Raw genomic sequence first — 115343 nt, 5'->3', positions numbered from 1 at the left:
TGCTTCCCAACCCGTGCCTGCAGTTAGCCACGTGTGCTCATCTTTCTCTAGGTTCTCAGCTAGCACGCTCGGCGGAACGACTTGCTCTTGATCCACATCCTGCCAATCACCAGACTCAAGACGCTCAAAGCGTCCCCAATACACCTCGTTCATGCGAGCATCAATCGCACTTGCGACTGTTGTTGCGCCGCCAACACGATAAGCGCCTTGCGCCATCGCTTTTAGCGTCGAAATGCCAATCATTGGCAAATCAGCACCAAAGCCTAAACCTTGCGCGATGCCAATACAGATACGCACACCAGTGAAACTACCTGGGCCGCGAGCAAAGGCCAACGCATCCAGTTCAGCCAGTGTCAGACCGGCTTCTTTCAACAGCTCATCCACCATTGGCAGTACTTTTTTAGTGTGGTCACGTGGAGCAAGTTCACTGCGTGCGTAAGTGGTGTCACCCACAAGTAAAGCCACTGAGCAATTTTCGGTTGCGGTATCGATCGCGAGTATTTTGTAAGTCATTTATTTCTCAATTTGTTCTTCTGTCGCTTCAGGCGCCATATCCTGAGCTAAAAACTGTTTTATTACACCAAGATCACGAGTGCGTGGGATCGGCGGCAAACTGGATAAAAAGGTCGCACCATACTCGCGCGTCACCAATCGGTTATCGCAGATAATGAGTGCCCCTCGGTCTTTCTGGTCGCGAATCAAGCGCCCCACGCCCTGTTTCAGGGTAATCACCGCATCGGGTATTTGTACCTGCTGGAACGGGTCGCCACCTTGCAGTTTACAATCTTCGATCCGAGCTTTAAGCAAGGGATCATCGGGTGCGGTAAACGGTAATTTGTCGATGATAACACAGCTCAAGGTGTCACCTCTAACATCTATTCCTTCCCAAAAAGCCCCTGTCGCTACCAGCAGTGCGTTACCAAGCTCCATAAACTCTGCCAGCGTTTTTTGCTTGCTGGTTTCACCCTGAAGCAAGACAGGCAGTGACAAGGTTTCACGAAACTTCTCCCCCAGCTCACGCATCATGCTGTGTGAGGTACACAAAAAGAAGCATCGTCCTTGGTTTTGCTCAATCACGGGCGCCAACATACTCACCAACTTATTAGCGAGTCCCGGACTGTTTGGCTCCGGTAAATAACGCGGCACACAAAGCCTTGCTTGCTCTGGATAATCAAACGGACTCGGCAGAGAAAACTGCTGCTTAGGTACTAAGCCGAGACGCGACGTGAAATGCCCAAAATCATCAGAAACTGCGAGGGTTGCCGAGGTGAATATCCACGCGCCACCTTTCATTTCAACCTGCTCATGGAACTTATCCGCGACGGTCAGCGGCGTGATATGTAGGCTGAAATGTCGCGGAGAGGTGTCATACCAATAGGAATAACCGGTAATCGTCACATCACAAACACGCTCTAAGCGCCCTTTGATTAAGTTGGCACGTTCGAACGCGGTATCCAGGAGCTGACTGCGGCCTAAGGCCAGCTTTAGCACCTCAATGACAAATTCCAGTGCGTCCATCAAGCGTTCCATTTCTCGCTTGATGTTCGGCGATGCAATGGCGTCACGCCAGTTGCCTCGAAATCCAGTGTCACCTAGGATGATTCGCATCTCCATCGCCGCTTGCGATAAGCGTTCTCCCGCTTTTTGTAGCTGACGCATGTCACGCGCTTCGGTGCGATAACCTATCTCGATGTCTTTGCACAAATCCTGAATTTGGCGACTCGATATGGACTGACCGAAATATTGGCTGGCGATGTCTGGGATCTGATGTGCTTCGTCAAAGATAAATACGTCGGCTTCAGGGATAAGCTCGCCAAATCCGGTCTCTTTGATGGCTAAATCTGCCATAAAAAGATGGTGGTTCACCACCACAACATCAGAATCAAGCGCGCGCCGCCTTGCTTTGAGCACAAAGCAATCTTCATAGCTTGGACACTCTTTACCTAGGCAATTGTCATTGGTTGATGTGATCGTTGGAATAATCGGGCTGTCTTCAGCAATGGCGTCGCACTCGCCCAGGTCTCCAGACTTGGTTTCCGATGACCACGAACGCACTTTCACCAGTTGTGATAGCAAATCGGTCTGAGTTTCAGTGGTATGACTCTCCACCATTTGGCGGCTCAGTCTATCAAGGCACAAATAGTTAGAGCGACCTTTCAGCAGTGATACTTGTCCATGAAAACCCAGCGCTTCAACCATCAAGGGTAAATCACGGTGAAACAACTGCTCTTGAAGGTTCTTCGAGCCAGTACTAATGATGGTTTTCTTGCCACTGAGCAGCGCCGGAACCAGATAGGCAAATGTCTTCCCCGTCCCCGTTCCTGCTTCAACCACCAACTGGGTTTGATGTTCAATCGCCTGTTCGACGGCGTTCGCCATATCGAGCTGAGGTTGACGAGGCTGAAAACCCGGAATAACCGAGCCAAGCGCGCCATCGGAGGCGAAAGCTTTGTTGATTGTACGTGAACCCATTTGGCACCGCTGATTGCAAACAATTGGCCTAGTATACCCAAACCCTCTGCAGTTCAAAAACTGAAATCAGCCCGCTCAAAACGGGTTTTGAAAAGCAAAATGCCTTCTTGCACCCAATAACAATCCTGTTTAGGTCACTTCTTTTGTTGAAACCTTACTCAGAATAGATTAATAATGTCGGTTAGATTGCGTACAACCTTCATAGATCGCACCCAAATTAAATCCTTATATGAGCCCTACACAACTCAATGTTTGTGTCCGCAACAAGCGTTTGAATCGCTAATGAGTCGCTCGTATCGAGGTAACAACAATATTTTCACGGAAGCAGTAAATCATGGAAAAGAAAACCCTTCTCACGCATTGCAGCGATGCACCTGGCCTGATCTCAAAGATCACCAACATCTGTTACAAGCACCAGCTCAATATTATTCACAACAATGAGTTTGTGGATAATACCAGTGGCCATTTCTTTATGCGCACTGAGCTTGAGGGCTACTTCAACGATGAGACCTTCCTTGCCGATCTAGACCAAGCGCTTCCAGAAGGCACCAAGCGCAAACTTGTTGACTCATCTCGTAAACGCGTTGTGATTCTGGTTACCAAAGAAGCGCATTGTCTTGGTGATATCTTAATGAAGAACTTTGATGGCAGCTTAGATGTCGACATTGCCGCTGTCATTGGTAACTATGACATTCTTCAAGGCTTAACAGAGAAGTTTGATATCCCATACCACTGCGTCTCTCACGAAGGGCTTAGCCGCGAAGAGCATGAAGCGAAAATGCTCGAAGCCATCGACCAATACGATGCTGACTATCTAGTGCTTGCCAAATACATGCGTGTACTTACTCCGACCTTTGTTGAAAAGTATCACCATAAGATCATCAATATTCACCACAGTTTCTTGCCAGCCTTTATCGGCGCGAAACCTTATCAGCAAGCCTATGACCGCGGCGTTAAAATCATTGGTGCAACGGCGCACTTTGTGACAAACGATCTAGACGAAGGACCAATCATCAAGCAGGACGTGATTCCAGTAGATCACAACTTTAGTGCAGCCGATATGGCGCAAGCAGGTCGTGACGTTGAGAAAAACGTATTGTCGAAAGCGCTCAACAAAGTGATTAACGATCACGTGTTCGTCTACGGCAACAAGACGGTTATCTTATAACGAGTTACCTTGTCATTGATTCAAAAAAGCTGCCCTCAATATAGTGAGAGCGGCTTTATTTTTTTCACTGCTAGTAAGAGTCGCCTTTGGAATAGTCCACCTGATAGCCTAAGTCGTCCAGCATCCCCAAAGTCACAGGCCCAATTAGGGTGCCGTTGGCCATGAGTTCTTGACTCATGTTCGGCACAGGCTGCCCATTCTTATCGTAACGTTTTTCGTCCCCACTGCCTTTAGAATCATAGAGATGTCCTCCATCATCGCTGATAGGAAGTTCACGGAAACTGGCTTTATACTGCTCATTGAAACGTTTGACGGCTTGACTATCACGCACCATAAACAGGTTTCCAAGCTGACTGTCGCGGCGCGTGTAATCCATTGAGTATGCGCCAACCCCAAACACATGCCCCATTTCATGCAAAATATTGGCATTAAACTCTACAGGATCAAACCCTGGCTGGTAGGTGTGACTACCGATAAACACCGAACCTTCGGTCGGAATTAAGCGCCAATTAACGTCGATTTCCGCCTCTGGGCCTGCCATCCCATTGGCGTTATTCATTGGTACCACATGAAAGTTAATGTCTAGGGTGTGCTGCTCGATATCATCCACAGCAACGATCACCTCTAGCCAGCGATTCGCTGCAGATAGATAAGGGGCAATGCGTTCATCCGTCCACTTACTCTTTTTGCCATTATGGCGTATTAGCTGATTACAGAAATTAAGATTGAGTTCTAGATGATCATTAGAAACCGTTCGAGCGGCGCTGCGCTCACAGGGGGCATTATCAAAATCAAACGCCTCAGCATGGCTATTGCTAGTTAAGCTAAGTAGCAATAGGGCTGAACCGAATGAAAATGAACGAATAAGTTTCCTTTGCAGCACGCGTCGCTTCCTTCACCACTGAATACTCTATTCAGTGTAGCTTGCTAACGCGTGCTCATCGGTATCAGGCCGTCACAGATGTGTTTAAATCTCAACCAATCATGTCATGATTTATCAGCGTAGTGTAAGGCTCAGAAAAGTCATTACTCTTGCTCAGAAGCCACGATGTTTTTCAAGCTGTGTGGATGTAGCTTGATACATATACCATTGAATTTAAGTGCAACTGTTGGGTTAGCCAATCGCTCCCCTTCGCCTTTCGGGCTCGATAATTTCACTTTCACACCTTGCGCTTTTGCCTTCTCTAGCTGGCTTCCAAATTCAGGAAACTTCGCATACAAGTCTTGCAAAAATGCGTCTGCTGTCTGCGCCTCAGATGGCACCACAAACTCAACATGCTCCCAATCTTCAACTGGATGTGTTTTGCCAATGGCAGGGTACGGCAACTCCAAACACTCGATCGACCAGCCATGACTTGCAATAGGGTTGTCGAATTCCAATACAATAATCGGGCGGCCATTAATTTGCGCCTCAGAGATCACTTTGCCGTAGTCGAGCCATGCGTGATGCGCAGCTTTTGCCAACTCACCATCGTTGATACGTAGCGCAATGTGATCGGCTTGATAAGCAGATAAATCGATAGCTAATAGGCTGCATAAAGCCTGAATATTATCTAGAAAATCATCGATTTTATTCAACATCACAGAAGGCACTAGACCTTTTTCTATCAGGGTTTGTTGCATTTTTTTGTGCTCACTTTGGTCATCAAACGCTAAATAGTAGCAGGATTGAGCTAGAATCAGAAAAAATACAAACTTTCCCCCTAGGTGAGCGGCGCTAAAGTTGCTATTATGTGCGCCAATTTACTAGATTAAATCCAATTCCAAGAATTGAAGCCAAGTTTTGAAGGAAATGCGTGTGAATATCCAAGCACTGATCAACGACAAAGTATCTCAGGCTCTCGAAGCCGCTGGCGCACCTGCAGGCAGTCCTGCGGCTGTTCGCCAATCTGCAAAACCACAGTTTGGTGACTACCAAGCAAACGGTGTAATGGGCGTTGCTAAGAAGTTGGGCACTAATCCACGAGAATTCGCGCAAAAAGTTCTGGACGTTTTGGACCTAGATGGAATTGCTAGCAAAACTGAAATTGCAGGTCCTGGTTTTATCAACATCTTTCTAAGCGAAGAGTTTCTAGCTAAGCAAGCTGACGAAGCGCTTGCAGATGCTCGCCTAGGTGTTGCAACACAAGAGCAACAAACTATCGTTGCTGACTACTCGGCTCCAAACGTTGCTAAAGAAATGCACGTTGGTCACCTTCGTTCAACCATCATCGGTGATGCAGTTGTTCGCACTCTAGAGTTCCTTGGCCACAAGGTTGTTCGTGCTAACCACATCGGTGACTGGGGTACTCAGTTCGGTATGCTTATCGCAAACCTAGAGCGCGTTCAAAAAGAGTCTGGTGAAGTTTCAATGGAGCTTTCTGACCTAGAAGCCTTCTACCGTGAATCGAAAAAGCTTTACGATGAAGACGAAGAATTCGCAGTACGCGCTCGTAACTACGTAGTTAAGCTGCAAAGCGGTGATGAGTTCTGCGCAGAGATGTGGAAGAAACTGGTTGATATCACTATGATTCAAAACCAGCGCAACTACGACCGTCTAAACGTTTCTCTGACTCGCGAAGACGTTATGGGCGAGAGTATGTACAACGACATGCTTCCAGCTATCGTAAAAGATCTTCAAGAAAAAGGCCTAGCGGTTGAAGATGACGGCGCACAAGTAGTATTCCTTGATGAATACAAAAACAAAGATGGTGAGCCAATGGGCGTTATCATCCAAAAACGCGATGGCGGCTTCCTATACACCACTACTGATATCGCATGTGCTAAGTACCGTTACGAGCAACTAGGCGCGGATCGCGTACTTTACTTCATCGATTCACGTCAGCACCAGCACTTACAGCAAGCGTGGACTATCGTTCGCAAAGCAGGCTATGTGCCAGAATCAACGACACTTGAGCACCATGCATTTGGCATGATGCTGGGTAAAGATGGTCGTCCATTCAAGACACGTGCTGGCGGCACCGTTCGTCTTGCGGATCTTCTAGATGAAGCTATCGAGCGTGCAAACGCGCTTATCGAATCGAAGAACCCTGAACTTGCTAGCGAAGAGAAAGCAAACATTGCGAACACGGTTGCAATGGCAGCGGTTAAATACGCAGACCTTTCTAAGCACCGTACCACAGACTACGTGTTCGACTGGGACAACATGCTTGCGTTCGAAGGTAACACTGCACCATACATGCAGTACGCTTACACGCGTGTTGCGTCTGTATTTGCTAAAGCTGGTGTCTCTATGGATGCGCTTACTGGCGACATCAAGATCACTGACGAAAAAGAGAAAGCACTGGTAGCTAAGCTTCTACAATTTGAAGAAGCGGTTGAGTCAGTGGCTCGTGAAGGTCAGCCTCACATCATGTGTAGCTACCTGTTCGAACTAGCAGGTCAATTCTCTAGCTTCTACGAAGCGTGCCCAATCCTAGTTGCAGAAGACGAAGCTGTGAAGCAAAGCCGTCTACGTCTTGCTGCACTGACAGCTAAGACTATCAAACAAGGTCTTGATCTACTGGGTATCGAGACACTAGAAAGAATGTAATTTGTTGAATTACAGTTCATAATAGAAGGCGAGATGCGTAAGCAACTCGCCTTTTTTGTATCCCTTTTGATGTGAGCAACCGCAATGAGCTTTGAACTGCACCCACAACTAAAAAAAGACACTACCCTACTTGGTGAGTTTCCATTGAGTTTGGCACTACTGCACCGCGACGACTCCGTGCCTTGGGTTATCCTTGTCCCGAAAAAAGCCGATCTAACCGAACTGCACCACCTACCAATGCAAGAGCAGCAACAATTCTTAATTGAGTCGGAAGTGGTTAACCTAGCATTGGAGACACTGTTTACTCCAGACAAGCTCAATTTCGGCGCACTGGGAAATATGGTGCCGCAACTGCATGTTCACCATATTGTAAGGTACAAAAATGACTTGGCGTGGCCAGGGCCGCTTTGGGGGAATGCAAAAGGTGAGTATCGCAGCGATGACGAACAGCTAAGTTTGGCTGAACGCATCCAAGCACAACTTTTGAATAGTGAACTATTCGCAAAAGCATAACGGTTCAGGTGTACGTAAGTCTCGCCCAATAAAAAGCTCCGACAGTGTCGGAGCTTTTTGCTATTACATTGTTTTTGAGACTACATGGTTACGCTCAAAGAGAGGCCATCTGCCTGATTCACATGATACCTCACACGAACCACCTGTCCTTTCTTATCACAGTCTTCCGTCCTTGAAAGCTTTCCTTTTCGAATCCAGACCGCAAGCATCGCATCCACACCATCCTCACTAAGAGCAAACTGCTTTGCTAAATCCTGACGACTTACGCCTGGGTCTTCTTCAATGTGTGCCTTCAGCTGGGACAGAATCATACCACTTGGATCTCCAGCTCGGTCTGCTTCTTGCCTTGGCTTTTAAGCAGCTTCCAGACGATGGCACAAATGGCCAAGATAGCGACAATCCACGCTGCGCTGGTCATTGGGTGCAGAGCAAAGTGAGTCACTTGGTAGTATAGCGTAGCACCACCGTAGGCGAGACCCATTGTCCATACCGCAATAAAGCGTGCGTACTTTTGACCAAACTCTTTAACGTAGGCACCCATCGCTGCCACACATGGCGTGTACAGCAAGATGAAGATGAGGTAAGCAAACGCGGCATTGCTAGTGATAAAGTAGCCTTTTAAGTTACCAAAGATAGAGCTATCAACTTCTTGGTCTTCTGCCACTGCAGATGAATCCGACAGGTCACCGACATCGACACCTAGCGGATCTGAGTAGCTAAGGTCTGCCAAGTTTGCTGGAATAGACTCGACGGCTTCCTGCAAGCTAGCAAATAGATCGTACTCACCCTCTTCACCTTCGCTTGAGGTGTAAAGACTATTTAGCGTACCAACCACTGCTTCTTTCGCAAAAATACCGGTAATAATACCAACAGTTGCAGGCCAGTTATCTTGCTGCACACCCATAGGGGCAAACACTGGTGTCACCACTTGAGCCGCTTTCGATAGAACGGAGTTTTCGCTGTCTTCGTTACCAAATGAGCCATCAGTACCTACTGAGTTTAGGAAACTTAGGATTGTCACTACCAAAACAATGGTTTTACCCGCGCCCAATACAAAGCGCTTTAGCTTTTGCCATGTTTTGATCATCACGTTTTGGAATGTCGGCAGCTCATAGTCAGGCATCTCCATTACTAGACTATCACTCGAGCCTGGGTAGATGGTGTGCTTAAGCACTAAACCTGTGAAAACAGCCGCAACAATACCAAGTAGGTAAAGTGCAAATACCACATTCTGGCCACTGTCTGGGAAAAACGCTGCAGCAAACAGCGCGTAAACCGGAAGTCTAGCGCCACATGACATAAATGGCGCCATAGATGCGGCGAGTTTACGCTCACGCTCTTGGTCTAGCGTACGTGTCGCCATGATAGAAGGCACGTTACAACCGAAGCCAAGTACAAGCGGTACAAACGCTTTACCCGGAAGGCCGATTTTTTGCATCACTTTATCAAGCACAAACGCAGCGCGTGACATGTAGCCAGAACTCTCTAGTACCGCTAGGAATAAATACAGTGCAGCGATCACAGGAATGAAAGTCGCTACCGTTTGGATACCGCCGCCAACACCATCAGCAATAAGCGTCACTAACCAAACCGGTAAATGGTCATCAAGAAGGTAGTGTCCACCATCAACCAGCAGGGCACCGACACCGATATCAAAGAAATCGATGAAAGCACTACCTATGTTGATAGAGAACATGAACATGAGATACATGACCACGAAGAAAAAAGGAACGCCAACATACTTATTAAGAATAAAGCCATCGACTTTTTCCGTGAAGCTACGGCTCAGCTTACCTTCACTGCGACGCAGTTTCTTACACTGCTCATGTAGATAGGTATATTTGGTGTCAGCAACTTGCAGGTCAATATCCACACCAGTTTGATTGCCCGCTAGCGCGATTTCATCTCTTTGCTCTGACGATAGTGCATTGAGCACCATTACGTCATTTTCTAGGCCGCGAATAGCCAGCGCACGTGGGCTTACTGATTCTGAAGCAAAAATAGGTTCTACTTGAGCAATCGCCTGCTCCATCTCCGCGCCATAATTGATGCTCAGTGCGTCGAGGGTCAGCCCTTGAACGACAGTTTTATGCAAACGCTCTTTTAGCGCACGAACCTGATCTTTGTCAGTGGCTGATAGTGTCATCACAGGACAGCCAAGCGCTTTCTCAAGCCCTGCAATGTCTAGCTTAATACGCTCTCTTTTTAGCGCATCCATCTTGTTGAGCACAACTACCATAGGACGGCCAAGCTCGCGAAGCTGAAGGGTCATATAAAGGCTGCGCTCTAGACTCGTTGCATCGACCACATTGATAATCAGATCTGCTGGGTGAGTAAGAACGGCTCGCGATGCTATGGATTCATCGATACTGTTGCCATCGTTACCGCTATCAAGCGCGTAAATTCCTGGCAAGTCAGTCAACTCGAAATGATCACCAGCATGACTGTATTGACCCGTTTTCTTTTCAACGGTCACACCCGCCCAGTTACCCACTTGCTGTTTGGCACCGGTTAACCCATTGAACAAGGTTGTTTTACCGCTGTTGGGATTACCTACAGTAAGAATGGTGTAGTTCATTATGCAGGCTCCACTTCGATTGATTGTGCAATAGCTTGGCGAACAGCCAGCGAAACACCACGCACTTCAATTTGCAATGGATCGCCCATTGGGGCACGTCGAATCACTGTTACTTCTGTATTCGGCAATAACCCCATTACCATCAATTTTTTACGGACATCATTCGATAGTCCTGTCAACGCAGTGATCTTTCCACTGCTTCCGATGTTTAAATCAGCAAGCTTCATCTTATTCACCCAAACTATGATTGGTAATGAGAAATATTAACATTAACAGTAATTCTAAAGGCGTAACCTTATTTTCCGCATTGCGCTATGTCAATTTAAACCGGATTGCAAACGTATTATTTGTCAAAATATGTCCGTCAATTACGTCAAAATGTCGATCAAAACGCTATCTTGGTGACAAAACAATGACATAGATGGGATCTGAATAAATATAAAAACATTAAAATACAACAACTTATTACACTATCTATAAAATGGCGCGATCTTCATGGTAAGTTGCCGTTATTTTTATAAGGAAATTAAGTCGAATTACTTATAGTTAATCCCAACAGAGCAACCTGCTCCTGTTAATCGAAATTCCAGAGGTGATGTGGGCGACCATATCACTCCGGCAGCAAGCGAAGGTGTCATTGACACCCGCGGTATGGTCCCCCGGCTATGCCGCGATTTTTTTTGCCTACGACAAACTGCCCAGCATATTTTCTGCTTATTATTTCCCTGCTCTAATCACTCTTTCCATAAATTTTTTACTGACAACTTTTCGGCTCACAAATCCTCTTTTCACAAATTGTAAATCGCTCCCCCTAACGACATAATTTATTCTTAGGTAACCGGCTGGTGCTGTTCAATACAGAAAAGGAAGTGGTTTTATGTTGACGTTAAATGGGGATGTTGGAGAAAGTTTTGGCCATTGGAACATGGGCAGTGATGCAACGCTCATCCCACTGCTGGATATGGCAAATATCGCTTGTGGCTTCCACGCGTCAGATCCTGAACACATGTCCAAAACCGTCGCATTGTGTCTGAAACACAAGGTCACCATTGGCGCACATCCAGGCTATCCCGACTTACAAGGATTTGGCCGTCGTTCTATGGCAATGGAGAGCAACACTGTTACCCAATTAGTCCTTTATCAGGTAGGGGCGCTTAAAGCGATAACCGAGCATCAAGGAGGGAAAGTAACTTACATTAAACCTCATGGCGCGCTCTATAACGATATGATGTCCTCGCCTGAGATTTTTAATGCCCTATTGTCTGCAGCACAATCGCTCAGTTTACCTCTAATGGTCTTGGCAACCAGAGAGCATCAACATTATCAAGCGCTAGCGGCAGACAAGGGGGTTTCAGTCATCTTTGAAGGTTTTGCTGACCGCAGTTACCTAAACTCAGGCCTGCTGGCACCGAGAAGCATGGACAACGCTGTCCTGCATCAGCAGGATCAGATTTTAACTCAAGCCGATGCGTTTATTGCCCGTGCGCCAATTAAAACCCTCGATGGAAAATCGGTAACTCTTACCATTGACACCCTATGCGTTCACGGTGACAACCAAGCGTCAATTGATGTGGCAAAGGCGCTGCGTATCCGAATCGATAGCGCCATAGTAGTAGGTGGAGGTAAACAGTGAACAAGCCTCTAATATCCCCTGTGGGTGAATCGGCCATCCTGCTTGAGTTTGGTCACAAGATAGACCTTGATTTACCTTTTATCATTGGGCAGTACACAGCCATGATAAAACAAGCCTTTGCCGGAACACTGGTCAACTGCACCCCCTCTTACACGAGCCTCTTAATTGAGTTTCACCCTATATATTGTTCAGCAGAGGCACTTACCCACTATATTCAAAACCTTAATCTTGCTGACAAGCCGCCGCCAAGCAGTGTGGATATTAAAACCCTTCCGACTTATTACGCTCCCAAGGTAGCACCAGATTTGGAGTCACTTGCTCGGCATTGCTCTCTTAGCGTCGACGAGGTCATAACACTGCATAGCAGCTCAACCTATACCGTTTGTGCGATTGGTTTTACCCCTGGTTTTGCCTTTCTTGCAGAGCTGCCTAAAGCACTGCACATGCCAAGGCATCAAACGCCACGAACTCGAGTACGCAAAGGCAGTGTCGGTATTGCCAACAACCAAACGGCTGTTTACCCCAGTGATACCCCTGGAGGCTGGCAAATCATAGGTAACTGCCCGCTAACTTTATTTGACAAGATCTCGCCAGAACAATCGTTACTAAACATTGGTGACAAAGTGCGGTTCGAGCCGATTGACCACCGCACATTCTTAAGCTTAGGAGGGGAGCAATGAGCGCACTTGTCGTGATCAACGCCGGACACCACGTCACTACGCAAGATTTGGGTCGTCCTAATGCCTCTCATTATGGACTAACAAAAGGCGGCGCCGCCGATTGGCATGCGCACTGTTGGGGACAAAAGTTACTGGGTAATCCAATGACGGCGACCAGTCTAGAGATCGTTCTAGGCCGGATTAAGTTTCGTGCCAACCAAGACTTAACCTTGGTACTCACTGGCGCAGATTGTCTAGCGGAAGTCCATTCGCCACAACGCATTGTCGCCAAGCACGTTCAAAGTTGGCGCCCTTTTAGCTTAAAAAAGGGACAAGAGCTGCATCTGAAAGTGCCTCGCAGCGGCTGTCGAAGCTACCTATCCGTATCAGGCGGCTTTGCGATAGAGCCTTTCCTAGGCAGTAATTCGACAGTGGAGCGCGACGGCGTAGGAGGTTTAAACTCTGGACAACCTCTCGCTTGCGGCGACAGCTTAGCCGTCAACTCTAACTTGCCTGGTCACCTAAACGATCTTCAGCACAAAAATCCGCAACCTATCCCCAGAAGTGCGATCCCAAGCTATGGCGGAGTAAGAACCTTGCACTTACTCCCTTGTTTTCAGTTCCAGCACTTTGATAAAGCACTTAGAGAATTGCTACTAAGCCAAATCTATACCGTGTCTGCGCAGAGCAACCGAATGGGGATAAGGCTAAAATCCAGCGACAGTGAAACCGCTCGACTCACTCAAACTCTACCTTCATTAATCTCTGAGGGGATCCTATCCGGCTCGGTGCAAATACCGCCAGATGGTAACCCCATTATTATGCTTAGCGATCACCAAACCCTAGGTGGCTATCAGAAACTAGGCGTGATTGCCTTTCGTGATTTAGCTAAAGCAGCGCAGCTAAGACCAGGAGAGAAGCTTCGCTTTAAACTCAGCACCTTGCCTCTCGAACGTTTGAAGCAACAGGCATTCTATCGATACTTTGATCTTTAGAATTGGCGACTAGTCGCCTTCGGTCATGTCCATCATGGCAAACTTAGATGGTGGGACACCAAAATAGACTTTGAAACGTTGAGAGAAATAGGACGGATCGTTGAAACCGCAAGCAAAAGCCACTTCAGAGACTTTTTCGCCTTGCAGAAGCATCTCGCAAGCTTTCTCCATACGGACATCGGTCAGATAGTCTGTAAAGGTTCGCTCAAATTGAGATTTGAAGCGCCTTTGGAAGCTTCTCTCGGAGATGAACAACGCTTTAGCTGCTGAGGCGGTGCTAAACTCAGCATCATGATACTGCTCTGCCACCAGCTGAGTAACTTGCCGTTTCCATTGTTCATGCTTATCCGGCTTAACTTCATGCATCTCTTTTTCAGTCACTAGGCTCATCAATGGTCTTTCTGTTTCCATAGACGACTTAGTTGAATGTGAAGGCAAGTTAGCGGGCAACTGCTGAATCGATAGCATCCAACGCAGGGTTAGGCGGTTTGTGTTTCCACGCTCAACCGGCTGAAGCTCACCACCAGAGCGATGAATATGGGATGGCAGGCTCGAAGGGCTAAAATCGAGCTGACTTTCTTTCACATCGAATGCCCCAGTAGCGCTTTGCGAGTTAAAGTTCGGCAACGGCAATCCATTGTCCTCAAACGTCACATTCAACTTACTACCATCATCATCCACGGTAATGTTGATCACTTGTCCACGCACCATTCTACGCAGTGCATTGGCAACAATTGAGTTGAAGATGATGTCTAGATTGCAGGTATCCAACACCACGTTATCACTGCTTGCCAGCATCTTTAATTCTACTTTGATCCCGTAACTATCGAGCTCTTTTCGCCACGCATCGACGGTAAAATTGAGCACACTCGATACTGAACATACCAACGGATAGGAGCTTTGCTCATCAAAGATGGCTTTGACATTATCTAAACCATCAAAATTACTAGCAGACGTTGAATCTAAGCTAGATAAGGATTCAAGTTTAAAGTTGGCACTGTGCTGTGCTGCTTGTTCTACCAGCTCTTGAATCAGTTGCTGACGAATTTTAAACGCTTTACGCAACTGCTGGTTATTACCGACTAACACACGACTTTGATGTTGTAACTGCTCAGTCTTTAATGCGACCTGTGTTTTAAGGGCGCGGTTCATAAAGCGAATGCGTCGAGAACGCCAATAAATCACCGCCCCGACTAAGACTAGGCTGCTCAGCGCCATTAACAGGTAAAACATCCCCGTCATAAACCATGGGGTGCTGACCTGGTAACTAAACTGAATACTCGACTCAGAACTCGTATTCCCTTTCACAGCCACTTCTATGCTGTGTAGCCCCGGCGATGGTTTATCAATATTAAGTTGAAAACCCTGCATATCTTGCCAGTCACCATCACCGGTTCGATAAACAAGACTGTGTCCTTGCGCTGATGGCCATAAGCTGAATTGAATCGCCACCGAATCCCCATATCCAACATTAGGAATGGCGTCTTGAACGTCCCCAAGGTGGCGAGCAGTGTTACTCACCGACACTTGAGATATTAATACACTAGGTGTCGGTACTGGGTTATCAAGAATGCGTTTCGGATCGAACTCTACAATGCCGTAACGCGAGCCAATCACAATGGAACCACTCTGCTCACTATAAGCACAGCTACCATTGATGAACTCATTGCTAATCACTCCATATGGAGCACCCAAGTGCCTGACGATCTCTCCTGTTCCTGTATAAGCAGTAAGACCGGCAGAGCTGACCAACCAGAAAATCCCATCGCTTTGAGTCACACACACAGGGCGGGTGCTATCTTGGAACAGTTCTAGTCTTGTAAAGGTTTGTTTCTGATCTTCGTACAAAAAAGCGCCATAACTGCTGGCGGCCCAAATTCGGTGTTCATCCGCTACTAACTCTGTGACGCTACCAAATGGTGCGCTAGCGCCGATATAACGACTAAGCCCCTCATCTATGATGTACAGGCCGTGGTCAGTTCCAACGAGCGCCTTACTGTCGCTCAATGCATAAATTTCAGTAACCTTCGCAGGTAAGTGTTCACTTACTATCCAGTCATCACCATAATCATTGACTCGCTCGGTTTCAACATTAAAGCTGAGTAACCGTAGGCCATCATTGAGCCAAAGCGTATCGCCGCTGCCAAGCGAAATATGCTCCACTTGTGCGGGCATATTATCTATCTTTTGTCTCAAAGCTGTAATTTGATAAGCATCGAGATCAAGGTGCATTAACCCCCTCTCCGTCGCTATCCACAGATGCTGTTCCCGCTGCGCCAACGATGAGACCTTACCCCAGTAAATCATCGCGGACTCACCCTCTTCATCGACGACATAGAGTGCGCTACTGGTGATAACCCAGTACCCTCCAAGTGGGTTTTCCATGACTTCGAGTTTAGGTTCAAGGCGATTGAGGTTTTCGTCAATTGACACCGAGATGCGCTCAAACAACTTGCCGTATTCTGAGAAGTAGCGAACACCATTGTTGGTGGCAATCCACATTCCTAAAGTGCCATCAGCAACTAAGGCATAGATCTTGTCGCCGGCTAGACCAAACTCGTCGTGAGGGTTGAACTCAACCTGCTCAAGATCAAGGGTATCTCGCTCAAGCCAGTATAAGCCTTGCTCTGTACCAACCCAAAAATGGCTGGCTGTGCTTTCCAATGATAGGACGTGTTGACCAAGCGGGAAGAAAGTACGCTGTATTGGTTCATCGAGAGGGAAAACCTCGACGCCAGTATGATACCCAATCACCAAGCGATTCGATTCTGGTTCAAGCAACAATGTAGAGACGGCTCCCCGATGGACGTTCCCGACATAGTCTAACTCACCATATTGCCATCGATATAAGCCAACATTGGTACCGATGTACCACGCGCCGCGAGTTTCTATCGCAGCCGTAATGTTTACCCCAACTCCACCGTAGAAACGCTCAAACTCATCCATTGAGATAATTTCAAACCTAGATGGATGTTCATTGCCAAGGTAAACCTGATTATCGGTTGAGAACCAGACATATTCCCCACCATGACCCAGTGATTGAATATGCTCAGTTAATTTAGTGGTAAAGACTTGATTGACCTGACCAAGTGGCTGCCGAGAAAACAGTTTATTTGCTTTGGCATACCAAAACTGTCCTCGAAAAAAAGTCACGTCGTTATTGTCAAACGCCAAGTTATCGAGCTCAATAAATCGGGTACCGTCATAAAATCGGACACGATTGTGTACATCGATAGACCAGAGTCCACCTTCCACACCAGGAAACAATTGCTTCGCCGCTAGAAACTGACCATTGGCTTGCAGTGACAGCGGATAGAATACTGGAGGCAGTGGTTTACTAACGCTCATTTGCGGAGCGAGCAGCAGCGATAACGCGAATAATAACGGGACACGACTCAGGATCTTACGCACGCGTGAGCACATGCTGGTCACTTTATGGCCAACAGCGAAAACTAAACAGCGTGATAAGGAAGCAGAGAGTATCAAAAGGAGCCCAGTTAATTTGCATCGATAAATATCGTAAATTTACTGGATTTGTGTAGGTTATGAAAGAAAAAAGGTAACAAGAACTATCTAAATGGCTCATCGATCACAGGCAAAACTCAGTTGAACACATATAAAACCTTGTTGTTCAGACCGAGTTTTGCTTGGCTGATACCTACTGTCCTAGACAACTACTAAAGCTATTTGCCATCGACTTTAGGAATACAAAGTAGCTACCATCTTCAACCGAAATATCACTACCTAGTGGATCAAGTTGTCCAACTTTTGTGCCAGTACCTCGGGTCACCGAGTTCACTACGGCTGGTGTGAATTGTGGTTCGGCAAAAACACATTTTACTTGTTGTTCACGTAATGTGGTTTTAATGGAAATTAACGTTTTCGCACCTGGTTTACGTTCTGGGCTGACAGTAAAGTGGCCAAGGTTATTCATCTTAAAGAATTCTTCATAGTAGCCATAAGCGTCATGGAACACGTAATAGCCTTGGTCTTGTATTGGCTCAAGCTTAACGTGGATCTCTTCAATGGTTCTATCTAAGGTGCGCTCGAAAGCGGCCAGCTTGTCTTGGTACGCAGCTTGATTGTCTGGATCAATCGCTTGAAGCTTGGCTGAAATAGCACGCGCAACTTGACGACTTTGCTCTGGACCAAGCCAAACATGAGGGTCAAAACTACCGTGGTCATGACCTTCGTGACCATGATCATCCCCATCCTCACCAAACTCCCTCAATGACACTCCATCCAAATCTTGTATTTCGAGTGAGTTCGGATTGCCTTCCACGGACTTGGCTAAAAAACTTTCTAGATCGTGTCCAAACCACACCACGATGTCGCTACTGCGAATTTTCTTTACGTCCGAGGGCTTAAGTGCGTAGTCGTGAGGTGATGCGTTCGCGTTGAGAATCGACGAGGTAGACTGCCCTTCGATGATCAACTCATGGGAGATCATCTCAAAAGGCTTTATACTATTTAGCACTTGCAGTGCTTGCGCTTGAAACGAAAGCAGTGAAGTAAGTGCTACAACTGGAATGTAACGATACATAGGGCTTAAAATCCTTCTGGCTTGCAATAGCTCAGAATGTTACATTATAACAAGACGTAATTGCAAATGAGTTCTATTCATGTCCGAACTGATTACACTCGACCAAGTCTCTGTCGAGTTCAGTAAACGAAAGGTTCTAGATAACATTAGCTTAACCATTAGCCGAGGGGAGATTTTAACCCTCATCGGTCCTAATGGTGCTGGTAAATCGACCTTAGTCAAAGTCATTCTTGGGTTACAGAAGCGTTTTAAAGGCACGATTCGCCGCGCTAGCAAGCTCAAAATTGGCTATGTACCGCAAAAACTTAAACTTAACGATTCCTTGCCCCTAAACGTTGAGCGCTTTCTTGCACTTGCAGGAAAATACAGTGTTCAAGAGCGATTAGACGCGCTGAAGCTTGTCGGTGCTGAGCATCTAATCTCGAGTAACATGCATCAATTATCCGGCGGGGAAACCCAACGAGTACTCCTAGCACGCGCTCTACTACATCGCCCTGATATTCTGGTACTCGACGAGCCAGCACAAGGGGTGGATGTTCAAGGCCAAATCGATCTGTATGAACTAATCGATACACTTAGACATCGATTCAACTGTGCGGTATTTATGGTATCCCACGACTTGCATCTCGTCATGGCCAAATCAGACAATGTGATTTGTCTTCACCATCATATTTGCTGTCAAGGTACGCCACAAACGGTAAGCCGTCATCCATCTTATGTAGCGCTGTTTGGCAGTGCGACTCAAGAAACACTGGCTTTCTATCAACATCAGCACGTGCATCACCATCATGATTTAGCAGGCGACCCTGTAGAAGGCAGTGCTTCACAATGTTCACACCATAAACATGGGCACTCGCATCATGATTGAGTTTTTGCTTCCATCCATTATCGCTGGCATCGGTATCGCTCTGATTGCGGGTCCATTGGGCTCTTTCGTCGTTTGGCGCAGAATGGCCTACTTTGGTGACACACTCGCCCATGCTTCTCTAATGGGGCTTGCGCTCGGCTTTTTGTTTGATATCAACCTATACCTGGCACTCGTTATCTGTTGTATGGCATTGGCTGTCATTCTGGTCACGCTACAAAAGCAGCAGCTCGTGGCCACAGACACACTGCTCGGCATCCTGGCGCATAGTGCACTGTCATTAGGTTTGGTTGCCGTCAGTTTCCTCGATAACGTCCGCGTTGACTTAATGAGCTATTTGTTTGGTGATTTGCTCGCAGTCTCTCCAACCGATCTGATTTACATCTATGCTGGTGTGACTCTGATCGGCGCTTTGCTGTTCGTGTTTTGGCGACCACTACTCTCAACGACGGTAAATGAAGACCTAGCGGCTGTAGAAGGCGTGAATGTCGACCTTATGCGTTTGGTCATCATGCTGATGGTCGGTCTGGTCATCGCCATCGGCATGAAGTTTGTCGGCGCGCTGATTATGACGTCATTACTTATCATTCCGGCGGCCACGGCTCGTAAGTTCACGGCTACTCCAGAGCAAATGGCCTTCACAGCCTCAGCGATTGGTATCGTGTCAGTATTCTGCGGACTCAGCCTCTCTTGGTTTTATGACACTCCAGCGGGACCATCGGTGGTCATTAGCGCTGCTGGCTTTTTCTTACTGGCTCAGCTTGTTCCCTCAAGAGACTAAGCCTAAAAACTTCATAAGCACAAAAAAAGCTCCGATCGTAAGACCGGAGCTTTTTTAATTTTGTTTTTAACTCTATTTAAAACCTAGAGCTAATGTGAGTCATTACCAACCGGTAATTTCTCTTAGACCTTTACCGATATCAGCAAGGCTCTTAACCGTCTTAACACCCGCAGCTTCAAGCGCAGCGAACTTGTCTTCCGCTGTACCTTTACCGCCAGAGATAATCGCACCAGCGTGACCCATACGCTTACCTGGAGGCGCTGTAACACCTGCAATGTAAGAGACAACTGGCTTAGTGACGTTTTCTTTGATAAACGCCGCCGCTTCTTCTTCCGCTGTACCGCCGATCTCACCGATCATAACGATAGCTTCCGTCTCTGGATCTTGCTCGAACAGCTTCAGGATATCGATGAAGTTTGAACCTGGGATTGGGTCACCACCAATACCGACACACGTCGACTGACCAAAACCTTCGTCTGTTGTCTGCTTAACCGCTTCATACGTAAGCGTACCAGAGCGAGATACGATACCCACTTTACCTTTCTTGTGGATATGACCTGGCATGATACCAATCTTACACTCATCAGGAGTGATAACGCCTGGACAGTTTGGACCAATCATCACAACACCCGCTTCGTCTAGACGCACTTTCACGTCTAGAAGATCAAGCGTTGGAATGCCTTCTGTGATAGTCACAATAAGTTTGATACCCGCATCAATCGCTTCCAAGATTGCATCTTTACAGAAAGGCGCTGGTACATAGATAACTGACGCTGTTGCACCCGTCACTTCAACTGCTTCGCGTACAGTGTTGAATACCGGTAAACCTAGGTGCGTTTGACCACCTTTACCAGGAGAAACACCACCGACCATTTGTGTGCCGTAAGCGATCGCTTGCTCTGAGTGGAACGTACCTTGACCACCAGTGAAGCCTTGGCAGATAACTTTTGTATCTTTATTAATTAGTACAGACATTATTTGCCCTCCGCTGCAGCAACTACTTTTTCCGCTGCTTCTGTTAGCGAGCTTGCAGCAATGATATTTAGACCACTTTCCGCGAGTTTTTGTGAGCCTAGAGGTGCATTGTTACCTTCTAGACGAACCACTACTGGAACTTCAACACCCACTTCTTCAACTGCACCAATGATGCCGTCTGCGATTAGGTCACAACGTACGATTCCGCCGAAGATGTTAACCAGAACCGCTTTCACGTTGCTGTCAGATAGGATGATCTTAAACGCTTCTGTCACACGCTCTTTGGTCGCGCCGCCACCTACATCTAGGAAGTTAGCAGGTTGACCGCCGTGTAGGTTTACGATGTCCATGGTACCCATTGCAAGGCCTGCACCGTTGACCATACAGCCGATGCTACCATCAAGTGCTACATAGTTAAGCTCCCACTGAGCCGCGTGCGCTTCACGCTCATCTTCTTGCGAAGGATCGTGCATTTCACGAAGTTTAGGCTGACGGTAAAGTGCATTTGAATCGATGTTGATCTTGCCATCAAGACATAGAAGGTTGCCTTCGCCTGTGATAACCAATGGGTTAATCTCTAGCAGTGCAAGGTCGTACTGAGCAAACATATTGCCTAGACCCATAAAGATTTTTACAAACTGCTTGATTTGGTCGCCTTCAAGACCAAGTTTGAACGCAAGCTCACGGCCTTGGTAAGCCTGTGGGCCAACGAGCGGATCGATCGCCGCTTTATGAATCAGTTCCGGTGTCTCTTCCGCAACTTTTTCAATTTCAACACCGCCTTCTGTTGATGCCATAAACACGATACGACGTGTTGCGCGGTCAACCACTGCACCAAGGTACAGCTCATTAGCGATGTTAGATGCTTCCTCAACTAGGATTTTAGTCACTGGTTGACCATTCGCATCTGTTTGGTAAGTCACTAGATTTTTACCTAGCCACTTCTGAGCAAATTCTTTAACACCGTCTTTGGTGTCGTGAAGTTCCACGCCGCCCGCTTTACCGCGGCCACCAGCGTGAACCTGACATTTAACTACTTTCTTTTCAGTACTGATACGACCAGCAGCTTCGAACGCTTCCTGTGGGGTGTCACATGCGTAGCCTTCTGGTACAGGCAATCCGAATTCTGCAAACAGCTGTTTGGCTTGATATTCATGCAAATTCATTGTGCGATTCCATTTGTTATATCCCTGAGGGATTTTTTATTTCCATATACCGAATGTCGGTACGTCTGTAGGAGTACTCGTTAGAGTCGCCTCTTGTGGGCTTACTAAGGAGCTAGACGTTGAGCTAGTCTAGCTCCATTTATTTTGGACGTCTATACATCCAAAACAAAAAACAACGCTTGGTTACACATCAAGTAGCAAGCGTGCTGGATCTTCCAGTAGTTCCTTGATAGTTACCAAGAAACCTACTGACTCACGACCATCGATCAAACGGTGGTCATAAGACAGCGCTAGGTACATCATAGGTAGGATTTCTACTTTGCCATCAACCGCCATTGGACGCTCTTGGATTTTATGCATACCCAAAATAGCCGCTTGTGGTGGGTTAATGATTGGCGTAGACATCAATGAACCAAACACACCGCCATTAGTGATGGTGAAGTTACCACCTGTCAGCTCTTCAACGGTTAGCTTGCCGTCACGACCTTTAATCGCCAGCTCTTTAATGCCTTTCTCGACGTCAGCAAAACCTAGAGAGTCACAGTCTTTTAGTACTGGTGTCACAAGGCCACGCGGCGTAGATACCGCCATGCTGATATCAAAGTAGTTGTGATAAACGATTTCATCGCCATCGATAGACGCGTTCACTTCTGGGTAGCGTTTTAGCGCTTCGGTTACTGCTTTCACATAGAAAGACATGAAACCAAGGCGAATACCATGACGCTCTTCGAACTGGTCTTTGTATTGCTTACGAAGATCCATGATTGGTTTCATGTTCACTTCGTTAAACGTCGTTAGCATCGCTGTGCTGTTCTTCGCTTCAAGTAGACGCTCAGCAACACGCTTACGTAGACGAGTCATTGGCACACGTTTCTGGCTGCGAGCCGATACTGGAGCAACAGGCGCCTGTGCTTCTACTTGTGGTGCTGCTTTCGCTGCTGCTAGGTGCGCTTCGATGTCTTCACGAGTGATTCGACCGCCAACGCCAGTGCCTTTCACGTCTGATGCCTGAAGATCGTTCTCAGCCAGCAAACGGCGAACCGCTGGGCTAAGAGCGTCGTTCGACTCTTCCGTTAGCGCAGCTTTGTGGCGCTTGTCTGGTGATGCTTCTGTAGATTCCGTGGTATCCGTAGTCGGTTCACCAGCAACAGCTCCTGGCTTAATCTTAGCAATCAACTGCTTAGACAGTACTGTCGCACCTTCTTCTTCGACAATCTCTTCAAGAACGCCGGCCTCTGGCGCCGGGACTTCAAGAACAACTTTATCGGTTTCGATATCAACGATAACTTCATCACGCGCTACCGCTTCGCCTGGTTTCTTGTGCCACGTTGCGACGGTCGCGTCTGCAACTGATTCAGGTAAGTCTGGAACCAGAATTTCAATAGTCATATCTGTTTCTTCCTTTTTTCTTCTAGTTCTTAATCTAGGGTCAACGCGTCAGAAATTAACGCTTTCTGTTGTTTCAAGTGTACCGACATATAACCAACGGCCGGAGATGCAGATGCTGGTCGCCCCGCATATTTCAAGTCAGCACCCGCAGGGATAGCTGCGCGGAAATTATGTTGACTTGAATACCAAGCGCCTTGGTTTTGCGGCTCTTCCTGACACCAAACGAAATCTTGAGCATTGGTGTAGGCGGCAATCTTGGCTTTTACATCATCCAGTGGGAATGGGTACAACTGTTCAATACGCACAATAGCTACGTCATCTTGCTCGTTGTTGCGACGCTGTTCGAGCAGGTCGAAATAAACCTTACCTGAACAGAACACAACACGTTTGACGTTTTCTGGCTTGATATCATCAATCTCACCAATCGCCGGCTCAAATGTGCCTTCTGCCAAGTCTTCAATGCTAGACACACACAGTGGATGTCTTAACAGTGATTTAGGTGACATCACAATCAATGGACGACGCATTGGGCGAACTACCTGACGACGAATCATGTGATAAACCTGAGCAGGCGTCGATGGAATCACCACTTGCATATTTTGTTCAGCACAAAGCTGCAGGTAACGCTCTAAGCGCGCTGAAGAGTGCTCTGGGCCTTGACCTTCATAGCCATGTGGCAACAGCATTGTTAGACCACATAGACGGCCCCATTTTTGCTCACCAGAAGAGATGAATTGGTCGATAACAACTTGAGCACCGTTAGCAAAGTCACCGAACTGCGCTTCCCACAAAGTCAAACCACTAGGCTCTGCAGTCGCATAGCCATATTCAAATGCCAGTACCGCTTCTTCTGACAACACCGAATCAAAGACCTGGAATGGACCTTGTTTGTCGTGAAGGTTACAAAGCGGAATATAGGTACTCGCATCTTCTTGGTTGTGCAGTACTGAGTGACGGTGGAAGAAAGTACCACGGCCGGAGTCCTGTCCCGAGATACGGATACGCTTACCGTCATCAAGAAGGGTTGCGTAAGCCAGCGTTTCTGCCATGCCCCAATCGATCATTTTCTCGCCGGTCATCATCGAAGCACGATCGTTGTACAGCTTGTTTACACGACTTTGAAGTTTATGACTGTCTGGGTACTGTCCAAGTTTGTTACCGAGGCCTACAAGACGCTCTGTACCAACCTGGCCACCCCACTCTTCATCCCAATCGCGACCGAGGTATGGAGACCAGTCTACTGAGTGCAATGCCATTGGGCGCCACTCTTTACACACCACTTCACCGCGGTCTAACGCGTCACGATACTCATTGATCATCTGCGTAGCGGTTTCAATATCGCTTTCGTCACGCTCAATCAAGACATCCGCGTACAGTTTGCGAGGCGTTGGGTGTTTTTTGATTTTCTGGTACATCAACGGCTGAGTCGCATTGGGCTCATCCGCTTCGTTGTGACCATGACGGCGATAACAGACCAGATCAATCACCACATCTTTACCAAACTCATTACGGAAATCGAGCGCAATTTGCGTAACAAGCGCGACCGCTTCTGGGTCATCAGCATTCACGTGGAAAATAGGAGCCTGTACCATCTTAGCGATGTCAGTACAGTACATGGTTGAACGGGTATCGCGTGGGTTAGAGGTAGTAAAACCAACTTGGTTGTTGACCACGATTCGAATCGTACCACCCACTTTAAAGCCGCGCGCCTGAGACATGTTGAAAGTCTCTTGCACAACACCTTGACCCGCAATCGCTGAGTCACCGTGAATGGTAATTGGCAGTACCATGCTACCGTCTTTGTCGCCTAAGCGATCTTGACGAGCACGAACCGAGCCGATAACTACTGGATTTACAATCTCAAGGTGAGATGGGTTAAATGCTAAGGCTAAATGCACATCACCACCCGGCGTTGCAAAGTCAGCAGAGAAACCTTGGTGGTACTTCACATCACCTGTACCCCATGTTTCATCATGCTTACCCGCAAACTCATCGAACAAGTCTTGAGGTTTTTTACCCAAGACGTTGACCAGCATGTTCAAGCGACCACGGTGCGCCATACCAATCACGACTTCTCGCATGCCTTGACTACCAGCATGGCGAATCAGTTCTTTGGTCATTGGAATCAGAGCATCACCACCTTCTAGCGAGAAACGTTTCGCACCTGGGAATTTTGCGCCAAGATAACGCTCAAGACCTTCAGCTGCAGTTAGCTCTTCTAGGAAAGTGTGTTTGTGTTCGGAATCGAAAGAGGGTTGGCCAACCACTGACTCTAAACGCTGTTGGATCCAACGTTTTTGAGCGGTGTTTGTCATGTGCATGTATTCTGCACCGATTGAGCCGCAGTAGGTTTTTTGAAGTGCTTTGTGAAGATCGCGAAGCGTCATGCTTTCTTGGCCAATAGCAAAAGAGCCAACATTGAACGTTTCGTCTAAATCATCTTCCGTCAACGAGTGGAACGCAGGTTCCAATTCATCAACCGTTGGGCGTTTCCATAAACCTAGAGGGTCTAGATTTGCAGCTTGATGTCCGCGAAAGCGGTACGCATTGATAAGCTGTAGAACTTTTACTTGTTTAGCATCGACCTCGGGGTCACTTACTTGAGCACTTGAATGCTTTGTTTCTTGAGCGAGTCGTCGGAAGTAATCACGGACACGTGAATGCGGCTGTTCAACCACATCAGGCTGCACAGGCAACCCATCAAATACACGTCTCCACTCCTCACTTACCTGTTCGGGATCACTTAGATACAGTTCGTAGAGATCTTCTACGTACGTTGCATTGGCGCCTGCCAAGTGTGAAGACTCGAGCCATGCCTTCATCACACCATTGTGCATATTTTCCCTTAACCAGTAGTTTTCACGTATGCTTCGGTCTACGCCGAGCTATAAGAAGCCGACTCTCCGGGACGTCGAGTCGGCAATTTTTATTTGTTGTTACACCGAACGATTCACAAGCATTGATTTGATGTGACCAATGGCTTTCGTTGGGTTAAGTCCCTTAGGACATACACTGACACAGTTCATGATGCCGTGACAACGGAAAACACTAAACGCATCATCAAGATTTGATAAGCGTTCATCCGTTGCAGTATCTCGACTGTCAATCAGCCAGCGGTACGCAGCGAGAAGACCTGCAGGTCCAATAAACTTGTCTGGATTCCACCAGAAAGATGGACAAGACGTCGTACAACACGCACACATGATGCACTCATACAGTCCATCAAGGTGAGCACGTTCTTCTGGCATTTGCAGATTTTCACGCGACGGCGGCACATTTCCTTCAGAAATAAGAAATGGCTTAACTTTCGCGTAGTTATCATAAAACTGAGTCATGTCGACAATCAAGTCTCGAACCACCGGAAGTCCCGGTAATGGTCGAATGACAATCTTGCCACCCTCAAGCGCAGATAGCGGTGTGATACAAGCAAGGCCATTTTTGCCGTTCATGTTCAAGCCATCGGAGCCACATACCCCTTCACGGCAAGAGCGACGGAACGCAATCGTTGGGTCTTGCTCTTTCAATAGTATCAGAGCATCAAGCACCATCATGTCCGACCCTTCGTCCACCTCTAAGGTGTAGTCTTTCATGTATGGTTTGTTATCTGCATCCGGATTGTAACGGTAAAGAGAGAAATTAAGGTTCATAGTAGTGTCCTCCCTTTAGTACGTACGTGCTTTCGGTGGGAAAGCTTCACGGTGAACAGGCATCATGTTGACATCACGCTTCGACATCTGCTCAGTTTCAGGGTTGTAGATTGAGTGGCATAGCCAATTCTCGTCATCACGCTCTGGGTAATCAAAGCGAGCATGAGCGCCGCGACTCTCGGTACGGTAGTTTGCAGCGACTGCAGTCGAGAATGCGGTCTCCATCAAGTTATCAAGCTCTAGACACTCCACACGCTGGGTGTTGAACTCTTTCGACTTGTCTGCAAGATGCGCTTCTTTCAAGCGGTCACGAATCACTTTAAGCTCTTCTAGACCGGTTGCCATCGCATCACCCTCTCGGAATACCGAGAAGCTGTTTTGCATACAAGTTTGCAGATCTTTACGGATTTGAGCTGGGTCTTCACCCGATGCACTGTTCTCCCAGCGCATCGTGCGAGCCAGTGATGCTTCAATGTCTGACTCCGTCGCTGGGCGAGCTTCAGTTTGCGCAGCCAGCGTCTCACCAAGGTGAAGACCAGTTGCACGACCAAACACCACTAGGTCAAGCAGCGAGTTACCACCAAGACGGTTCGCGCCGTGTACAGATACAGAAGCGATTTCACCACAAGCGAATAGACCTTGAACTTCATGATCGTTACCAGACGCGTCTTGTTTAATCGCTTGACCAGACACCTGAGTCGGTACACCACCCATCATGTAGTGACAAGTTGGAATAACTGGGATTGGCTCTTTCACTGGATCAACGTGTGCAAACGTACGAGACAGCTCACAGATACCTGGTAGACGAGACTCAAGGACGTCTTTACCCAGGTGATCCATTTTAAGCTTAATGTGTGGTCCCCAAGGGCCGTCACAGCCACGACCTTCACGAATTTCGATCATCATCGAACGTGCAACCACGTCGCGACCAGCAAGGTCTTTTGCGTTTGGAGCGTAACGCTCCATAAATCGCTCGCCATCTTTATTGAGAAGGTAACCACCTTCACCACGACAACCTTCGGTAACGAGTACACCTGCGCCAGCAATACCCGTTGGGTGGAACTGCCACATTTCCATATCTTGCATCGGTACGCCAGCACGCAGCGCCATACCAACACCATCACCCGTGTTGATATGAGCGTTGGTGGTTGAAGCGTAGATACGACCCGCACCACCAGTAGCTAAGATGGTTGCTTTTGATTTGAAGTAGCAAATCTCGCCCGTTTCCATGCAAAGCGCAGTACAACCCATAACCGCGCCATCTTGGTTCTTAACCATATCGAGCGCATACCACTCCGAGAATATGGTTGTTTTGTGCTTAATGTTTTGCTGATAAAGAGTATGCAGCAGTGCGTGGCCTGTACGGTCTGCAGCCGCCGCAGTACGTGCAGCCTGCTCCCCACCAAACTCTTTAGACTGTCCACCAAATGGACGCTGGTAGATAGAACCGTTTTCAAAACGAGAGAAAGGTAGACCCATTTTCTCTAATTCAATGACCGACTTAGGACCATTCTTACACATGTACTCGATAGCGTCTTGGTCACCGATGTAGTCAGAGCCCTTGACCGTGTCATACATGTGCCACTGCCAATCATCTTTATGAGAGTTACCCAACGCAACCGTAATACCACCCTGGGCAGATACGGTGTGGGAACGAGTAGGAAATACTTTTGATAGCAACGCACAAGATAGGCCTTGCTCTGAAATTTGTAGTGCAGCGCGCATGCCTGCACCACCAGCGCCGATTACTACGGCATCAAACTCACGAACTGGAATAGACACTTACGCACCCCACAGAATAAAGAAACCAGAGAAGAAATAACCAAGCAGCACTGCAATAACCGTCAGTTGCAGCGCACCACGTAACATGGTCGGCTTGATATAGTCTGTAAGAACTTGCCATAGACCAATCCAGGCATGGATAAGCAGAGATGCCAATGCCAGCATAGTAAACACCTTAGTGAAGGTGCCACCGAAGAAGTTGGTCCACGATACGTAGGAAATGTCTCCTGCAAACGCGCAGAAGCTCACAAGATAGATAGTGTACAAGGTCATAATAATGGCGCTCGCACGAATCAGAAGATAATCGTGGACACCGTTACGACCGAATGATGAAACGTTGTTTACCATACCAAAACTCCCGCCAATAGCGACAGAACGCCTGTCACGATAAAGGATACCTTGGCACTTTTCGCGCCCGATTCGAGCTCTTCAAAGTAACCTAGATCCATGATTAGATGACGAATACCACCAACAATGTGGTACGCAAGAGCAGTCAAAATGCCCCAAAGAATAAGCTTGACGAAGAAACCGTCGACGATATCGACTGCCTCGGCAAACCCCATCGGGGACGAGAGTGACTTGGCTAGTAACCAAAGGAGAATACCGATCGACACAAACGTGATCACACCTGACACTCGGTGCAAGATGGATGCGATTGCAGTGATCGGAAAGCGAATTGTCTGTAAATCAAGATTAACAGGTCTGGACTTTCTTTCTTTCACGGGCTTGCTCACTCAGCTCCATTGAGCATTTATTGTTATGAATAAATTTTGGTCTGTAAGCCTCAAAAGTTAACATAAACTTAACAAAAATCTCGTGTTACAAGGGAGATAATTGTTGCAACAATGTTAACAAATGAGAATCCAAAACCACCTCACTTCGGTTTGTATACTCGATTTTTAAAGGCTAGGACCAACAATTTCACCGCAACTATACGGTTGGCAACATTCTAATACAATTGATGTAACAAAATATGCTACACAGAACAGATTTTTAACCATTTTTCTATAAAAAATCATAACAAGTGCACACATCATCGTATAAAAATTGACTTTGCTTCCGAACCAAAGTAAAAAATTGGCACACAAACATCCTGGACGGATTAAATAATAAACAAAGGAGATTGTTATGGCAGATAAGAAAGCGACCCTTCATATTGAAGGTCAAGCGCCAATCGAGCTGCCGATTATGGAAGGTTCTATCGGACCAGAAGTAGTCGATGTTCGTAAGCTTGGAGCGAATGGTTACTTTACATTTGACCCAGGTTTTCTTGCCACTGCATCCTGTGAATCTCAAATCACTTATATCGACGGCGGCAAAGGTGTTTTACTGCACCGTGGCTTCCCTATCGATCAGTTAGCTAACAATGCAGACTACCTAGAAGTATGCTACATCCTTCTTGTTGGCGAAGCCCCATCACGTGAAGAATATGAAGAGTTCAAGCAAATTGTTACTCGTCATACTATGGTTCACGAGCAAATCGCGAGTTTCTTTCACGGTTTCCGTCGCGACGCTCACCCAATGGCCGTTATGTGTGGTGTAGTTGGTGCACTTGCAGCCTTCTATCACGACTCCCTCGATATCAACAATGACTCACACCGTGAAATTGCGGCTTACCGCCTAATTTCTAAGATGCCAACCCTTGCAGCTATGTGCTACAAGTATTCTATCGGTCAACCATTCATCTACCCACGCAACGACCTAACGTATGCGGAGAACTTCCTACACATGATGTTCGCAAACCCTTGCGAAGAGTACGAAGTAAACCCTATCGTTGCGCGTGCAATGGACAAGATCTTTACACTACACGCAGACCACGAGCAAAATGCGTCAACGTCAACGGTACGTCTAGCAGGTTCATCTGGCGCTAACCCATTTGCATGTATTGCAGCGGGTATCGCGTCTCTATGGGGGCCTGCACACGGCGGTGCTAACGAAGCGTGTTTGCGTATGCTTGAAGAGATTGGCTCTGTAGACAAGATCCCTGAGTTCATCGAACGAGCGAAGGACAAAGATGATCCATTCCGCCTAATGGGCTTTGGCCACCGTGTTTACAAGAACTACGATCCACGCGCAACAGTTATGCGTGAAGCATGTCACGATGTACTGAAAGAGCTTAACATTCAAGATCCACTACTGGATGTTGCGATGGAGCTTGAGCGCATTGCGCTATCAGACGAGTATTTCGTTGAGAAGAAACTGTATCCAAACGTAGACTTCTACTCAGGTATCATCCTTAAAGCGATTGGTATCCCAGTGTCTATGTTCACCGTTATCTTTGCTATGTCTCGCACTGTTGGTTGGATTGCTCACTGGAACGAAATGCACAGCGATCCAGACAACCGCATCGGTCGCCCACGTCAGCTTTACACTGGTGAATCAATGCGTGACTTCAAACCGCTTCACGAGCGCGAATAACGATAAACACAACATCACAACTCAAAAGAGCAGCCTAGGCTGCTCTTTTTATTTCATTGGTGGTTTTATACCGGATTGTCGATATCTTTAAACTCAACGTCCAAACCATGTTCGCTTGCCAGCCACTCACCCAGCGCTTTGATGCCGTAGCGCTCAGTCGCATGATGACCGGCCGCAAAGTAGTGGATACCCATTTCACGTGCAGTGTACGTCGTACGCTCAGAAATCTCCCCTGAAATGAAGGCATCTAACCCCTTTGACGCTGCTAGTTCAATGTAATCCTGTCCACCACCGGTACACCAACCTACCGTTTCAATCGGCTTGTCAGCCAACTCTGGTGCGATGTGCAGAGGTTCACGATTTAGGGCTTTTGCAATCTTAGTCGCAAACTCAGCACCAGAGATAGGTTTTGCCAGTTTACCAAACATAGCAACAGACTGTGGGTGACCTTCTAGGCCATCGATGACCTCAATATCAAGCAACTGTGCTAATTTAGCGTTGTTACCTAGCTCAGGGTGGATATCAAGCGGCAGGTGATAACCAAACAAGTTCACGTCGTTTTTAATGAGAGTGCGAATACGCTTGCCCTTCATACCACGAATTGGCTCTGGCTCTCCTTTCCAGAAATAGCCATGGTGAACTAATATGGCATCCGCTCCGACACTTACTGCGTAATCAATAAGCGCTTGTGATGCCGTGACTCCGGTAATCACTTTTTTGATATCAGTCGCACCTTCAACTTGAAGCCCATTTGGGCTGTAATCTTTAATCAGTTGCGGTGAGAGTTTTTCATTGAGGATAGCTTCAAGCTTTAGGTTATTCATGGCACTTCCTGAGCAAATTCTTGATTTCCGTGGTTATAGCAATTTACTCTAGCAATGTCGAAAGGAAAACGTAAAGAATACGCTATGCAAACCATCAGGGACTTTATTACCTGGATAAACGAAAGCCAGAGCCTCGTCACGGGACATTCGAGCGTGGCTGGGGGTTTCCCTAAGGTATCCCCTCAATCAAGCTCTCAGGACGATTCTGAGTACCAAGGCAACCCTAGGCTTGGGTTTCTTTATCAGGAGCTGTGCCGACGTTTATTTGAGCAAAGTAACAGCCACAGCGTCTTTGCTGAAGAAATACAACTGCAGCAAGATGGTCGTACCTTGGGTGCTATCGACTTTCTTATTGAAAAACCAGACCAGCAACAACTCGAGCACTGGGAGGTAGCGATTAAGTTCTATTTGCTAAAAGATGGGCTTTGGTATGGACCGAATGCAAAGGATAGACTAGACAAAAAATTGAGCCGCATGCTCGAGCATCAACTAAAGATGTCTGATACCCCTGCGTTCAAAGCTCAGTTCCCTAATATTGCCAGCCCTTCTCAACACCTATTGATGCAAGGGCGGTTGTATATCAACCCGTTTGACCCAGAAAAGACGCCAACTCGCTGCTTAGAACTTGATATCAATCCACAGCGCGTTACTGGCCATTGGTGCTACCAATCTCAATTTCATCTTATCGATGAACCGATATACCGATTAGAAAAACCGCTTTGGGCAACAGGAAATCCGCGACGCGCAGAGTACGATTCAGTGTCGGCGCTACCCAAGCACTTTATCCATTGCCAAGCCAAAAGCGGCCAATTCTGGTTTGTCGTCCCTGATGACTGGCCGCAAAGCAGTATGTAACCGAACGCTGGCGGTTACTGAGCCAAAACGAACTCCGCCAGCATTGGATTATGATCTGATGCATCACTCTCTGGCGTGCTCATCGTCTCCAACGTCATGCCTCGATAAAATATATGGTCGAGAGGGAGTCCGGTGACAAAACGTTTTCGATGATCCGGAGTAAATTTGACCTCTTGGATCTGATAGTCTTTGAGTGCTTGTTTAAGTACTGCCATTCGCGACTCGCTCCAGCTGTTAAAGTCGCCAGCAATGAGCAGTGGCCCTGAGTGAGACTCAAGTACTTGCTTAAATGACTCGAGCTGCTGCTTGTACTCTTGTGTGCCAATGGTAAAGTTCACTGAATGAAGGTTCAGCGCAATCAGGGTCTGCCCATTAGAGAGCGCATATTCCGCGTAGAGACCCGATTTAGGCAGTTGTAACCATGGCTCAACCTGAAGGTTTGCACACGCGACCTTTGGCATGGTTCGACTCAAATTCAGAACACCACTTGAAACATCAAAAGCTTTGAAGGCGCTGACTTGGTTACTGCCCCAATCAGAGCGCTGAAGCCAATCGAGGAACTGATCATCCAGGCTTGCCTCTTGAAGTAGTACCAACTGCCTGTCTTGAGAGCGCTCTGTTAGCTCGGAGAGAAGGTTCTCCCTGTTTTGTTTGTAAACATTCCAAACCAATACATTGAGTCGTCCCTCATCATCGAGCGCCTGAGGCGTTGGATTGTGATAACACTTTAATTCAGTATCAACCTGATTGCCGCGAACAGTTGTGATCTCGGGAGTGTCAGACACAGTAAACACGACCTGAAAGCCGCCTACCGCCATAAAAACTGCGGCTAATACGCCAACTAAAATCCACTTCAACTTCATCGCTCACCCCAAAAGTAAAAAAGGAGTAGTTGCCTACTCCTTTTAATGTTAGTGCTACTCGCGGTTTAGATCGCGTCTTCGTCTTCTTCGCCGGTACGAATACGAACAACACGCTCGATGTCAGTGATAAAAATCTTGCCATCACCAATTTTACCCGTTTGTGCCGTTTCAATAATGGTTTCTACGCATTGATCCGCAACATCGCTAGCCACCACGATTTCTAGCTTCACTTTTGGCAAGAAATCAACCATGTATTCTGCACCGCGATACAACTCAGTGTGGCCTTTTTGACGACCAAAACCTTTCACTTCAGAAACCGTCATCCCTGTGATGCCAACTTCTGCCAATGCTTCACGCACATCATCAAGCTTGAATGGTTTGATAATCGCTTCAATCTTTTTCATGTTCTTCCCTTACATCACTTTTGTTAACGACATTATCTGGTAGGTCGCGATAACAATCAACGAAAACAAAAAGCTCGAAGGCCAGCTTCGAGCTTTTTATCAAAGTTATTTGCAACACGTTGTTTTGTTACGCTTACATCATGCTAGAACCATCTAGGTGTCATTCAGAACACTCTATTTAAGGCTTGCGTAGTATGCCGCTAGGTTAGCAACGTCTTCGTCGCTAAGCATTGATGCCTGTGCTTGCATTACTGCCGCTAGGCCACCGTTACGCTGCTTGCTTTTGTATGCATTAATAGAGGTAACCAAATACTGCTCGTTTTGACCTTTAAGGTTTGGATACCCTGGGATCACTGCGATGCCATCTGCGCCATGACACGCGGCACACACTGCTGCTTTTGCTTTACCCGCTGCAACATCGCCTGCGACTGCTGCACCGCTCATCAAACCCGCTGCTACCAATGCGCTAATCATCAACTTTTTCATTGCTTTTCCTTGTGATACGTCCATATTTGCTCGGAACCAGCCCACATTACTCTGGTTTGTACCGCTTCCTAGCGTTTATTATAGTTACGATTGTGACATGAAAAAGGGTCACTTGTCCCATACGAGTTCACAATCTGAGCCGTAAAAGTCCTTGTCTACAAATAAGTTAGCCACGGCAACCACTTTGTCACCCATCATCAGAATAGGTGTTCGGCGGCGTTGCCAACTTGGGATTTGATACTCTTGAAATAGCTTCTTGAGCTTACGTGACCCCGCTCTGCCATGAGGATGCGCAGACAAACCTTCTGGTTCAAACATGACCACCAGCGGCTCTGTCAGAGCTGCGCGGTTCAGCGTCATCAAGCTGTTTTTTTCACTACTGTTACCTAACGTTAGCTCGCCTAACCTATCGGGCAATAGCACGGGAGTTTCAATCGTTAGTGACTTGCTCCACTGAGTGACATCTTCCTGTGGTGCTACCCAGTAAAGGTGGGATTTGAATCGGCGAATGCTACCTGAGGCCAGAACCAAATTTGGATTTGCATCGGGTTTAGCCAAGGCGACATCATTCCAAAGCTGCTGCAATTGAATCTCGCTTGGCAGCACTGACGTTTGCGCTTCAAGCCACATGCGCAGTAGTTGATCTCGTTTCAGTGGAGAGCTGCGACTCAAGGTATCTATCTCAACCCCTTGAAACGAATTTAAACAAGCCTCTAGCTCGGGCTTAAGTAACTCCGCCAAAAGCTGCTCTTGCTTCGCACACAATCGAGCACTGCGACGAACCGCTTTGTTAAAGCTAGGCCAGCGCTTATTAATGACAGGCACCACTTTGTGGCGCAAGAAATTGCGGTCAAAGCGGGTATCTTGGTTACTGTCATCTTCAAGCCAGGTTAACTGCTGAGTATGTGCAAAATGCTCGATGTCGCTTCGGGACACATCAAGAAGTGGCCTCAAAAGCTTCCCTGACGCAAAAGGGGCTGACAGAGCCATTGAGGATAGTCCCTTGGGTCCGCTACCTCGCTTAAGAGCCAGAAGAAAAGTTTCAGTTTGATCGTCAAGGTGCTGGCCGGTCAGTAAAACATCGTCCGTATTAACGTGGGATGCTAGGACTTGGTAACGAGCATCACGTGCCAATTGCTCAATGCTGTCGCCGCTCTCTAGGTCAAGAGATACATACTCTGCGACGAAGGGGATTTGCTCTGCTTTAGCCCATAATTCACACTGTTCTAGCCATTGATCCGCGTACTGGCTCAAACCATGATGAACATGCACAGCAAGCAACTCTAGATCAGGATGCTGAGCGCGATAAAGCGCCGCTAGATGCAGCAAAACGCGGGAATCCACCCCGCCACTGAATCCGATAACAACACGACCGCCATCGGGCAGGTGGCACCGCAGGGTATCAATAAAGTGCTGCGCTAATGACATAGACAATTTCCCAAAAGACAAAAAATAAGGCGAGCATCATGCTCGCCTTATTATATAAACCAAATCGGCTTAGCAGTAGCCGTAACTCATCAAACGTTGATAACGACGCTCTAGTAAGTTGTCTTCTTCAAGCTGCTCTAGCTCTTCTAGCTGACGAAGTAGCGTTGCCTTCATGTTCGCTGCCATTTGAATCGTATCACGATGCGCGCCGCCAAGTGGCTCTTCAATGATTTCATCGATAAGCTCTAGCTCTTTAAGACGCGGAGCAATCAAGCCCATCGCTTCTGCAGCTTGTGGGGCTTTGTCTGAATCGCGCCATAGAATAGAGGCACAGCCTTCAGGTGAAATTACTGAGTAGGTAGAATATTGAAGCATGTTCACGTAATCACCCACACCAATAGCCAATGCGCCACCAGAGCCGCCTTCACCAACAACGTTACAAATAACCGGCACTTTCAGGCCTGCCATCACTTTCAGGTTCATCGCAATCGCTTCAGATTGACCGCGCTCTTCTGCGCCAACACCTGGGTAAGCACCCGCAGTGTCGATAAAGGTGATAATTGGCATGTTAAAACGCTCAGCCATACGCATCAAACGCAGTGCTTTACGGTAGCCTTCTGGTTTAGGCATACCGAAGTTACGCTTAACTTTCTCTTTAGTCTCACGGCCTTTTTGATGACCAATGATCATCACAGGACGGCCTTCAAGACGAGCCATACCGCCAACAATCGCTTTGTCGTCAGCAAATGCACGGTCACCCGCCAGCTCATCAAACTCAGTAAATACGTGCTCTACATAGTCCAACGTATATGGGCGTTGTGGGTGGCGAGCAAGCTGCGCAACCTGCCATGCACCAAGGTCACTAAAGATTTTCTTTTTAAGCTCTAAGCTTTTCTTCTCTAGTTGTTCAATTTCTTTATCTAAGTCAATTGCACTATCACCACCATGACGAGACACGTCACGCAGGGCTTCAATTTTTGCTTCTAGTTCGGCAATTGGCTTTTCAAATTCAAGAAAGTTCAAGCTCATCTATGAATCCTTTTCGATTCCGCTCAGGCACCGATGTGTGCCCAAGCTCAATTAGTTAAATTCGAGTTCTACCTGGTCTTTACCAAGTAACTGCTGTAATTCTTCCAGTAACGCATCGTTGGGCGTTACTCGCCACTGTGTTCCTAACGTGAGCTTCGCTCTTGCATCTGCACGTTGGTAGTAAATATTAACAGGTACTGTGCCATCTTTGTGAGGCGTTAATATTTCTGTGAAGCGTTGGTAAAAACGCTCATCGATCTGTTGCTCTAGCAACGAAATGGACAACCCTCGAGTAAATTTCTCTCGAGCGCTACCAAGATCTAAAACTTCGCGGGCGGACATTTTAAGCCCACCATTGAAGTCATCAAAGCTGACCTGTCCAGAAACGACCACTATTTTATCTTTTTCTAACAATTCAGCATATTTATCTAGTGCATCTGAGAACAACATCACTTCCATACGACCACTGCGATCATCGAGTGTCATGATACCGATACGCGTACCGCGCTTTGTGGTCATGACACGAGCGGCAATGACAAGGCCAGCCACGGTCAATGACTGATCACGACGTGTCGGAGTGGCATCCTTTAATCGACAACTGGTGTATTTAGTAAGTTCCTTCAGATAGGCGTTTATTGGGTGCCCGGTCAAATAAAGCCCCAAGGTTTCGCGTTCACCTTCAAGCCATACCTTCTCTGGCCACGCAGGTACTTGGGTGTACTTGTGTTCCACTTCCTCTGGCGCATCCGTCAATACGCCGAACATATCACCTTGTCCAAACGCTTCAGCTTGGTGATGTTGACTCGCCGCCTTCACTGCGTCATTAAGCGACGCCATTAACGCCGCTCGATGAGGTCCGAGCTTATCTAGTGCACCAGCCATGATCAACTTCTCAATGACGCGCTTATTGACCTTTTTCAGGTCGATTCGGGCACAGAAATCGAACAGGTCGCGGAAGTAACCATCTTTGTTTCTTGCTTCAATGATGGCATCAATTGGACCTTCACCCACCCCTTTGATTGCGCCGATACCATAAACAATGGCACCTTCATCGTTAACATTAAATCGGAATAAACCGGCGTTAATATCTGGAGGTAACACCTTAAGTTTCATGCGGAAACATTCATCGACAAGGCCGACGACTTTCTCGGTGTTATCCATATCTGCGGTCATAACCGCCGCCATAAACTCTGCTGGGTAGTGTTTCTTTAGCCACAGTGTTTGGTACGACACCAAAGCATAAGCGGCTGAGTGCGATTTGTTAAAGCCATAACCTGCGAACTTTTCTACCAAGTCGAAGATCTTCATCGCCAATTCGCCATCGACGCCATTGTTAATGGCACCTTCTTCGAATACAGCACGCTGCTTGGCCATCTCTTCTGGCTTTTTCTTACCCATCGCACGACGCAGCATGTCTGCACCACCTAGCGTATAACCCGCTAGAATCTGGGCGATTTGCATGACCTGCTCTTGGTAAAGAATGATGCCATAAGTTGGCTCTAGCGTTTCTTTCAGTGTTTCGTGTTGCCACGTCTCATCTGGATAGGAAACCGCTTCTCGCCCGTGCTTACGGTCGATAAAGTTATCTACCATGCCGGATTGCAATGGTCCAGGACGGAACAGTGCTACCAATGCGATGATATCTTCAAAACAGTCTGGCTGAAGACGTTTGATAAGCTCTTTCATACCACGTGATTCCAACTGGAATACCGCCGTGGTCTCTGAATTTTGCAGTAGCTGGAATGACGGCTGGTCATCAAGAGGAATCGATTCGATACGAACCGGCTCTTTGCCCTCTTTTTCCAGACGTGGGTTAATCAGCCCTAACGCCCAGTCGATAATGGTTAGGGTTCTTAGACCTAAGAAGTCGAATTTAACTAGGCCGGCCGTTTCTACGTCGTTTTTATCAAACTGCGTGACAGGGAAATGACCTTCCGAGTCCGCATAGATCGGCGCAAAATCGGTGATAGTAGTTGGCGATATAACAACACCACCAGCGTGTTTACCGGCGTTACGAGTACAACCTTCAAGGATGCGACACATGTCGATGAGGTCGCGAACCTCTTCATCAGCGTCATACAATTGAGGCAGCGCAGGCTCAACGTCAAACGCTTTTTGCAGCGTCATGCCAGGGTCAGCAGGGATCAGTTTGGAAATACGATCCACAAAGCCAAATGGGTGCCCAAGTACACGACCTACGTCTCGAATTACTGCTTTCGCCGCCATGGTACCAAAGGTAATGATCTGCGATACCGCGTCTCGGCCATACATTTCTGCCACGTGATCAATCACTTGGTCACGTTTATCCATACAGAAGTCAACATCGAAGTCGGGCATGGAGACACGTTCAGGGTTCAGAAAGCGCTCGAAAAGCAAGTCGTATTCAAGAGGATCAAGGTCAGTGATTTTAAGCGCGTACGCCACCAGCGAGCCCGCACCCGAACCACGCCCTGGACCTACAGGTATTTCATTATCTTTTGACCACTGGATGAACTCCATTACGATCAAGAAGTAGCCTGGGAAGCCCATCTGGTTGATAACATCGAGTTCAATCTGTAATCGCTCGTCGTACTCAGGTCTGCGCTCAAGTCGTACTTGCTCATCAGGGAATAGGAACTCCAAACGCTCTTCTAGGCCTTCTCTCGACTTCATCACCAGGAAGTCGGTCTCTTTCATACCTTCTGTTGGGAAAGCAGGTAGGAAGTACTCACCTAGTCTGACAGTCACGTTACAGCGCTTAGCGATTTCCACTGAGTTTTGCAACGCTTCTGGAATGTCGGCAAATAGCTGGCACATTTCCTCTTCACTGCGCAGGTATTGCTGTTCACTGTAACGCTTAGGACGTCTAGGGTCATCGAGCGTATAACCATCATGAATGGCCACGCGGATCTCATGGGCATCGAACAGCTCTTTATCAACGAACACCACTTCGTTGGTCGCTACAACTGGAAGTTCTAACTCTTCCGCCAAGTCGACGGCAAAATGCAGATAGCTCTCTTCGTCGGCACGTCCGGTGCGAATGAGCTCAAGGTAAAAGCGGTCAGGAAAATGCGTTTGATAAAAAGCCGCACACTGTTTGGCTAAGCTTTGATTACCTTTGAGTAATGCTTTGCCCACCTCACCGTCTTTTGCGCCTGAAAGGATGATCAGGCCTTCCGACAGCTCAGCTAGCCAAGCCTTATCAATAACAGGTTGATGTTGAACATGACCCCTAAGATATGCCTTGGAGATCAGTAACGTTAGGTTGTTGTAACCTGTGTTGTCAGAAGCAAGCACTGTGAGGCGAGTTAGCTCTTCGCCAAACTCATCCGATTGCACCGAAAAGTCAGCCCCAATCAGCGGCTTAATGCCTGCTGAATGAGCATTGCCATAGAACTTTACTAGGCCACATAGGTTGGTGAAATCGGTCAATGCCATCGCTGGCATGCCCAACTCAGCCACCTTCTTCACAAGTGGTGGTACCTTAGACAGGCCGTCCACCATTGAGAAGTCACTGTGAACACGTAAGTGTATAAACTTGGGGTCTGACATAATGAATCCTAAATCGTCATGACATCCTAACGGCTACACAGAGCCATTAGTGCTTAATTTGTTTTACTCTTAAATACCTAGTCTTCAATACCTAGGGCGCGCTTTACTGGTTTGAAGCTTTTTCGATGCTGGGCAATGACGCCGTGCTGCTCAATGGCCTCAAAATGCGCTTTAGTCGGATAGCCTTTGTGCTTAGCGAACCCAAACTCAGGGTGCTGAGCATCAAGTTCTTCCATTTCTTGATCGCGAACCACTTTAGCAATAATGGAAGCGGCACTAATCTCAGCAACACGAAGGTCACCTTTGACCACGGCTTGTGCATCCATTGGAAGCTCTGGCGTTCGGTTACCGTCAATCAACACCATATCAGGTTGAACCTTAAGCCCTGCAACCGCGCGCTGCATCGCCACCATGGTCGCTTGTAGGATATTGAGCTCATCAATTTCTTCAGGAGAACAACGCCCTACCGCCCAAGCCAGCGCCTTTTCTTTAATTTCAGGATACAGCGCGAGGCGTTTTTTCTCAGACAGTTTTTTCGAGTCGTTAAGGCCTTCAATCGGATTATTCGGATCTAGGATAACCGCTGCTGTGACGACGTCTCCAACCAATGGTCCGCGACCCACTTCATCCACACCTGCAATAGCGGTATAGCCTTGCGGGTATTCAAAAGGAGGCAGTTCTATAGGCGTTTTTTTCTTGGTCATAATCTATCTATCAATTTTAGTACGGCGTCTGCGGCCTGTTTATCGGCACCCTTACGGATCCAATGATGCATTTCGGTGAACTTTTCAATCATATCGTGATTGTCACCATTGAGCAGGCGCGTCAGCTCGGCATGTAAGTTTTCTGGGGTACACGCATCTAAGAGGAACTCTTTGACTATCTCATCATCGGCCAAAATATTTGGCAACGAAACGTATTTCGTCTTCACCAAACGCTTTGCCAAAAATGCCGTGATAGCATTCATCTTGTACCCGACAACCATAGGCCTTTTAAGTAGCATACATTCTAACGCGACAGTGCCTGAGGCCAAAAGCACGGCATCGGATGCTGTGATCACGTTGCGTGCTGTATCTTGCACAATATGAAAGTCTAGCTCTGGCGCATAATGCTGCCAGGCTTCGATAAACTGCTGCTTGCGCTTATCATTCACAGCTGCGACCACAAACCCTAAACTCGGGTCGTCGTTATTGAGCTTCTTACAGGTTTCAATAAATGGCTGAGAGAGCATCTTCAGCTCGTTACCACGACTACCTGGCAGTACCGCAAGCCATTTCTTGTCTTGATCTAGCCCTAACAACTGCTGCGCAGCGGCTTTGTCTGACTCCAAGGGGATCGCATCAGCGAGCGTATGTCCTACAAACTCACACGGCACATTGAATTTGTCGTAGAAGGCTTTTTCGAATGGTAGAAACGCCAGTACCAAATTGGTCGCTTCACCGATGCCATGAATACGTTTTTGACGCCAAGCCCACACGGAAGGGCTCACGTAATGGACGGTTTTGGTGCCCGCTTTTTTTAGGTCTAGCTCAAGCCTTAAGTTGAAATCCGGCGCATCAATGCCGACAAACACATCCACAGGATTTTCGGTAAAGTATTTCACCAACTCAGCTTTGACGTGCAGCAAGCGCCTCAGTCGCCCCAATACTTCAACCAGCCCCATAACGGCGAGCTCTTCCATATCGAACAGAGACTGACAACCCTCGGCAATCATCTTTGGACCACCAATGCCAACAAACTCAGCATCAGGGTAGCGCACTTTGAGCGCCTTGATGAAACCCTCACCAAGCGTATCCCCCGAGAGTTCGCCAGCGACAATGCCGATGCGTAATGGTCGTTCCATTGGTGTTCCCTACTTGCTTAAATTTATGGTTTTCTTAAAACAGAAAAAGACCGCCAGTCAGACTGGCGATCTTTTCAGCTTAGTCGTGCGCAGGTCTAGCGAATAATGCCACGCTCAGAGGCTTCCAAGATCTCAACAAAGCGACCCACAGAGCTCCATTCTTGCGCCATTTCTTCAAGTACTGGCTTCACTTCTGCAAGTGTCTTTCCTGAACGATAGATCTCTTTGTACGCTTTTTGTAGCGCACGCAGCTCTGGCTTCTCAAAACCGTTACGCTTAAGGCCTACTAGGTTAAGACCAAATGGCGTGGCGTGGTTACCCTGAGCCAGTACGTAAGGAGGTACGTCTTGAACAACCGCAGAGCAGCCGCCCACATAAGCGTAAGCGCCAACCGTACAGAACGGGTGAATCGCAGACAAGGCCATGACTCCAGCGTAATCACCCACAGTCACGTGGCCGCCAAGGATGGCGTTGTTACCAATGTGAGTGTGATTACCAACAATCACATCATGGGCAATGTGCGCGTTAACACACAACAGGTTGTCATTACCAACCACGGTCTGGGTTTTGTCTTGAGTGGTTCCGCGATGGATTTGTACACTCTCACGAATGACGTTGCGATCACCGACGATAACTCGCGTATCTTCACCGCCATACTTTTTATCTTGGTTCTCTTCGCCAATAATCGCTTGAGGGAATACACGGTTATCATTACCAATCGTTGTGTGACCTTTGATCACAACATGCGACATGATTTCGTTGTTTTCACCAATGGTGACGTCACCCGAAATGTAGGTAAATGGCCCTACAGTGGTATTAGCACCGATAGTGACGTTACCTTCAATAACGGCACTAGGGTGAATAGTGGCAGACTCATGAATCATATTAAAACTCTCTACGAGCACATTTCAGTTCAGCTGAACAAACGATTTCACCGTCAACTTTTGCTACACCGTTGAAGGCAGCAATACCGCGACGCTCTTTTACAAATTCAACTTCAATAACAAGCTGATCACCTGGTACAACAGGCTTACGGAATTTCGCCTTATCAACACTTGCGAAGTAGTACAGTTCATTATCCTTCGGTGCACCAAACGATTTAAATGCCAATAGGCCTGTCGCTTGTGCCATTGCTTCTAGGATCAATACGCCTGGGAATACTGGCAACTGTGGGAAATGACCCGTAAATTGCGGCTCATTCACAGAAACGTTCTTGATAGCGGTCAGATACTTTTCTTCTTGATAATCGGTCACACGGTCGATAAGCAGAAACGGGTAACGATGTGGCAGTAGTTCCTGGATCTCAGTGATGTTCATAGTTTTAGTATCGGTGCTCAAAGTAAAAATCCTATATCAATTCTTTGCTAATCTAGAGGCATTATATACCCAAATGCCTCGCAGTGTCAGTCAGGGAGCAAAGCTCAACCTGAACTAAGTTCACGCACATAAAAAGACTCGCCTTAAGCGAGCCTTTTTCATTGAGCTGAGTAAGAGAATTAATCCTCTTGCTGCTCGAGCAGTTTTTCCACCGCTTTTAGGCGCTTGTTCATCTCATCGATGCGATGAACGCGAGTCGCAGTCTTACGCCACTCTTTGTTAGTCTGAAGAGGAATACCGGACGAATAGATGCCCTTTTCTGGCAAGCTGCGCATAACCATGCCCATACCCGTGACGATAACACCATCGGCGATCTCAATGTGACCATTAACCACACTTGCTCCGCCGATTTGGCAATATTTGCCAATCTTAGTACTACCAGCAACAATAGTACCACCCGCCATCGCTGTGCCATATCCGATGTGCACATTATGGGCAATCTGTATCTGGTTATCGATGATCACGTTATCTTCGATAATAGTGTCATCCAGAGCGCCGCGGTCAATCGTAGTACAAGCACCGATTTCAACGCGATTACCGATTCTCACCGTGCCAAGCTGAGGGATCTTAATCCACTCACCTTTTTCATTGGCATAGCCAAAACCATCAGAGCCAATAACGGTACTTGATTGCACTAGGCAATCCGAACCCATCACGACATCATGATAGATGGCAACGTTAGCCCAAAGCTTGGTATTGGCACCAAGTTTTGCACCTTTACCAATGAAACAACCTGCACCGATAACCACATTGTCACCAAGCTCTGCACCCGCTTCTACAACAGCATTCGCGCCAATAGCAACGTTATTACCCAAGACGGCGTCTGGGGACACTACAGCGCTAGCTGCAATGCCTTCAGAGGCTGGGCTTGGCGTACTATCAAGCGCTTGAGCGACTTTTGCGTAAGCAACATACGGGTCTGCAACAACAAGAGCATTGGTTTTGCAATGTTCTAGTTCTGAAGCTTTTACCATAATCGCCGATGCGCGGCATTCACCAAGATGCTTTGCGTACTTAACGTTGGTTAAAAACGTAATTTCGCCTTCGCTGGCTCGATCCATAGGGGCAACGGTGTGGATCTGAACATCCCCTTCACCATGTAATTCACCACCTGTGATTTCAGCAAGCTGTGCTAACGTCAATGCTGTCATGTTATTCCTACTAGCTAACTAATTACTTAAGAGAGTCGATAACTTTGCTTGAGATATTAAACTCTTCTTTCGCGTAGCCTACCGCTTGAATGTCGATGATCATGTCGTAGCCTTCTTTCTCTGCGACTTTTTCAACAGCTTCTTGGATAGTTTTGAATAGCTTTTGCTTTTCTTCAGCTTCGCGACGTTGGCTGTCTTTCTCTAGAGCTTGGCCTTTGATCTTGTACTTGCTATCAAGCTGACCAATTTCGATACGCAGTTTTTCTACTTCTTCAGAACCTAGAAGCTCACCATCACGCTGTAGCTTTTCCATTTTCTTGGTAGCTTCCGCTTGGATTGCTTGTAGCTCAGCCGCTTTGTCTTTGAACTCGTTTTGTAGCTTTTGAAGCGTTGCTTCACGTTGTGGAAGCGCTTGGAAAACTTGTAGCGTGTTCACGTAGCCAATTTTCTGAGCCGCTTCTGCTGCTGTAGCAAACATTGAAGAGGTAAGGATAACTAGGCCAAGACCAGCCGCTTTCATAATATTTTTCAAGGTCGATTCCTCTGTTTAAAAAACTTGTAGTTGCTTACGCTGTGGGAGTGAATGCCACAGAATTAGAATGTGTTACCAATCGTGAAGGTGAACGCTTCTGTTTTGTCACCTTCAAACTTCTTAACTGGTGTCGCTAGTGAGAACACCAGAGGTCCCATCGGAGACATCCACTGAACTGCCACACCAACCGATGCACGATAGTTCGATGGATCGGAGTAATCATAATAGTATTGCTTGCCTGGCATATTTGGATCCGGTGCTAGGTAGCTAAACTCAGTATCCCAAAGACTTGCTGCATCAAAAAACAGACTCGTACGGATCTGGTTACGGAATTCATCCGACGCAAACGGTGTTGGTACAATCAACTCTAGACTGGCCAATGCAACGGCGTTACCACCCACTGACTGCTCGGTTGCAGAGTAACATGGGTTGTTACCGCCAACGTTACCACAACCACCGCCATTTGGATCGTTATAGACCGCTTTAGGGCCTACCGAGTTCTGACGGAAACCACGTAGAGTAGAGAAACCACCCACATAGAAGTTTTCGTAGAACGGTAGCAAGTTGTCATTGCCGTTCGTTTGACCATAGCCATTGCCGTAGCCTAGACGACCTTTCAACAATAACGTAAAGCTGTGGCTTTGGGTAATCGGAAAATACTGTCTGACGTCATATTGTGCCTTGAAGTATTGAACATCCGAACCAGGTACGGTCACTTTTCCGTAAAGTTTTTGATGGTTGCCCGCTGTAGGGAAACGACCACGGTTTAGATTGTTACGTGTCCAAGCTGCTGTCAGGTGGAAATCGTCGGTAATCAAGTTACCTTCAGCGTCGCGGTTCTTCTCTTGTGCTTGTAGGAATTTCTCAATCTGCACGTACTCTTTAATATTACCAAGACGGCTATGAGTGTAACCACCACCAAACTCTAAGTAGTTAAGTTCATCAACCGGGAAACCCCAGGTCAACGTACCGCCGTAGCTTTGGTCGGTATAGTCAATAATACCTGCTTTCGATGCTTCAAATTCGTTGTAGAAGATCTGACCACCCAAACTTACTCCATCGAGGTTCCAGTATGGGTCGCGGTAATCAAGAGTAATGTTCTTCTGGTATTTGTTGGTCATCGCACTGATACCAACTCGATCACCGGTACCAGCAAAGTTATCCTGCTGTAAACCAACCTGGAAGCTGATACCCGATTCTGTACCATAGCCAACACCAAAGTTCACGCTGCCTGAGTTTGCTTCTTTGACATCGTAAACCAAATCAACTTGGTCTTCAGAACCTGGGACTCGTACCGTTTGGACGTCAACGGTTTCAAAGAAACCTAATCGGTTAAGGCGGTTTTTACCCGTTTCAATCGATTTCGAGTTCAACCAGCTAGACTCCATCTGACGCATTTCACGGCGCAATACTTCATCTTTAGTTGAGTTATTACCTGTGAATCGGATATCTCGTACGTAGATTCGGTTGCCCGCTTCAACGTTGATCACCAAGGATACTTCATTGGTCTCATCATTGAACTCTGGAATGGTTCTTACTTGTGGATACGCATAACCAGACTCACCAAGCACACGCTTAATGTTCTCTTCCAGTGCCGTCACGCTTGAGCCGTTGTAAGTGTCACCGTCAGCAAACGGTACCATACCCTCAAACTCGGCTTGCTTACCGATCAACTGGCCACGGAAGTTCACATCTTTAATTCGATACGCTTCGCCTTCATCGATACCCAGCGTGATGTATACGCCTTTTTTATCTGGTGAAATAGATACTTGTGTTGTATCGACTTTGAATTTCAGATAACCGCGATCAAGATAGTAAGACTTGAGCGCTTCGATATCGCCGGCCAGTACCTGTTTCTGATACTTATCGTCAGACAAGAAGTTCCACCAAGCCACATCCACATTCAAGTTGAATCGAGACAATAGCTCTTCGTCTGGGAATACCGTGTTACCAATGAAGTTGATCTGTTTGATCTTAGCAGAGACACCTTCAGTAAACACAAACTTCAAGTCCGCACGGTTACGTGGCAGAGGTGTCACGACCGCTTGAACTTTTGCGTTGTATTTACCCACACTGTAGTAAAAGTCTTCTAGACCTTTCTCTATGTTGCTCAGGGTCGTACGATCCAAAGCCTCACCGACAACCACACCCGATGCATCCAAGTTTTGTTGCAACTGTTCTTCTTTGATGGCTTTGTTGCCAGAGAACGAGATGCTAGCTACCGTCGGTCGCTCTTTAACGCGAACGACCAGCGCGTCATTGTCGCGCAATACTTTAATGTCTTCAAAGTTACCGGACTGGTAGAGAGCATTGATGATTTCTGAAATGTCTTTGCCATCGATAGAATCACCAATACGCACAGGCATTTTTAGTAGCGCCGCACCCAGTGCAACCCTCTGTAAACCCTCAATACGAATGTCCTGTACAACAAAATCCTCAGCCCCATTCGCCGACACGCTCGTCGCCAGTAGAGATGCGAATAGAATATGCTTAATCGCCATACCTGCTCTAATTATTCCTTGCTAATACTGCTGCCCGAATTCTGATATCAAAGGCGTGTAAAATCGTTAAAAATCGCGATGAGCATCAATGAGAAGATAATCGCGCCTCCCACTCGATACCCTATTTCTTGTACTTTTTCTGGTACTGGTCGTCTAATCACTGCCTCAATGGCAAAAAACATCAAATGCCCACCATCTAACATTGGTAGCGGCACTAAATTGATGATCCCTAGGTTGACACTAATTAGCGCCAAAAAACCTAAGAAATAAACCAGTCCATAATCTGCTGTGGTACCTGCGCCTTTGGCAATTGAGATAGGTCCACTCAGATTGTTTAGCCCCACATCACCGACAATAAGCTTCTTCAGCATAGTGATGGTGAGCTCTATAATTTGTCCGGTCTTAACGACGGCTTTACCCACCGCTTCAATAGGACCGTATTGGAGGTCAAAGCGATAGCTTTCCGGCCACTCCCCTACATCTGGAGCGATGCCTGCAAAACCAATCTGTGAACCGTCTGCCAGCTCTCTTGAACCTGGCACCAAGGTCAAATCAATGGCTTCGCCTTGTCTTTCAACCGTCAAAGGCAATGGCGTGTTTGCGCTTCCCTGGATTGCCACGACCACCTGCTGCCATTCGCTTACCTGTGCACCATCAACCGCCGTAATGGTATCTCCTGCTTGCAAGCCTGCAGTCGCGCCAGCGCCATCCGCACTCACATTGACAAGGGTCATCTTGATCTCAGGGGTGAACGGCGTAAAACCAAGCGTCCCCATAGCAGACTCTGTTTCTGGGTTAAAGTTCCACGATTGCAGATCAAGTGTTAACTTTTTGTCCATTCCTATTTGGTTGTCTGATGACACTGTGATCGTCATCTGGTTATCACCAATATGTGACACCAAGCCGAGATTGACCGATTCCCAATCGAGAGTCTGCTTACCATCTACCGATAATATTTGCATGCCAGACTCAATGCCAGCTTGCGCAGCAATCGAGCTTGGCGTGACTTGACCAACGACTGGCTTCACCGCTGGCACACCAATAAGGAACACTAACCAATAAGCGAAAACCGCAAAAAAGAAGTTAAATGCTGGCCCCGCCCCTACAATAGCGGTTCTTTTCCATAGAGGCTTTTTATCAAAAGCATACTTGTGATCTACTTCAGAGACTTCATCCACGCGGCTGTCGAGCATCTTGACATAACCACCGAGAGGAATAAGAGAAATGCTGTATTCCGTGCCATCTTTGCCCACTCTAGACCAGATTGACTTACCGAAACCAATCGAGAACTTCTCGACATACACACCACAGCGGCGCGCCACCCAGAAGTGCCCATATTCGTGCACGGCAACTAAAATGCCAAGTGCGACGATAAAGGACGCCAGATTCCACAAAAGTTCAGTCATAACAGGGTCTCTTACTAAAACCGGTCTTTAAATTATACCGTTCTAGGTTAAACAGGTTTCAATTAAAACGAGCGCGCTATCTCACGTGCATAACTGCGAGCCATTCTATCTAGCTCAAGAATAGTTTCCAAGTTATCCAATTGTTTAAATTCATTTGATGCGCAGACTTTCGACATAACACGTTCATTTACTGAGCTTATATCGGTAAATCGAATGCTTCCTGCTAAGAATGCTTCCACCGCAACTTCATTGGCGGCGTTAATAGCCGTTGTCGCATGCTGACCTTCAAAACAAGCCTCCATCGCCAACGCCAAGCATGGATAACGAGAATAGTCTGGCTCAAGGAATGTCAGCTCACCGACCTTAGTGAAGTCTAGCGGCTTAACGCCGGCTGAAATACGATCTGGATATGACATAGAGTAAGCAATTGGTGTGGCCATATCAGGCTCCCCCATCTGCGCTAATACCGAACCATCACTGTATTGCACCATAGAGTGAATAACAGACTGCGGGTGGATTATCACTTTCAGTTGATCTTTGGACGTGTTGAACAGCCAACGTGCTTCAATAAACTCAAGACCCTTGTTCATCATCGTCGCTGAGTCGACGGAAATTTTAGGCCCCATAGACCAGTTGGGGTGCGCAATGGCTTCAGCTGGGGTTTTATTTGGCAACTCGGCCACATCAGTGTAGCGGAAAGGACCACCCGAACCAGTAAGAAGGATATGATTGACCCCTGCGTCACTGAGCTGACAATGGCCAAGATTAGTTTGAATATGGGCTGGCAAACATTGGAAGATTGCATTGTGTTCACTGTCAACAGGCAGTAATGACGCTCCATGCTCTCGCACAGCATCGATAAACAATTGCCCTGACATCACCAACGCTTCTTTGTTGGCGAGCAGCACACGCTTACCTGCTTTAACCGCAGCAAGTGTTGGCATCAGACCCGCAGCACCAACAATCGCAGCCATCACCATATCCACTTCACTCGCGCTGGAAACATCACACATGGCTTGCTCGCCAAAAAGCACTTGTGTGCGTGCACCAGGTACAAGCAGTGATTTGAGCTGCTTAGCATCCGCTTCTTCGCTCAACACCGCATACTCAGGCTGCCATGCAGCACAAAGCTCTGCCATTTTGGTGACATTTCTGCCGCCAACGAGCGCGTAGATATTGAAAGCTGATGGGTTTTCCGAGACAACTTTTAAAGTGCTAGCGCCAATAGAGCCAGTAGCACCTAAAATGGTGAGATTTTGCATGCGAATTACAACCACTGTTAAACCAAAGAGAGAGTGACGAATTCACTCTCTCTTTAGAACATTAAAACACGAGATATAGGAGGGCAAAGACTGGGAAAGCTGCTGTCAGACTATCAACGCGATCAAGCACCCCTCCATGGCCAGGTATGATGTTACTGCTGTCTTTAATTTTCGAAACACGCTTAAACATACTTTCTACCAAATCACCTAATACGGAAATCACTACTGTCGCTAAAGTAATGATAGCCATGCTGGTGAAGCTGGCAAATTGGATATCAAAGATCGTTGAGCTACCCCAAGCCACAATAAGCGCCGCCGCAATGCCTCCCAATAAACCTTCAATGGTTTTGTTAGGACTAACATTTGGCGCCATTTTGCGCTTACCCATGCTTTTACCAGCAAAGTAAGCACCACTGTCGGCTGCCCAAACAATCAGGCACACAAAGAGCACTAGCTTAGAGCCATAGTAAGGATCAAGGTTATAGTGCTGACCGCGAAGAATAACGATACTCCACAAGAATGGAACGAGCGTCAAAATGCCAAACAGATGCCGAAGAAAGTTAGAACGCTCCCAAAGTACCGAAGACCTAGGGTATGTCATCGCCAGTCCACTCGCGAGCAACCACCAACCAAACCCGACACCGAGAATCGCGATGTGCGCAGGAGCAACACCATTGAGAGACACTACATCAAACGGAACCAAAGCCAATGAGGCAATCAATGCACCTGCTGTCGGCAACATCGCAAGTAAGCGAGACGGAGTTTTAGTAAACTGTGCCCATTCCCAAACGCCAATCATAGTAATTGCGGAAACAAGGCCTAAAAACCACAAAAGTGGCAAAGAAAAGATCCCCCAGACCACCAGCGGCGCTAGGATCAGGGCGGTAATAATTCGTTGTTTCAAATCAAATCGTCCTTAATTGGCTTCCATTAACGCTTTGACTTGTTCTCCGGTACACCCGAAGCGTCGCTCGCGGTTAATAAACCAGGTAATCGCTTTAACGAGAGTATCTTCGTTAAACTCTGGCCAGTACTCATCCATAAAGTACATTTCAGCATAGGCCATCTGCCAAAGCATGAAGTTGCTGATGCGACACTCACCACTGGTGCGGATAAGTAGGTCAACGTCTGGCAAGTCTGACATGGTGACATTTTGGCTGATCATGTCTTCGGTAATATCCGATGCATTCAACTCGCCTTTCTCGACCATCGCGGCCAAGGTTTTTGTCGCCTGCAAGATATCCCACTTGCCGCCATAGTTTGCTGCAACATTGACCACCGTACCGGTGTTGTTTTCGGTCAGCGCTTCCGCTTCCGCTATTTTGCGTTGCAGTCTGTCGTTAAAGCGCGACTTATCGCCGATAATGCGCAGCCTTAGATTGTTCTTATGGAGTTTTTTAATTTCACTTGATAGAACGGTGATAAAGAGTTCCATCAATAAGCCAACTTCGTCCTCAGGACGACGCCAATTCTCGCTGCTAAACGCAAACAAGGTCACGGCTTGAATATTTAGCTTAGCCGCCGCTGAAATCGTTTTACGAACCGCGGAAACGCCTTTTTTGTGCCCGAATACGCGAGGCTTGCCTTTGGACTTTGCCCAACGGCCGTTGCCATCCATGATAATCGCGATATGTTTAGGAAGGGCTTCGTTGAAGGTGTCTGAGTTCTGCATAAAAGAGTGTAGTTATAATTGGGACGAACAGAGTAGCATAAAAAAACGCTGTGCTGTCAGCACAGCGTCTTCACAAGAGTCAATCGATGAAAAATTAGACTTCCATCAACTCTTTTTCTTTCGCTGCTAGCAACTCGTCAACGTTCTTAACGGCTGCGTCAGTGATCTTCTGGATTTCGTCCTGCGCTTTACGATCTTCGTCTTCAGAGATCTCTTTGTCTTTAAGTAGCGCTTTTAGTTCGCCGTTAGCATCACGACGGATGTTACGGATAGCAACGCGGCCACCTTCTGCTTCGCCACGAACAATCTTAACGAGGTCTTTACGACGCTCTTCTGTAAGTGGTGGAAGTGGAACACGGATAACCGTACCCGCTGACATTGGGTTTAGACCTAGGTCAGACATCATGATCGCTTTTTCAACTTTAGGCGCTAGCTCTTTGTCGAATACCGTGATTGCTAGAGTACGTGCATCTTCAGCAATAACGTTAGCAACTTGGTTCAGAGGCGTTGGCGCACCGTAGTACTCAACAGATAGACCTTGAAGAAGGCTTGGGTGTGCACGACCTGTACGGATTTTAGTTAGGTTGTTTTTTAGTGCTTCTACACTTTTTGCCATGCGCTCTTGAGCGTCTTGTTGGATTTCGTTAATCACAATATCACCTTAAATAATAGTAACCTGAAAGCCACTGTGCTTTCAGGCTATGTCCTTCGATAATTCTGGTTAAGAGTGTACTCTTATTCTGCGTCGCTGATAAGCGTGCCTTCTGCTTCACCCATCACAACTCGGCGAAGTGCACCTGGCTTGTTCATGTTGAATACACGAATTGGCATCTTGTGATCACGTGCCAATGTGAATGCAGCCAAGTCCATTACTTTCAGTTCTTTGTCTAAAACTGAGTTGTAAGAAAGCTTATCACATAATACTGCATCTGGGTTAGCCACTGGATCGGCAGTAAATACACCATCTACTTTGGTTGCTTTAAGAACAACGTCAGCTTCGATTTCGATGCCACGTAGACACGCAGCAGAGTCAGTTGTGAAGAATGGGTTACCTGTACCTGCTGAGAAGATAACAACGCGACCTTGACGAAGTTCGCGAATCGCATCTGCCCAGTTGTAATCGTCACATACACCTTTAAGTGGGATAGCAGACATTACGCGTGCATTTACGTAAGCACGGTGTAGAGCATCACGCATTGCTAGACCATTCATCACAGTCGCTAGCATACCCATGTGATCACCAACAACACGGTTCATACCTGCTTCCGCAAGACCTGCACCACGGAATAGGTTACCACCACCAATTACGACACCAACTTGAACACCCAGTTCTACTAGCTCTTTTACTTCCTGAGCCATACGGTCTAGGACTTTAGGATCAATACCAAAGCCTTCTTCGCCTTGTAGAGCCTCGCCACTAAGTTTTAACAGAATACGTTGATAAGCAGGTTTTGGGTTCGTTGTCATGGAGTATACCTTCCAAAGAGTTATCGATTAACGGTCATGGGTAGAGACTCGGATTAAATCCCAACTCATGACGGCTAAAAAATAACGACTAGCCTAGTCGTAAAAAGACCGCAGCCTTGGCTACGGTCTTGAATTCAGCAAAACATGAAAGGATTAACCTTTCTGTACCGCCGCAACTTCTTCAGCAAAGCTCATTTCAGCTGCTTTCTCGATACCTTCACCAACTTCTAGACGAACGAAGTTAGATACTGTAGCGCCTTTCTCTTTCAAGATTTCGCCAACAGTTTTCTTAGGTTCCATGATGAAAGCTTGACCTGTTAGAGAGATTTCGCCCGTGAATTTCTTCATACGGCCAACAACCATTTTCTCTGCGATTTCAGCAGGTTTGCCTTCGTTCATAGCGATTTCAACTTGAACTGCTTTTTCTTTCTCTACTACGTCAGCTGGTACGTCTTCTGGGTTAACGAACTCAGGCTTAGAAGCAGCAACGTGCATAGCAACGTGCTTGATCGTTTCTTCGTCTGCTTCACCAGCAACAACAACACCGATGCGGTCGCCGTGACGGTAAGAACCAACTTTAGCGCCTTCGATGAACTCAACACGACGGATGCTGATGTTCTCACCGATTTTAGCAACTAGAGCGATACGCGCTTCTTCAAACTTAGCTTGAAGCTCAGCAACGTTAAGCTTCTCAGCTAGTGCAGCATCAGCAACTTCGTTAGCAAATGCTAGGAAGCTCGAATCTTTAGCAACGAAGTCTGTTTGGCAGTTAACTTCAAGAAGAGCAGCAACGCCAGCGTCTTCTTTAATGATAATAGTACCTTCAGCAGCAACGTTACCTGCTTTTTTAGCAGCCTTAGCAGCACCGCTTTTACGCATGTTTTCAATTGCTAGTTCGATATCAGCATTTGCTTCAACAAGTGCTTTTTTACATTCCATCATGCCAGCGCCAGTGCGCTCGCGAAGTTCTTTTACAAGAGCAGCAGTTACAGTTGCCATTCTTAAATCCTCAGTTGATTCCAATTAAGGTAAAAATCAGGGGCACACATTCGGCCCCTGATGCTAACTATAACTCAGTCTATATGACGACAGTCATGTCGACAAAACTAAGTTAGGCTTGAGCCGCTATTATTCAGCTTCTTCTACGAAACCGTCTTTATCAGCTACAGCAGCAACGTCTTGGTTGCGACCTTCTTTAACCGCGTCTGCAGCAGCGTTTAGGTAAAGCTGTACTGCACGGATAGCATCGTCGTTACCTGGGATAACGAAATCAACGCCGTCTGGGTTAGAGTTAGTATCAACAACAGCGTAAACTGGGATACCTAGGTTGTTTGCTTCTTTAACAGCGATGTGCTCGTGATCAGCGTCGATTACGAATAGAGCGTCTGGTAGGCCGCCCATGTTCTTGATACCACCAAGAGACTTCTCTAGCTTCTCCATTTCGCGAGTGCGCATTAGAGCTTCTTTCTTAGTTAGTTTCTCGAAAGTACCGTCTTGAGCTTGTGCTTCGAAATCTTTTAGACGCTTGATAGACTGACGAACAGTTTTGTAGTTCGTTAGCATACCGCCCAACCAACGGTTGTTCACGTAGAACTGGTCAGCGTTGATAGCAGCTTCTTTAACAGCTTCAGATGCAGCGCGCTTAGTACCAACGAAAAGAACTTTACCTTTCTTCTCACCGATTTTAGCTAGCTCAGCTAGTGCATCGTTGAACATTGGTACAGTTTTTTCTAGGTTGATGATGTGTACGCGGTTACGAGCACCAAAGATGAATGGCTTCATTTTTGGGTTCCAGTAACGAGTCTGGTGACCGAAGTGAACACCAGCTTTTAGCATATCGCGCATTGATACAGTTGCCATTTTAAATTCCTCTATGGGGTTAGGCCTCCACATTTCCCATGGTTCCGACTTGGTATGAATGATTACTCAAGCACCCCGGAACATGTGACGAAATGTGTGTGGATTTAAATTAAAGTATGTTGATGCACAACCCAACTCGCCACTATCCTGCAGAAAGTGAAGAGACTAAGTCCTGTCATCGGCGCGCTTTATACCATATTTAAGGGGTCTATTTCCAGAAAAATCGCAATAAATGTACAAAGTGACAGCGATTCAATAGATGAACTCTTAGCAAACCCAAACTACACTGAGTTACGTATCAACAGGGAAGTGAGAGTTATTCTTGTTGCGCTTAATCTCGCCACTGATAGAATAACGCGTCAATTTAAAACACAGAGAACACAGATGTCTATCAAAATCAAAACTGAAGCTGAAATCGAAAGAATGCGAATCGCAGGTAAGCTTGCAGCAGAGCTTTTAGAAATGATCGAACCTCATGTAAAAGAGGGAGTCACGACTGAGGAGCTAGATAGAATTTGTGCTGAATATACTCGTGAAAAAGGGGCGTATTCTGCGCCACTCGATTACCACGGTTATCCAAAATCGATCTGTACATCTATCAACCACATCGTTTGTCACGGCATCCCAGCACAACAAGACGAGATGGGCACGACAGGTAAACTCAAGCCAGCCGTTCTTAAAAACGGCGACATTGTAAACGTCGACGTGACGGTGATTATCCCTAACGATGAAAACGCATCGCTGGATACTCGCCCTGAAGGCTACCACGGTGACACATCTAAAATGTTCCTAGTGGGTGACGTGTCTCCTGCAGACAAGCGTCTAGCTATGGTTGCACAAGAAGCGCTATACCTTGGCATGAAAACCGTTAAACCGGGCTCAACAGTTGGCGATATCGGTACTGAAATTGAGAAGTTTATTAAAGCGAACAACAAAAAGAACCCGCGTAACAAGTTCTCTATTGTTAAAGATTTCTGTGGCCACGGTATCGGCTCTGAGTTCCATGAAGAGCCACAAGTGGTTCACTACAAGAACAACGACCGCCGCGTTCTAAAAGAAGGCATGGTGTTCACTATCGAGCCAATGATCAATGCTGGTAAGTTTGGTTGTAGCATTGACGCAGAAGACGACTGGACGGTGTACACAGGCGATGGCAAAAACTCCGCACAGTGGGAGCACACTATTGTCGTAACTAAGACAGGTTGTGAAGTACTCACGCTGCGTAGCGATGAAAGCATTCCTCGCCACATGAACAACCTATAAGCTTCGCTTATCACGATTATAAAAATATCCCCATTCGCTGGGGATATTTTTTTATCCGGCCTATTTTGGTATAACCCTTGTTAGTGACATTTTTTTGCTTGCACGGATTGCACATATGACTTTTCAAAGCCCAACATCGCTCAGTGATGAGCAACTCAATATTCAAGAGCTCAAAGCTCAACTCGAAACCTTTGCCGAACATCAAAAACAAGAGTTCCTCAATCACCACCCAATAACCGACCTGGTGCTCGGCCGTTCGGACTACATCGACCAGCTATTACGTCGCCTTTGGTCAGCCTCTGAACTGTCTAACCAAACCTATCTGTCACTAGTGGCGGTCGGGGGTTATGGTCGTGGTGAGCTTCACCCGCTTTCTGATATCGATATTTTACTGGTATCACGTAAAAAGATACCCACCTCTTTAGAAAGTACTATCAGCGAGTTCATCACCTTACTCTGGGATCTCAAACTAGAAGTCGGTCATGCAGTGCGCACCGTCGATGAATGCATTGAAATCGGTCAATCCGATTTAACCGTTGCCACCAACTTACAAGAAGCCAGACTTCTGTGCGGCAGCGAAGACACCTTTTCTCAATTAAAAGCACAAATAGATTCCGACAACTTTTGGCCTTCAGAAACGTTCTATAACGCTAAAATCGAAGAGCAGCGCGCACGTCACGCTAAATATCACGACACAACGTACAACCTTGAGCCCGACATTAAGTCCACTCCCGGCGGCCTACGAGACATCCACACACTAAGCTGGGTGGCACGCAGCCACTTTGGTGCTACGTCGCTCTATGAGATGAGCCGCTTCGGTTTTCTCACTGATGCTGAGTACCGCGAGCTAGTCGAGTGTCAGAACTTCCTATGGCGAGTGCGTTTTGCTCTGCATATTGAGCTTAGACGTTACGACAACCGTCTGATGTTCGCCCACCAAGCACAAGTGGCAGAAAACTTAGGGTTTGTCGGTGAAGGCAACGTCGCTGTAGAGACCATGATGAAAGAGTTCTACCGCACGTTAAGACGGGTTGCTGAGCTCAACAAGATGCTCCTCAAACTGTTCGATCAAGCCATCGTAAACAAAGGTCAGATCCAGCAAGCCGAGATCCTCGATGACGACTTTCAACGTCGAGGCAAGCTGATTGAGGCCAGAAAGCCCGCGCTATTTCAAGCACGCCCAGAGACCATACTCGATATGTTTATACATATCGCCAACGACTCCAGTATTGAAGGTGTCAGCCCCGCAACGCTAAGACAGCTGCGCACCGCAAGACGCAGATTGAATAAGTTCTTACACACTATCCCTGAAGCAAGGGAAAAGTTTATGGACTTGGTTCGCCATCCGAACGCCCTTCACCGCGCATTTCGATTGATGCACAAGCTTGGCGTGCTGGCGGCTTACCTTCCACAGTGGAGCCAAATCGTTGGCCAGATGCAATTTGACCTGTTCCACGTTTACACCGTCGATGAGCACAGTGTACGTCTTCTCAATCATATCCATACCTATAGCCTTGAAGAGAGCTATAGCAAACATCCTATCTGCTGTGAAATCTACCCAAGGATGCACAAGAAAGAGCTGCTGATATTAGCGGCGATTTTCCATGATATCGGCAAAGGACGCGGTGGTGACCACTCTGAGATTGGCGCAGTAGAAGCGTATGACTTCTGCATGCAGCACGGCTTATCAAAACCAGAAGCAAAGCTCGTTTCTTGGTTGGTACAAAATCACTTGCTGATGTCAGTGACCGCTCAGCGCCGCGACATTTACGATCCCGATGTCATCATAGAGTTCGCTAAAAAAGTCCGCGATGAAGAATACCTCGAGTATTTACTTTGCTTAACTGTCGCTGATATCAGCGCTACCAACCCTGAACTTTGGAACAGTTGGAAGCGCACCTTATTGGCGGAGCTTTTCTACTCTACTCAACGCGTGTTGCGCCGAGGGTTGGAAAACCCTGTCGATGTGCGGGATCGTATTCGTCACAATCAGCAGTTGGCTTCCGCCCTACTTCGCAAACAGAATTTTGTTGCCCGTGAAATAGAAGTTCTATGGCAGCGCTTTAAGGCGGATTACTTCCTGCGTCATACGCATAAGCAGATCGCATGGCACAGCGAACATATCCTCAAGCTTGAAGATCCATCCAAACCGTTAGTTTTGATGAGTAAAAACGCCACTCGAGGTGGTACAGAAGTCTTTGTCTACAGCAAAGACCAACCAGCTCTGTTTGCGACCGTAGTCGCAGAGCTCGATAGACGTAACTTTAACGTCCATGACGCACAAATCATGACCAGTAAAGATGGTTTTGTGCTTGATACTTTTATGGTGCTTGATCAGCATGGTGATGCCATTGAATGCAGCCGTCATTCGGCGGTCATCAAACATCTCATCCATGTGCTAGAGGATGGTAGACCAACCAAGATCAAAACGCGCCGCGCACCAAGAAACCTCAAACACTTTAACGTAAAAACCAAAGTCGACTTTTTACCAACTAAAGGTAAGAAGCGTACCTTAATGGAGCTTGTGGCGCTCGATGCTCCGGGCTTGCTGGCTAAAGTCGGTGCGACCTTTGCCCAGTTAAATCTGAGCCTTCATGGGGCAAAAATCACCACCATCGGTGAGCGAGCAGAAGATTTATTTATCTTAACCGGCGAGAATGGCTCACGTCTTACTGATGAAGAGCAAGCGATTTTGAAGCAAAAGCTCCAAGAGAACATTTCAGAGCAAATCACTAGTTAAGGCAATGTAGCCAGCCCATAAAACTGGTTAAAGTTCACTCACCAGTAACTTCACACAAAGGAGATCGCCATTTAGGCGATCTCCTCCACATTTCTCTGTAAACCGCACTTTAATCAACTATCTACCCTAATCATTGCCTGCTACAGTTGTAGAAGAAACACACAACCTAAGAGGTCATCTATGTATCCAAACCTCATTGGTTTAGGCATTCAAGATCCTAAACAAATAGAGCGTTACTCCCTACGCCAAGAAGCGCATAAAGATGTGTTAAAAATCTATTTTCGTAAGCAGAAGGGCGAGCTTTTTGCGAAAAGTGTTAAGTTCAAATATCCAAGGCAAGTCAAAAACGTCCGTACTGACAGTAGTAGTCAAAACTACAAGCAAGTCACTGAAATCAATCGCAACCTAACACTGGTTATTGATGAACTGAATCGTCTTACCAAGCCAATTGAAGTTACAGAAGTCGATGTTAAACAGAAGATCCTTTCCGACCTTCGCCACCTAGAAAAAGTCGTATCAAGCAAGATTGCCGAAATAGAGGCTGATTTAGAAAAACTGAAGTAACTCCCCATTTAACCAGTCAAAAAAAATGCTCCCTATTGGGAGCATTTTTCATATCGATAATTGAGCTTTCGCTTAAGGCGTGTAGTACGTTGCCGCACCAGGACCTACTGGTAGACCTAGTAGGAATACCCATACGTAGAACAAGATACTCCAGCCTACGATAAAGCAGATTGAGTAAGGCAGCATGGTCGCGATCAGCGTACCAATGCCTAGGTTCTTCATATAGCGAGTCGCTACCGCTAGGATAAGACCAAAGTAGCTCATCATTGGCGTAATGATATTAGTCGTCGAGTCACCGATACGGTAAGCCGCCTGAATGGTCTCAGGAGCGTAACCGACTAACATTAGCATAGGCACGAAGATAGGAGCCGTTACTGCCCACTGCGCCGATGCCGAGCCAATCATCAGGTTGATGAAGCCACACATTAGGATAAATGCGAAGAACAGTGCAGGACCCGTTAGACCAATAGTCTGTAGGAAGTCTGCGCCCGCTACTGCGAATACTTGACCAAAGTTCGTCCACTTAAAGAAGGCAACAAATTGCGCAGCGAAGAACACCAACACAATGTACATGCCCATCGAAGACATAGACTTAGACATAGCATCAATGACATCACGGTCATTCTTCATAGAGCCCGTTACTTTACCGTAAACAAAGCCAGGGATTGCGAAGAATACAAAGATGAAGGCTACGATACTCTTAAGGAATGGAGAGCCTGCAACTTGACCGTCAGCCGTACGAAGTACGCCGTTTTCTGGAACAACTGTCGATGCGATAATTGCGCTCACTACTAGAACCGCAATACCCGCCATTTTTAGGCCTTTCTTCTCAACCGCAGTCAAAGAGCCCATGCTGTCGTTAGACAAATCTTCTGAGGCTTCTTCATCGTTGTATTTACCAAGTTTTGGCTCAACGATTTTCTCGGTAACGAATGCACCTGTAATCGCAATGAAGAACGTAGAGATGAACATGAAGTACCAGTTCGACTCTGGGCCAACTGTGTAGGTTGGATCGATCATTTGCGCGGCTGTTTCAGTGATACCTGAAAGCAGTGGGTCTACTGTACCGATAAGTAGGTTCGCAGAATAACCACCCGATACACCAGCAAACGCAGCAGCAAGACCGGCGAGAGGGTGACGTCCTAAAGAGTGGAACAGCATCGCTGCCAACGGAATAAGTACGACGTAACCAAGCTCTGAAGCTGTGTTAGAAATGATACCAGCAAATACGACTGTCACCGTTACCATGCGCTTAGATGCACCCATAACTAGACCACGCATTGCAGCTGAAAGCATGCCTGAGTGCTCAGCGATCGCGACACCAAGCATCGCAACGAGTACGGTACCAAGTGGTGCGAAGCCTGTGAAGTTTTTCACTAGGTTAGTCACAATTAACTGTAGGCCTTCAGCATTAACAAGGCTCACAACCTCAATCATACCGTTAGCAGCACGACCAGCAGCGCCTTCAGGGCGAGGATCAGCAACGGCAACATCGAAGTAGCCAGCGATGCCAGACATGACAAGAATAGCTAGACAGAAAATTGCAAATAGTGTGATTGGGTGGGGCAATAGGTTCCCCAAGTACTCAACGCCGTCTAGAAAACGGGTAAATAGAGGCTTTTTTGGCTTGTTGTGTTTCATTGTGGCAGATGAACTCATCTGTCCCCTCCTTTTTTATATTGTCCTAGCTGTTAACAAAGTTCTTTAGTTCAGATGACACTCATCGGTCTTATTTCTGACAACTTTGTAAAAAGCAGGCGCAGGGTACGTGAGCGAGCTCAATAATAAAAGCTTAAAATGTTGCCAATTGTAAATTCAGTGCGATTTTTAACCATTATGTTAGCAACTATACAATGACTTATATTGATCTAAATATAAAATAAACTATAACATTCTTGTGACATATTCATCTTTTCACCCTTATGACAGGGAATTAGCTCTAAAAAAACCTCAACATATCGAGATTGAAAAAAAACCGTGCGTCTGAAATGATGGATATTGAATTATGTGAACCAGGACTCAGTCGATGAGCTACTCTCTGCACCCTATTGGTACCATTCATTCCCCCTATAAAGAGAAGTTTGCCGTCCCTAGGCAACCCAGATTAGTGCCAAGTGCCACGGCCTCAATTGCCTTACAGGGAGACATTAATTGTCTAGAAGCCGTTCGCGGTCTCGATCAATTCTCACATCTATGGCTGTTATTTCTGTTTGACCAAAACCTAGAAGCGGGCTGGAAACCAACGGTAAGACCTCCGCGCTTAGGTGGCAATGAACGCATTGGCGTGCTTGCTAGCCGCGCCACATTTAGACCAAATGGTATTGGGATGTCTGCGGTTGAATTTCGAGGGGTAAGGCAGAAAGGTCAACAAGTGTTTATCGATGTCGGTAGCGTCGATTTGGTCGATGGTACCCCTATTATTGATATCAAACCCTATATCCCCTACTCCGATTCCATCACTGATGCTAAAGGGGGGTACGCAGAATCCGAGCCGGAAGCAACCGAGGTGACATTCTCACCCTCTGCAGTTGAGGTTTTATCGAAGGCACCAGAGGGCCAGCATAAGCAACAAATCATCCGCGAAGTATTGGCGCAAGACCCAAGGCCTGCCTATAAAAAAGGTAAGATCGATGACAAAGAATATGGCGTGAGACTGTTCGATTGGAACGTAAAGTTTAAAGCCAATAGCGATCACATTGTCGTCACCACCATTGAGACTCTCTAAACGCCTGATTCTAGGTGTTTATTGATGAGACCTTTTTGCTAGCAAAGTCATTTGGTAGAAAGGCATTTGGCTGATATCATAGACGGCTTAACTCAATTTGGGCACCTCTGCCCAGATTTACTATCAACATGATGAACGGATACCCATAAATGCGTACCAGTAACTATCTTCTTTCTACTCTGAAGGAGACACCAAACGACGCAGAAGTTGTAAGTCACCAGCTAATGCTGCGTGCAGGTATGATTCGTAAACTAGCTTCAGGTTTATACACTTGGCTACCAACGGGTCTACGTGTTCTGCGTAAAGTCGAAAACATCGTTCGCCAAGAGATCGATAATGCAGGTGCAGTTGAGACTTTGATGCCCGTAGTGCAGCCGTTTGAACTATGGGAAGAGACAGGCCGATCTGAAAAGATGGGTGATGAACTACTTCGCTTCACTGACCGTCATGAGCGTCCGTTTGTACTTAGCCCAACAGCAGAAGAAGTGATCACTAGCCTTGTGCGTAACGAAGTCAACTCGTACAAGCAGCTACCACTGAACCTGTACCAAATCCAAACTAAATTCCGAGATGAGCGCCGCCCACGTTTTGGCGTGATGCGCGCACGTGAATTCTCTATGATGGATGCGTACAGCTTCGACATCGACAAAGAAGGCTTAGAGAAGTCTTACGAAGCGATGCACGACGCCTACTGCAAAGCGTTTGACCGCATGGGTCTAAATTACCGTCCAGTGCTCGCTGATACCGGTGCTATCGGTGGTAACGGCTCACACGAATTCCACGTACTGGCTGAAAGTGGTGAAGACCTTATCGCCTTCTCTTCTGAGTCTGACTACGCGGCAAATATCGAAAAAGCAGAAGCATTAGCACCTGCAGAAGAGCTAGCCGCTCCAACTATCGATATGACAATGGTAGATACGCCGAATGCGAAAACCATTGCTGAGCTTGTAGAGCAGTTCGACCTGCCAATCGAGAAAACAGTGAAAACGCTGTTTGTTAAAGCCTCTGATGAAATCGAAGCGCCGCTTATCGGCCTTATCATCCGTGGTGACCACGAGCTTAACGAAATCAAAGCTGAGAAAATTGCGGAAGTTGCCTCTCCTCTAGAAATGGCAACAGAAGAAGAAATTCGCGCAGCAATTGGCGCAGGCCCTGGCTCACTAGGCCCAGTTGGTCTTGAACTGCCATTCATCGTAGACCGTTCTGTCGCGGTAATGAGCGATTTCGGCGCTGGCGCTAACATTGATGACAAGCACTACTTTGGCATCAACTGGGGTCGTGACGTTGAGCTTGGTAAAGTAGAAGATCTGCGTAACGTCGTAGAAGGCGATCCAAGCCCATGTGGTCAAGGCACTATCCTGCTTAAGCGTGGTATCGAAGTCGGCCATATCTTCCAGCTTGGTAAAAACTACTCTGAGAAGATGAACTGTGGCGTGCTTGGTCCTGACGGTAAGAACGTTATCCTAGAGATGGGTTGTTACGGTATCGGTGTTTCTCGTGTGGTAGCTGCTGCTATCGAACAGAACAATGATAAGTACGGCATCATCTGGCCTGACGCTATCGCCCCATTCCAGGTAGCGATCGTACCGATGAACATGCATAAGTCTGAGCGCGTTAAAGAAGCAGCAGAGAAGCTATACGCAGAACTGACTGCAGCTGGTATCGAAGTGCTATTTGACGATCGTAAAGAGCGCCCAGGTGTCATGTTCTCTGACATGGAGCTTGTTGGTGTTCCTCATACTGTGGTTATTGGTGACCGCAGCATGGACGAAGGTAACTTCGAATACAAGAACCGCCGCACTGGTGACAAAACGCCAATTGCTATCGACGATATCGTGGCTCACGTGAAAGCTCAGCTAGCTTAATCGTTACCCAGATTATCCTAAAGGCCGCTATGCGGCCTTTTTTATTGCCTTCATACTCTGTTCATGTTCGCTTTCTTATGATGGTGGAATGCCACCTGACTAGGAGTAATAGATGAACCTAAAATCACTGCTTAACCAAGCCCTTAATTCAGATATCGTCAATCAAACCACCCAGAAAGCGAGCCAGTCCTCGTCAAGCATCGGCCAAGCTCTCGGTGATAAGAAAACCCTTGGCGCTCTTGGTGCTGGAGCGGTAGGCGGAGGTTTACTCGGTATGCTTATGGGCTCTAAGAAAACCAAAAAAATGGGCAAAACCGCACTAGGTGTTGGTGGCGCTGCAGCATTAGGTGCACTCGCTTACAAGCTATACAACGACTACAACAAAGGGGAGTCCAACCCTTCTAGTTCACCGCAAACTCCAGCTAACTTTACCCAAACCTCGCAACACGATGAATCGGTGCTCAAAGCGATGATCGCAGCGGCCAAGGCAGATGGACATATTGACGAGCAAGAGATGGCTAAGATCGAACAAGCACTCACCCAAATCGATGCTGACGCATCAGTGCAACAGTTGATTCAAGCGGAGATAGCGAAACCTCTCGATCCTTCAGAAATCGCGCGATTGGCCGTATCACCAGAACACGCAACCGAAATATACCTAGCCAGCCTATTAGTAGCCGATGAGCAAAACTTTATGGAAAAGGCCTATTTGAAAGAGTTGGCAACCCAGCTTGGGTTAGAGGGTGGTTTGGTTGAGCAACTGAACGCTCAGGTAAGTCAGTAGATTGAATTGAGAATGACAATGCGTTCCTAGGGGCATCCCTAGGAACCACCATCAGAGCAAAAAGGATTACTCTTCGCTATCTGCTGCAGCTTCGGCTTTCGCAGCTGCTTCTGCTTTCGCTGCGCGAGTTTCTGCTTTACGCTCATTGCGCTTTGCTTGGTTTTCAATAAAACCAGCGAGCTCTTTATCCGCCCACGCTTGAGCCAATTCTTGGCTCTCAAAGCCCATCTCGCGCTTAGACACAACCGTGCGACGAGAAGTTACTTGACGCATGATCTCTGCAGACCAGCCGTTACGCTTTTCCGTTAGACGGATAGTAAATTTTTTATTTTCAGACATTTATGTATTTCCTAAAGACTTTGTTAAGGGATATTCCAGCAATGTAATACTGACCATCCCTAAGCCAGCGCGGTATTAGAACACAAATCCAGCGCTGACGCTCAGAGTTTTTATAGAAAAAGTCCCCAGTGTTTCCACTGAGGACTTCATTAACTATTTGGCTGTAACGTTTGAGGCAATCACCTCAGATCGATTACTTACCTACGTTCACGCGAGCGTTGCGGAACATACGCATCCAAGCACTATCTTCACCCCAAGATTCAGGAGCCCAAGAGTTCGCAACCGTACGGAATACACGCTCTGGGTGTGGCATCATGATAGTCACACGACCGTCACGAGTCGTTAGACCTGTGATTGCGTTTGGTGAGCCGTTCGGGTTGTTTGGATACTGCTGCGTTGGGTTACCGTTGTTATCAATGTAACGTACCGCTACTGTACCTGATGCTTCAATCGCATTTAGGTGGTCAGTATCACGAACCTCTACGCGGCCTTCGCCGTGAGAAACTGCGATTGGCATGCGTGAACCTTCCATACCATCGAAGAAGATAGAGTCAGACTTCTGAACTTCTACTAGGCTAAAGCGAGCTTCAAAGCGCTCAGATTCGTTACGAACGAAGCGTGGCCATAGGTCTGCACCTGGGATCAGCTCTTTTAGGTTCGATAGCATCTGACAGCCGTTACATACACCTAGTGAGAAGGTATCTTCGCGGTGGAAGAAGCTTTGGAACTGGTCACGCGCTTGGTCGTTGAACAAAATAGACTTAGCCCAACCTTCACCCGCACCTAGAACGTCACCGTAAGAGAAGCCACCACAAGCCACAAGACCTTGGTATTCTTCAAGTACTGCTTGTCCTGTCAGGATGTCGCTCATGTGAATGTCCGTCGCTTCAAAGCCAGCACGGTCAAACGCTGCGGCCATCTCAACGTGAGAGTTAACACCTTGCTCACGAAGAATAGCCATCTTAGGTTTAGCGCCCGTCGCAATGTATGGTGCTGCAACGTCTTCTTTAACATCGAAGCTGAGTTTAACGTTTAGGCCTGGGTCAGAGTTGTCTTTCTTCGCTTCGTGCTCTTGGTCTGCACACGCTGAGTTGTCACGCAGTGACTGCATCTTATGCGTGGTTTCAGCCCAGATAGTACGTAGCTCAATACGAGAACGCTCGATAACAACAGCGTCACCAGAGGTGATAACGAAGTCGTCAGACGCTTCTACGCTGCCGATTACGTGAGAACACGCTTCTAGGCCGTTAGCCGCTAGAACCGCTTTCACTGCTTCTAGGTCATCATTCTTAACCTGAACAACCGCACCTAGCTCTTCGTTAAATAGTGCTGCTAGTACGTCCTCACCTAGGTCCGCGATATCCGCTTTCACGCCACAGTGACCAGCAAATGCCATCTCAGCAAGGGTTACGAATAGACCGCCATCGCCTTTATCGTGGTAAGCCACTAGCTTGTCATCACGAACAAGCGTTTGCATCGCATCGAAGAAGCCTTTTAGCTGCTCTGCGTTGTCTACGTCTGCTGGCTTATCACCAAGCTGCTTGTAAACCTGTGCCAATGCCGTTGCGCCTAGACGGTTTTTACCGTTACCAAGATCAACAAGAACAAGTGATGAGTCACCTTTGTCAGTGCGAAGCTGCGGCGTTACCGTCTTACGAACATCGTTCACACGACCAAATGCAGTGATAACCAGTGAAAGTGGAGACGTCACTTCTTTGTCTTCACCGTTCTCGTTCCACTTGGTCTTCATCGACATTGAGTCTTTACCTACTGGAATCGTTAGACCCAGTGCAGGACATAGCTCTTCACCTACCGCTTTCACCGCTTCGTAAAGACCTGCGTCTTCACCAGGGTGGCCTGCTGGAGACATCCAGTTGGCTGATAGCTTGATACGCTTAATATCGCCGATGTCTGTCGCTGCGATGTTAGTCAGGGACTCACCTACCGCTAGACGAGCAGAAGCGCCGAAGTCTAGTAGAGCGACTGGTGTGCGCTCACCCATAGACATGGCTTCACCGTGGTAAGTATCGTAACTCGCTGCGGTTACTGCGCAGTTTGCAACCGGTACCTGCCAAGGACCAACCATCTGGTCACGAGCAACCAGACCCGTTACCGTGCGATCACCAATGGTGATAAGGAATGTTTTTTCTGCAACTGTTGGTAGACGAAGAACGCGGTCAACCGCATCGTTCATTTCAATGCCTTCGCGAGAGATCGCAGGGCTGTCTACTTTCAGTGTTTTCGCATCACGATGCATCTTCGGCGTTTTGCCTAGAAGGATGTCCATCGGCATGTCGATTGGCGTGTTGTCGAAGTGTGAATCTTCAAGCTTAAGTTCACGCTCTTCTGTTGCCACACCCACTACAGCGTAGGGTGCGCGCTCACGCTTACAGATAGCATCAAATGCTGCCATGTTCTCTGGCGCTACTGCCATGACATAACGTTCTTGAGATTCGTTACACCAAATCTCAAGTGGGCTCATGCCAGGCTCATCATTTGGTACGTCACGCAGTTGGAAGATACCGCCGCGCTCACCATCATCAACAAGCTCAGGAAGTGCGTTTGAGATACCGCCCGCGCCCACATCGTGAATAAATGCGATTGGGTTATCTTCACCTAGCTGCCAGCAGCGGTCGATCACTTCTTGACAGCGACGTTCCATCTCTGGGTTTTCACGCTGTACTGAGGCAAAGTCTAGGTCTTCAGCAGACTGACCAGACGCCATAGAAGAGGCTGCACCGCCGCCAAGACCGATGTTCATCGCAGGACCGCCAAGTACGATTAGGCTTGCACCTACTGGGATCTCTTTCTTCTGAACGTGCTCGTCACGGATGTTACCCATACCACCAGCAATCATGATTGGCTTGTGGTAACCACGTACTTCTTCACCTGCGTGAGACGTTACCTTCTCTTCATAGGTACGGAAGTAACCAAGTAGGTTTGGACGACCAAATTCGTTGTTAAACGCCGCGCCACCTAGTGGACCTTCTAGCATGATATCCAGTGCGTTAACAATACGACCTGGCTTACCAAAGTCAGTTTCCCAAGGCTGCTCGAAGCCAGGAATACGAAGGTTAGAAGTCGTAAAGCCTACAAGACCTGCTTTTGGCTTACCGCCAATACCTGTTGCGCCTTCGTCACGGATTTCACCACCGCTACCTGTCGATGCACCTGGCCATGGAGAAATCGCTGTTGGGTGGTTGTGTGTTTCCACCTTCATTAGGATGTGCGCTTTCTCGTGGTTGTAGCCGTATTGACGAGTCTTTGGATCTGGGAAGAAACGACCCACTTCAGAGCCTTCCATAACCGCTGCATTATCTTTGTATGCAGACAGAACGTGCTCTGGTGTCGTTTCGAATGTGTTTTTGATCATCTTGAACAGCGACTTGTCTTGCTTCACGCCGTCGATAGTCCAATCTGCGTTGAAGATCTTGTGACGACAGTGCTCAGAGTTCGCCTGTGCAAACATCATCAATTCGATGTCTGTTGGGTTGCGCTCTAGCTTAGTAACAAAGCTTTCAAGTAGGTAATCAATTTCATCTTCTGCAAGTGCAAGACCTAGCGTCACGTTCGCGTCTTCTAGTGCTTTGCGACCACCTGTTAGTAGATCAACATCTGCAACTAGTGCTGGCTCTGCTACTTGAAACAGCGCTGCTGCTGATTCGAAATCAGAGAAAACCACTTCCATCATACGGTCGTGGATAACCGCTTTAAGCTCAACAAGTTGAAGCTCAGTCAGTTCGCTTGATGTCTCTACATAGTATGCCGTACCACGTTCTAGACGAGTCACTTTGTCTAGACCACAGTTATTCGCGATATCCGTAGATTTAGAAGACCATGGCGAGATAGTACCAGGGCGAGGTGTCACTAGTAGCAGTGTGCCAGTTGGCTCGTGCTCTTCGATAGTTGGACCATAAGTCAGCAACTTCTCTAATTTTTCAACTTCAGACGCATCCAGGTCTGCCGTTAGGTCGGCAAAGTGGGCAAACTCAGCGTAAATACCTGTTACTGGTAGGTTTAGTTCACGACAAAGCTCTAGTAGCTTGTTAACACGAAACTCAGAAAGAGCTGGGGAACCACGCAAAATTCTCATGTGCTTAGGTCTCTTATGCAGTTGATTTAGGTGAAATTCTTATAAATTCAATCAGTTAATAGTAAAAACTGAACTTATAACGATTTCTCCTACCTTGATGCGGCGGTATTATAGAGGATTTTTTTTTGTGACGTAAGCGTTGGCGCAAACGTTTTCGTCATTTTTTTTGCTTTTGCCGAAATACCATAGAGATTGATGATAAAGTGACCACTCTCGGGTGTTTCTGCTATCTCGCTTTGCCAACACGCACAGCTTTGGTATAAAGGCAGCACTAACGTTGTGAGATCTATGAATTAATGCAAAGTCCATCTGTTGTTCGTTGGCCTAACCGCCGCTGGTTAAAATTGCTGTCTGCCTGTCTGCTCACTATTGGCTTGGCCGGCTGTCAAATCGATTCTGATCCAAAGAGTGAATTAGAAAACATCAAAGAGCGCGGTGTACTTCGTGTCGGTACTCTCAATAACCAGCTCTCCTACTACATCGGCCCCGACGGTCCAACCGGACTGGATTACGAGCTTGCAAGACAATTTGCCGATGCGTTGGGCGTGAAGCTAGAAATGAAACCCGCATTTCGCCAAGCGAGCCTATTTCCTGCTTTGCAAAAGGGCGAGATTGATATCATCGCTGCCGGCCTAAGTCAGTCGCCAGAGCGTATTGAGAGTTTTCGAGCAGGCCCTGCTTACTACTATGTCAGCCAACAAGTGGTGTATAAAAAAGGTCAGTGGCGCCCGCGCAACCTAAAGCAGTTACTGAATACTCAACAAGAGCTGATTGATAAAGCCGATGGCGAAGAGGTGTTTGCCATTGTCAAAGACTCACATTTCGAAAAAACCTTAGCCACGGTAGCCAGCCAGCATCCAGATATTCGCTACTACGTCGATGCCAATGCAGACGTCAATGATCTGCTTAAGCAAGTGTCAGAAGGTAAACTGCGCTTTACTATGGCGGATTCGGTTGAGCTATCGCTATCACAACGTATCTATCCTGATTTGGCGCTCGCTTTCGAGATGACCGAAGACCAACCGATTTCTTGGTATATGCGTCAGTCAGAAGATGAGAGCTTATATGCCCTGCTCATTGAGTTCTTCGGCCAGCTTAAACAAACTGGCGAGCTGGCTAATTTAGAAGAGAAGTATATCGGTCACATTGGCGTATTCGATTACGTCGATACGCGCGCATTCATTCGAGCTCTCGATAACAAACTACCTAAATGGTCACCGCTGTTTAAGAAGTACTCTAAAGAGTTCGACTGGCGTTTGATTGCGGCATTGGCCTACCAAGAGTCGCACTGGAATCCAATTGCCAAGTCGCCTACTGGAGTACGCGGTATGATGATGCTGACGCTGCCAACCGCAAAAAGCGTCAATGTCACCAATCGTCTGGATCCAGAGCAGTCTGTCCGTGGCGGTGTTGAGTACTTAAGACGTATCGTTGACCGCGTGCCAGACTCCATCACTGAACATGAAAAGATCTGGTTTGCACTGGCGTCTTACAATGTTGGCTTTGGTCATATGATGGATGCAAGACGCCTGACCAAACGTCAAGGTGGCGACCCAGATGCTTGGGCGGATGTGAAAGATCGCCTGCCACTGCTGCGTCAGAAGAAATTCTACAGTCAAACACGCTATGGCTATGCGCGTGGCGATGAAGCGCGTAACTACGTTGAAAACATCCGTCGCTACTATCAAAGTATCATTGGCCATGTAGACAAGCAGCTTGCCGAACAAGCAGAGCAAGAATTGACGACCGACGGACTGATTGTGATACCGCCACTGCCTCCTGTATCAGGTGCAGTCTCTGCTTCGGACTCCACGTTAAGTGGTGCCGAGACCTTAGTAAAACCCAATGTAGGTGGTAATACGGGTCGCTAACTATTGAGAGTTTCTATACCCGTGTCAATGTGTGCGAAACAAACTGCTTTCGCACACTTGAAATCCGACCAGCAAGGCCGTACATTACTGTTTGAGAGCAGCGAGAACATCGTACTGATACCTCGTTTTAATCCATTGTTCTGATGCATTATTCGCTCTCACCTGGCAGGTACATCCGTACCAACCAACACTTGCATACGCTTTGACTACTTATCCTATTGAGTGGTAATCGTGTGTTTGGGACTCCGACAACGCTCCACAAATAAGGACATCGAATACGCCCAGTGCGTAGGGATTTAGATCGGAGAGGTTTACCCGTAGTAAAAGGAGGTTGTTTTATGCTGGCGAAGAAACGAAACCAGGCTAAACACCTTAATAAGACGGTGGCCGCAAACCGCCGCAGACGTATGATGGCAAACAATAAGAAGAAAGTTATTTGGCGTCATCGTTCGTTTATGCAGCTACTGTCTTCGTAGAAGAGACGCTGCAAAGCAAAGACAGCAAGCATCTGCCACGCAGATGTTTGCTAGATATCCCCTCACTGCCCTTTCAGTTATTAATCAGTTTTCTTCCCTATCTGCTCCTGCTGTCGTTTCTCTTGCTTAGCCGTTTTGATCTCTTTTCGGCGTCGTTTAAAAAAGGCTTGCAGCTGATGACGACACTCTTGCTCAAGTAACCCAGATTCAACATCTGCATAGTGATAGGACGCTTGGCTTTCAAACAAGTTTAATACTGTGCCTGCAGCGCCCGCTTTCAAATCGGGAGCACCGAACACCACTCGTTTTACGCGACTATGTAAAAGCGCGCCAGCACACATTGGGCAGGGCTCTAGGGTGACATACAGCGTAGTATCAAGCAGTCGATAGTTTTCCAACACCTTACCTGCTTTACGTATTACCTGCATTTCTGCGTGAGCACTGGCATCGTGCGCACCTATCGACTGGTTCCAACCTTCCGCTACCACCTCGCCGTCTTTAACCAGTAATGCGCCAACCGGGACTTCTCCCTCAGTTTCCGCTTGAGAGGCCAACTCCATCGCACGGCGCATAAAGGCATGGTCTTGTTCACTAAACTCGGTAGATGTCGAAATCGCGGGCGGTGTTGGCTTGTCAGTCATGAGGCTCTCAGTTTAATGCTTCAGATAAATAGTCAATCAGGGTTCTTATTTTAGAGGTTAGCATCCGATTTTGCGGATAGAGCGCCCAGATGCCCTCTTGGTCACCTCTATATGGGGTCAACACTTCCACCAGCTCACCCGTTTCTAAATAAGGTTGCACATAATAGTCGGGAAGCTGGACAATTCCCAACCCTTTTAACGCGGCATCGACGAGCGCATAGCCACTATTGCATTGCACTCTGCCATCAACATGGATCAGTCGTTCTGTGCCTTTATCTTCAAAGCGCCAGTATTTGGTTGAACCGCGAAGACACTGGTGTCGTTTAAGCTCAGACAAAGTATGCGGCTCACCATGTTTCGCTAAGTAACTTGGACTTACGCAAACAAACATGTGCCGGTCGAGCAGCTTACGAGCCATCATGCTCGAATCATCAAGCTTACCCAAACGCACCGCGAGATCGTAACCCTCTTGGACCAGATCCATCTTTTGATTCGACAGCACCAAATCCAGCTCGATTTGCGGATATTGCAGTAAAAACTGATGCATCAGCGGAGCAAGCACCTGCTCACCAAAGGTCACAGGCGCAGTCATCTTAATTCTTCCAGTGGGGCTTGCTTGCAGTTGCGTAATGGCTAGCTCAGCCAACATCAAGCCCTCAACTAAGGGTTTACAGTGCTGATAGTACGTCGCCCCAACTTCTGTGACCGAGACTTTTCTGGTGGTGCGCACAAATAGCTTTACTGCGAGTTTATCTTCTAATGCATTAACTCTTCGGCTGATGTTTGCGACCGAGGTCGATAGCCGCTCCGCTGCGGCAGTAAAGCTCTGCGTCTCCACAACCGCAACAAACTCGTTGATGCCTTCCCAGTTTGCCATGAACAAATCCAACTATTACAAAATAGTAATAGTGTATTTCAAAATTACGTAATTATCATTTTTTAAGAAATAAATATACTGCTTGTCATCCGATGCAAACGGGGTGAAGTGAACTAACCTTAGTAGGTTAGCCGTTTGTGTTCTTACATATAGATTCGTGATCTTGAAACCATGACCTTAAAAGAAAAAGGAAAAACCATGACTGAACAATTTATTAAATCACGTGCAGCTGTCGCTTGGGGTCCAAACCAACCACTAAAAATGGAAGAAGTCGATGTCATGCTGCCAAAAGCTGGCGAAGTACTCGTGAAGATCGTTGCAACTGGCGTGTGCCATACTGATGCATTCACTCTATCTGGCGACGATCCAGAGGGCATCTTCCCAAGCATTCTTGGTCACGAAGGTGGCGGTATCGTTGAAATGGTTGGTGAAGGCGTCACAAGCGTTGAGGTCGGCGACCACGTTATCCCGCTATACACAGCTGAATGTGGCGAATGTAAATTCTGTAAGTCGGGTAAAACTAACCTGTGCCAAGCGGTTCGTGAAACCCAAGGTAAAGGTTTGATGCCAGATGGTACGACCCGCTTCTATAAAGACGGTCAACCTATCTACCACTACATGGGCTGCTCTACGTTCTCTGAGTACACAGTACTGCCTGAGATTTCATTGGCTAAAGTGAACAAAGAAGCCCCACTTGAAGAAGTATGTCTACTTGGCTGTGGCGTAACCACCGGTATGGGTGCAGTACTAAACACAGCGAAAGTTGAGAAAGGCGATACCGTCGCTATCTTCGGTCTTGGTGGCATCGGCTTGTCTGCAATTATCGGTGCTCGCATGGCTGGCGCAAGCAAAATCATTGGTGTAGACATCAACGAAAGCAAATTCGAGCTTGCTCAGCAACTTGGCGCAACGGACGTGATTAACCCACAGAAGTTTGATAAGCCAATTCAAGAAGTTATCATCGAGATGACTGACGGTGGTGTTGATTACTCTTTCGAGTGTATTGGTAACGTCAACGTGATGCGTCAAGCACTTGAGTGCTGCCATAAAGGTTGGGGTGAGTCTGTCATCATTGGTGTTGCAGGTGCAGGTCAAGAGATCTCCACTCGTCCATTCCAACTTGTAACGGGTCGCGTATGGCGTGGTAGTGCATTTGGTGGCGTTAAAGGCCGCAGTGAACTTCCAGAGATCGTAAATCGCTACATGGCGGGCGAGTTTGGGCTACAAGAGTTCATCACTCACACTATGCCTCTGGAGAACATCAACGAAGCCTTCGACCTTATGCATAAAGGCGAGAGCATTCGTACCGTAATCCACTACTAAACTCTGACTTAGGGCTCTGGCATACAGAGCCCTATTTTCATTTAGGTTAATAGAATGACAATAGAAAACCTTAGCCAAGCAAAAGTGTTTGGTGGTTGGCACAAGCAATACCAACACCGTTCTAATGTACTCAATTGCTCAATGCGCTTTGCTATTTACTTGCCACCAGAGGCAAGTGCCGACAATCCAGTTCCAGTCCTTTATTGGCTATCTGGTTTAACCTGCACCGATGAGAACTTCATGCAGAAAGCGGGCGCGTTTCGCGCAGCCGCCAAACTTGGTATTGCTATCGTCGCACCGGATACCAGCCCTCGTGGAGAAGGTGTACCTGACGATCCAGAAGGTGCTTACGATTTTGGACTTGGTGCTGGCTTCTATGTTAATGCCACTCAAGCGCCTTGGAATCAGCATTATCAGATGTACAGCTACATCGTCGATGAACTGCCAATGCTGATCGAAGAGCATTTTCCGGTCACCAGCGTTCGCTCTATCTCTGGACATAGCATGGGTGGGCACGGTGCACTGACCATTGGTTTGAAGAACAGTGAACGCTACCGCTCTATCTCTGCGTTTAGCCCAATTAGCAATCCGATGAACTGCCCTTGGGGACAAAAAGCGCTTAGCCATTATCTAGGTAACAACACCGAGGACTGGAAACAATACGACAGTGTTGAGCTACTGCAAGCGGCACAAGCCACACTGCCTATCCTGGTCGATCAAGGTGAAGATGACGGCTTCTTGCAAGAGCAGCTCAAACCAGAGTTATTGCTTGCCGCAGCCGAGAGCTCAGGCAGTGATGTGAAACTTCGTATGCAGCCTGGTTACGATCATAGTTACTTCTTTATCCAAAGCTTTATCGATGACCATTTGCGCTTTCACGCTGGATTCTTAAAAAGCTAGCGAGTAAAAACAGCGAAAATCTAACTCAGAACCTGAAAACAAAAAGCCCGCCTAGGCTATCTGCCTGGCGGGCTTTTTTAATCTCTTACTTCAACTTACATAGTGTAAGTGTAAGGTGCTTGGATACCTAGTGGAATACCTAGAGCCCAGTAAGCTAGCAAGAAGATAGTCCAACCAATCAGCATTGCGATTGAGAATGGCATCATTAGAGAAGCGAGTGTACCGATACCCGTAGACTTCACGTAGCGTTGGCAGTAAACAACAACCAGTGGGAAGAATACCATTAGAGGTGAGATGATGTTCGATACAGAGTCACCAACACGGTAAGCCGCTTGAGATAGCTCAGGAGAGATACCAACCGCCATTAGCATTGGAACTAGGATTGGACCAATCAGTGCCCACTTCGCTGATGCAGAGCCAACCAGTAGGTTAACAAATGCAGTCAGTAGAATCATACCAACGATCGTCGCCTGACCTGGCAGGTTCATCGCTTTCAGGCCTTCAGCACCGTAGAGCGCTAGCATAGTACCGATGTTTGATTGACCAAATGCAGATAGGAACTGTGCACAGAAGAATGACATTACGATGTACGCGCCCATGGTAGACATTGTCGTACCCATCGCTTTAATCACATCGTCGCTGCTCTTGAACGTGCCAGATACACGGCCGTATACGTAGCCTGGGATGATAAACAGGATGAAGATCAGTGGAACGATCGATTGCATGATTGGTGCAGAGAACGCAGTGATCTCACCTTCTGGAGAACGCAGTGCTGATGTTTCTGGAATAAGAGCAGCAACAAGCAGTGCGATACCCGCCATCATTGACCAACCTGCCGCGCGGAACGCTTTAGATTCTGTCTCTGTGAACGTACCTAGATCCGGTGCTTCTTCAGCATCTTCATCAACAGGAGTGTTAGCAAGGCGTGGTTCGATGATTTTCTCAGTCACATACCAGCCGATAGCAACGATAATCACTGAAGAAAGACCAGTAAAGAAGATGTTCGCTAGTGGGTTAACGATGTATGCAGGATCAAGAACCTGTGCAGATGTTTGCGTGAAACCTGCTAGTAGCGGGTCGATACCTGAAGGGATAAAGTTTGCAGAGAAACCACCTGATACACCAGCAAATGCTGCTGCGATACCCGCTAGTGGGTGACGACCCGCTGCGTGGAAGATGATACCTCCTAGTGGAATAACCAGAACGTAACCTGCATCCGCCGCTGTGTGCGATACGATCGCTACAAGAATCAGCATTGGCGTTAGCAGTTTCGCAGGCGTGAAGTTCAGCATTTTCTTAAGGCCAGTTGTGATGAAGCCTGAAGAGTCAGCTACACCAACACCTAGCATCGCAACCAGTACGATACCCAATGGCGCAAAGCCTGTGAACGTCGTTACCATGTTAGCAAGGAAGCTTGCTAGTGCTTCACCCGTTAGAAGGTTAGTCACTTCTAGAGGTGTGCCGGTACGTGGGTTAATCAGATCGAAACTGACATTAGATAAAAGTGCTGATGCAACCCAAACAATAACGAGTGCCCAGAAAAACAAGATAGCAGGATCTGGGATCTTGTTACCCGCTTTCTCAATAAAGTTTAAAAAGCGATCCATTCCAGTCGGCTTTGGAGCAGGCGCTTGATTAATCGATTGGTTACTCATGGTAACTCCGTGTGTGTGATGTTGTTATTTGTGAATCTCAAGGCAAGTTTCACTGTGACATAAAATCTGCGACACCATTCTATTTAAAAAAGATGAAAAGAGTAGATAATTCGGAACTTTTTCCATATTTGTAGACTTATTTTGCAAAATACGTCGATTAACATAACATTTAACCAACACTAAAACGCACAATTGCAAAACAATTATCTAACTAGCACGCAAAATACCCGATAATATAAAGATAGCTTATAATTTGAGCTCAATCTAAAGGGGAGAAGGGCTACAGAGGAGCGGAATAGGTAGGCTTGTTTCTGTATTGGCTTATGATTCAGAGGATTAACAAACGAAGGCGTATTTAAATAATTAACAAGTCGCGCTCAACATGAAAGGACACTTTCACGACTAGTCAAACTCGCTATAACGCGAGATCTGAGTTTTCAAACTTAGACGTCGCGACTCTCCTAGTCGGTCAATCCAATCAACATCCACTTGGACCGTTTTGACATTGCCGTCCATAGAGACGTTGGGTACTTTCCAGGTCACAATATAAGGAGGGTGGTTTTCAGAGCCAGCAATGATATCAGTATCAAAATCTGCCACTTGCATATCAGACTGTGCGCTATCGGCGCCGCGCGTTCGAAACCATTCGAACTTCGCTTCCGCAAGCCCCAACGCTTGTATGCTGTGATAAGCAAAATCGGAGCGCTGCTCAATATAAGCCTGCATCTTGACTAAACCAAGAGCCCCAATTCCAACCAGGCAAATGGCAATCATGACTTCTACAAGACTAAAACCACGCTGTTTAGAAATCACGCCAGGCTCCTTTTTTCCAGGTGAATAGTGAAGATGAACCTTGCGCGTCGCGAATCACATCGCGGTTGTAATGAAACGACAATGAATCTCTGAACAGTGAAGCATGACTGGCCTTCGGGTAATCAAAGAACACCCCTCCAGAAATGTTGAAACTGCCGCCTTGATAGTAAGCCGCGGATCCATAGTCTTCGGGGAAGTGAGCAACCGCGCTGTCTGCCAGCTCTAGTGCATCCCAAGCCGATTTAGTTGGAGAAAAATCTTGGTTAAAGTGAAAGACCACGCCATTTATTGCGGTTGCTCCGTGTAGCGCTAGCAGGCCTTCATGAACCACTAACGTCATCGCTTTCTTAGTGCCCCCTGCAGGGTTTAGCGCGGTTTTGATTGAACCCAGTTCATCAGATGAAATAACGCAGGAACCTTCGATCCAGATTTTTAAATTGTCAGTGTTGAGGCTATTGATGATCTTAGAGCCACACTGCTTGGGGCCCGCGCTTTCGGATGCAGATTTCAGCTCAATCACGGTAAATTCACCACTATCTCTTATCGAATTATGATAGCTCGCATCGACACCAAAAAAATCTTTAAAAACATCCAGCTCTGTATCTTTTTTAAAGTCTTGCTTCAAACAGGTAGGGTCTGTATCAGACGAACAGTTGGCACTGACCACCGTCATCTCAGCACAATCTTTATTGTTATGCTCAAAGCCTTCGTAAGGGCTAATGCCATGTATAACGCCACTATTTGTAATCGCGCCATTCGCTTTAAATGAACCACCGAAGCGAACTGCCGTACAATCCCAACGTCCATCCTCCAATTTATCGCCAGGATCAGGTGTCGAGATATTTACCGAGCTATTTACAACAAAGCTTCCAGTACTTTGAATAGCACCTGGCTTTAAATTGTTAGAAGACGGAATAAATCTTCGACTGACTTCATGGGAACTCATTTTTGCCGATAGAACCACTTCTTTTGTTATTGCGTCAACTGCGAAGCTCGGTGTGATGTTAATTGCGCTATCGCATGTTTTTGGTTCTGCAGGAACAGATAGTGTAGGAATAAACTGAGCTAAACCACATTCCACACCTCCTTCCAAGACCCAGTAAGTTTTTCTCGCCTCTACTTCATTTTGGGCACGTTTTATTTCATAAAGAGATGTCTTGTATGCCCCAAGCGTAACGATCAAGGCCACTACAAGTAGTAAACCCGTTATCATAAGTGTGACGACACCTAGCTGCTTTTTCATTGGCCGTTCCTCACCATGAACTGTCGCGTCAATGAACTGAATACACTAGGATTTCCTCTAAGCTCCGCGTCGATGGTTAGATTGACGTATTGATGGGTGGCACTATGGCTTCCCACCGTATTAGTCGCCAAAGAAAAATTATTTACTTTTATAAGGTTAGGTTCAAAAATAGACGTACAACCTGTTGAGCTGGAGAATGACGTCGCTTTAGTTCCAGTCGAAATGCTCGTTTTAGCTCGGCAAATTGATAGCTTTCCAACCTCTTCTGAGAACTGCCATACAACGTTCTCAATCGGCGCTTCTCCCCTATCATCTCGATACGCATACTGCGCCACCGCCCCGCTCTGAGACACATAGATGGTAGTACTCGCTCCAAAAGGCACCCAGCTGTTGCTTTCTTTGCCATTGTAGCCCGCACGGATCATGTCATTTTGGATACGGCGCGCCGTCGTGGCGAGAGCTTGATTTAGCAGTAATAATTGAGAGCGATCGGAGGCATGGTTTTGCACCGATATGTACAAAGAACCCACCAGAGAAATAGCCATGATACCTGCTGTCGATGCCACCAGCATTTCGATGATAGTGATGCCTTTTTGACGCTTCATCCTAGCAGCCTCCTAACCCATATTCACCGCCACTTTGACAAACTCGCACCCTCCCCGAAGCAGCGTCACTGACAATCTTGGCGAGCTTTTCACTACGTGGATAAGGTTTAATCGTGATGTTGCCTGCCGCGCGCGCTGCACCAGTAATATGGTCTATTTTGAGCTGTTCGCCATTAAAATTGAGCTCAATGGTTGTGCCATCAAATGGCGCTCCTGACATAGTGAATAGCCGCTTTACGTTGCTGTCAGACAAGCTATCTTTGTTGGCAACCACCGCAGTCCAATTACCATCAGATGCACCATCGGGTAAACCTTCAAAGTGCAACCACAATGGCTCGTTACGTAATATCGCTTCGGCTTGTGTTTGTACAATAACGCCATAAAGCTCAAGTGCTGCCCGCTCAACTTTGTTTGATTTGGAGACATCGGTGAACGTCGGTGCCATCGCCATAAGGACAATACCCGAGATCACTACTGTGATGATCAATTCCAAAAACGTAAAGCCGCGAACCATTTCCCAAAATCCTATGAAACTGGTAACAAACAAACCTATCTACTTGCGTTAATCCTAGCAGCAGAGAACACTAGAAAAGTCTTTTAAAATAGTCGGTTGGATTGACTTAAAATAATGAAATGCAAACAAGGCGGGAGTAGACAAAGAGGTTTGACGTTGATCGAATTATTGATCACGTTAGCCATACTCGGCATTCTGACTTCCGTTGCCTACCCAAACTACACGCAGCAGGTGCGAGAAAGTCACCGAATGATCGCGTTGGGTGATTTACTGGAAATGCAGTTGGAGCTCGAACGCACTTATAGTAGCGGCTACAACTTTGCGTCTGTTATTTCCGGTGGAAGTTGCACTGTGTGTGAATCTCAGGTCAACCGCTATCAATTTGAAGTCGTGAGCAGCGCTGGCGCCGCCTATACCATTAAAGCCATCGCACAAACGACGACCACCCAATCTGATGATACCTGCCTTGGGGCGGATAAAACCATGAGTTTGACGTCCAATGGTGATGTGACGCCACTGGAATGCTGGTAAAGCTGAGCGTGCAAAATCAGCCTTTAGAAAAACAATCGGCCCGCGATAACTGTCATTATCGCGGGCCGATTTAATTGAGGTTTTCGAGCGTTTAGCTGGTTAAATCATCGAAGAACTTCTTCACACCATTGAAGAAACCCTCTGATTTTGGCTTATGCGTATTCGCTGCTTCACCACCGCATGACTCTTCAAATTCATGCAGGAGTTCTTTCTGGCGAGCGCTCAGTTTCACTGGCGTTTCAACCACAAGCTTCACGATTAGGTCACCAACGCCACCGCCACGAACGCCTTTCACGCCTTTGCCACGCATGCGGAACATACGGCCAGTTTGAGTCTCTTCTGGCACTTTAAGGCTTACACGACCATCAAGTGTCGGAACTTCAACTTCACCGCCCAATGCAGCTTGAGCAAAGCTTACTGGCACTTCACAGTAAAGGTTGTTGCCTTCACGCTCAAAGATGTGGTGCTCTTTCACATGGACTTGAACATACAAGTCACCGGCTGGTGCGCCATGCTCTCCCGCTTCACCTTCGCCAGATAGACGAATGCGATCGCCTGTATCCACACCGGCTGGGATCTTAACGTTAAGTGTTTTAGTCTTCTGTAAGCGACCTTGACCATGACAGCTGTTACATGGGTCTTTAATAATTTTACCGGTACCGCTACAAGTCGGACAGGTTTGCTGAACTGCAAAGAAGCCTTGGCGCATTTGAACTTGGCCATGACCATGACAGGTGCCACAGGTTTGTGGTGAAGAACCTTTCTTCGAGCCTGAGCCGTCACAAGTATCACACTCTACTAATGTAGGTACTTCAATCTCTTTTGAAATACCACGAACTGCTTCTTCTAGCGTTAGCTCCATGTTGTAGCGCAAGTCTGCACCGCGCTGAGCACGATGACCACCGCCGCCACGACGACCGCCACCAAAGATATCACCGAATACGTCACCGAAAATATCACCGAAGTCAGCACCAGCGCCGCCGAAGCCGCCACCACCCATGCCGCCTTGTTCAAAGGCTGCGTGACCGTATTGGTCGTACGCTGCTTTCTTTTGAGGCTCAGTTAGGATCTCGTACGCTTCTTTTACTTCTTTAAATTTCTCAGCAGCCGCTTCATCACCTTGGTTTCTATCTGGGTGATACTTCATCGCAAGACGCTTATACGCCTTCTTGATGTCGCGCTCTGATGCGTCACGATCAACGCCTAATACTTCGTAAAAATCACGTTTTGACATATTGCTTGTTACCAATTACTTCGACAAACAGCCCGACGCTGTTTGGGGATTGTATCGTTCTAGATAAAGATTGGTGTCCTTATCTAGAGCGACATGACTCTCGTAAACTCACTGTTTACAAATTTGCGGGCGTAAAGGTTACCCCAAACGCCCGCAACAATCACTTTTCGAGAACCCAGCTCACTGAATTCTCTAAGCTATAAAGTCCAAGCTCAAGGAGGAAACGCGCAGTTTGCATAGTTTTCATAGAGAAAGTGCAAATGAGCATTTCCGACGCCGAGATTGGGCTTTATAGCGACGAGAAATTATTTTTTCTCGTCTTTTACTTCTTCGAACTCAGCATCAACAACATCGTCGTCTTGCTTAGGCTGTTCGCCAGCTTCAGCGCCCGCACCTTGTGCTTGAGCTTGTTGCTGTGCGATTTCCATTAGCTTCTGAGCCGCTGCCATTAGCGCTTGAACTTTCGCATCGATCGCTTCTTTGTCTTCACCTTTACGAGCTTCTTCTAGCTCTGTGATTGCCGCTTCGATCTTCTCTTTCTCTTCTGCAGGTAGCGCTTCACCAGCTTCTTCTACTTGCTTACGAGTACCGTGAATCATTTGGTCTGCTTGGTTACGTGCAGCTGCTAGCTCTTCGAACTTCTTGTCCGCTTCTTTGTTAGCTTCTGCTTCTTGTACCATTTTCTCGATGTCTTCATCGCTCAGACCGCCAGACGCTTGGATAGTGATCTTCTGCTCTTTACCCGTCGACTTGTCTTTCGCAGATACGTGTAGGATACCGTCCGCATCTAGGTCGAAAGTAACTTCGATTTGAGGCATACCACGAGGTGCAGCTTGAATGCCTTCTAGGTTGAATTGACCTAGAGACTTGTTGTACATCGCTTGCTTACGCTCACCTTGAAGAACGTGGATAGTTACCGCGTTCTGGTTGTCTTCTGCTGTAGAGAAAACTTGGTTCGCTTTTGTTGGGATAGTTGTGTTCTTCTCAACTAGCTTAGTCATTACGCCGCCCATAGTCTCAATACCTAGAGACAGAGGAGTAACGTCTAGTAGAAGCACGTCTTTAACTTCACCCGCTAGTACACCACCTTGAACCGCAGCACCCATTGCTACTGCTTCGTCTGGGTTCACGTCACGGCGAGCTTCTTTACCGAAGAACTCAGCCACTTTCGCTTGAACCATAGGCATACGAGTTTGACCACCAACTAGGATTACATCGTTGATGTCGCTTACTGATAGGTCTGCATCAGCTAGAGCAACTTTTAGTGGCTCAAGAGAACGTTGTACTAGGTCTTCAACTAGAGATTCTAGTTTCGCACGAGTCACTTTTACGTTCATGTGCTTAGGACCAGTTGCATCTGCAGTTACGTAAGGTAGGTTTACGTCAGTTTGAGAAGTAGAAGAAAGCTCGATCTTCGCTTTTTCTGCTGCTTCTTTAACACGCTGCATTGCTAGTGGGTCGTTCTTAAGGTTGATACCTTGCTCTTTCTGGAACTCTTCAACTAGGTAGTTGATCATGCGGTTATCGAAGTCTTCACCACCAAGGTGTGTGTCACCGTTAGTTGCTAGAACTTCAAATGTTTTCTCGCCTTCAACTTCATCAATCTCGATGATAGAGATATCGAATGTACCACCACCAAGGTCGTAAACTGCGATAGTGCGGTCGCCGCCTTTCTTATCTAGACCGTAAGCAAGTGCTGCTGCTGTTGGTTCGTTGATGATACGTTTAACTTCTAGACCTGCAATACGACCAGCATCTTTCGTTGCTTGACGCTGTGCATCATTAAAGTAAGCAGGAACTGTGATAACTGCGCCAGTTACTTCCTCACCAAGGAAGTCTTCTGCAGTTTTCTTCATTTTCTTAAGTACTTCAGCAGATACTTGAGGAGCAGCCATTTGCTGGCCTTTTGCTTCTACCCATGCATCACCGTTGTCAGCCTTAACGATTTTGTAAGGCATGATTTCGATGTCACGCTGAACTTCTTCGTCTTCAAAACGACGACCGATAAGACGCTTAATAGCAAATAGCGTGTTCTCTGGGTTTGTAACTGCTTGACGTTTTGCAGGTTGACCTACTAGCGTTTCGCCGTCTGTGTAAGCGATAACCGATGCGGTTGTGCGCTCACCTTCAGCATTTTCGATTACGCGTGGTTTGTCGCCGTCTAAAACCGCAACACAAGAGTTAGTAGTACCTAAGTCAATACCAATGATTTTACCCATCAGGCTATCTCCGAATAATTCTATTGTTTCGTTTGCTGCCTCAGTGTGAGGCTGAGAGCCGACAAAACTGTCCGCTCGCAATAGGTTTGTTTTCTGTATGACCCATAGATAAGGGCGTCAAAATGCTTTTCAAGGGAAGAAGTGAAAAAAGTTTAAGTTTTTTCTGTTGTCATTGTGCATCTGAACATCATTTACACCCAATGACTGACGTTGTAATTGTTTGAAAAATAAAAACGGAGCCATAATGGGCTCCGTTTTTTATCTAGCGAAACTATTTTTTATTACGCACGGCTCTGGGCAAGCACTGCGTCAGCTTCTTGCTCTGCTGGCTCACCAATTTCACCTTCGCTACCAGCAACAATCGTGTTCACTGCAGTATCACCGACAACATTTGAGCTAGTACAGAACATATCGTTGATACGGTCAACAGCAGCAACAATTGCTAGACCTTCTGGTGGCAAGCCTAATTGGTGAAGGATAACACCAATCATCACCACACCGCCGCCTGGAACACCACCAGCACCAATTGAAAGTAGTAGTACCGTAAAGCCTAGAGTAAACAGATCGCCCATTTGGATAGGCTGACCGAAGGCATTAGCGATGAAGATAGCCGCAATCGCGATGTAGATAGACGCGCCTGCCATGTTCATAGTCGCACCCAGTGGTACACCAAATCCTGCTACAGATTTAGACACACCAATCTTGTCTGTCAAAGTACGCATAGTCACTGGAATCGTCGCGTTAGAGCTTGCCGTTGATAGCGAGAACAGAACCTGCTCACGTGTCGCACGAATAAACTGTGCTGGCGTCATTTTCGTCGTTGCGCCAACCATAAGTGGGTAAACCACAAAGATCCACAGAACAAGAATACCCACAACCAGTGCCACATAACCCGCTACCGATGCTAATGTGTTGGCATCAAGCGTTGCGCCAAGTTGAATCATCAGTGCGAATACACCGTAAGGCGCTAGGCTCATTACAAGACCAATCAACTTCATCATCACGTCATTCGCTACTTTGAATGCGTTGATAGCAGGGCCGCCTTTTTTATCCAGAGCTTGGATAGCCAGACCAGTCAGAATCGCCATAAAGATGATTTGTAACATGTCACCGTTAGCAAACGCCTGAATAGGGTTGCTTGGTACAATGTTGGTGATCATTGAGAAGATATCAGGTGTCGTGGTTGACGTGAGCTCAACAGCTTCAGCCACTGTGCCACCTAGGTTAGCGCCTGCACCCGGCTGAACGATCATACCGATAGCAAGTGCAAAAGTAATCGCGATCACTGTATTAAGAATATAAAGCGCAAAGGTTTTGCCGCCAAGGCGACCGAAAGAGTTGATGTCTTTAAGTTCTACGATACCGCAAACGATAGAAACGTATACCAATGGTACAACGAGTAGTTTGATTAAAGAGACGAACATGCCGCCTACGCCTTCTGCAAAACCAAGTAGATATTGGTCAAAAAGGCTAACACCTGCGAAAAGGTATTGAATCGCTGTACCAATCAAAAGGCCAGCAAATAGACCTACAAAGATCTTTTGGGATAGTGATTTATTCATTCAAAAACTCCAGAATGTTGTGTTTATTCCCTGCACTTTTATAGTTATTTACTTTCTTATTTATAGAAAGCTCAGGGGATATTACAGATATGAAGTCAAAATGAAAGCATAAATTTTACATTTTCTTATCCATTTCTTAAAGTTTATAACTCTAAATTATTAGAAGAAACTAGAACAATAAACCAAAAAAAATGAAGCCAATAAGGCTTCATTTTATAGAATAGGCAAATTCGTTGGGATAAACCTCTAGTGTCAACCCCTAGAAATAATCTGCTACTTTGACACCATTACCATGGCAGGACGGATAACACGGCCATTGAGCTCGTAACCCTTTTGCATAACAAACATGACGGTATTTGGCTCGTGATCGGCACTTTCCTGAATAGACATTGCTTGGTGCTGCTCAGGGTTGAATGCTTCACCTTCTGGGTTGATCTCTTTTAGACCAAACTTAGCAACCACATCAACAAACGTCTTATGCGTCATTTCAACACCTTCAACGATCGGTTTTACTGCTTCGTTTTCAGCATCTGCGGCTGCGATAGCACGCTCTAGGTTATCAATCACTGGTAAAAGTTCTTCAGCGAACTTGTTCAGTGCGTACTTACGAGCTTTATCAATTTCTTGCTCTGTGCGACGACGCATGTTTTCAATATCTGCTTTCGCGCGTAGAACAGAATCTTGCTGATCTTTCACTTTCGCTTCGCTAGACAGTAGCGCCGCTTCTAGTTGAGCAATCTTAGCTTCTTGAATGTCTTGCTCGGATTCTTCGTTCCATTCCACGTCAGCGTCAGAACCTACCACCTCTGCATCTTCCTGTTTTGCTTCCGCTTCTTGGGTGTTTAGCTCTTCTTGATTTACCTTGTTTTCTTCGTTGCTCATGGTCTCTCCGGAATACTCGCTTCAAGGCAATGCATAATACGACTCACTCACAATTCTTAGGAACTAAATCGCACCAAACACTGCATATATACATACTTTGGGTATATTATGGGGATGAAGATTTGTGATTCAAGCACTATTAGTTTGGAAGTGATATGAAAAAACCCTTTGAGGTGATCGCCATCATAGGCAAACCTCGAGCTCAGCAAGCCATTCAAACCCATAAAGAGCTGTTTTTGTGGCTCACCTCGAAAGGCTACAAGGTTCTTGTCGATGATCGTCTGATCGATATTCTTGTCGACATCCCAAGGCAGCACTTCTTCAGCTTAGTTCGTATAGGCCGAGAAGCCGACTTAGCTATTGTGGTTGGCGGCGATGGAAATATGCTTGGCGCAGCTCGAGTACTGTCTCGATTCGATGTGGCTGTAATTGGCGTCAATCGTGGCAACCTTGGCTTTCTTACAGATCTAAATCCTGAAGGCTTTGAAACCGCACTCGAATCCGTGCTCAATGGTGAATACCTTGAGGAGAAACGTTTTCTCCTAGAAGCAGAAATTCATCGACACGGCCAAATAAAAAGTCATAACGCAGCACTCAATGAAGCGGTTCTTCACCCGGGACAAGTCGCACACATGATCGAGTTTGAAGTCTATATTGATGACTCATTCGCGTTCAGTTTGCGATCTGACGGGCTTATTGTGTCTACGCCAACAGGCTCCACTGCCTACTCGCTCTCCGGCGGTGGCCCTATATTATCATCACAACTCAATGCAATCTCATTGGTACCGATGTTCCCACATACCTTGTCGAGTCGCCCATTGGTGGTTGATGGTAACTGCCGTATTAAGCTGGTGGTGTCCCCTGATAACCGTGGCACACAAGAAGTCAGCTGCGACGGACAAATCTCGCTACCTGTATCGCCTGGTGACGAAATCCACATCTATCAAAGTCCGAACGCGCTAAAACTGATCCATCCAAAAGACTATAGCTACTATCACGTACTGCGAAATAAACTCGGATGGTCGAGTAAACTGTTTTAAATAAATCAGATAGATAGCCTCCATTCCTATCGATAGCCTCAATATTGCCATTGAGGCTTTTTTGTATCCGCCGGTTAAATTCCTTTCTTTTCGATCAAATAATCGGCAACAGTGCGTCCTGTCACATAAAAATTTACCTGTGCAACTTTACTGTATAAAGAAACAGTATATACTGAACTTACATACAGTAATGTTCATTTAAACAGGTAAATAAAATGCTGTCTCATCTAAGTGTTAATAATTTTGCTATCGTAAAATCGCTGCAGTTAGAACTATGTACAGGTATGACAACCATCACTGGCGAAACCGGCGCAGGTAAATCCATTGCTATCGACGCGCTTGGGCTGTGTTTAGGTGGCCGTGCCGACGCTGGCGCCGTGCGTGCTGGTGAAGACAAAACTGAAGTCACTGCCGCTTTTGCGATTGAGGACAATCAACAAGCGACACGCTGGCTCGAAGACAATGACCTGTTTGATGGCACTGAATGTATTTTGCGCCGCACCATTACCAAAGAAGGGCGCTCGCGCGCTTTCATTAACGGCAGTCCGGTTCCCTTGTCACAGCTAAAATCGCTTGGCCAACTGTTGATAAACATCCACGGTCAGCATGCGCATCACCAATTGATGAAGAGTGATTATCAGCTCAGCTTGCTTGACCAATACGCAGGCCACACCGCACTGCTTAAACAGGTTCGTTCAAAGTACCAAACCTGGCGTAATGCCGATATTGCACTCACCAAACTGAAAGAAAACAGTGCTAACAATCTGGCTCAGCTGCAGTTGCTTGAATATCAAATCAAAGAACTCAATGAGCTAGCGATTGGAGAAGACGAATTCCCCGGTCTTGAACAAGAACACAAGCGTTTATCCAACAGTGGTGAATTGGCAGTGACGTGCCAACAAGCCATCGACATCATCTACGAGGGTGATGAAGTAAACGCACTTGCTATGCTACAAACCGCCAGCAGCAAATTGCTACAGCTTGCCGAGCTCGACGCTAGCCTAACGCCACTTCCTAACATGATTGAAGAAGCCATCATCCAAATTGAGGAAGCCAATACTGAGCTTCGCAATTATCTCGACAAGATTGATGTTGATCCGGAGCGCATGGCTTATGTTGAAGAGCGTTTTTCTAAAATCATGTCGCTAGCTCGTAAACACCATGTAATGCCTGAGGAGCTATACCAGCACCATCAGGACTTGCTCGCACAAATCGAAGCTCTAGATTGCTCGGATGAAAAAATGGCAGAAATGGAGCAAGAAGTGGCCAACCACTTTGATGCTTATGTCAGAGTCAGTGAAAAACTGAATAAATCTCGTGGACGCTACGCAAAAGAGCTCAACAAGCTGATTTCTCAAAGCATGCATGAACTCAGTATGGAAAAAGCCAAATTCGCCATTGATGTCGCATTCCAATCTGATCATCCTTCCCCAACAGGCATGGATAGCGTGGTGTTCTTGGTCTCTACCAACCCAGGCCAGCCTATGCAGCCGATCGCCAAAGTGGCCTCTGGTGGTGAGCTATCTCGGATCTCCTTAGCTATCCAAGTGATCACCGCACAAAAAGTCGATACACCTAGCCTAATCTTCGATGAAGTGGATGTCGGTATCAGCGGACCTACTGCTGCAGTGGTGGGTAAAATGCTTCGTAAGCTTGGTGAGTCAACGCAAGTGCTGTGTGTGACCCACTTGCCGCAAGTAGCCGGTCATGGTCATCAGCAATTGTTTGTTACCAAAACGACCAAAGCCAATAAAACCGAGACCAGTATGTTGACTCTAAACGAGCAAGAGCGTGTCACCGAACTTGCTCGCCTACTTGGTGGCAGCCAAATCACCGACTCAACACTCGCCAACGCTAAAGAACTACTGATCGCCGCGTGATTGCACTGTGATGAGATAGTTCCCTAGCAAGCCAAGATTAACCGAGGATTGTTGCTTAACTCATAAAACCGAGCTTGAGCGACAATCTTACGCAGACAAGTTTTTACTTCTGGCTCATCCTTGTTTATTATCTTTGCAGTTTCACAAATCGACGTTGTAAATTAAAGCTATGCAATTTAAGAAGTGGTTACTTGCATTACCACTAGCACTTAGTGTGCTGACAGGATGTTCAGTAATAGAAAAAATCGTATATCGCATTGATATCAACCAAGGCAACTTCGTTGAGCAGAGTGCGGTAGACCAGTTACGTTATGGCATGACCAAAGAACAAGTTCGCTTCGTTCTTGGCTCACCAATGCTCATTGAAAACGGCTACCCGAATACTTGGTACTACATCTACCACGCAACCAAGGGACACGACGATTCTGTTCAGCAGAACCTAGTCGTCAACTTTGACGGTAACGGCGTGTTGGCGTCTATCGCTGGCGACTACGAAGCAAGCGATAACTTCTTCGACGCACTGAACTAGATCGTTAAAATACAAAAAAGCTCGCCTAGGCGAGCTTTTTTCGTTTCTATTGAAGCTGTAGCGTTAGCTTGCCTCTGCACTCTTTCGAACTGGCGATGGCTTACCGCCCGTCACCGGATCGGCTTTGCCCGCGTTTTTGGCTTGCTCTGCACGTTTACGTCTAATTTCTTTTGGATCGGCAAGTAGCGGGCGATAAATCTCAATACGGTCTTTATCTCTTACCGTTGCATCCAACTTCACGTTGCGACTAAACACGCCAACCTTATTGGTCGACAAATCTATCTCAGGATACACCGACAGCACGCCCGACTTTTGGATAATCTCTTCCACCGTCGATTCATGATTAACCACCAACTGAAAAACACGCTGTTCATTAGGCAAGGCGTAAACCACCTCTACGTGAATAAGCTGAGCGTCAGCACTCATAGGTGTACACCTCTTTGGCACGCTTAGTAAATGCGTTCACCATATTACTCGTGACATCGTGGAAGATCTTTCCAAACGCCAGTTCAATCATTTTACTTGAGAATTCAAACTCAAGTTTTAGCTCAACTTTGCACGCCTGATCATCGAGTGGAATAAAAGACCAAACGCCTTTAAGCATTTTAAATGGGCCGTCCACCAGCTCCATCAGAATCTCGCTTCCATGCACCAAAGTATTCGCAGTGGTAAATGTTTTACTGATCCCTGCCTTTGAAACGTCTACCGACGCAACCATCGCTGAGTTTGTTGTCTCTAGTACACGCGAGCCTGAACAGCCCGGCAAAAAATCAGGATAACTGGCGACATCATTAACCAAGTTAAACATTTGATCAGCGCTAAACATCACGAGCGCCGAGCGAGTCACTTGTTGCATAAAAACTCCCCAAACTAAAAGGTTGCCTCCGATTCTACTGTTAAGCAGCTGTTAGCTCAAGTCACACGCTCATACCCTTTAATAATCGGGAGGTAACGCGCGCTCACACAAAACAAAAGCTTGGCAAATAAAACCCTTCCCTAAACGCAAAAACTCGCCGTATAATGACGCCATTATGGTAAAGAAGAATTCAAAGAATAAAGCGGGTAGCAATACCATCGCTCAGAACAAGAAAGCTCGCCACGAATTTCACATTCAAGACGAGATCGAAGCTGGTATCGAACTGCAAGGCTGGGAAGTAAAATCCCTACGCTCAGGCAAAGCGAATATCGCTGAGAGCTACGTTTTCCTACGTGATGGCCAAGCTTACATCAGCGGCATGTCAATCATTCCGCTTAACCAAGCATCAACTCACATTGTTGCCGAACCAACACGCGTACGCAAACTGCTCTTGCATCGCCGCGAACTGGACAAACTTATTGGTCTAGTTAACCGTGACGGCATGACGCTTGTTGCTACGACTATGTACTGGTCGCGTTCTTGGGCTAAGATCAAAGTGGGCGTCGCGAAAGGTAAAAAGCTTCACGACAAACGTGCTGATTTGAAAGAAAAAGATTGGGCACGTGATAAAGCGCGAATCATGAAGAGTAATTTGCGCTAAAACTGACCAGTTAAACTCCGCGGTGCTAGACAGGCCATGCTTTTCTGGTAACATGCGAAGAACACTTTGGGGCTGATTTAGGATTCGACAGGAATTTTGAAGTCTGAGGTGCATGCCGTGGGGCGGTTGGCCACGTAAAAAGCCGCAAAAAAATAGTCGCAAACGACGAAAACTACGCACTAGCAGCTTAATAACCTGCTCAGAGCCTCTTTGCCCTAGCTTCCGCTTGTAAGACGGGGAACAACAAAGAGTCAAACCCAAACTAGCTAGATCGGATTCTCCCGCCTGAGAGATGAAGTTCGAAATTCAATTCAGGATAGCCATTAACTAGCGTGTCGGTTCGCAGGTTGGTGGTGAATTTAAAGATCGACTAAGCATGTAGTACCAATGATGAATGGTTTTTGGACGCGGGTTCAACTCCCGCCAGCTCCACCAAACGTTTGGAAAAGGCGGTAAGCATCTGACTTACCGCCTTTTTTTATCTATACCTTCTCCATATTAGCTGTTTGGTACTAAATTAAGGTACTGAAGCATGCGAAACTTACACATCTCCAAAAGCGGCATATGGCAGTTCCGCTACCAAATTCCACAACCCCATCGATACTTATTCTCTGATCGCTACGAGATAAAAAAATCCCTTAAGACAAGCAATAAAGAAGAAGCAATCATTAGAGGACTTGAGCTTGAATTGAGGATCAGAACTTCCATACAGCAAAAATGCCACTTTGATGGCAACAGCAGGTCTTTGCCTCAACCACATTGCAACTCCAAAAACGTCACAGCACCATCTATTCAATCGCAAATAAGCCCTTTTAAGTGCCTCGAAAAGTATCGAGAAGCCAAGAAGCACTTGGTTCAAGAGAAGACTCTGCACATGGCGTACGCCAAATGCTATATCGTACTTTCACTACTAAACATATTAGACATCCGACAAATAAGGCGCCTTCAGGCCGAGGACGCACGAAAGCTTCTACAACAGTACCCAGCCAATGCAAAGAAGCACAGCGAGTTGTCTAAACTCGCAGGGATTGATGTCATAGAAGCTAACAACAAGTACAGACTTCCTGTATTGAGCAATGAAAGCGTCAAAGACTATATACAGAAATGCTCTTCATTCTTTGAGTGGTGTTTGCAAATGGAACTTACTGATATTAATCCGTTTAAAGGTATGAAATTTAGAAAAGTGCGAAGCGACCGAGATGCCAAAAATGCCTACAGTCAAACTGATCTGAAAAAACTATTTGGCACGCCTATACATACCAGAGAAGAGTATAGACACCCTCATTACTACTGGCTCCCTTTGCTTGGAATTTATACGGGAGCAAGGCTAAATGAACTGTGCCAACTATATAAAGAAAACATACACAAAGAAGGTGACGTTTGGGTAATCAGGATTGATGATAATTTGGCAGGTCAAAGACTGAAAAACAACTTCAGTCGCCGAACAATCCCTGTGCATCAAAAGCTAATTGATTTAGGTTTCATAGAGTTTGCGCTAGGGGTACATCACGAGCGACTATTTCCCGCACTAAAGCTAGAGCGAGATGGTTACGGTACGGCAGCATCAAAGTGGTTTGCACGATTCAAAACGAAGTTGGGGTTTGGTAAGGGATATGATTTTCATTCGCTACGGCATACGGTGGCAACACAGCTAAAGAATAACGGAGTATCTCCGATTGTGGCCGGTGAGTTACTTGGGCACGCCCAAAACAACATTACTTATGACAGATATGGGAAATCAATCAATACCCTAAAACTACTCGAAGCTATAAACGTACTCGAAGTCGAACTAACTCATAGGAAACCGAAATAATCTCATAGAAAGAAACTTTGGGCCTAAGGAGCGAACTTTGTATGCTTTAGGAAAACTATGGACAAAAAACGTTCCTATACTGGCTCCGAGCTCCTTCTCATGTATTCCAAGCCTCATACTTACGAAAACTTCAAATTGATAACGAAGAAAGAGGTACTCAACATTTGTATAGATAAAGGGTTTCTTACCAATGTGGACCTAAACGAAAAGAGTGATAGATATCGCTTTGTTTCGGAGATATTTGAAAGAGACTTCCCTTCAATGATTTTGATCTTACCAAAAATCAAACCGATCACCGAACCAAAGGAATATCGCCGAATCACAAAAGAGGCTAACGAGATCGCTAGAGCGATTATTGAAGATCTAAGTAAATCTTTGATGGACAGACCTATAAGGCTCCCTCACGAAAAAAACGATAGTGGCCGCTAAAACAAAAATAGGGTCGCAGGGTTTCCCCGCAAGATGGCAAACATACATTCGCTACTTGTAGCGAGGTTTGCCTATCTTGACTACCAATGTCATAGGTATGAGTTTCGATACCAATAAGATCTTTTGTATACTTAAATCAAAACAATGCTAAAGAACTGGACTGTCATTACTGAGTCTACACAAAATGTCTTGGCGAGAGAGATATATTTGAATGATGTAAAGCACAGAAACCACCGTAGTACCGAAGCAATAGTTAACATTTTTGGTAGCCAACAAACGTCACTCAATATAATTACTAACTGTAACAGATACTCAATTCAGCAGAGTATGAATCGTAGAGGCGGACGCCCACCTACTCCCGCTATAGAAATGGTGTTCGCTCTTCCGAAAGGCCTCCGCCCAAGCTCGGCACAATGGAGGCAAATTTTGAATTATATAATGCGTAATCTCAGTCAGTCTCTTGGCGTCAAAAGTGGGGATCTAGCCTCAATTACGCGAGCTGTCGCGCATCGTCAAAACCAGTCCTCAGAAGCACGCGGGGCTGGTGACCACCTTCATCTTATTCTTGGGAAATTTACTGATGACTTGCAGTACCTGCGGAATCTTCAAAGAAAATCGACCACCCGGATAGCCAAGAAAAGCTTCAATTCCGCGATACTGGAAATAATGAGTATCGACTATCGAACATACGTGCCGCAAAAGAACTACAGTGGTGTAGCACGCCAACGCTCTCCACAATGGATAGTGAGAGCAGCTCGGCAAAACGAAAAAAACGTTGAAGCTACTCAACGCTTAAATAGACTAATGCGTCAGGGCCATAAATGGCTAGATGCATTTAAGAACAATGATTTGCGACAAATGAATCGACAATATAACCGAATACGAAAGGAGCTTTCATCAATTGACCCGTTATCGATTGACACAACTGAGCGTAAACAGGCTGACATGCTAATCGAATTGATAGGCCAGATAGACAGACTAAAGCAGTGCAATCAAGAGTCCAATCTGAGCAGTCAGCTAAGGCGACTGCAAAACTAAAATTTCTGACTGATAAATGGCTCATTTCAATCTTTAATTAATGAAAGTTACCATTGTCCGAATGCCGAGAGTCTTACTTTTAATCGCTTCTTTTGACAACACTCCAAAAACAAATCGCTTAAAAATCAAGCAAACGATACTAAAAATCTTATTTTTTTAAATAAAATATTACCATCATGAGCAGTTAACTCGGTCAGCAAGTGTTCAAAAAACACTCAAACAGGCATTAAACTCAGTTAGACAGCTCAAATATCAATCAATAGTAGTATTAAAAAACACCACCAAACTGTTAATAAGTTGTTAACCAACGCCTAACTGACGACTAATATTTTTGTTTATTTAGATTTAAACAACGACTTACTATATTTGGACGTAGGACGGATAAATTTGACCGAGTTAAATGCCTAGTATTTTAGTCAGGTATTATTTTACCGGTGTTCCATTTTATTCGTTTATATATATAATCCATTTCCTAAGTCAGCGGACATAAATTTACATAAGTAAAAGATGGAAAATTAGGAGAGGATGAGCCAATGGTAGTAGCTAAGTTAGTAAACAAACTTAAACGTAACTTCAACTTTAACAGTAATAAGCACAAGGAATACCTAGCTGAATATCATAACTGGCTTGTAATAAACAGTACGTCAAAAGAAAAATATATAACAAGTAAGATTAGAAGGATTGATAGATTTTTCAACATTCTAGCTGCCCGCTCCTTAAAAAACATTCATATCAAAGATATAGAGTCTTCAATCGAGAATTTATTTCACTATCCTAGCAACGCAAAGAAAATAGAAATCTTCAAGAAAATGGAAGATAGAGATATACTTCAACTCAATAGAGATTTAAAGTATCCGACACTTGCTCCATCTACAATAAAGTCTGACATAGAAAGTTGTTCAGCTTTTTTGAAATGGTGTATTGGAAGAGGCTACGCAAAGACCAATCCATTTTCTCTCGTTCGAACAAATAGGTTAAAGCCAAAAATAAATGTAGTAAAATTCGAGAAAGAAGACTTACACTCCATATTCAGCTTGCCCTTTTACAAAGGAGAAAAGTGCAAACATGCATACTATTTCTGGGTGCCGCTACTTTTAAGATATACGGGAGCAAGACTCAACGAAATATGCTCTCTATATAAATGTGATATTGTTATGATCAATAATATTCACTGTATAAGTATAAATGATAGCTTTGAAGACAAGAGTATCAAGAATACGTGCTCTCGAAGAGCAATCCCTATTCACTCAGAGCTGATTCGTCTAGGATTCATTGAGTTTGTAGACCAATTAGATGAAGGGAGACTATTCGGTGGTACAAAACTAATTAGTGGATACTATTCTAACTATGTGTCCAAATGGTTTCGCACTATTAGAAAGAATCTGGATTTACCTGATAATAAAAGAGCTCATTCATTCAGACATACTTTCGTCGACGAACTGTATCAAAATGAAGTGTCTGAGGAGGTAATAATGAACCTTGTTGGTCATGGCTCATCTAACTCAAACAAACTGTCAATAACGCGATCAGTATATAGCACTGGATATGAACCTAGTGTTTACAAGCCATATGTAGAAATGATCTGCAATGATGCAACAAAGTCATTACTTCCATTTCAAGTAGATCCAATTAGCAACTGAAAAAAGATAAAAGTCGAATCTAACCCGATTTAATTATAAAGAAAAGGAAAATAACATGACGGTATTTGAAATGATATTCAAACGCTCGAAAAACGACGAAGAAAAAAAGGGCAATAAAGATGAAAACAATTCATCAAATAGTAAATCAAAACCTATTGATGAAAGTGTAATTAAAATTAGACCCAAATTACCAGACAAAGGTATGTATGGGTTACTGCATAGGATTGCGTCTTGTTTAAGTCTCGGCACTGAAGCACACTACGAAGCAATATTCGCTTCACTTATGAGCATCGTGTCTATATCAATTCCTAAATCAAAAAAAACCATGCCCTACGCTGCCTCTGAAACTAAACCTCGCCTCAATGTGCTGTTGATAGCTAAAACTGGTGGCGGGAAAGGAGTGAGTGACAGCCAAACAATGTCGCTAATTAAAGCTGCTGAGGCCCAATCTGAGCATGATCACAATCAAATAGCCCCTATATTATTTGGAGGTTTAGCATCAGGAGAGGGGATAGCAAATGCACTAAGAGACTCGGAGACTCCAGAGTTAGATGATAAACGATTGGTAATTATTGAAGCGGAGTTTCAAAGTGTACTGTCAAAATGCAATGTAAGAGACTCTATACTAAGCTCAACCATTCGTAAGCTGTATGATGGTGAAAGCCTAAGCTCCTTAACAAAAAGCGACCCATATACTTGTAGTAACCCACACGTTGGAATAATTGGACATATAACACCAGCCGAGTTTTGCGCTGAGCTATCAAATAAGGCTATTGCTAACGGGTTTGCAAATAGATTTCCTATTTATTGTCTGTTCAAAAAGAAGGGAGTTCCATTCCCAAAAGTTACTAATAAAGAAGAGCTGAACTTTCTCGCACAAGAATTGAACTCCGTTCTAGCGTGGGCTAATTCCGACGAAGGTCAGTTAGAATACAGTGAAGATTATAAAAAGCGATATGAAGAGGTGTACGAAGCTCTGTGTAACCTTGGGCCAGATGACTCTGTAGAACAAAGCTTGATGGCACGTGCTAGTCACTACGCTACGATGTACGCAATGATGTTTGCCATTTTTGACAAAAGCAATCTAGTAACAGTTAAACATCTAGAAGCCGCACTTGCATGGATAAGCTACTGGCATAGCTCTGTACAGTATACTTTTAACACTGAAAGCGCGGCAAAACTAGCAATTGAGAAGGAGAAATTTGCTAATTTAGTTCTAGATAAAATTAAGGAGTTATGTAAAAAGAACAACACAAATTGTATTCAAAAAACTCCACTTAATCTCGCTCTAGGACGTAACAGTAATAGTGCAATGCTGTCCGATGCACTCAAAAACTTGCAAGAGCGTCCAGAGCCCCCTATTACAGTTACTAAAGGAAAGCACAACAAACATGTCATAACATTGACCAACATGTAGTTTAAACTACATACACTAAAAACTAACTCGAGTTTAAAGCAGTTTAAACTAGTTAGAAGAAAGTATTACTAGCAGGTCTTTCGACTTCACAAAATGATACTTTATTCAATTATTAAAGTTGTAGCACACAGCTGTAGTAATAATCCAAAAATAGAACTCTACTAACTTTATTATGGAGTTCATCCCAGAATCACTTACGCGTCGGTGCATGTTTACTAGGGCCATCTATATCTCCACGGAAGATACGAATTGTATCTCTCAATGGAATAAGTTGGCCCATCTGCACATTTCTGCAATCTGTCCAGAATGTGGTTCCATTCTCATCCGTTTGATTTCGTTTAAAGTCCTGACCAACATTATCCAACTCACCGTAGCTTATGGAACCAACTATATACGCTTTATGAAAACGTTTGATATCAGGCACTTCATTTTCTTCGCTTTTAGTATTTAGAGTATCATCACTCCTTAACAACGAGATAAACAAATAGTAATCAGGAATCTGGTAGTCATGATTATAAAGTGGTGCAGAATTGTCAAAGTAAGTTTTAGGAACTGAAGTTCTATCCTTCGTTTTAACATCTATAGTTATGTCGGCGCCAACAATATAATCGTATTTTCTACTATCTAACTTTGGCGTATACAGAATACCTTCTCTTTTCATCCAATACTCTGCGATTACTTCTCCCAAGCACCCTATCTGATTTGCTTCTTTCCCTCGGTAGGAGTTTTGATAAACGGGTCTTTCATTAGCTCTCTGTTGAGCCTCCTCGTAAACTCTATCTTGGATATTCTTAACAACAGTGTACGAAACGTTGCGAACCATAATGCTTCCCTTAATTTACTAAGTAGCTTCCTTTAATGAGTACAAAACTGGAGTTGGGAACAGCAAGTCAAGGTTCTTCTTGTCGATTTTGAACAACGGACCTTTTTCTGTAACTTTATTATTAGACCCATCACGTTTTATCAAGTGATCCATTGTGATGACGCCACTTTCAATTAGCGGCAGAAACTGGCTGGATATAGGTGACTTTGTATGGGTTACACTGAGTAAATCAAAATACTCTACGCCATCAACAAACTCACTATTCGCCTGCACCCAAAAAGTCTCAGCGTGCTTCTCTCGAAGCCTAGTCCTCAATAGCTCACCCGGCCAAACCGCAGCCAACTCTTCATCCTTGTACCACTCCTCTAAGTAGTCCTGTTCTTGGTTATATTTAAAATTTAACCCCTGAGAATTCTGTTTCAACGTACTAACTGTACAATAGAGCCTAAAGTCCTCACCTCTCTCATAGCCATATCTATTTAAGATATCGACACTTCTTTTACAGGGGCTTATGCTCCAATCTGCAACTTGCGCGAAAATAGTGGTGCGTGTTTTTTTGCCTCGACCAGTTTTGATTTCAATACCCTTGTAGTCAGGCTTCTTGCTAGAGTTAGCTGAAATTCCAAGGTGAAACTCTAGTGTATAACCAAGCGCAGTGTCACCGGTGCGAAGAGCTTTCATCGGTTTTTGTGCTAGTATTTTGAGCTTCTCTAAGAGTTCGGTAGAAACTTCACCTCTTACAGATGTATACCTTTGGAAAAATGCCGCTACCTCGTTGTCACCTTTCCCGATAAGCAATGCCAAATCAAGACGAGAAATGTTGAGTAGGTATGGAGTATTATTATCGATGATAATCGCGACTAATTCATTTGGTTCAGCGATCTCTTTTAGTTTGCTGAACCACATTCTCGGATCACCTTTTTTAGTGTTTGGTCTATAGAGGCGTGCGGTTGATGATATAACTTTAGATGGAGTAACGAGGAAAGCATCGGTCATAACTTTATGTCCGGGTTCCTGTTGTTGTTCCCTGTAGACATGATAGTTCTCTTGCTCAAAGTGCAATCTAACTGGGTGTGTGGCGTCAATAATAGACTTTTTCAAACCGGTAGCTGTTGGTTCAAAAACAGAATATTCGACACCGAGCTTAGCAAGCTCCTTTTTGTTTTGTTGTATCATTTGCTTGCAATCCAAGCTAAAAGCTTCTGTTCTTTCACTGTCGTAGACCTGATAGTCTTCTTGACTCATCGATACATCTTCATCTGCGACAAATCGTAAAGATGGCAACGGCAGCTCAAGCTGTCTCACCTCTTCATCTGCGTAGTGCTTATTGCACTCTTCCCAATTAGCAAACCCAAACTCCTGACTTAACTGGTCTAGCGCCTTTGAGTGAGAGATATCAAGTTCTTTCTTTAAAGTTTTTACACGCTGTTTGAAACGCTTCAAGGACGGGAGAGGGGAGCTTTGAGATGGCATAGTGTATTCCTTTGGCATAGATACAATCGGTCAATCGAACAACACGGGATGTGCTTCTCTGGCGATGGAAGGCCTCGTTCTAGGCTCGAACAAACTAGTTAGCTAGCTAGTATCAATTACTCAAAGGGGATATTTGGTTTGTCGGTCGCCCACTGCAAACCACCCATAACTGGGTAATTGCAGAGAGGACCTGAAGGGGTCTTAACACAGATAGTGAAGGCGGCTCTCATAGCGCCTTAACGTCGAAGCTATGCAAATTAACTAGTATTGTCAACTGTCTATTTGAAGCACAGGAGCATCATCAAAAGCCTGGACTTTTGATGACTAATTTACTACAATCTTTCTCCTAATTTTTTTTGTAGGTTTTTCCGTGAATCATATTGAGTTATTTGCTGGGTGTGGTGGTCTGTCTTTGGGGTTGGAGCAAGCTGGTTTTGAGCTAACCCTCGCTAATGAACTGTCCCCTATGGCAGCCGAGACTTTCACCTATAACTTTTTTGGGGATGATCTTGAAGAGATCGCAAACCAAAATGAGCTTCCACCCAGAACACGTTGGTTGAATAGCCGTTATGACAATCTCAAACCAAGATTAAGAGAGAATCCTTTTGAATTCCCTCCTTTAGACGCTGAAGGGGTGAGTGATTTACCCTGCGATGATTGGAGTAAGCTAAAAGGTGGGCTGGTAGTAGGCAGTATCGTAGAGCTAAACAGACTTTTAGCCGCAAACCCTGACCTCACTGATAAACTACGAAGTGCCTTTGGTCAGAAAGGCGGGTTAGACTTGGTATCTGGAGGCCCTCCTTGCCAAAGCTTTAGCATGGCGGGTAAACGCGAAAAGAATAGTGACAAGAACACGCTACCTTGGGAGTTCGCTAAGTTCGTTGAGCTTACACAACCCAAAGTGGCATTATTAGAAAATGTCACTGGGATCTTAAGACCTTTTAAAGATGAGGAAGGTAATAAGTTTCATGCTTGGTATGAAGTGGCAAAAGTGTTCGCATCCATCGGATATGTGCCACTTTGCTTACACGTAAACGCAAGACACGCTGGGATCGCTCAAAATAGACCGAGGTTTATTATGATAGCGATTCGAGCAAACCATTTAAACGATGTTCTGGCTCGCCTCGATAAAGCTTCTGTCACGTTGTTTGAACAACCCTTAGAGTTTTATCAACTTGTACAAGAGAAAGTCGTTCTTCAGAGCGAGGATATTCCATTTGGAAAACTAGATGTACTTGATGCTAATGACCAACTAGACGTCGATAAGTTTAACCACAGCTTTTTGTCACCTCTAGTAAGTGGAGAACGAGAAATTTCCGTCAAAGAAGCTCTCGATGACCTAAAATTCAACACTAAAAAAGAAGAGTCAAAGTTTGTTCAGAGCTTAAACAGCACGTTTTCACTACTTAGTGAAAGAAGGACTATTTTGTCTCCCGAAGAACATATACATTGGCCTCTGAACCACGAACCTCGAAACAATAGTGATTTGGTCCAACGTCGTTTCCGTCTCTATCAGGTTTTACAAGCTATTGGAGATAGAAAAGTGACCAAAGCCGTTTTTTCTCTGTTAAAAGGAGAAAGCGACTACCTATCAGATTCTATGTGGCGAACACTCAGTAACTTTAAGTACCTTCATGAGAACGGAGAGTTGTCCAAGTTTGAAACGAAGCAAGCTTTCGAAAACTATTTGCTAGCTCACCCAACCAAAAAGCAAACTCAAAAAGCCCTCGTAGCAGAATCACCTGCTCCGGCAGCACTGTCAATTCCAGATGATGCTTGCCACTATGATGAGCATGAGTTGAGAGTTCTAACCGTAAGAGAAATGGCTCGAATTCAGTCTTTCCCTGACAATTTCATTTTCAGATCGAAAATAACGACTGGAGGACAAATGCGTAAGTTCGAAGTGCCTCAGTATACTCAAGTTGGTAATGCTGTTCCGCCATTACTTGGCCTTTCTCTTGGTCGTGTTGTATCTCACATCCTGTAGAGCTACGCTACTCCTCACAGCTGAAAATTATCGACCAAGGTTCCGTTCTTTATCCTAATTGACTTCTGAGTAGCCAGACACAGTGTGTAAGGCTGCTCTGGCTTTAAAATATCGAACAATAGAGCAAACTCCTCCCCCCCGCTCCACTGTCACTGAACTAACAAAACATTAGTGCACTCTAATTAAGTGTATGACGCCTCTTTACACAAAAAAGGATCATTGATAGGTTTAGAATCAGAGAGGCAAAGTTTTCAGAATTTAATAGTTCATTTCCTCTAAATCACAGAACCAATACATATCCAAATTACCAAAAAACATCACTTATAAAGGTCTATATAGTGAACCAAAGTCATGACAAAGATTTGATTTTAGAACTACTAATAGCTGGAGTAGATGTGATTACTGTTGCTGAAAAGTTTGATATCAAAGAGTCAGAACTATTGAAGACAGTATGTGATGTGGATTTTGAGTTAACATGTGGTCAAATTCGATATAGAACTCTCAATAACACTCTCAAATTTGAAGAATACGATATAGTTAAAAAATGCTGCCGCTGCCATCAGTTTCTGCCACTCAAAGATGCTTTTTGGTACTCCTCTTATACTAGTGGATTGAAACAACCACTTGGGCACTGCAGATTTTGCGAAAACTCTCGTCAAATAGAAAAAAAACAAAGGCTGAGAAGCACTAATCTCACTGACTAAGTTCTTTTAGATAGAACGCGAGTCACTTCATATCCTAACCATTGGTAAAATCCACAGAGTAACGCCACATACACGCTATCGCGTGTGGGTCAGCACTGGACCTACATGTCCGTTGCACTCCCATATAGCCTCCAGCACTCGACCTTAAATAAAAAATGTCCAATTAAGCTTCTCAAATGAAGTGGCATAGTGATTAGCGATACTCACTGAAGGCCTTTACGCTTAGACAAATACTGGTATATTTATACTCTTGAATGGTACTTACCAATAAACTGAATTACCAAATCAATCAGCTAACATATTGAAAAGTAAAAGGGCAGTAATTCCCGCCAGCTCCACCAAACGTTTGGAAAGGGCGCTAACTTAACAGTTAGCGCCCTTTTTGTATCTTAGCAGCAAGCAAATCGTTTAAGCATCAAGACCTTTTGGTCACCGATAGGCCAAAAGGTCTATCACCGACTAAAAGCTAAACACACCCTTGCTCAATTAACTGAAGATAACCTCTTAGATCGTCATCTGCCATGTCTAGTAGTCTATCTCCCACGTACCACTCAATGTAGCTTTGCTCTGCTAACATGCCTTGTTGTGGGTTGCCAATCCATAGGCTGTGCTCTGTGGCAAGCTTGTCTCGAAGCGCTATTGCTTTGTCTTGGCTAATAGGTAGATGAATATGCAGCATGTTCGCTTGTGGCTTGACCGGGTTTAGCTTCAGCAATGGGAATTCTGACAGTATTTTGTAGACTTGCTCCGTGCGTTCGAATAACGCGGGCATTAAGGCTAGCCTTTGTTCGAACTGCATAGCTGCTGCAACGATATAAGGAGTACGATGATAGACACTGCCACCCTGACGGTGCATCCATACTGCCGCTTGGTCGATAAACGCTTGATCACCGAGTAACATCGCACCGCCTAAGCCGCCAATGCCTTTGTACATAGAAACATAGGCCGAATCAAAGCCCTCGCATATCTCTGCGTAATCCTTTTGATAGTATGCAGCGGTTTCCCACAGTCGCGCACCATCCATATGAAGGTGGATATCGTTTTGACGGCAGTGAGCTTTAATACGTGATAGCTCTTCAAAGCTTGGCAGCTGTCCGCCGATTTCACGCATAGGAAGTTCGTAAAGTACGGCTGCTAGCGTGTCTGGGATCTTAACTAAATCCTCCAGTACCCAAGGTTTAAATGGCTTACCAACCGGAAGTAGGTTGAAACGCTGCTGCAACTGATAGCCTTGATTTTCGTGCAGCTGGATATGACTAGAAGGATGCATCGCAACCTTATTGTTGCGCTTCATTTCACAAGCAATCTGCAACGCCGTCGGCTGGGTCATGGTACCAGTGATAACAAACAACCCAGCGTCAAAGCCAAGTAGCTTTGCCAGCTTCTGTTCGAAGCTTTGTATTAACTCCCCTTCCCCATAACGGTCATGCGTGATTTGGTGCTGTTCACACCATGCAGACATTTGAGCAAACGTCTTGGCTGGAGAGTATTCTTTATTTCCTGGCAACGAAATCTGACATTGTTGTTGCATCGTCTATCCCTATCTAGCATTGAGTTCGATTAGGGTAACACTGGTCTATCATTCATTAACAGCTGATCAATAACAGCGCTCTAAACGAATTACACTCATCTGCGTGAGATCATCAGATTCACTGTTCACTTTGTGGAGACCAAGTCGCTGACAGACCGCAATCGCCGCTTTATTGCCGACGCGAGTCTCAGCAAAAATACAGCGTGCCCCCATCTGCTCACGGCCATAAGCGATAAGCGTCGACATCGCTTCCACTGCGAGCCCTCGTCCTTGTCTATCTACCGCCAGACCAAATCCAATCGAGGCTTGGTCGTTAGGCTCTAAACGAAACGCGACAGTACCAATGACTTGGTGGCTCTCTTTGCCTTCAATCACCAATTGAAACTTAGTGCGGGGGATTTGATGCGCTTGCTCAACAAACATTTCCAATAAGTGCGCATTGAACTCTGGGGAGCATTCTTCTTTTGGATAGAAGGTTTGATACTTGGGGTGCGAGGTAATTTGTAGCCACGATTCAATATCACCAAGTTCGAAGTCTCTTAAGATAAGTCGTTCAGTTTCTAGATGGAGCGCCATTGTATTCTCTTGTTTGATTGGACGAACTGCGTCTTTATAGGAGTGTTTGAGAATAGTAGCTCACAATCCGTTATGCGAATCTGTTTTATCCTTCTGCTCTGTGACGCAAACCTAAAGTTTTTACTAGCGAAGATTAAAGCTAAGAATTCGGCCACAATCGATTTTTTTGCTGGCATAAACACCACATAGCCAGATTATGGTTTTCAACTGACTGAATTATCGTTACCATTTAGAGGTCGAAATGACATTCATCTATTCTCAGGGCGGGGCGAAATTCCCCACCGGCGGTAAATCATCATGATAAGCCCGCGAGCGCCTGCTACAGAGTATCAGGGTCAGCAGATCTGGTGTGAATCCAGAGCCGACGGTTACAGTCCGGATGGGAGAGGATAAGACTATCGAGTCACCTTATCAGTTGCTGATTGGGTGGGTAGACTATATGTGTCTAAACTCGATTTTTAGCGGTATGACTGTCGTATCGCTTTAGCTCTATCTTTGGATAAACCACGTCAGTAATGATGATGGTGCGTCCCCATATCTATGCCCTGATTCTGGTACTTAAAGTTAGGAGTATTACCATGAATCAGAACCAAACTTCACTTCTTGCCGACTTTGGCACACCTTTAGAGCGTGTTGAACTTGCGCTACAAGCGCTTCGCGAAGGCCGTGGCGTATTGCTACTCGATGACGAAGATCGAGAAAACGAAGGCGATATCATCTATTCCGTTGATCATCTCACTAACCAGCAGATGGCACTGATGATCCGTGAGTGTAGCGGCATTGTTTGCCTATGCGTGACTGATGAGCAAGCCAAACAGCTCGATTTACCACCTATGGTCGAAAACAACAACAGCGCTAACCAAACCGCTTTTACTGTCTCTATTGAAGCAAAAGTCGGCGTGACAACTGGCGTGTCTGCAGCTGATCGCGTCACAACCATTAAAACCGCTTGCCAGCCTGGTGCTCGCCCGGAAGATCTAGCGCGTCCAGGTCACGTTTTCCCGCTTCGAGCGAAACAAGGTGGCGTGCTGACTCGTCGTGGCCACACTGAAGGCACCATTGATCTTATGCAAATGGCGGGACTATCTCCATTTGGCGTCCTGTGTGAAGTAACCAACCCAGACGGCACTATGGCGAAAGCACCAGAAATCGTTGCCTTCGGCAAGCTTCATAATATGCCCGTACTGACGATAGAAGACATGGTTCAGTATCGCCTGGCAGCGAGTGAAAAGTCAGCATAACTACGCAGACTTAAAATAGAAACAGCCGCTCATTACTGAGCGGCTGTTTTACTATGGCGCCATCACAACTCGCTAGGTGCATTGGAGAGGTGTCATACAACCCAGCACACCCTTTTGCGAGCTATGATGGCTTAACAACATCGAGTTACTGGCATGGACCTAGATCTTTCCACACACCCCATTCACCTGATTTGCTTGGCTCATCACCTTGCGTCCACCACTTGGCAGAATACACATGACCTTGGTACGTCACTTCTTGTCCACCAGTGTAAACAGCTGTTGCATCCCAAGGAGCTGCGCATGTTGCCCCGACAGTATCGGCTTTAACCGTCACAGTCTGTGACTGACTTGATGTAAGAGAACCGTCACTTACAACAACCGTTAGCACATAGTTGGTATCGACATTAACACTTGGAGCTGTGAAGCTCACTTGTGCACCATTGGTGACTACAGCCAATCCAGCTGGCGTCTCCCAAGTAAACGTCAATGGATCATTTTCTTTATCAGTCGAGCCTGATGCGTCCAGTGTCACAACGTCATTGGCATTTGCCATTGTAGGGCCTGCAATAGCTGCCACTGGCGCAGTGTTTACTGGTGTAGTGCTTGTAGGATTAACCGTTAACGTAACTGTGGCACTGTCCGTGGCACCTTCGTTATCGGTCACTGTCAGTGTAAAGCTGTATTGCTCGCTAACCGTCACTTCTGCCACATCCACGCTTAACTGAGCGCCGTTCGCGCCAGTCACTGCGAGAGACTGACCCGCTGGTTGCGACCAAGCGTAGCTGACAATCGAACCATCACTATCACGAGAACCAGAACCATCTAAGATTGCGGTAGCAGGTCCTACTACGGTTTGATTGCCACCAGCATTGGCTGTTGGCGCACGGTTCACCGGAGTCCCGCCCGCTAGGCCTTCGTGCATCGCATTGAGGATATCCCCATTGTCAGCATCGATTTCCCACGAGAACAGACCTGCAAAGCCTTGTGCACGAACGTACTGACCTTTGGCAATCACTGAACGAGGGTCATCAAAGGTTACCAACTCACCTGTCGTGCGATTCCAAACATAAGGCGCTTCAGCAAGCTCGTCATAACCATATTCAAAACCATTAACGCCAGTATTGTTTGAACCAATCATGTACGTTTTCAGACCTTTATAGTCAATTACGCCATCTTCCCACACGCCTTGTGTCGTCGAGCCTTTTAGCTTACCTGTTGCAACACCTGTCATTGGATCGGTTGGGTCTGTCAAAGTCTCAGGCATGACACCCTCCCAGCCACGACCGTACATAGCAGCACCGACGACCAGTTTGTTGGCTGGTACGCCTTTCGCAAGCAGCAATTGGATACCGTTGTCGGTTGTGTAAGCTGGGCCTTTGTATGGTACGCCATCCGCATCTACGCCATTGCCATCACACTGGCCAGGGCGCATAAAGTTACCGCAATAAAGCGCAGCTTGGTGACCAGGTACGTTGTTCCAACCACCGTAGAAGTCGTAAGTCATCGCGAAGATGTAGTCCATATGTGGAACCGCGTCAGCGTAGTTCACGTCTTCAATTTTGTCGTAGCCCACACCCACTGCCGATGTCAGTTCATAAGTACGCCCAGTTTCCGCTGACAACTCGTCAAGCATCATACGTAGCTCTTGCATCAAAGCTGCATAAGCATCGCCATCACGCAATGGATCGCCAAGATCAGGTGCGGCACCTTGACCACCTGGGTATTCCCAATCAATGTCGACACCATCATAAAACTTCCACGTTTGTAGGAAGCGCTTCACCGATGCAACGAAGACATCACGATTGGCCTTATCAGTAAAGCTGTAGAAAGGGTCAGAAAGGGTCCAGCCACCGATAGAAGGAAGGATTTTTAGATCCGGGTTGCGCTGTTTAAGCGCCATCATCATGGCATAGTTCCCCTTAATTGGAGAGCTGTACTCATGTCCTGCCTGTGGGAAACTTTTTTGGTATGCAGCCCAAGGGTCATGAATCACGACTTCGTAATCAGGCATTCCCTGACAAGCGGTTTTTAGTGCATTAAAGCTATTACCACCAACGGATTTCACCGATTCGTTTGGCCCACAAATTGGAATGAAGCCATAAATAATATGCGTGAGGTTATCGACTGGGATATTGTCGACTGTGAACTTGCGTCCATAGATGCCCCACTCTACAAAGTAAGTACCGACTACGGTATTTGGATCGGTATTGAACGTTTTGTTGTTCGGATCCACATTCATTGTCAGCGGTGGTAGATGTGCGCCATCTGTATCCGCGACAATAAGTTCAGCAGGTGCACTGCGTGAACAACCCGTCGCATCACACGCTTCAACCTCGACTTGATAGCGACCACCTTGTGCATAGTTAAACTTAGCCAGTGTTTGGCTGCCCGAGATAGAACCGGTCGCGACTTGCACACCATCGAAATATATATTGTATGTATCGCCAGTTGTTCCACTCCATTGGTTGAACTGGATGCTAATGTCTGCGGCATCTTTGTACTGCACCATCTGGTTATAACCAGAGGTGGTTTCCATCGCGAGCTGGATTTTAGAAAACTGAAGATTGTTTGAGCCATAGACGTCGATAGACGGTGTTGCAGGAGCAGCAACAGCGCCTTGACTTACTGCCAACGCAACAGCAGATAAGCCTAATAATAATTTTTTCATTGTCATTCTCTTTCCTTGAAAGACGAAAAGTATCTCTGCTCACACACGTTAACAAAGTGTGAACATCGGTATTTATTAATAGGCGGGTGCGTTTATTTTTTGCGCAAAAATAAATTTCACTTCGAGTCACCACTCAAAATTAACTGGCTCGTCTCACGCAGTTTCATTCAGTATCCAATCCTGTACCCAGAATTTTTCTCTTAATTCGATCATCACATAAGTGATTAACACTAAAGAGATTCAACAGAAACATCCGACCAGGCGCACGCATTCACCCGAGCAATGAAAGTTGTTCTGAGACACAAATAATGCGCTGTTATTCGCTAAGACTGGAAAAATCGCTGCGCTTATATGACAATGACATCCTTATTAGTCGGGGGGCATTTTTGCTGAGATCACCATGTGGTGAGACCCGTTGAACCTGATTCAGTTAGTACTGGCGTAGGGAACTATAGAAAGCAAAGATGCTACAACCAGTGTCTTTCAAATCGCTATGGATCTCTTTCGCAAGTAAGGAGCATTTATGGCGACAACATCTCAAAACACTCCAATTGTCTTAACCATCGCAGGTTCCGATTCCGGCGGCGGCGCAGGCATTCAAGCAGACATCAAAGCTATTTCAGCGACGGGCGCTTACGCTTGCTCTGTTATTACCGCGCTTACGGCACAAAATACACAAGGCGTGACTGGTATTTTGGGTATCGACCCTGAATTTGTAAAAGCGCAACTTGACGCCGTGTTCACCGATCTCAATGTTGTCGCAGTCAAAATCGGCATGCTTGCTGACACCAATATTATTGGTGCCGTGGCAGAAAAGCTTCGCGAGTACCAGCCTAAGTTTGTGGTTCTAGACCCAGTTATGGTCGCGACCAGCGGCGATTTGCTACTCGAGAGTTCTGCCATTGATGCATTAAAGTCGGAGCTACTGCCGCTAGCGACCGTTATCACGCCAAACCTCCCGGAAGGCGCCGCTCTACTGGGCACTGACGTCCCTCAATCACAGCAACAAATGGAAGCATTGATAGATTCCTTGCGTAGCTTAGAGACACCAGCCATCTTGCTTAAAGGTGGACACTTAGAATCGGAGCAAAGTAGCAACGATCTACTTATCACTGCGGAGAATGTTGAGCATTTCGAGACCAAGCGAATTGCCACTAAAAATACCCACGGTACTGGCTGCACATTAAGCTCAGCTATCGCGTCTTTTCTTGCTCAAGGTCATGGGCTGAGCGAAGCCGTTAAGCATGGTAAGGCCTATATTACTCAAGCGATAGCGCACGCTGATGAACTCGACATTGGTAGAGGTCACGGCCCCGTTCACCACTTTTACGCGCTGAATAAAGACGCTTAATGCGATGACGCCTATTCGCATACTGGGCGCGACCCTAACCTATATAGGGGATGAAACGCCGATATTCTCTGAACTCAACGTTGAGTTTAGTGCCGCCACTTGGACCGCTATACTCGGTCCAAGTGGTTGCGGGAAATCGACACTACTGCGCTACTTAGCTGGAATACTGAGCGAGAAAGTCGATTTTCGTGCCTCAGTGTTTACACCCAATTTGACCGAACTTTCTGGGCAAGTCGCCTATATGGCGCAGCAAGATCTCCTGTTGCCTTGGCTCAGCGTGATCGATAATGTGTGCCTTGCTTCTAGGCTCAATGGCAAAAAAGTCGATGACGTGACACGCCAAAAGGCGCAATTACTGCTTGAGCAAGTGGGTCTTGCAAAGAAAGCAGCAGCAAGGCCTGCGGAGTTATCCGGAGGTCAGCGCCAGCGTGTTGCATTGGCTCGTACTCTAATGCAAGACAAACCCGTGGTATTGATGGATGAACCTTTTTCCGCGCTTGATGCAGTGACACGCCATAAGTTGCAACAGCTTGCCGCGACTCTACTCAAAGACAAAACCGTTTTGCTTATCACCCACGATCCGCAAGAAGCGCTGCGGTTAGGCGAGCAAATATTGGTGATGAACGGCGCACCGGCCAGACTGCATAGCATTATCCCTCCGAAACAAGCCATCCCTCGATGTATTGATGGTGAGTTTGCCAAGATTCAGCAGTCCATTCTCGAACACCTAGCGAAAACGCATACAGAATCAACATCGGGAGGCTTAAAATGACGCCACTCGCTGATATTGCTAATCGAAGCCACAAACAAGCCTCAAAGCAGGGTTTAAGTGCCATGATGCGGGTACTTATAAGCTTGGTGATCATCTTGGCACTCTGGAAAGGCATAGTCGTTGTTTTTGAGATGCCAAGCTTCATCCTGCCCGCTCCAGAAGCTGTGTTTATTAAGCTCATAGAACGCTATGACGTGTTGTTAAAGCATACCTGGGTGACCAGCCAGGAAATCTTGTTGGGTCTTCTGCTTGGTCTCTCAATGGGGCTATTCTTTGCCCTGCAAATGCTGCTTTTTCAGCCGGTAAAGCGCTGGCTACTCCCCATTCTTATCACCAGCCAAGCCATCCCAGTATTCGCCTTAGCACCGATTTTGATGCTTTGGTTGGGTTACGGAATTGCCTCTAAAGTCGTCATGGCGGCGCTGATCATTTTCTTTCCGGTCACCACCTGCTGTTATGACGGCTTGAGAAATACACCCACTGGTTACCTCGATCTCTCGCAGACGATGGGGGCAAACCGTTGGCGACAGCTTTGGCATATTCGCCTCCCCGCTTCTTTGCCTGTACTTGCATCAGGCATTCGCGTTGCGGTTGTGGTTGCACCGATTGGTGCGGTTGCCGGTGAGTGGGTGGGGTCAAGCGAAGGCCTTGGCTACCTCATGCTACAAACCAATGCTCGCATGCTCATTGATGAAATGTTTGCTGCGTTGTTCATCTTGGCGGCGGTGTCCGTCTCTCTCTATTTCATTACCGACTGGGCGCTCAAGCGTCTGATCCCGTGGGAAAATAACTAAAGTCAAAAAGGAAAACACATGACATTCACCTCCAAGAAGGCTATGGCTGCACTGCTCACTGCCATGACCACATTCGCGGCCAACGCAGCCGATAAGTCTATCACGCTGATGCTCGACTGGTTCGTCAACCCAAACCATGGCCCAATTGTGATTGCGAAAGAGCGCGGCTACTTTGAGGAACAAGGCCTTAAGGTCAACATCCAAGAGCCTGCGGATCCGAGTACACCAGCCAAACTCGTTGCAGCGGGCAAAGTGGATATGGCGGTCTCTTACCAAACCAGCCTAACCATTGACGTTGCTGCCGGACTGCCACTTATTCGCAGCGCGACACTCATCGCCACACCGCTCAACACTATGATGGTGTTGGATAACGGCAAGATTAATTCTCTCGCTGACCTTAAAGGTAAAAAAATTGGTATTGCTATCGCAGGTAATGAGGAAGCAACCATTGGCACAATGCTAAAAACTGAGGGGGTCGAGTATAAAGATGTTCAGATCATCAATGTAGGCTGGGCACTGTCGTCATCATTGGCATCGGGCAAAGTGGATGCGATTTGGGGCGGTCTTCGAAACTTCGAAACTAATCAGCTAGAGCTGGAAGGTTTCAAACCAAAAGCCTTCTTCCCAGAAGAGCATGGCGTTCCAACCTATGAAGAGTTGGTATTTGTCGCGAATGCAAACAGCTATGACAAAGAAGCGATTGCCAAGTTTAACCGTGCGATTGAAAAAGCCACCACTTACATCGTTAACCACCCTCAGGACTCTTGGAACGAGTTTGTCGCTTACGCGCCAGACACACTCAACAACGAACTCAATAAACGTGCATGGCGCGATACACTCACTCGATTTGCACTGCGTCCATCAGCGATTGATGCCGCCAAGTACGATGCGTTCACCGAGTTTATGTACCAACACAAGATCATCTCTAACAAGCCGACTGCCCAAACAATGGTACCGGTGCTTTAGGAGCAACTATGAACCACCAAGATCTTATCAATACTTGCCGTGTCGAATGGCAAGGCTATACCGAGCATGAATTTGTACAGCAACTAGCAACTGGTCAACTTGAGCAGAAAGCTTACTTGCATTACCTCAAGCAAGACTTTCTGTTTCTAAAACAATATGCCCGTGCTTACGCGTTGGCTATCTATAAGGCGAAAACTCTGACGCAAATGCGGGAAGCTGTGCCGAGCGTTGCGGCGCTTCTTGAGTCTGAGATTGGGCATCACGTCGCCTATTGCAGTCAATGGGGCATCACCGAAGCCGACATGGAAGCGGAAACCGAAGACTTTGGTACCGTAGCTTATACCCGTTATGTACTCGATGCGGGTATGACAGGTGAGCTTGTCGATCTTTATGCAGCGCTCGCCCCTTGCGCAATTGGTTATGCCGTCATCGGTAAAGCCTTGATTAAGTCACCAACCACGGTATTGGAAGGCAACCCGTATCGCAGCTGGATTGAGCTTTATGCTGGTGAAGATTTTCAATCAGGGGTACAGGTGAGTATTGAACGTTTAGACAAACTACTCAAAGAGATTGAGCTAGATAGCCAAAGAGGTCGCGAACTCATACAAGTGTTTAAAACAGCGACAAGAATGGAAATTGCCTTTTGGCAGCAAGGTCTTGATACAAAATAAACCCTCAATGCCGACCCTAGAGTCGGCATTTTTTCATCTCTCTACTGGTCACTTAACAAACAAAAATCACATCCACAAGCCCCACTTCGGATTTTGTGCCCAAAGTCACGCGTTAACACAATATTTACAACCACGTTTAACATTAGCAACAAAGTTGGTTAGGATGTCGGTTCGTGTTTGCTAGGTTCAAACACTTCGCGCTTACCTTTGTCATGCTTTTCGTGCAAGCAAGGACGATTGATAAAGGATGAGCATCAACAAATGATGTCGAACAATCAGACCATGAGTCGCTGAGTTTCGACCTCATCCCAAGCTTTACAGGGAAGAACTATGCAGTCTTTAGTTGATTTTTTAAATGGGATTATCTGGAGTCCCGCTCTTATTTATTTATGTCTTGGTGCTGGCCTTTTCTACTCCATTCTTACTCGATTTGTACAAGTCCGTCATTTCTTCGAAATGTGGCGCCTACTGCTATCAGGTAAGAGCTCAGAGAAAGGGATTTCATCGTTCCAAGCACTGGCCGTTTCGCTGTCTGGGCGTGTCGGTACAGGTAACATCGCGGGCGTTGCAGCGGCTATCGGTTTTGGTGGGCCTGGTGCAGTTTTCTGGATGTGGATGGTGGCCTTCTTCGGTGCTGCGACCGCCTACATCGAATCTACACTGGCACAAATCTATAAAGAGGAAGACCAGGGCGAGTTCCGTGGTGGTCCTGCTTACTATATTGAAAAAGCCATGGGTCAGAAGTGGTACGCGTGGATCTTCGCGATTGCGACTATCTTTGCGTGTGGCGTGCTTCTTCCAGGCGTTCAATCAAACAGTATTGGTAATGCCGTAGAAACTGCCTTTGGCACAGGCGCAATGATTGACACAGCGATCGGTACCATCAGTTTTGCCAAAATTTTCACTGGCGCTGTCATCTCTATCATTCTAGCCTTCATCATTTTTGGTGGTGTTAAGCGTATTGCACATTTCACGCAGATCGTTGTTCCATTTATGGCGCTTGCGTACATCATCATCGCCTTTGTCATCATTCTTCTGAACATCGGTGAAGTACCACGTATCGTGGGGATGATTCTTGGTGATGCCTTCACACCAATGGCAGGCTTTGGTGCTGCGATTGGTTGGGGTGTTAAGCGTGGCGTTTACTCTAACGAAGC

At 46.4% G+C, this 115343-nt stretch carries 97 protein-coding genes, 1 other RNA gene, 1 pseudogene and 2 riboswitches (2 of these 101 cut by a window edge); of the genes and pseudogenes, 39 read left to right on the top strand and 60 right to left on the bottom strand.

Annotation, left to right across the window (positions count from 1 at the left end):
- Both tsaB and ACVA6Q_RS15840 read right to left on the bottom strand, forming a co-directional pair.
- Positions 1-513 carry the 5' portion of a tRNA (adenosine(37)-N6)-threonylcarbamoyltransferase complex dimerization subunit type 1 TsaB gene (gene tsaB / locus ACVA6Q_RS15845; RefSeq protein WP_446648144.1) on the bottom strand. 189 nt of this gene lie to the left of the window's left edge, so 513 of the gene's 702 nt are visible here — the first part of the coding sequence; the start codon lies at positions 511-513; its stop codon lies beyond the left edge, outside the window.
- Positions 514-2472, bottom strand: coding sequence for an ATP-dependent DNA helicase (locus tag ACVA6Q_RS15840; RefSeq protein ID WP_353498040.1), 1959 nt, complete (start codon positions 2470-2472; stop codon positions 514-516). It lies immediately after the preceding gene.
- A 334-nt stretch (positions 2473-2806) separates the two neighbouring features.
- On the opposite strand from ACVA6Q_RS15840, the gene purU reads away from it, so the two are divergent.
- The gene (gene purU / locus ACVA6Q_RS15835) at positions 2807-3640 is read left to right on the top strand and encodes a formyltetrahydrofolate deformylase (protein ID WP_446648143.1); all 834 of its coding nucleotides are present in this window, start codon (positions 2807-2809) and stop codon (positions 3638-3640) included.
- A 70-nt stretch (positions 3641-3710) separates the two neighbouring features.
- On the opposite strand, the gene ACVA6Q_RS15830 is transcribed toward purU, so the two are convergent.
- Together ACVA6Q_RS15830 and ACVA6Q_RS15825 are read right to left on the bottom strand one after the other, a co-directional pair.
- The gene (locus ACVA6Q_RS15830; RefSeq protein WP_446648142.1) at positions 3711-4523 is read right to left on the bottom strand and encodes a hypothetical protein; all 813 of its coding nucleotides are present in this window, start codon (positions 4521-4523) and stop codon (positions 3711-3713) included.
- Between the two features lie 143 nt (positions 4524-4666).
- Complete coding sequence (locus ACVA6Q_RS15825) at positions 4667-5263, bottom strand: VOC family protein (protein WP_446648141.1); 597 nt, start codon at positions 5261-5263, stop codon at positions 4667-4669.
- A gap of 175 nt (positions 5264-5438) precedes the next feature.
- Between ACVA6Q_RS15825 and argS the strand changes: the two genes are divergently transcribed.
- Together argS and ACVA6Q_RS15815 are read left to right on the top strand one after the other, a co-directional pair.
- Positions 5439-7172 (top strand): arginine--tRNA ligase, encoded by a 1734-nt coding sequence (argS, locus tag ACVA6Q_RS15820; RefSeq protein WP_418641689.1) that lies wholly within the window; start codon positions 5439-5441, stop codon positions 7170-7172.
- Between the two features lie 84 nt (positions 7173-7256).
- Positions 7257-7685, top strand: a complete 429-nt coding sequence (locus tag ACVA6Q_RS15815) for an HIT domain-containing protein (protein WP_429761534.1) — start codon at positions 7257-7259, stop codon at positions 7683-7685.
- A gap of 80 nt (positions 7686-7765) precedes the next feature.
- Here ACVA6Q_RS15815 and ACVA6Q_RS15810 read toward each other — a convergent pair whose 3' ends face one another.
- The 3 genes from ACVA6Q_RS15810 to ACVA6Q_RS15800 are packed head-to-tail and all read right to left on the bottom strand — an operon-like array spanning position 7766 to position 10490.
- Positions 7766-7996 carry a FeoC-like transcriptional regulator gene (locus tag ACVA6Q_RS15810; protein ID WP_353498034.1) on the bottom strand — a complete coding sequence of 77 codons (231 nt, stop codon included), beginning with the start codon at positions 7994-7996 and terminating at the stop codon, positions 7766-7768.
- Entirely contained in the window at positions 7993-10263 is a 2271-nt protein-coding gene (feoB, locus tag ACVA6Q_RS15805) for a Fe(2+) transporter permease subunit FeoB (protein WP_446648140.1), read from the bottom strand. Before feoB ends, ACVA6Q_RS15810 begins: the two co-directional genes overlap by 4 nt.
- Positions 10263-10490 (bottom strand): FeoA family protein, encoded by a 228-nt coding sequence (locus tag ACVA6Q_RS15800; RefSeq protein WP_112480466.1) that lies wholly within the window; start codon positions 10488-10490, stop codon positions 10263-10265. Before ACVA6Q_RS15800 ends, feoB begins: the two co-directional genes overlap by 1 nt.
- A 650-nt stretch (positions 10491-11140) precedes the next feature.
- Here ACVA6Q_RS15800 and ACVA6Q_RS15795 point away from each other — a divergent pair.
- The 3 genes from ACVA6Q_RS15795 to ACVA6Q_RS15785 are packed head-to-tail and all read left to right on the top strand — an operon-like array spanning position 11141 to position 13550.
- A complete protein-coding gene (locus tag ACVA6Q_RS15795) occupies positions 11141-11896 on the top strand; it encodes a 5-oxoprolinase subunit PxpA (protein ID WP_446648139.1) in 756 nt (251 codons plus the stop codon).
- A complete protein-coding gene (gene pxpB, locus ACVA6Q_RS15790; RefSeq protein ID WP_446648138.1) occupies positions 11893-12576 on the top strand; it encodes a 5-oxoprolinase subunit PxpB in 684 nt (227 codons plus the stop codon). Before ACVA6Q_RS15795 ends, pxpB begins: the two co-directional genes overlap by 4 nt.
- The gene (locus ACVA6Q_RS15785) at positions 12573-13550 is read left to right on the top strand and encodes a 5-oxoprolinase subunit C family protein (protein ID WP_446648137.1); all 978 of its coding nucleotides are present in this window, start codon (positions 12573-12575) and stop codon (positions 13548-13550) included. The genes pxpB and ACVA6Q_RS15785 overlap by 4 nt, the downstream gene beginning before the upstream one ends.
- Before the next feature lie 9 nt (positions 13551-13559).
- Here the strand turns inward: ACVA6Q_RS15785 and ACVA6Q_RS15780 are convergent, their stop codons facing one another.
- Positions 13560-16973, bottom strand: a complete 3414-nt coding sequence (locus ACVA6Q_RS15780) for a helix-turn-helix domain-containing protein (RefSeq protein WP_446648136.1) — start codon at positions 16971-16973, stop codon at positions 13560-13562.
- Between the two features lie 235 nt (positions 16974-17208).
- Positions 17209-18093, bottom strand: coding sequence for a zinc ABC transporter substrate-binding protein ZnuA (gene znuA / locus ACVA6Q_RS15775; protein ID WP_446648135.1), 885 nt, complete (start codon positions 18091-18093; stop codon positions 17209-17211).
- 79 nt (positions 18094-18172) lie between these two features.
- Between znuA and znuC the strand changes: the two genes are divergently transcribed.
- Positions 18173-18961, top strand: coding sequence for a zinc ABC transporter ATP-binding protein ZnuC (gene znuC / locus ACVA6Q_RS15770; RefSeq protein ID WP_446648134.1), 789 nt, complete (start codon positions 18173-18175; stop codon positions 18959-18961).
- Positions 18954-19739 carry a zinc ABC transporter permease subunit ZnuB gene (gene znuB, locus ACVA6Q_RS15765; RefSeq protein ID WP_418641694.1) on the top strand — a complete coding sequence of 262 codons (786 nt, stop codon included), beginning with the start codon at positions 18954-18956 and terminating at the stop codon, positions 19737-19739. Before znuC ends, znuB begins: the two co-directional genes overlap by 8 nt.
- Positions 19740-19841: 102 nt before the next feature.
- Here znuB and sucD read toward each other — a convergent pair whose 3' ends face one another.
- From sucD to sdhC, 8 genes are all read right to left on the bottom strand, one after another.
- A complete protein-coding gene (sucD, locus tag ACVA6Q_RS15760) occupies positions 19842-20714 on the bottom strand; it encodes a succinate--CoA ligase subunit alpha (RefSeq protein WP_042476406.1) in 873 nt (290 codons plus the stop codon).
- Positions 20714-21880, bottom strand: coding sequence for an ADP-forming succinate--CoA ligase subunit beta (sucC, locus tag ACVA6Q_RS15755; RefSeq protein WP_429761521.1), 1167 nt, complete (start codon positions 21878-21880; stop codon positions 20714-20716). The genes sucD and sucC overlap by 1 nt, the downstream gene beginning before the upstream one ends.
- 183 nt (positions 21881-22063) lie before the next feature.
- The gene (gene odhB / locus ACVA6Q_RS15750) at positions 22064-23269 is read right to left on the bottom strand and encodes a 2-oxoglutarate dehydrogenase complex dihydrolipoyllysine-residue succinyltransferase (protein WP_429761519.1); all 1206 of its coding nucleotides are present in this window, start codon (positions 23267-23269) and stop codon (positions 22064-22066) included.
- 29 nt (positions 23270-23298) lie between these two features.
- A complete protein-coding gene (gene sucA, locus ACVA6Q_RS15745) occupies positions 23299-26106 on the bottom strand; it encodes a 2-oxoglutarate dehydrogenase E1 component (RefSeq protein ID WP_446648133.1) in 2808 nt (935 codons plus the stop codon).
- A 99-nt stretch (positions 26107-26205) separates the two neighbouring features.
- Entirely contained in the window at positions 26206-26916 is a 711-nt protein-coding gene (locus ACVA6Q_RS15740) for a succinate dehydrogenase iron-sulfur subunit (RefSeq protein WP_353498023.1), read from the bottom strand.
- Positions 26917-26931: 15 nt separating this feature from the next.
- Positions 26932-28698 carry a succinate dehydrogenase flavoprotein subunit gene (gene sdhA / locus ACVA6Q_RS15735; RefSeq protein WP_353498022.1) on the bottom strand — a complete coding sequence of 589 codons (1767 nt, stop codon included), beginning with the start codon at positions 28696-28698 and terminating at the stop codon, positions 26932-26934.
- Positions 28699-29046, bottom strand: a complete 348-nt coding sequence (sdhD, locus tag ACVA6Q_RS15730; RefSeq protein WP_353498021.1) for a succinate dehydrogenase, hydrophobic membrane anchor protein — start codon at positions 29044-29046, stop codon at positions 28699-28701. It lies immediately after the preceding gene.
- Positions 29040-29432: a succinate dehydrogenase cytochrome b556 subunit gene (gene sdhC, locus ACVA6Q_RS15725; protein WP_112480477.1), complete on the bottom strand. Its 393-nt coding sequence runs from the start codon at positions 29430-29432 to the stop codon at positions 29040-29042. The genes sdhD and sdhC overlap by 7 nt, the downstream gene beginning before the upstream one ends.
- A 394-nt stretch (positions 29433-29826) precedes the next feature.
- Between sdhC and ACVA6Q_RS15720 the strand changes: the two genes are divergently transcribed.
- On the top strand, positions 29827-31116 hold the full coding sequence (locus ACVA6Q_RS15720; RefSeq protein ID WP_353498020.1) for a citrate synthase: 1290 nt from the start codon (positions 29827-29829) through the stop codon (positions 31114-31116).
- Between the two features lie 65 nt (positions 31117-31181).
- On the opposite strand, the gene ACVA6Q_RS15715 is transcribed toward ACVA6Q_RS15720, so the two are convergent.
- Positions 31182-31940 (bottom strand): Nif3-like dinuclear metal center hexameric protein, encoded by a 759-nt coding sequence (locus ACVA6Q_RS15715; RefSeq protein ID WP_429761515.1) that lies wholly within the window; start codon positions 31938-31940, stop codon positions 31182-31184.
- An 84-nt stretch (positions 31941-32024) separates the two neighbouring features.
- Here ACVA6Q_RS15715 and ACVA6Q_RS15710 point away from each other — a divergent pair, with 84 nt between their 5' ends.
- Positions 32025-32795: a DUF1853 family protein gene (locus tag ACVA6Q_RS15710; protein WP_446648132.1), complete on the top strand. Its 771-nt coding sequence runs from the start codon at positions 32025-32027 to the stop codon at positions 32793-32795.
- A 14-nt stretch (positions 32796-32809) separates the two neighbouring features.
- On the opposite strand, the gene ACVA6Q_RS15705 is transcribed toward ACVA6Q_RS15710, so the two are convergent.
- The 21 genes from ACVA6Q_RS15705 to rpsB form a co-directional block, all read right to left on the bottom strand.
- Positions 32810-33658, bottom strand: coding sequence for an endonuclease/exonuclease/phosphatase family protein (locus ACVA6Q_RS15705; protein WP_353498017.1), 849 nt, complete (start codon positions 33656-33658; stop codon positions 32810-32812).
- Between the two features lie 65 nt (positions 33659-33723).
- A complete protein-coding gene (gene glnB / locus ACVA6Q_RS15700; protein WP_042500895.1) occupies positions 33724-34062 on the bottom strand; it encodes a nitrogen regulatory protein P-II in 339 nt (112 codons plus the stop codon).
- 174 nt (positions 34063-34236) lie between these two features.
- Positions 34237-34548, bottom strand: a complete 312-nt coding sequence (locus ACVA6Q_RS15695; protein ID WP_446648131.1) for a c-type cytochrome — start codon at positions 34546-34548, stop codon at positions 34237-34239.
- A 108-nt stretch (positions 34549-34656) separates the two neighbouring features.
- The gene (gene tilS / locus ACVA6Q_RS15690; protein WP_446648130.1) at positions 34657-35976 is read right to left on the bottom strand and encodes a tRNA lysidine(34) synthetase TilS; all 1320 of its coding nucleotides are present in this window, start codon (positions 35974-35976) and stop codon (positions 34657-34659) included.
- 69 nt (positions 35977-36045) lie between these two features.
- Positions 36046-37005 carry an acetyl-CoA carboxylase carboxyl transferase subunit alpha gene (gene accA / locus ACVA6Q_RS15685; protein WP_353498014.1) on the bottom strand — a complete coding sequence of 320 codons (960 nt, stop codon included), beginning with the start codon at positions 37003-37005 and terminating at the stop codon, positions 36046-36048.
- Between the two features lie 51 nt (positions 37006-37056).
- The gene (gene dnaE / locus ACVA6Q_RS15680) at positions 37057-40536 is read right to left on the bottom strand and encodes a DNA polymerase III subunit alpha (RefSeq protein WP_446648129.1); all 3480 of its coding nucleotides are present in this window, start codon (positions 40534-40536) and stop codon (positions 37057-37059) included.
- A gap of 77 nt (positions 40537-40613) precedes the next feature.
- Complete coding sequence (gene rnhB, locus ACVA6Q_RS15675) at positions 40614-41240, bottom strand: ribonuclease HII (protein ID WP_446648128.1); 627 nt, start codon at positions 41238-41240, stop codon at positions 40614-40616.
- On the bottom strand, positions 41237-42379 hold the full coding sequence (lpxB, locus tag ACVA6Q_RS15670) for a lipid-A-disaccharide synthase (protein WP_446648127.1): 1143 nt from the start codon (positions 42377-42379) through the stop codon (positions 41237-41239). Before lpxB ends, rnhB begins: the two co-directional genes overlap by 4 nt.
- Positions 42380-42474: 95 nt before the next feature.
- Positions 42475-43263, bottom strand: coding sequence for an acyl-ACP--UDP-N-acetylglucosamine O-acyltransferase (lpxA, locus tag ACVA6Q_RS15665; RefSeq protein ID WP_353498010.1), 789 nt, complete (start codon positions 43261-43263; stop codon positions 42475-42477).
- 1 nt (position 43264) lies between these two features.
- The gene (gene fabZ / locus ACVA6Q_RS15660) at positions 43265-43696 is read right to left on the bottom strand and encodes a 3-hydroxyacyl-ACP dehydratase FabZ (protein WP_418642295.1); all 432 of its coding nucleotides are present in this window, start codon (positions 43694-43696) and stop codon (positions 43265-43267) included.
- 179 nt (positions 43697-43875) lie between these two features.
- Entirely contained in the window at positions 43876-44907 is a 1032-nt protein-coding gene (lpxD, locus tag ACVA6Q_RS15655; RefSeq protein WP_446648126.1) for a UDP-3-O-(3-hydroxymyristoyl)glucosamine N-acyltransferase, read from the bottom strand.
- A 22-nt stretch (positions 44908-44929) separates the two neighbouring features.
- Positions 44930-45430, bottom strand: coding sequence for an OmpH family outer membrane protein (locus tag ACVA6Q_RS15650; protein WP_042500989.1), 501 nt, complete (start codon positions 45428-45430; stop codon positions 44930-44932).
- A 71-nt stretch (positions 45431-45501) separates the two neighbouring features.
- Positions 45502-47940 (bottom strand): outer membrane protein assembly factor BamA, encoded by a 2439-nt coding sequence (gene bamA / locus ACVA6Q_RS15645; RefSeq protein ID WP_353498008.1) that lies wholly within the window; start codon positions 47938-47940, stop codon positions 45502-45504.
- A 47-nt stretch (positions 47941-47987) separates the two neighbouring features.
- A complete protein-coding gene (rseP, locus tag ACVA6Q_RS15640; protein WP_446648125.1) occupies positions 47988-49346 on the bottom strand; it encodes a sigma E protease regulator RseP in 1359 nt (452 codons plus the stop codon).
- Positions 49347-49408: 62 nt separating this feature from the next.
- Positions 49409-50608, bottom strand: a complete 1200-nt coding sequence (gene ispC / locus ACVA6Q_RS15635) for a 1-deoxy-D-xylulose-5-phosphate reductoisomerase (protein ID WP_446648124.1) — start codon at positions 50606-50608, stop codon at positions 49409-49411.
- 61 nt (positions 50609-50669) lie between these two features.
- Positions 50670-51512, bottom strand: a complete 843-nt coding sequence (locus tag ACVA6Q_RS15630) for a phosphatidate cytidylyltransferase (protein WP_446648123.1) — start codon at positions 51510-51512, stop codon at positions 50670-50672.
- 12 nt (positions 51513-51524) lie between these two features.
- Positions 51525-52280, bottom strand: a complete 756-nt coding sequence (locus ACVA6Q_RS15625) for an isoprenyl transferase (RefSeq protein ID WP_353498005.1) — start codon at positions 52278-52280, stop codon at positions 51525-51527.
- 94 nt (positions 52281-52374) lie between these two features.
- Positions 52375-52932, bottom strand: a complete 558-nt coding sequence (frr, locus tag ACVA6Q_RS15620; protein WP_042476355.1) for a ribosome recycling factor — start codon at positions 52930-52932, stop codon at positions 52375-52377.
- A gap of 83 nt (positions 52933-53015) precedes the next feature.
- Positions 53016-53747, bottom strand: a complete 732-nt coding sequence (pyrH, locus tag ACVA6Q_RS15615; RefSeq protein WP_353498004.1) for a UMP kinase — start codon at positions 53745-53747, stop codon at positions 53016-53018.
- 153 nt (positions 53748-53900) lie between these two features.
- Positions 53901-54746, bottom strand: a complete 846-nt coding sequence (tsf, locus tag ACVA6Q_RS15610; RefSeq protein ID WP_353498003.1) for a translation elongation factor Ts — start codon at positions 54744-54746, stop codon at positions 53901-53903.
- Between the two features lie 129 nt (positions 54747-54875).
- Entirely contained in the window at positions 54876-55607 is a 732-nt protein-coding gene (rpsB, locus tag ACVA6Q_RS15605) for a 30S ribosomal protein S2 (RefSeq protein WP_353498002.1), read from the bottom strand.
- Positions 55608-55991: 384 nt separating this feature from the next.
- On the opposite strand from rpsB, the gene map reads away from it, so the two are divergent.
- The 3 genes from map (at position 55992) to ACVA6Q_RS15590 (ending at position 60174) form a co-directional block, all read left to right on the top strand.
- Complete coding sequence (gene map / locus ACVA6Q_RS15600; RefSeq protein WP_353498001.1) at positions 55992-56870, top strand: type I methionyl aminopeptidase; 879 nt, start codon at positions 55992-55994, stop codon at positions 56868-56870.
- A 115-nt stretch (positions 56871-56985) separates the two neighbouring features.
- Positions 56986-59610: a bifunctional uridylyltransferase/uridylyl-removing protein GlnD gene (gene glnD, locus ACVA6Q_RS15595; protein ID WP_418641700.1), complete on the top strand. Its 2625-nt coding sequence runs from the start codon at positions 56986-56988 to the stop codon at positions 59608-59610.
- Between the two features lie 180 nt (positions 59611-59790).
- Positions 59791-60174, top strand: coding sequence for a DUF3461 family protein (locus ACVA6Q_RS15590; RefSeq protein WP_446648122.1), 384 nt, complete (start codon positions 59791-59793; stop codon positions 60172-60174).
- A 72-nt stretch (positions 60175-60246) separates the two neighbouring features.
- Here ACVA6Q_RS15590 and ACVA6Q_RS15585 read toward each other — a convergent pair whose 3' ends face one another.
- On the bottom strand, positions 60247-61833 hold the full coding sequence (locus ACVA6Q_RS15585; RefSeq protein ID WP_446648121.1) for an AbgT family transporter: 1587 nt from the start codon (positions 61831-61833) through the stop codon (positions 60247-60249).
- 367 nt (positions 61834-62200) lie between these two features.
- On the opposite strand from ACVA6Q_RS15585, the gene tsaA reads away from it, so the two are divergent.
- The 3 genes from tsaA to ACVA6Q_RS15570 all read left to right on the top strand — a co-directional run bounded on the left by tsaA (position 62201) and on the right by ACVA6Q_RS15570 (position 65548).
- A complete protein-coding gene (gene tsaA / locus ACVA6Q_RS15580) occupies positions 62201-62899 on the top strand; it encodes a tRNA (N6-threonylcarbamoyladenosine(37)-N6)-methyltransferase TrmO (RefSeq protein ID WP_446648120.1) in 699 nt (232 codons plus the stop codon).
- A gap of 149 nt (positions 62900-63048) precedes the next feature.
- Positions 63049-64764, top strand: coding sequence for a proline--tRNA ligase (locus ACVA6Q_RS15575; protein ID WP_446648119.1), 1716 nt, complete (start codon positions 63049-63051; stop codon positions 64762-64764).
- 112 nt (positions 64765-64876) lie between these two features.
- Positions 64877-65548: a tellurite resistance TerB family protein gene (locus tag ACVA6Q_RS15570; RefSeq protein ID WP_446648118.1), complete on the top strand. Its 672-nt coding sequence runs from the start codon at positions 64877-64879 to the stop codon at positions 65546-65548.
- Positions 65549-65614: 66 nt separating this feature from the next.
- Here the strand turns inward: ACVA6Q_RS15570 and ACVA6Q_RS15565 are convergent, their stop codons facing one another.
- Complete coding sequence (locus ACVA6Q_RS15565) at positions 65615-65887, bottom strand: DUF3622 domain-containing protein (RefSeq protein WP_353497994.1); 273 nt, start codon at positions 65885-65887, stop codon at positions 65615-65617.
- A gap of 193 nt (positions 65888-66080) precedes the next feature.
- Complete coding sequence (gene purL, locus ACVA6Q_RS15560; RefSeq protein ID WP_446648117.1) at positions 66081-69980, bottom strand: phosphoribosylformylglycinamidine synthase; 3900 nt, start codon at positions 69978-69980, stop codon at positions 66081-66083.
- Positions 69981-70276: 296 nt separating this feature from the next.
- Here purL and mltF point away from each other — a divergent pair, with 296 nt between their 5' ends.
- On the top strand, positions 70277-71851 hold the full coding sequence (gene mltF / locus ACVA6Q_RS15555) for a membrane-bound lytic murein transglycosylase MltF (RefSeq protein WP_446648116.1): 1575 nt from the start codon (positions 70277-70279) through the stop codon (positions 71849-71851).
- A 338-nt stretch (positions 71852-72189) separates the two neighbouring features.
- Positions 72190-72327 (top strand): hypothetical protein, encoded by a 138-nt coding sequence (locus tag ACVA6Q_RS15550; protein ID WP_156110205.1) that lies wholly within the window; start codon positions 72190-72192, stop codon positions 72325-72327.
- An 80-nt stretch (positions 72328-72407) separates the two neighbouring features.
- Here ACVA6Q_RS15550 and tadA read toward each other — a convergent pair whose 3' ends face one another.
- Together tadA and ACVA6Q_RS15540 are read right to left on the bottom strand one after the other, a co-directional pair.
- Positions 72408-72968 (bottom strand): tRNA adenosine(34) deaminase TadA, encoded by a 561-nt coding sequence (gene tadA, locus ACVA6Q_RS15545; protein ID WP_446648115.1) that lies wholly within the window; start codon positions 72966-72968, stop codon positions 72408-72410.
- Positions 72969-72975: 7 nt separating this feature from the next.
- The gene (locus ACVA6Q_RS15540; RefSeq protein ID WP_446648114.1) at positions 72976-73845 is read right to left on the bottom strand and encodes a LysR family transcriptional regulator; all 870 of its coding nucleotides are present in this window, start codon (positions 73843-73845) and stop codon (positions 72976-72978) included.
- Between the two features lie 198 nt (positions 73846-74043).
- Here ACVA6Q_RS15540 and ACVA6Q_RS15535 point away from each other — a divergent pair, with 198 nt between their 5' ends.
- Both ACVA6Q_RS15535 and fghA read left to right on the top strand, forming a co-directional pair.
- A complete protein-coding gene (locus tag ACVA6Q_RS15535) occupies positions 74044-75168 on the top strand; it encodes an S-(hydroxymethyl)glutathione dehydrogenase/class III alcohol dehydrogenase (RefSeq protein ID WP_112461206.1) in 1125 nt (374 codons plus the stop codon).
- Between the two features lie 54 nt (positions 75169-75222).
- On the top strand, positions 75223-76068 hold the full coding sequence (fghA, locus tag ACVA6Q_RS15530) for an S-formylglutathione hydrolase (RefSeq protein WP_446648113.1): 846 nt from the start codon (positions 75223-75225) through the stop codon (positions 76066-76068).
- A 95-nt stretch (positions 76069-76163) separates the two neighbouring features.
- On the opposite strand, the gene ACVA6Q_RS15525 is transcribed toward fghA, so the two are convergent.
- From ACVA6Q_RS15525 to ACVA6Q_RS15505, 5 genes are all read right to left on the bottom strand, one after another.
- Positions 76164-77723, bottom strand: coding sequence for an AbgT family transporter (locus tag ACVA6Q_RS15525; RefSeq protein WP_446648112.1), 1560 nt, complete (start codon positions 77721-77723; stop codon positions 76164-76166).
- Between the two features lie 402 nt (positions 77724-78125).
- Positions 78126-78536, bottom strand: a complete 411-nt coding sequence (locus tag ACVA6Q_RS15520) for a type IV pilus modification PilV family protein (RefSeq protein WP_446648111.1) — start codon at positions 78534-78536, stop codon at positions 78126-78128.
- Complete coding sequence (locus tag ACVA6Q_RS15515; RefSeq protein ID WP_446648110.1) at positions 78526-79779, bottom strand: hypothetical protein; 1254 nt, start codon at positions 79777-79779, stop codon at positions 78526-78528. Before ACVA6Q_RS15515 ends, ACVA6Q_RS15520 begins: the two co-directional genes overlap by 11 nt.
- Positions 79776-80384, bottom strand: a complete 609-nt coding sequence (locus ACVA6Q_RS15510; protein WP_446648109.1) for a PilW family protein — start codon at positions 80382-80384, stop codon at positions 79776-79778. The genes ACVA6Q_RS15515 and ACVA6Q_RS15510 overlap by 4 nt, the downstream gene beginning before the upstream one ends.
- A 1-nt stretch (position 80385) precedes the next feature.
- A complete protein-coding gene (locus ACVA6Q_RS15505; protein WP_353497983.1) occupies positions 80386-80898 on the bottom strand; it encodes a GspH/FimT family pseudopilin in 513 nt (170 codons plus the stop codon).
- Between the two features lie 114 nt (positions 80899-81012).
- Here ACVA6Q_RS15505 and ACVA6Q_RS15500 point away from each other — a divergent pair, with 114 nt between their 5' ends.
- Positions 81013-81429 carry a type IV pilin protein gene (locus tag ACVA6Q_RS15500; protein ID WP_353497982.1) on the top strand — a complete coding sequence of 139 codons (417 nt, stop codon included), beginning with the start codon at positions 81013-81015 and terminating at the stop codon, positions 81427-81429.
- A gap of 91 nt (positions 81430-81520) precedes the next feature.
- On the opposite strand, the gene dnaJ is transcribed toward ACVA6Q_RS15500, so the two are convergent.
- The 4 genes from dnaJ to grpE form a co-directional block, all read right to left on the bottom strand.
- On the bottom strand, positions 81521-82663 hold the full coding sequence (gene dnaJ, locus ACVA6Q_RS15495) for a molecular chaperone DnaJ (protein WP_429761257.1): 1143 nt from the start codon (positions 82661-82663) through the stop codon (positions 81521-81523).
- 305 nt (positions 82664-82968) lie between these two features.
- Positions 82969-84882: a molecular chaperone DnaK gene (gene dnaK, locus ACVA6Q_RS15490; protein WP_446648108.1), complete on the bottom strand. Its 1914-nt coding sequence runs from the start codon at positions 84880-84882 to the stop codon at positions 82969-82971.
- A gap of 281 nt (positions 84883-85163) precedes the next feature.
- Positions 85164-86444 (bottom strand): dicarboxylate/amino acid:cation symporter, encoded by a 1281-nt coding sequence (locus tag ACVA6Q_RS15485; RefSeq protein ID WP_353497979.1) that lies wholly within the window; start codon positions 86442-86444, stop codon positions 85164-85166.
- A gap of 273 nt (positions 86445-86717) precedes the next feature.
- Positions 86718-87326 carry a nucleotide exchange factor GrpE gene (gene grpE / locus ACVA6Q_RS15480; protein WP_353497978.1) on the bottom strand — a complete coding sequence of 203 codons (609 nt, stop codon included), beginning with the start codon at positions 87324-87326 and terminating at the stop codon, positions 86718-86720.
- Positions 87327-87481: 155 nt separating this feature from the next.
- On the opposite strand from grpE, the gene nadK reads away from it, so the two are divergent.
- From nadK to bamE, 3 genes are all read left to right on the top strand, one after another.
- Positions 87482-88366, top strand: a complete 885-nt coding sequence (gene nadK / locus ACVA6Q_RS15475; RefSeq protein WP_353497977.1) for an NAD(+) kinase — start codon at positions 87482-87484, stop codon at positions 88364-88366.
- 215 nt (positions 88367-88581) lie between these two features.
- A complete protein-coding gene (gene recN / locus ACVA6Q_RS15470) occupies positions 88582-90246 on the top strand; it encodes a DNA repair protein RecN (protein ID WP_353497976.1) in 1665 nt (554 codons plus the stop codon).
- A gap of 169 nt (positions 90247-90415) precedes the next feature.
- Positions 90416-90775, top strand: coding sequence for an outer membrane protein assembly factor BamE (gene bamE, locus ACVA6Q_RS15465; RefSeq protein WP_042500816.1), 360 nt, complete (start codon positions 90416-90418; stop codon positions 90773-90775).
- 63 nt (positions 90776-90838) lie between these two features.
- Here the strand turns inward: bamE and ACVA6Q_RS15460 are convergent, their stop codons facing one another.
- Both ACVA6Q_RS15460 and ACVA6Q_RS15455 read right to left on the bottom strand, forming a co-directional pair.
- A complete protein-coding gene (locus ACVA6Q_RS15460; RefSeq protein WP_353497975.1) occupies positions 90839-91201 on the bottom strand; it encodes an RnfH family protein in 363 nt (120 codons plus the stop codon).
- The gene (locus tag ACVA6Q_RS15455; RefSeq protein WP_338163649.1) at positions 91191-91631 is read right to left on the bottom strand and encodes an SRPBCC family protein; all 441 of its coding nucleotides are present in this window, start codon (positions 91629-91631) and stop codon (positions 91191-91193) included. Before ACVA6Q_RS15455 ends, ACVA6Q_RS15460 begins: the two co-directional genes overlap by 11 nt.
- Before the next feature lie 175 nt (positions 91632-91806).
- Here ACVA6Q_RS15455 and smpB point away from each other — a divergent pair, with 175 nt between their 5' ends.
- From smpB to ACVA6Q_RS15425, 6 genes are all read left to right on the top strand, one after another.
- Entirely contained in the window at positions 91807-92292 is a 486-nt protein-coding gene (gene smpB, locus ACVA6Q_RS15450) for an SsrA-binding protein SmpB (protein WP_112460957.1), read from the top strand.
- A 68-nt stretch (positions 92293-92360) separates the two neighbouring features.
- Positions 92361-92727: a transfer-messenger RNA gene (gene ssrA / locus ACVA6Q_RS15445) on the top strand.
- Between the two features lie 97 nt (positions 92728-92824).
- A complete protein-coding gene (locus ACVA6Q_RS15440; RefSeq protein WP_446648107.1) occupies positions 92825-94105 on the top strand; it encodes a tyrosine-type recombinase/integrase in 1281 nt (426 codons plus the stop codon).
- Between the two features lie 57 nt (positions 94106-94162).
- Positions 94163-94534, top strand: coding sequence for a hypothetical protein (locus ACVA6Q_RS15435; RefSeq protein ID WP_446648106.1), 372 nt, complete (start codon positions 94163-94165; stop codon positions 94532-94534).
- Positions 94535-96105: 1571 nt separating this feature from the next.
- Positions 96106-97212 (top strand): site-specific integrase, encoded by a 1107-nt coding sequence (locus ACVA6Q_RS15430; RefSeq protein ID WP_446648105.1) that lies wholly within the window; start codon positions 96106-96108, stop codon positions 97210-97212.
- 55 nt (positions 97213-97267) lie between these two features.
- The gene (locus tag ACVA6Q_RS15425; protein WP_446648104.1) at positions 97268-98629 is read left to right on the top strand and encodes a DUF3987 domain-containing protein; all 1362 of its coding nucleotides are present in this window, start codon (positions 97268-97270) and stop codon (positions 98627-98629) included.
- A 190-nt stretch (positions 98630-98819) separates the two neighbouring features.
- Here the strand turns inward: ACVA6Q_RS15425 and ACVA6Q_RS15420 are convergent, their stop codons facing one another.
- A complete protein-coding gene (locus ACVA6Q_RS15420) occupies positions 98820-99452 on the bottom strand; it encodes a hypothetical protein (RefSeq protein ID WP_446648103.1) in 633 nt (210 codons plus the stop codon).
- Positions 99453-99470: 18 nt separating this feature from the next.
- Positions 99471-100925, bottom strand: coding sequence for an MvaI/BcnI family restriction endonuclease (locus ACVA6Q_RS15415; RefSeq protein WP_446648102.1), 1455 nt, complete (start codon positions 100923-100925; stop codon positions 99471-99473).
- Positions 100926-101295: 370 nt separating this feature from the next.
- On the opposite strand from ACVA6Q_RS15415, the gene ACVA6Q_RS15410 reads away from it, so the two are divergent.
- Together ACVA6Q_RS15410 and ACVA6Q_RS15405 are read left to right on the top strand one after the other, a co-directional pair.
- Entirely contained in the window at positions 101296-102912 is a 1617-nt protein-coding gene (locus tag ACVA6Q_RS15410) for a DNA cytosine methyltransferase (RefSeq protein WP_446648101.1), read from the top strand.
- Positions 102913-103250: 338 nt separating this feature from the next.
- Positions 103251-103616 (top strand): hypothetical protein, encoded by a 366-nt coding sequence (locus tag ACVA6Q_RS15405; RefSeq protein ID WP_446648100.1) that lies wholly within the window; start codon positions 103251-103253, stop codon positions 103614-103616.
- A 466-nt stretch (positions 103617-104082) separates the two neighbouring features.
- Here ACVA6Q_RS15405 and ACVA6Q_RS15400 read toward each other — a convergent pair whose 3' ends face one another.
- Positions 104083-105147: a threonine aldolase family protein gene (locus tag ACVA6Q_RS15400; protein WP_353497955.1), complete on the bottom strand. Its 1065-nt coding sequence runs from the start codon at positions 105145-105147 to the stop codon at positions 104083-104085.
- Positions 105148-105213: 66 nt separating this feature from the next.
- Positions 105214-105723, bottom strand: coding sequence for a GNAT family N-acetyltransferase (locus ACVA6Q_RS15395; RefSeq protein WP_446648099.1), 510 nt, complete (start codon positions 105721-105723; stop codon positions 105214-105216).
- A 250-nt stretch (positions 105724-105973) separates the two neighbouring features.
- Positions 105974-106118: riboswitch (FMN riboswitch) on the top strand.
- A 183-nt stretch (positions 106119-106301) separates the two neighbouring features.
- Between ACVA6Q_RS15395 and ribB the strand changes: the two genes are divergently transcribed.
- Positions 106302-106964, top strand: coding sequence for a 3,4-dihydroxy-2-butanone-4-phosphate synthase (gene ribB / locus ACVA6Q_RS15390; RefSeq protein ID WP_338163636.1), 663 nt, complete (start codon positions 106302-106304; stop codon positions 106962-106964).
- Between the two features lie 145 nt (positions 106965-107109).
- Here ribB and ACVA6Q_RS15385 read toward each other — a convergent pair whose 3' ends face one another.
- Positions 107110-109632 carry a glycosyl hydrolase family 18 protein gene (locus ACVA6Q_RS15385; RefSeq protein ID WP_446648098.1) on the bottom strand — a complete coding sequence of 841 codons (2523 nt, stop codon included), beginning with the start codon at positions 109630-109632 and terminating at the stop codon, positions 107110-107112.
- 364 nt (positions 109633-109996) lie between these two features.
- Positions 109997-110097, top strand: a riboswitch (TPP riboswitch).
- A 58-nt stretch (positions 110098-110155) separates the two neighbouring features.
- Here ACVA6Q_RS15385 and thiD point away from each other — a divergent pair.
- From thiD to ACVA6Q_RS15355, 6 genes and pseudogenes are all read left to right on the top strand, one after another.
- Complete coding sequence (thiD, locus tag ACVA6Q_RS15380; protein WP_446648097.1) at positions 110156-110983, top strand: bifunctional hydroxymethylpyrimidine kinase/phosphomethylpyrimidine kinase; 828 nt, start codon at positions 110156-110158, stop codon at positions 110981-110983.
- 4 nt (positions 110984-110987) lie between these two features.
- A complete protein-coding gene (locus ACVA6Q_RS15375) occupies positions 110988-111755 on the top strand; it encodes an ABC transporter ATP-binding protein (RefSeq protein WP_446648096.1) in 768 nt (255 codons plus the stop codon).
- A gap of 65 nt (positions 111756-111820) precedes the next feature.
- A pseudogene (locus ACVA6Q_RS15370) lies at positions 111821-112549 on the top strand (ABC transporter permease); the annotation flags it as partial.
- Between the two features lie 18 nt (positions 112550-112567).
- Positions 112568-113515: an ABC transporter substrate-binding protein gene (locus ACVA6Q_RS15365; protein ID WP_446648095.1), complete on the top strand. Its 948-nt coding sequence runs from the start codon at positions 112568-112570 to the stop codon at positions 113513-113515.
- A gap of 8 nt (positions 113516-113523) precedes the next feature.
- A complete protein-coding gene (tenA, locus tag ACVA6Q_RS15360; protein ID WP_446648094.1) occupies positions 113524-114186 on the top strand; it encodes a thiaminase II in 663 nt (220 codons plus the stop codon).
- Positions 114187-114516: 330 nt separating this feature from the next.
- On the top strand, positions 114517-115343 hold the 5' portion of the coding sequence (locus ACVA6Q_RS15355) for an alanine/glycine:cation symporter family protein (protein ID WP_446648093.1). It continues 721 nt past the right edge of the window; only the first 827 of its 1548 coding nucleotides appear in the window; the start codon lies at positions 114517-114519; its stop codon lies off the right edge, out of view.

The sequence above is a fragment of the Vibrio sp. DNB22_10_4 genome (genome assembly GCF_052879755.1).
The sequence above is the reverse complement of the archived record's forward strand: the minus strand, read 5'-3'. Positions and strand labels throughout refer to the sequence as shown.

Bases quoted from the DNA above. Each gene is read 5' to 3' on its own strand.
- ACVA6Q_RS15455 (WP_338163649.1), bottom strand. From the start codon at position 91,631: ATGCAACAAGTGACTCGCTCGGCGCTCGTGATGTTTAGCGCTGATCAA.
- accA (WP_353498014.1), bottom strand. From the start codon at position 37,005: ATGAGCTTGAACTTTCTTGAATTTGAAAAGCCAATTGCCGAACTAGAA.
- tadA (WP_446648115.1), bottom strand. From the start codon at position 72,968: ATGACTGACAAGCCAACACCGCCCGCGATTTCGACATCTACCGAGTTT.
- dnaK (WP_446648108.1), bottom strand. From the start codon at position 84,882: ATGGGTAAAATCATTGGTATTGACTTAGGTACTACTAACTCTTGTGTT.
- znuA (WP_446648135.1), bottom strand. From the start codon at position 18,093: ATGTATCGTTACATTCCAGTTGTAGCACTTACTTCACTGCTTTCGTTT.
- ACVA6Q_RS15825 (WP_446648141.1), bottom strand. From the start codon at position 5,263: ATGCAACAAACCCTGATAGAAAAAGGTCTAGTGCCTTCTGTGATGTTG.
- znuB (WP_418641694.1), top strand. From the start codon at position 18,954: ATGATTGAGTTTTTGCTTCCATCCATTATCGCTGGCATCGGTATCGCT.
- ACVA6Q_RS15435 (WP_446648106.1), top strand. From the start codon at position 94,163: ATGGACAAAAAACGTTCCTATACTGGCTCCGAGCTCCTTCTCATGTAT.
- bamE (WP_042500816.1), top strand. From the start codon at position 90,416: ATGCAATTTAAGAAGTGGTTACTTGCATTACCACTAGCACTTAGTGTG.
- bamA (WP_353498008.1), bottom strand. From the start codon at position 47,940: ATGGCGATTAAGCATATTCTATTCGCATCTCTACTGGCGACGAGCGTG.
- ribB (WP_338163636.1), top strand. From the start codon at position 106,302: ATGAATCAGAACCAAACTTCACTTCTTGCCGACTTTGGCACACCTTTA.
- ACVA6Q_RS15385 (WP_446648098.1), bottom strand. From the start codon at position 109,632: ATGAAAAAATTATTATTAGGCTTATCTGCTGTTGCGTTGGCAGTAAGT.
- grpE (WP_353497978.1), bottom strand. From the start codon at position 87,326: ATGAGCAACGAAGAAAACAAGGTAAATCAAGAAGAGCTAAACACCCAA.
- lpxA (WP_353498010.1), bottom strand. From the start codon at position 43,263: ATGATTCATGAGTCTGCCACTATTCACCCTAGTGCCGTTATTGAAGGT.
- ACVA6Q_RS15780 (WP_446648136.1), bottom strand. From the start codon at position 16,973: ATGTGCTCACGCGTGCGTAAGATCCTGAGTCGTGTCCCGTTATTATTC.
- fghA (WP_446648113.1), top strand. From the start codon at position 75,223: ATGACAATAGAAAACCTTAGCCAAGCAAAAGTGTTTGGTGGTTGGCAC.
- tilS (WP_446648130.1), bottom strand. From the start codon at position 35,976: ATGTCATTAGCGCAGCACTTTATTGATACCCTGCGGTGCCACCTGCCC.
- tenA (WP_446648094.1), top strand. From the start codon at position 113,524: ATGAACCACCAAGATCTTATCAATACTTGCCGTGTCGAATGGCAAGGC.
- tsaA (WP_446648120.1), top strand. From the start codon at position 62,201: ATGAGCTACTCTCTGCACCCTATTGGTACCATTCATTCCCCCTATAAA.
- rnhB (WP_446648128.1), bottom strand. From the start codon at position 41,240: ATGACCAAGAAAAAAACGCCTATAGAACTGCCTCCTTTTGAATACCCG.
- ACVA6Q_RS15400 (WP_353497955.1), bottom strand. From the start codon at position 105,147: ATGCAACAACAATGTCAGATTTCGTTGCCAGGAAATAAAGAATACTCT.
- ACVA6Q_RS15535 (WP_112461206.1), top strand. From the start codon at position 74,044: ATGACTGAACAATTTATTAAATCACGTGCAGCTGTCGCTTGGGGTCCA.
- ACVA6Q_RS15840 (WP_353498040.1), bottom strand. From the start codon at position 2,472: ATGGGTTCACGTACAATCAACAAAGCTTTCGCCTCCGATGGCGCGCTT.
- ACVA6Q_RS15785 (WP_446648137.1), top strand. From the start codon at position 12,573: ATGAGCGCACTTGTCGTGATCAACGCCGGACACCACGTCACTACGCAA.
- ACVA6Q_RS15395 (WP_446648099.1), bottom strand. From the start codon at position 105,723: ATGGCGCTCCATCTAGAAACTGAACGACTTATCTTAAGAGACTTCGAA.
- ACVA6Q_RS15510 (WP_446648109.1), bottom strand. From the start codon at position 80,384: ATGAAGCGTCAAAAAGGCATCACTATCATCGAAATGCTGGTGGCATCG.
- ACVA6Q_RS15460 (WP_353497975.1), bottom strand. From the start codon at position 91,201: ATGAGTGCTGACGCTCAGCTTATTCACGTAGAGGTGGTTTACGCCTTG.
- ACVA6Q_RS15815 (WP_429761534.1), top strand. From the start codon at position 7,257: ATGAGCTTTGAACTGCACCCACAACTAAAAAAAGACACTACCCTACTT.
- ACVA6Q_RS15715 (WP_429761515.1), bottom strand. From the start codon at position 31,940: ATGAATAACCTAAAGCTTGAAGCTATCCTCAATGAAAAACTCTCACCG.
- glnB (WP_042500895.1), bottom strand. From the start codon at position 34,062: ATGAAAAAGATTGAAGCGATTATCAAACCATTCAAGCTTGATGATGTG.
- ACVA6Q_RS15430 (WP_446648105.1), top strand. From the start codon at position 96,106: ATGGTAGTAGCTAAGTTAGTAAACAAACTTAAACGTAACTTCAACTTT.
- ACVA6Q_RS15505 (WP_353497983.1), bottom strand. From the start codon at position 80,898: ATGGTTCGCGGCTTTACGTTTTTGGAATTGATCATCACAGTAGTGATC.
- ACVA6Q_RS15695 (WP_446648131.1), bottom strand. From the start codon at position 34,548: ATGAAAAAGTTGATGATTAGCGCATTGGTAGCAGCGGGTTTGATGAGC.
- lpxB (WP_446648127.1), bottom strand. From the start codon at position 42,379: ATGGAACGACCATTACGCATCGGCATTGTCGCTGGCGAACTCTCGGGG.
- sdhD (WP_353498021.1), bottom strand. From the start codon at position 29,046: ATGGTAAACAACGTTTCATCATTCGGTCGTAACGGTGTCCACGATTAT.
- dnaE (WP_446648129.1), bottom strand. From the start codon at position 40,536: ATGTCAGACCCCAAGTTTATACACTTACGTGTTCACAGTGACTTCTCA.
- ACVA6Q_RS15590 (WP_446648122.1), top strand. From the start codon at position 59,791: ATGTATCCAAACCTCATTGGTTTAGGCATTCAAGATCCTAAACAAATA.
- ACVA6Q_RS15740 (WP_353498023.1), bottom strand. From the start codon at position 26,916: ATGAACCTTAATTTCTCTCTTTACCGTTACAATCCGGATGCAGATAAC.
- smpB (WP_112460957.1), top strand. From the start codon at position 91,807: ATGGTAAAGAAGAATTCAAAGAATAAAGCGGGTAGCAATACCATCGCT.
- nadK (WP_353497977.1), top strand. From the start codon at position 87,482: ATGAAAAAACCCTTTGAGGTGATCGCCATCATAGGCAAACCTCGAGCT.
- ACVA6Q_RS15570 (WP_446648118.1), top strand. From the start codon at position 64,877: ATGAACCTAAAATCACTGCTTAACCAAGCCCTTAATTCAGATATCGTC.
- ACVA6Q_RS15720 (WP_353498020.1), top strand. From the start codon at position 29,827: ATGGCAGATAAGAAAGCGACCCTTCATATTGAAGGTCAAGCGCCAATC.
- ACVA6Q_RS15625 (WP_353498005.1), bottom strand. From the start codon at position 52,280: ATGCAGAACTCAGACACCTTCAACGAAGCCCTTCCTAAACATATCGCG.
- purU (WP_446648143.1), top strand. From the start codon at position 2,807: ATGGAAAAGAAAACCCTTCTCACGCATTGCAGCGATGCACCTGGCCTG.
- ACVA6Q_RS15710 (WP_446648132.1), top strand. From the start codon at position 32,025: ATGCAAACCATCAGGGACTTTATTACCTGGATAAACGAAAGCCAGAGC.
- ACVA6Q_RS15800 (WP_112480466.1), bottom strand. From the start codon at position 10,490: ATGAAGCTTGCTGATTTAAACATCGGAAGCAGTGGAAAGATCACTGCG.
- sucD (WP_042476406.1), bottom strand. From the start codon at position 20,714: ATGTCTGTACTAATTAATAAAGATACAAAAGTTATCTGCCAAGGCTTC.
- ACVA6Q_RS15810 (WP_353498034.1), bottom strand. From the start codon at position 7,996: ATGATTCTGTCCCAGCTGAAGGCACACATTGAAGAAGACCCAGGCGTA.
- ACVA6Q_RS15705 (WP_353498017.1), bottom strand. From the start codon at position 33,658: ATGAAGTTGAAGTGGATTTTAGTTGGCGTATTAGCCGCAGTTTTTATG.
- ACVA6Q_RS15550 (WP_156110205.1), top strand. From the start codon at position 72,190: ATGCTGGCGAAGAAACGAAACCAGGCTAAACACCTTAATAAGACGGTG.
- ispC (WP_446648124.1), bottom strand. From the start codon at position 50,608: ATGCAAAATCTCACCATTTTAGGTGCTACTGGCTCTATTGGCGCTAGC.
- ACVA6Q_RS15415 (WP_446648102.1), bottom strand. From the start codon at position 100,925: ATGCCATCTCAAAGCTCCCCTCTCCCGTCCTTGAAGCGTTTCAAACAG.
- ACVA6Q_RS15515 (WP_446648110.1), bottom strand. From the start codon at position 79,779: ATGAAAAAGCAGCTAGGTGTCGTCACACTTATGATAACGGGTTTACTA.
- ACVA6Q_RS15795 (WP_446648139.1), top strand. From the start codon at position 11,141: ATGTTGACGTTAAATGGGGATGTTGGAGAAAGTTTTGGCCATTGGAAC.
- glnD (WP_418641700.1), top strand. From the start codon at position 56,986: ATGACTTTTCAAAGCCCAACATCGCTCAGTGATGAGCAACTCAATATT.
- ACVA6Q_RS15440 (WP_446648107.1), top strand. From the start codon at position 92,825: ATGCGAAACTTACACATCTCCAAAAGCGGCATATGGCAGTTCCGCTAC.
- recN (WP_353497976.1), top strand. From the start codon at position 88,582: ATGCTGTCTCATCTAAGTGTTAATAATTTTGCTATCGTAAAATCGCTG.
- map (WP_353498001.1), top strand. From the start codon at position 55,992: ATGTCTATCAAAATCAAAACTGAAGCTGAAATCGAAAGAATGCGAATC.
- purL (WP_446648117.1), bottom strand. From the start codon at position 69,980: ATGAGAATTTTGCGTGGTTCCCCAGCTCTTTCTGAGTTTCGTGTTAAC.
- sucC (WP_429761521.1), bottom strand. From the start codon at position 21,880: ATGAATTTGCATGAATATCAAGCCAAACAGCTGTTTGCAGAATTCGGA.
- ACVA6Q_RS15565 (WP_353497994.1), bottom strand. From the start codon at position 65,887: ATGTCTGAAAATAAAAAATTTACTATCCGTCTAACGGAAAAGCGTAAC.
- ACVA6Q_RS15500 (WP_353497982.1), top strand. From the start codon at position 81,013: ATGAAATGCAAACAAGGCGGGAGTAGACAAAGAGGTTTGACGTTGATC.
- ACVA6Q_RS15485 (WP_353497979.1), bottom strand. From the start codon at position 86,444: ATGAATAAATCACTATCCCAAAAGATCTTTGTAGGTCTATTTGCTGGC.
- fabZ (WP_418642295.1), bottom strand. From the start codon at position 43,696: ATGAACATCACTGAGATCCAGGAACTACTGCCACATCGTTACCCGTTT.
- lpxD (WP_446648126.1), bottom strand. From the start codon at position 44,907: ATGACAGCATTGACGTTAGCACAGCTTGCTGAAATCACAGGTGGTGAA.
- sucA (WP_446648133.1), bottom strand. From the start codon at position 26,106: ATGCACAATGGTGTGATGAAGGCATGGCTCGAGTCTTCACACTTGGCA.
- ACVA6Q_RS15375 (WP_446648096.1), top strand. From the start codon at position 110,988: ATGACGCCTATTCGCATACTGGGCGCGACCCTAACCTATATAGGGGAT.
- feoB (WP_446648140.1), bottom strand. From the start codon at position 10,263: ATGAACTACACCATTCTTACTGTAGGTAATCCCAACAGCGGTAAAACA.
- rpsB (WP_353498002.1), bottom strand. From the start codon at position 55,607: ATGGCAACTGTATCAATGCGCGATATGCTAAAAGCTGGTGTTCACTTC.
- ACVA6Q_RS15585 (WP_446648121.1), bottom strand. From the start codon at position 61,833: ATGAGTTCATCTGCCACAATGAAACACAACAAGCCAAAAAAGCCTCTA.
- ACVA6Q_RS15365 (WP_446648095.1), top strand. From the start codon at position 112,568: ATGACATTCACCTCCAAGAAGGCTATGGCTGCACTGCTCACTGCCATG.
- ACVA6Q_RS15425 (WP_446648104.1), top strand. From the start codon at position 97,268: ATGACGGTATTTGAAATGATATTCAAACGCTCGAAAAACGACGAAGAA.
- pyrH (WP_353498004.1), bottom strand. From the start codon at position 53,747: ATGACAACGAACCCAAAACCTGCTTATCAACGTATTCTGTTAAAACTT.
- ACVA6Q_RS15575 (WP_446648119.1), top strand. From the start codon at position 63,049: ATGCGTACCAGTAACTATCTTCTTTCTACTCTGAAGGAGACACCAAAC.
- mltF (WP_446648116.1), top strand. From the start codon at position 70,277: ATGCAAAGTCCATCTGTTGTTCGTTGGCCTAACCGCCGCTGGTTAAAA.
- ACVA6Q_RS15525 (WP_446648112.1), bottom strand. From the start codon at position 77,723: ATGAGTAACCAATCGATTAATCAAGCGCCTGCTCCAAAGCCGACTGGA.
- ACVA6Q_RS15420 (WP_446648103.1), bottom strand. From the start codon at position 99,452: ATGGTTCGCAACGTTTCGTACACTGTTGTTAAGAATATCCAAGATAGA.
- rseP (WP_446648125.1), bottom strand. From the start codon at position 49,346: ATGACTGAACTTTTGTGGAATCTGGCGTCCTTTATCGTCGCACTTGGC.
- ACVA6Q_RS15540 (WP_446648114.1), bottom strand. From the start codon at position 73,845: ATGGCAAACTGGGAAGGCATCAACGAGTTTGTTGCGGTTGTGGAGACG.
- tsf (WP_353498003.1), bottom strand. From the start codon at position 54,746: ATGGCAACTGTAACTGCTGCTCTTGTAAAAGAACTTCGCGAGCGCACT.
- thiD (WP_446648097.1), top strand. From the start codon at position 110,156: ATGGCGACAACATCTCAAAACACTCCAATTGTCTTAACCATCGCAGGT.
- znuC (WP_446648134.1), top strand. From the start codon at position 18,173: ATGTCCGAACTGATTACACTCGACCAAGTCTCTGTCGAGTTCAGTAAA.
- dnaJ (WP_429761257.1), bottom strand. From the start codon at position 82,663: ATGTCAAAACGTGATTTTTACGAAGTATTAGGCGTTGATCGTGACGCA.
- odhB (WP_429761519.1), bottom strand. From the start codon at position 23,269: ATGACTATTGAAATTCTGGTTCCAGACTTACCTGAATCAGTTGCAGAC.